Below are 111,429 nucleotides of genomic sequence, written 5' to 3' on the forward strand. Positions count from 1 at the left end.
GCTCCTGTCGTTTCCGTGCCCCTGGATTGGGTCATAGTGTCTGTCGTGGCCGGGGAAGTGGGTCTTCCGTTCTTTTCACTAATCGATTGATTCGCTCCAGGAGGCTCGAGCCCGTGAGGGAGCGAGCGTTTGGGGCGTGGCTGTGGCGTTGTTTGCCGCGAATGTCCGCTTTGGGCGTATCATCGTGGGCATCTCGCAAAACCTCGTTGCAAGGGAGACTCATCCCATGGCTACAGAAAAGTCCTCGTCGCGCCCATGGATGTCCGATGCCGCGATCTATCAGATCTATCCGCGCTCGTTTAAGGATTCGACTGGTTCGGGTCTGGGCGATATCGCGGGCATTACCCAGCAGATGGACTATCTTGAGCAGCTGGGCATCGAGGCCATCTGGCTGAGCCCGTTTTACCCATCGCCTCTTGTCGATGGCGGCTATGATGTGGCGGACTACTGCGATGTCGACCCACGTCTCGGCTCGCTTGACGACTTCGATGACATGATCGCTGCGGCTCATGCGCACGGCATCAAGGTCATCGTCGACATCGTGCCCAACCATTCGTCCAACCAGCACCCCTGGTTCAAAGCCGCTCTTGCCGCCGGCCCCGGATCACCCGAGCGCGCCCGTTATATCTTCCGCGATGGTCGCGGCGAGCACGGCGAGCTGCCTCCCACCAATTGGAATGCCAACTTTGGCGGCCCCGCCTGGACGCGCGTCGCGGACGGTCAGTGGTATCTGCACATGTTTACGCCCGAGCAGCCGGACTTTGACTGGTCGTGTCCCGAGGTTCATGCGTTCTTTTGCGACGTCCTGGCGTTTTGGAGCGATCGAGGCGTCGATGGCTTTCGCATTGATGTGGCGCACGGTCTCGCCAAGGATCTCGACCGCGATGACCTCGACCGGTGGCATCTCGCCGAGGGCGATGACATGGTTGAGGACGGCACCCATCCGCTGTGGGACCGCAACGAGGTCCATGAGATCTATCGCGAGTGGCGCCGCGTGTTCGACCGTTATGATCCGCCGCGCAGCGCCGTTGCCGAGGCGTGGGTTCTGCCCGAGCGCCAGTATCTCTACGCACGCCCCAGCGAGCTTGGCCAGACATTCAACTTTGAGTTCGCCAAGGCCACTTGGACCTATGATGACATGCACGCTGCAATCGAGAAGGGCTTGAAGGCGGCTATCGAATCCAATTCTGCCTCGACCTGGGTACTCTCCAACCACGACGTGCCGCGCGTGGCGACACGCTATGCCCTGCCGCAAATCAAGGCGACGCGCTACCATCAGATTGCGCTCGACTGGCTCTTACGCGACGGGTCGTCTTATGACGAGGGCCGTGAACTCGGTGAGCGCCGCGCGCGGGCGGCCCTTTTGCTTGAGCTGGCGCTTCCGGGCTCGGCATACGTGTATCAGGGTGAGGAGCTCGGCCTTTTTGAGGTGGCCGATATCCCGTGGGCCGCACTCGAAGATCCTACTGCGACCAATACGCACGGACCGAAGCGCGAGAAGGGGCGCGACGGCTGCCGTGTGCCCCTGCCGTGGGTGGCAGCGGACGATCCCGTGCAGGGCGGATCGTTTGGGTTTTCACCGGCGGACGCCGATGCGGCGCCCCATCTGCCGCAGCCTGCATGGTTTTCCGATTACGCTGCCGATAGGGAAGAAGCGGACCCGACATCGATGCTTGCGCTCTATCGTGACGCCCTCTGGCTGCGGCGCAAGCTGCGCGGGCGCGCCAACGATCTTAAGTGGCTCGATCTTGACGGGCGCACCGGCCTTGCGGATGGTGCCGAGGGCGCTGAGGGCGGCGTCATCGCCTATCGCCGTGACAACGGCTGGGCGTGTGTGACGAACTTCGGTGCAGCACCCGTGGAGCTGCCGGCGGGCAGGGTCCTGCTCACCTCATCACCGCTTGCAGACGGCAAGCTCGCGCAGGACAGTTCTGCCTGGATCATGCTCGCTGAGTTGTAGGGGCCTCTTGCGGCGAGTTTGCGTTTGCCTGCGCTTTCCGTGGTGGCTGATGTCTTCGCGAGGTTCGCGAGGGTGTCGCAAAACTTTTCAAAAAAAGTTCTTGCATTTGGGTGGATTATCCCGTATATTAAATCCTCGCAGGCGGACATGGCTCAGTTGGTAGAGCACAACCTTGCCAAGGTTGGGGTCGCGGGTTCGAGCCCCGTTGTCCGCTCCATTTGGGCGTTTAGCTCAGGGGGAGAGCGCTTCCCTGACACGGAAGAGGTCAGAAGTTCAAATCTTCTAACGCCCACCAAATGTTCGCAGCTCAGAGGCTTAGCCTCTGAGCTGTTTTGTTTTGGTCGCCAAATCGCCGGCAAAAGGTACCTCGCTTCATGAAAGAGCGGTTCTGAACGTCAGTTTAGCCTTGTCATCTCAATCGAGTGGGGGTTGACCATTTTGAACATAACCGTGCATCTCGTTGACGTTTCTGCGATCGATCCCGGCGAGACCGTTGATATGGCATCAATCGCGGGACGTTATGCCTCGCGTGCCTCCAATGGAGATCTCCCCATTGCGTCTCGGAGGGAAGCTGCGGGCGTGGGTCTGCTGCTTCGCGACGCCCTGGGTGTCTTCGACGACACCCAGCTTGCGCGCTCTGCTTTCGGCAAGATCGAGCTTGCGGATGGGGAGGCCCCCTCTATTTCCATTTCACATGGCGGAAGCGTGGCCGTCCTCGCTGTTTCCGATGTTGCTCGGTCGGTCGGAGGACCTATTGGCGTGGATATCGAGGCGGTCGATGAGATTGTACCTATTGCGGTTGAGCGTATGGCGAGCTCAAGGGAACGGGCCTGGATTGACGCTGCGGCAGATTCGCAGGAACGCGCCTTTCGGCTGTGTCGGGTTTGGACGCGTATCGAAGCCGTCCTGAAGGCGGAGGGGTCCGGCTTTTCAATCGATCCCCGCAAAGACGGGTTGCCGAGCGGATGGTTTACTTCCTCGGTGGTGTTTGGCCAGTGTGTCATCTCTTGTGCAGCGCGTTCTATGCCCCATATCGCCATTGAGGAGCATGCCTTTCGGGTAGCATAGTAGCCAATCGCCAACAGGGGAGGCCTTCTATGTCACTGAACGCTAAAAACGATATTGCTTCGCGGATCGAAGGCGCCGTCTTTGAACTTATGGCGACAACGCCTGTGCAATCGATTAAGGTCACCGACGTACTCCGTCTTGCCCATACATCAAAATCAACCTTCTATCGTTGCTACCGCTCTGTCGATGATGTGGTCAAGCGCTTTGAAGATGAGCTGCTCCAGAACATGCAAGACATTAACGACGTTGCCCTTGAGGCTCGTTTTGGTGATGCGCAGCTTGATCCCACGCCCACGATGATCAAGCGCATGGAAATCCTCAAGGCCAATCGCTCGAAAGTCCTGGCGCTTAACAGCGATAACGGTGATCCCGTGTTTGCACACAAGGCAACGATCTTCATGCATGACTATTTTCGCGATCGTTTGCGGTCGACGTTTTCGGATGAGACGGACCTCGATCTGTATCTTGCTTTTGCGCTTGCGGGCCACCATAACCTCATCCAGTATTGGCTCGAAGTCCGGCCTGACCTTGAGGCACGAACCGTTGCCGCCGCGCTCAATCGCATGTTCTACGCACCGCTCTTTGTCGACGATACCTCGCGCCATTGGCACCCACGTATCCCCGATTTTGAAAAGCCACTCGGGTGAGCGGCTGTTTTTTAGGGATGAACGGTTGCGCATGCAGCGAACTCAAAGTGCTCCAACCCTATGAATCGGTTTTAAGCACGGTCATTTATCTGCTATTTGGAACGAAATTAAGCTATGCGTACCAAATGATGGGACATATAACGGCTTTTTGTCCCACAACACCAAATAAACCCCTCATAAACTAAAGCTACGTTCAAAAGAACCACTGCAGTAGTTCAACGTGTGACGGCACAGAAAAGCCGCGAGCGCTCTCTCACCTTCGCTCGCGGCCGGACTGCGCCATCACTCCGTACACCCTCACATGATTAGGATGTGATATTCAGTGGTTACGCTCGGAAAGAACATGCGCAGCGTCTCGATTGTAGGCGTAGGCTGCACCCCGTTCAAGGATTTTGAGGAGCATCCCGAGACCCAGGGCATTGGCGAGGGCGAGGCGTTTGGCTATGCTGCCCTCGAGGCAATTGCCGATGCCGGTCTTGAGCCCCGCGATATCGACTTTTTCTACCACGGCAGCGCCAATCCGTATCTTGTTGGCGATTGCATTACCCCCAACATGCAGGTTGCCGATTGGTTTGGCGTTCGCGCCAAGGGTTCCGTCCATCATTCCGAGGCTTGCTGCACGGGCTACGTCGCCCTTGAGCAGGCCGTGATGGCAGTCGCCTCCGGTGCCTACGATGTCGTCCTTACGGGTGCCTGCGATTTGGCTTCGACCCTTCCCGTTGAGCACATGCCCTCGCATATTCGCCAGGACTTTACGCTTGACGTCATGATTCCCTCGCTCGATAAGATCTATGACCGCGCGTATGGTCGCCCGCTCGATGGTGCCTTTGGCGTGTCGTTCGACAACTGGATCAACGAGTATTCGATGCAGTACGACCTTACTGCCGATCAGATCGATGACGCCCTGAACGGCCTTACCAAGAGCCTTCGCCGCGGTGCCGTCCTGAATCCCCTTGCCTGGTACGAGACCACGGTCGAGGAGGATGCGAAGGCGGCTGGGTTCGATACCGCCGACGAGTATCTCAAGAGCATGTACAACCCGCGCGTTACGCAGTACCTGCGCGTTACCGGCTTTGAGAAGAAATGCGACGGTGCCGCCGCTGTTGTCGTGATGCCCACGGAGAAGGCCAAGGCCATGGGTGTCCCGTATGCACCTATCGAGGTTCTGGGCACGGGCGCCTCTGCCGTCGAAGCCGGCCTGCTTCACAACGAGCACTGGGCTACCGAGCTTGCTGCCAAGCAGGTCTACGACCTTACCGGCGTGAGCCCCGATGAGATCGACCTGTTTATGTGCAATGACTTCTTCCTGGCTTCCGAGATCGTCTCGGCCGAGGAGTGCGGCTATATTCCGCGCGGCGAGGCTTGGAAGTATGCGATCGATGGCCGCACCGCTTTTGACGGCGATAAGCCCATCAACCCGCACGGTGGCCGTTGCAACTTCGGCCACGCTCATGGCGCATCCGGTATCGCCGATATCGTCGAGGCCGTCAAGCAGATGCGCGGCGTCGCCGGTGCAACCCAGATGAAGAAGATTCCTGAGACGGCCTTCCTGCGCGGTTTTGGCGGTTCTCAGAATGTGCGCTGCCAGATTCTTCGTACCGTCGCCTAAGCGACCGCGGTTTTCGATTTCCCATAAGGAGTATTCTCATGCAACTCAAAGATATGGAGCCCGTGGTCAAGAAGTTCTACACGGGTCTTGAAGAGGGCATCTATTGGGCACGTCAGTGCCCCGAGTGCGGAGCCGTCGAGTTTCCGCCTCACCTTGCCTGCAATGCCTGCGGCTACCACAAGACCGATTGGGTCCAGGTTTCCGGTCACGGCCATCTGATCGATTTTACCCTGCCTGGTCCGCAGAACGACAAGCCCTACCTCAAGGAGTATGGCAAGTACGCCTACGGCGCCGTCGATATTGACGAGGGTTCTCAGTACACCTACGTCATCTACGGCATTACCAAGAAGAAGGCCCCCGAGATCCGCGCCAAGCTCATGGCGGGCGAGACCGTTGGTGTCCATGCCAAGGTCATCGATCGACCGGGTTACAAAGAGCTCACGTTTGAGCTTGACGACTAGGTTTTCACCCTTTTAACAATTCGATTCCTCTCTTAGGCCACGGCGGGACCCGTGTCTCCAGCCCGCCGTGGCCGCCCCTCTTTTTATCTTAGAAAGGCACCATCATGAACGAAGAACTCACTCAGCAGATCTGCGATTTTGCCAAGTCCGCTTACAACTACGATGGCGATGTGACCCCCGAGACGACGTTTGAGACCCTGGGCAAGGGCTCGATGAAGATGATCGCCCTGACCTCCATGATCGAGAACGAGCTCGATGCCGAGGTCCCCGTTCGCGAGGTCATGGTCATGAAGACCATCGGCGAGCTTATCGAGCGCACTGCCGAAGAGATGGAGTAGCTGCCATGGACCTGATGCAGACCCTGCGCGAGCAGGCTGCCGCCAAGCCTATGCGCGTTGCTTTTCCCGAGGGCGAAAACGAGACCATGATGCAGGCGGTCGCAAAGATCGCCGCCGAGCATCTTGCCGAATGTGTGCTGGTCGGCGACGGCGGTAAGCTCAAGGAGCTTGCCGATGAGCGCGGCATCTCCCTTGACGGCATCGAGATTGTCGATGTGACCGACGAGGAGGCGAACGCTGCCTGCTGCGAGCGCTACCTTTCGCATCCGAATTGCAAGTTTAAGCCCAAGGGCGCCGCGCGCCGTATGGCGCGTCCGCTTGAGCGCGCCCTGATTTTGCAGGTGCTCGGCGATGTCGACGTAATGTTCGCCGGCATTGATAACGCCACGGGCGATATTATCCTGGCGGGTCAGACCATCGTCGGCCTTGCCGACGGGGTGGACACCGTGAGCTCGTGCGGTATCGCCGACATTCCCAACTGGAACGGCGGCGAAGGTGGCCTTTTGGCTTTTGGCGATTCCGCCGTTTGCGTCGACCCTACGAGCGAGGAACTTGCCTCGATCGCGATTTCGTCGAGCGAAACGGTGCGCTCGCTGACCGGATGGGATATCCGTTGCGCGCTGCTTTCGCATTCGACTGACGGCTCGATGGATAACGAACTCGTCGACAAAGTACGCCGCGCTCGCGAGATTGCCAACGATCGCCGTCCCGACCTTGCCATCGACGGCGAGTTCCAGTTTGACTCGGCGATTAACCCCAAGGTTGCGGCCAAGAAGGTACGTCGTGAGTCCGCTGTTGCGGGACAGGCCAACGTGGTCATCTGGCCTGATATCAACGTGGGCAATATCGGCGTCAAGATCATCCAGAACCTGACCGGCGCCAATGCTTACGGCCCCATGCTTCAGGGCTTCAAGAAGATCGTGTGCGATTGCTCGCGCTCTGCGCCCGTCGACGAGATCGTCGGCAACGTGGTGATGAGCTGCGTGCGCGCCCAGGCGCTTAAGGAGGCTTAAGATATGTCCGATAAAAAGACTCCCTGGCGCATCCTGGTAATCAACCCGGGTTCCACTTCCACGAAGGTGGGCGTTTTTGAGGGTGATGAGTGCAAGCTCAGCAAGAACGTTGCGCACGATGCGAAGGACCTCGCCCAGTTCGATGGGGTTTCGGCTCAGATGCCGTATCGCTGCGATCTGATTCTTGGAGCACTGGGGGAGGCGGGCCTGAAGCTCGAGGACTTTGATGCATTTGTCGGTCGCGGCGGCGGCTTGCTTTCGTTGCCCGGCGGCACGTATGCCATCAATGAGGTCATGCTCGAGCATGCCCGCATCGGTGCGAACGGCATTCAGCACCCGGCGCAGCTTGGCCCCCAGATTGCCCATGAGTTCGCTTCAAAGACGGGCAAGCCCTCTTTTGTGGTGAATCCTCCCGATACCGATGAGCTGTGCGACCTCGCACGTATGACGGGCATTAAGGGCGTGTATCGAAACGTGCACCTGCACGCCCTTAATCTTAAAGAGACCGCCATTCGTCACGCGGCAAAGCTCGGTCGCGCATATGACGAGTGTAACTTTATTGTTTGTCATATCGGCGGTGGCATTTCGATTTCCGCTCACCTTAAGGGCAAGATGGTCGACGGCAACGACATCGTCGGCGGCGAGGGCCCCATGGCGCCGACGCGCTGTGGCTCGGTCCCCGCAATCGAGGTCGCGAAGTATACGGCGGAACATGGTCTCGACGTTGCCCGCGCCCATTGCATGAAGACCGGTGGCTTCGTTGACCTTTTGGGTACGTCCGATGCCATCGAGGTGTGTGAACGTGCCGCTGCGGGCGATAAGGCTGCAGCACGCGCTTGGGATGCAATGGTTTACCAAATCTGCAAGTGGATTGGCGAGATGGCCTGCGTGCTGAAGGGCGACGTCGACGGCATCTTGCTCGGAGGCGGCATGGTCCACAGCAAGGAGCTCGTTGCCTCGATTGAGGAATGCTGCTCTTGGATCGCTCCCGTATCGGCTTATCCCGGCGAGTTTGAGCTCGAGGCGATGGCGTCTGGCGCCTGCCGCGTGCTCGATGGTGTCGAGGAAGCGCTCGTGTACAGCGGAGAACCCGTGTTCACCGGATTCAACGACTAATAGTGCTGTGTTTGGGGCGGCCGCTGGTGATGTCTGGCCGCTCCGACCCTTTTCTTTAAGTGTAAGGATGGATCATGGATAAAACCAAGATCAAGTACCTGGTGGGCATTTACGCAGCCGCCATGTGCATCATGGGCATGCTCGTGCCCGTTCCCATCGTGGCCTCTGTTGCGGCCGCGTTTCCCAACGAGAACATCGCTGCCGTTCAGATGATTATCGGCATCATCCCGTTGATGATGGCGTTGTCCGCCATGCTCGTCTCTTCACAGCTTGCCTCTCGCGTGTCCAAGAAGAAGACGACGCTCGTCGGTCACATTATCGTGATGCTGGCAGGCGCCTCGGTGCTGGTGTTCCACGACTCGCTCGGCCAAGTCTTAGCGGCTTCTGCTGTCATGGGCCTTGGTCTCGGTGCCGTGCAGAATTCAACGGACGCTCTTATCGCGGATTACTTTGGCGGAAAGCAGCGCTCGTTTGTCATGGGCATCTACTCCACTTTTGTTGCACTGGGCGGCATTATCTGGACGATGGTTTCCGGCATCTTGGGTTCTGCCGAGTGGTTCCACAGCTATGCGGCGTACTTCATCATGATCATTTTCATCGTAATCGAGGCTGTTTGCCTTCCTGAGGGTCATCTTGAGCCCAAGCGCGAGGTCAACGTGTTTGCCAATATGCCTAAAGAGGTCGCGATTATCACGCTCATGAGCTTTGTGTTCGTACTTACGTTCCAGCTCTTTAGCTCCAATGTCTCGCTGCTTGTCGTGGGCCGTGGCTTTGGCGGTACCGTGGAGGCCGGTCTTGCCTCTACCGTTATGACCGTTGCCGGTATTGCGGCTGGTCTTTTGGTCGGTCCGCTGTTTGCCAAGTTTAAGAACCTGGCTATGCCGATCGCGTGGGGCGTGACGCTCGTCGGCCTGGGCCTGACGCTGGTTGCGCCCGCCTTTATGGTGCTGTGCGTTGCGGGTTTTGTCGTTGCGCTGGGCAAGGAGACCTACGTGCCGCTGGAGGGCAATTTTGCCGCCGGCAACTCTGCCCCCGAGGGACGTGCGTTTAACCTCGCCATTGGCATGGCAGGTATCAACTTTGGCATGGCATTGTCTCCCATTGTGTTTGAGGCCGTGACGTCGCCGTTTGGTGCAACGATTGACCAGAAGTTCATCGCCGGCATGATCGTCTGTGCGGCTTGTGTCGTCTTTGGCGCCATTAAGTATCGCAAGCTCACCCCGGCCCAGCTTGCCGAGGCCGAGAAGATGGCGGCCGGCGGCGAGGCGGAGTAGCCGCTCGAGTAGTTGCTTTGCCGCACATCATGTTTTATCGGGGCCGCCGACATATGCCGGCGGCCCTCTTTCTATCAATGACTTTGAAAGGCTTACGGCTATGAAGTTACCTGTCAGGCGCGTTATCGGTATTCTCAACGGCTTCTTTAACCCGCTATTGCTCTGCGCGTTTCTCCCCATCATTGAAGGGGCGCCTGGCTTGGATCTGACGGGCCCCACGGGCTTTTGGGGACAACTCATCGTGGCCACGGTGATCGCCGAGGTTCTGAGCGCACTCCCGCTGTTTGGCAAAACGGTTGGTATGTGCCTGGACTTTTTTGGTTTTGAGCAGGGGAGTGCATCACACAAGATCGCCGGTACGGTCATCGGTGCCACGCTCCTTTTTATGGTGATCGGTTTTGGCGAGATTGCCTTCCAAGGAGGATTCGGAACGATTGAAGGCCGTACGTTCTTCGCGCGTTGGGCCGGCCTCGTCACAAAGGGATGGGCCTTTGTGGTTATCGCCGGCGTGCTGCTCGATCCCTTTACAGCGGCTCTCGGCCGCATGATGGTTCGCGAAGAGAGGTAATAGATCCTCGCCTATCGAATGCCGGCGGACGGGGCGCCGGGGCTGTAGTCTTCCGAGCGTTTACAGTCCTGTCGCTCCGTCCGCCGGCATTCGACCGCAACATGTTGGTCAAGCATAATCTTTTGGATTCTTTTGGCGTGAGCGGCTTGGTTTTGGTAGGATTTGTCAGCGGCGCGGTTGAGGGGGTTTCAAAACTGCCGTGCAGGTAGTCGAGCTGATAACGTTTTAGCACTCTGCCAAGAGCCCTTCATTTTTAATGCGTTTGCAAAATGACTAATTGCTTTGACCTGCTGAAACACTATATGTTGTGTTTGACCTAAAAAAAGAATACAGGATATAGATGCCTCTTTGTCGTATGATAGATGGCGGACAGAGAACGAAGACCTTAACTGCCTCTTTTGAACGTGTCCTTGAGCCGCTTGATCGGCTTCTGGGAATGTCCGCATGGAGGCTTATGGTTTATCGAGAACACAGATTGCGCGACGGCGCCGCAAGACAGGGACAGGCCCTGCCGGGCATCGTTTGGCTCTGAAGCGCAATGAGGCTACGATGCGAAAGAGGCAAGAGGATGAAGATCATCAAGCGCAGCGGCACCGAGGTTGTCTTTGACATCGATAAGATCGTCAATGCCATCCGCGCCGCCAACTTGGAGGTCGAGGAGAGCTCTCGTCTAACCGACCGCCAGGTGGTTTACGCGGCACAAAACGTCGCCGAGGCATGCGAGAACGCGGGCCACACCGTTTCGGTCGAGGAGATCCAGGATTTGGTCGAGGACGAGATCATGCGTCTCGACTGCTACGAGGTTGCTCGCCACTACATCATCTATCGCTATGTTCAGAGCCTGAAGCGCCAGAAGAACACGACCGACGACAAGATTCTGTCGCTGATCGAGTGCAATAACGAAGAGGTCAAGCAGGAGAACTCTAACAAGAACCCGACCGTCAATTCCGTCCAGCGTGACTATATGGCCGGCGAGATTTCCAAGGACCTGACTCAGCGTGTGCTGCTGCCCCAGGAGATCGTGGATGCCCACAATGAGGGCCTGATCCACTTCCACGATTCTGACTACTTTGCCCAGCACATGCATAACTGCGACCTGGTGAACCTGGAGGACATGCTCCAGAACGGCACCGTTATCTCGGGCACGCTGATCGAGAAGCCGCACAGCTTCTCGACTGCCTGCAACATCGCGACGCAGATTATCGCCCAGGTTGCTTCCTCCCAGTACGGCGGCCAGTCTATTTCGCTGACCCATCTTGCCCCGTTTGTTGAGGTGAGCCGTCAAAAGATTCGCGGCGAGGTTGCCCGCGAGCTCGAGGAGCTCGGTGTTTCGGCATCTGCCGAAAAGGTCCGTGAGGTCGTTGAGGACCGTCTGCGCGATGAGATCCGTCGCGGCGTCCAGACGATTCAGTATCAGGTCGTGACCCTTATGACCACCAATGGCCAGGCGCCGTTCGTGACGGTCTTTATGTATCTCAATGAGGCCCGTACGCCCCAGGAGAAGCACGACCTTGCCATGATCGTGGAGGAGACGCTTCGTCAACGCTATGAGGGCGTTAAGAACGAAGCCGGTGTGTGGATTACCCCGGCATTCCCCAAGCTTATCTATGTACTCGAGGACGATAACGTTCACGAGAATTCTCCGTACTTCTACCTGACCCAGCTGGCTGCCAAGTGCACCGCCAAGCGCATGGTGCCCGATTACATCTCCGAGAAGAAGATGCGCGAGCTCAAGCTGTCGAAGGGCGAGACCGCCGGCAACGGCGATTGCTACACCTGCATGGGTTGTCGCAGTTTCCTGACGCCCGACCGCTCGGGCAACGGCTTTAACAATGTTGCCAACGCGCTGAACTATGACCCGACCAAACCTAAGTACTATGGCCGCTTTAACCAGGGTGTTGTGACCATCAACCTGCCCGATGTCGCGCTGAGCTCGCATCAGGACATGGACAAGTTCTGGAAAATCTTCGACGAGCGCCTCGAGCTGTGCCACCGCGCCCTGCTGTGCCGTCATGAGCGCCTGATGGGCACGCTTTCGGATGCCGCGCCGATTCTTTGGCAGTATGGTGCCCTAGCGCGTCTGAAGAAGGGCGAGACGATCGATAAGTTGCTCGTGGGCGGATACTCTACCATCAGCCTTGGCTATGCCGGCCTGTATGAGTGCGTCAAGTACATGACGGGCCACAGCCACACCGAGAAGGAAGGCACGCCGTTTGCCATGGCCGTCATGCAGCGCATGAACGACAAGTGCGCGGAGTGGAAGGCCGAAAGCGATATCGATTTCTCGCTGTACGGTACGCCGTTGGAGTCGACGACCTACAAGTTCGCCAAGTGCCTGCAGCGTCGTTTTGGCATCATCCCGGGCGTGACGGACAAGGGCTACATCACCAACAGCTACCACGTCCACGTGTCCGAGGAGATCGACGCATTCGACAAGCTCAAGTTCGAGGGTATGTTCCAGCAACTTTCGCCGGGCGGTGCCATCTCCTACGTCGAGGTTCCCAACATGCAGGACAACCTCAAGGCTGTCATCCGCGTGATGCAGTACATCTACGACAACATCATGTACGCCGAGCTCAACACCAAGAGCGATTACTGCCAGGTGTGCGGCTACGACGGTGAGATCAAGATTGTCGAGGATGACGGCAAGCTGGTGTGGGAGTGCCCCAATTGCGGCAACCGCGATCAGGAGAAGATGAACGTCGCTCGTCGTACGTGCGGCTACATCGGTACCCAATTCTGGAACCAGGGCCGAACCGAGGAGATCCGCGACCGCGTGCTGCATCTCTAATAACCATCCCAGGCTGCCCCGTAGCGAGGCCCCGGACCTTTACTCGCTATTTCGGACAGTCCTGGCTCACGACGGAGGCGCCACTGGCGCCTCCTGTTCGTGCGGAACTCATATCGAGCAAAGGTCCGGGGCCTCGCTGCGGGACAGCCAAGGTGATGTAGCTGAGATGCGGCATGCGGTCTGCTCGCTCCTCGAAGTTCTTAGCGGAAATGAGTTGAGCTGCAATGACGATCTGCTTGCAATGGCGGCTGAGCTGCAGCTGAGTATTTATTGGACCTCGAACCCTATACTCGATGTTCGCTTCGTTCATTGAGTTACCCTTTGCATGAGGCCGGGACATATCGTCCCGCCCGCAGTTTCGCAGGCCGAAGGCCGAGAATGTTTGAGGACGGGATGATATGTCCCGGCCTCCCGGGAGAGTTACCTATGAACTACGCGAACATTAAGTATTTCGACATTGCTGATGGGGAAGGCGTTCGTACTTCTCTGTTTGTGAGCGGGTGCCGTCGTGGGTGCAAGAACTGCTTTAACTCTGTCGCGTGGGACTTTGCTGCGGGCGAGCTGTTCGATCGTGCCGTCGAGGACAAGATTATCGAGAGCCTCGACCATCCCTTTATTGACGGCCTGACGATTCTGGGCGGCGAGCCTATGGAACCTGAGAATCAGGCGGGGCTCGTTGAGTTTGTCGAGCGTGTTCGTGCCGCTTATCCTGCGGGGTCAGGAAAGACCATTTGGTGTTTTACTGGCGACGTGCTCGAGGAACTTATGCCGGGCGGTCGTCACCATACCGAAGTCACGGACCGTATCCTTGCCTGCCTCGATATGTTGGTGGACGGCCCGTTTGTTCAGGATCTGTACGATATCTCATTGCGTTTTAGGGGCTCGAGTAACCAGCGCGTGATCGATATGAACGCCACGCGCGACCGTGCTGAGCGCGAGGGCGTTGCGCTTTGTGATGCGGTTGAACTTTGGCGTGATGATCCGGTCTATTCGACCCATACTATGTAGCTTGTGGTCGATGCCGAAGGGCGTGGTACCATAGCGCGAACGTGAAATCGGAAAAGTGAGGCCCAGATGGTCGATCAGGAAAAAGTCGAGGCCGCCATTAAGCTGTTGCTTGAGGGCATAGGCGAGGACCCAACTCGTGAGGGCCTGCTGGAGACCCCGGCGCGCGTTGCCCGTATGTATGGCGAGATCGCCGGCGGTATGGAGCAGAGTGCCGAGGAGCACCTGTCCAAAACCTTTGCCGTCGCTTCGAACGATTTGGTTATCGAGCGCGACATCACGTTTTACTCGCTGTGCGAGCATCATCTGCTGCCGTTTTATGGCAAGGCTGCGATCGGCTATATCCCTAACGGTCGCGTGGCGGGTCTGTCTAAGCTCGCTCGCACGGTTGAGGTCTATGCCCGTCGTCTGCAGCTGCAGGAGCAGCTGTGTGCGCAGGTTGCCGACGCCCTCATGGATTATCTCGCTCCCCAGGGAGCGATTGTGCTCATGGAGGCTGAGCATATGTGCATGACCATGCGCGGCGTGCAAAAGCCCGGCACCAAGACCGTGACGCTCGCTCGCCGCGGCGTCTTTGAGACCGATCCCGCGCTCGAGGAGCGGTTCTTTAGGATGCTGGGCCGTTAACATGAGGGTCGTCAACGACTTTACATCGAAGACCGATGAGGGGACGTCGCGTCGCGGCTTTATGGCTTCGGGCCTGGCCCCTTTTGGTGCTATGCCTCGCATTGATTACATTTGTGCCAACGGGCTGTTCCGGCGGCACCTGGGTAACATTGCGCAGTTGGAATCGGGACGCATTTTCTGCCGCCACGGTATTGACCATCTGCTCGATGTCGCTCGCATTATGTGGATCAAGAATCTCGAGGAACAGCTCGAATTTGACCGCGAGGTCATCTACGCCACGGCACTTCTTCACGATATCGGCAAAGATGAACAGTACGAATCGGGTATATCCCATGATGTTGCAAGCGAACGCGTCGCTGATGCGATTCTCGGCGGCATGCCCGATGATGTGGCGTTTGAGCCGGCCGATGCCGCAGCCATTAAGACGGCCATTTTGGGCCATCGAAAGCTGCGCGTGAACAGCCAACCGCTTGAGCGTCTGCTCTATGCAGCCGACAAAGCGTCGCGCGCCTGCTTTGCATGCCCCGCGCGCAATGCTTGCAACTGGAGCGATGATAAAAAGAACCTGTCGATTCGCGTGTAGTTAGTTTGCGCGGTCGGGGTTCTAAACGAAGGAGACGATCGCGATGAGTAACAAGAAGCTGCCCGAGAGTGCAACCAAGACTGAAGGCGCCGAGCTCGCCCGCCGTGGAAGGGGCGAAATATCCACCGCAACGGCGGTGCCCCACGTGAGCTATGACGACTTGCGCCATGCCGACCGTATTGTCATTGACGGCCTAGAGGTTTTTGCCAACCATGGCGTGTATCCCGAGGAGAACGCGCTGGGTCAGAAGTTCATCGTGTCCTTGGTGCTCTATGCCGACCTGCGCGCAGCGGGGGAGCACGATGACTTGGACGCCTCGATTGACTACGGCTCGGTGTGCCACGATGTCGATGGCTATCTGCGCGAGCATACGTTTAAACTCATCGAGGCGGCAGCCGAGGGGACGGCCCAGATGCTGCTGCGCCGTTATCCCTCGCTGCTTGGTGTGCGCATAAAGCTCGATAAGCCGTGGGCTCCTGTTGGCCTGCCCCTGGCAAGCTGCGGTGTCGAGATCGAGCGCGTGCGCTAACCGGTTCTAATACGTCTCTACGGGAGGCTGCTTGAGCCGCTGCGACAGAGCTCTATTGTTGGGGCAGTACGTGTCGAGCAGGGCGTGAAACCGCTGATTGTGGCTTGGCTCGAGCAAGTGGACGAGCTCGTGGGCGACAACCATGTCGAGGCATTCGACGGGGTAGGCGGCGAGCTCGCGCCCGATGCGAATGGCGCCGGATTTGGGCGTGCATGAGCCCCAACGCGTTTTCATGCTGCGTACGGAAATGCGGGAAACGGTGACGCCCATTGCGATTTCGTACGCGTGCACGATGTCGCGTAGCGCTGCGGTGACCTCGGATGCATAGAGTTGGTCGATGCGGGTCTGGAGTTCTTTGGGCGTTAGGCCGTCAAGGGCTGTGCGCTGCTTTGCCTGCGTGCGCCCACTTGGCTCATCGGTACCCATAAAACTTGCGAAGGTGGCCTGTTTGGGTCGCGATGCGGGTGATGCAAAGTTGTGATCGAGTGCATCCTGTACCGTAATGGGCTTGCCCCAAAGTGCAATGATGGACGAGGGACTGAGCGGCTCTCGCGCCGTCGCCTGACGCTGCTCACGCTGGGCAAGTCGGCTGATAATCCAGGCGCTGTTGCGCTTAACAAACGCTTCGATACGCTCGCGGCTGGCGCCGAGCGGTGCGCTGGCGTGGACCTCGCCGCTCGATGTGACGCGTAGGTTGAAGTTCTTGACGCGCTTTTTGGTAACGACGACAGGGATGGGCGTCCCATCCGGTCGGGATACGGAAATCGTAAACTGCTGCGTCAAAAGCGGTCCTTCAGATTGGGGACGGGCCGGCATGTCGACCGTTCGGCATGCCGGCCCGCTCAAGGGATGTGAAATTAATAGCGCTCGAAGAAGGCAAGCGCGTTGTCGCTGCAGAGCTTTTGCATCACGGTCTTGCCAAAGTGCTTGGAGAGCATGTTCTGGAACTCGGGCATCATGCTGGCATCGGAGAGGAAAGCGGGCACAGTGGCGCCGTCCCAGTCGCCGCCGAGCGCGATGACGTCCTCGCCGCCCAGGTCGAGCCAGTGCTCGATATGTGCCGCTAGCTGGTCGAAGGTGACGTCTGCGGCGGTCTTGTCGGTTGCGTCGTTGGAAAGGAACTCGCTGCAGTAGTTGAGGCCGACGATACCGCCCATGTCGCGAATGGTGCGGAACTGGTCGTCGGTGAGGTTGCGCTTGACGCCGCAAACCGCACGGGAGTTGGAGTGGCTGGCGACGAAGGGACGCGTGGCGTGGGCGACAACCTCGTCAAAGCACTCATCGTTGAGGTGGGAGACGTCAAGCACCATGCCGGCGTGCTCCATCTGCGTAAGTGCCTCGATGCCGGCGGCGGTGAGGTCGGCGTGGGTATCGTGTCCGCTTGCGAGCGGCCCCTGCGCGTTCCAGCTGAGTGACGACATGAGTACGCCCAAGCTCTTGAGCACCTCGATCAGCGCGGGGTCCTCGGCAAAGAACGTGGCGTTTTCGATGGTGTGGATGCAAGCGACCTTGCCGTCCTTGAGCGCGGGGCGGATGTCTGCGGCGCTGCGCACGTTGACCATACTGTCGTGGTTGAGCATTGCCTGGCCGCTCATATGCGCCATGATCTGCGCCTGGAAGCGCGCGGCGTGGGCGGTGGGAATCTCGTCGGGGACAAACGTGGCGAAGCACTGTGCCCATGGCGTGTTGCCGATCTTTGCGAGCGAGATGGCGCAGGCGTTACCCTCGATGAGGTCGAAATCCTGCGGATGCGTTTCGTCGCCGGGGAAATAACCGTCGGTACCGGCGGTAAAGCGCAGGTCGAGATCGAGTGTGGCCCAGCCGATGCGGTCGGCGGTGTCGCAGTGTAGGTCAAATACGGGATATGCCATGGTTCCTCCGGTTGCAGCGTTTCTTTGCAAACTGTCTTTGAATTGTATGACTAGGGTATAGTTAGCGCCATATGTTCATGGCGGTCCGCGTTGTGCGCCGCCCTTATCACGGAGGTTACCATGTCCAACCAGGGCAAGAAGGTCAAGACCCATTATCGCGGCACGCTCGACGACGGCACGCAGTTCGATAGCTCCTACGATCGCGGCGAGCCGCTGGAGTTCACCTGCGGCGCCGGTCAGATGATCAAGGGCTTCGACGCCGCTGTTGTCGACATGCAGGTGGGCGAGAAGAAGACCGTGCACATTCCTGCTGCCGATGCCTACGGCGAGCACAATCCCGAGATGGTTATTACCTTCCCGGCCGAACAGGTTCCCAACATCGAGCAGATCGAGAAGGGCATGAAGCTTTTCCTGTCCACGCCGAGCGGTATGCCCGTCCCCGCCGTGGTCATCGACGTAACGCCCGAGGCCGTGACGCTCGACGCCAACCACGAGCTGGCCGGCAAGGACCTCAACTTTGATATCGAGCTCGTCGAGGTCGAGGGTTAGAGTATGCCTGAACGCTTGGTTTCGACGACATGCTTGGGAAATCTCAACGATCCGTCCTATGAACTCCTGCTTCGCCGGAAGTTGGGCGGCGTCTTTGAAGTTGACGAGCTGCTGCTCGATTGGGACCAGGCTGATGTATGCGCGCTTGTGGGCGTGACGGAGCTGGGGCGCACGGTCGATGTTCGGCTGGATACTGCCGACGGCGGTCGTCTTGCCGACGGTGACGTGCTCGCTATCGACCATACGGGTGCGGTGCCCGTGGTGGTTGTCGTACGTCTGCGCGGCGCCGAGGTTTATTTGGTCGAAGTTGACCGCATGGACCCGATTGCGCTCGCGCATGCGTGCTGGGAGATCGGCAATATGCATACGCCGCTTTTCCGAGGCGATTCGGACGAGCATACCGTGCGCATGTATACGCCGGTGCAGCCTGTTTTGGGCCGCATGCTCCGGGGCGTCGAGGGCGTTCGGCTCTCGGTGGTTACCCGTGAACTCGATTCGGACCGGCGCTTTGCGTCGAATGCGGCGGATGCCGTTGTGAGTATGGCTCCAGACTTTACGATCGTAAAGAAGGCGCGCGGTTAACGTGCGTATAAGTAAGACGGACTTTGAGAGGCAACTATTCAAAGTCCGTCTTTCTGTTGATGAGATGCTGTGGGGGAAAGCATATGGGTCTTGAAGGAATCAAGCTGATTGCATGCGATTTGGACGGCACGTTGCTGCATCCGGGGGAGCGCGAGCCGCGTTCCGAGGCCTTTGAGCTCATCGATGAGCTGCATCGTCGCGGTATCGTGTTTATGCCGGCGAGCGGCCGTCAATATGCGAGCTTGCGCTATCTGTTTGCCCCGGTGGCCGATGAGCTCGCCTATGTATGCGAAAACGGAGCTCTGGTGATGAGCGAGGGACGCGCCGTTGTCAAGCGTTCCATGGAGCGTAGCCTTGCTATGGATATCGCGAATGCCGTGATTGCATATCCCCATGCCGACGTGACCCTTTCGTGTGAGGGGCACCTCTACACCATGAGCGGCAACGATGCGTTCGTCGATCATTTGCGCTATGAGGTCCACTGCGATGTGGCGGTGGTCGACCGTCCCGAGGACATCGAAGAGGACGTCATTAAGATTGCCTTCCAGACGCCCGAGGTGAATCAGCCGGCGGCGCTGGAGTATTTTGAGCGCCACTTTAGCGATCGAGTCGATGTCATGACATCGGGAACCGAATGGACGGACTTTATCGGCTTTGATTCGGGTAAGGGTTCCGCGCTTGCCGATTACGGTCGTGCCCTGGGTATTTCGCCCGATGAGATGATGGCGTTTGGCGATAACGAGAACGACCGCGACATGCTCAACGTAGTGGGCCATCCTTATCTAATGGAGAGCTGCAATCCCTCTATGCGTGGCATCAACGACCGCGTCCGCTATGTGTACACGGTCGAAGAAGAACTGCGTCGCCTGCTTGCCGAGTAGGCATGTCCCAAACATCTACCGGCAGTCGGGGCAGAGACCCTCGAAGATGGTGTAGTGCGACGTGACGTGCCAGCCGATTTGCTCGGATGCCTTGGCGTCGAGCTGGGCATCGAAGGGGAGTGGTATGTCGATGACGCGGCTGCACGAGGTGCAGATGATATGCGCATGCGGCTCGATCGTGCGATCGAAGCGGCTGCCGCCCGGCGTCTTGATGGAGAGAATCTCGCCGGCGTCGGCCAAGAGATTGAGGTTGCGGTAGACCGTGCCGCGGCTGATTTTGTCATCCTGCGCGCGCACGACGTTGTAGATTTCGTCGGCGGTGGGATGGTTATAGCTTTGGCGCACGGCGTCAAGAACCAGCTTTCGCTGCCTGGTATTCCTTCTTTGCACCGCCATGCGCCTCGCCTCTTTTCTATCAACGGTCGTAGGTAAATGATACCGTATTTAGCACACAATACTAATAACGAGGCGTGAAACCGTCTTCATTGGCAAGTGGGGCTCGGGCCTGGGCGTCTACGAGGCGAAAACGCGTTCCCATACGCTCGTAGGAGGCATGAAGCGCCTCGAGATGAGATAGGATATTTGCCGGAGCCCCCTGTATCTCCATCTCGACTGAGCCGTCTTCCATGTTACGCACCCAGCCGGTGAGCGCGCGTGCCTGCGCGAGGTTGGTGTTGGTAAAGCGAAAGCCAACGCCCTGGACTTGCCCCGCCCAGCGCAGGAAATAGCGCAGGGGAGTGTCTTGAGTGGCCTCGTCGCTTGCGAGCACAGTAAGCCTGCGGCGCAGCTCGAGCTCGACGTTTGATGGTTTTTGAGGCTCTCGACTGCCGCCGGTGACGCTGGAGAAGAACGTATCGAAGAGGCCCATAGCTATGCCTGCTTGCCTGCGTCGGCCGGGAAGGTTATGCCGGCCTGCTGGCGCACGGCATCCATGATGCGCAGTGAGACGAGTGTGACATCGCGGTAGTGGCCAAGCTCGTGGCGTCCCGCCGGGGTCTCCCAAATCTCTTCCTTAACGTTATCGATGCCGCCGATGGCGGTGATAAAGTCTGTGAGTTCGTATTCCATAGTGTTGCTCGATTTGGGCAGGTCGAGCACGCGGCCGTTGTCTCCCTGTTCGCGCGGTGCCTCGGTCGCCGAGCCGCGTACGACGTCGCCGCGATAGTCGATGCGGACGTTGCGGGGCGTGGACAGATGGTCGATCTGGATAGTGCCACGCTCGCCTTCGATCTGCGAGGGCAGCAGGTCATTCGTAATTTTGGAGTGCGCGAGCTCGACGGAGATACGGCCGCCGCCGTAGCTGGCGAGGATGGAACCGCAGCCATCGATGGGGCCGTGCGTGAGCCGTCGCGTGGTGGGATCGAGCAGAGTGGTCATGCTCGTAAGGCCGGAGGGCATGCCAAAGATCTCGACCATGGGCTCGACGGTATAGACGCCAATGTCCATGAGGGAACCCGATGCCATATTGCAGTCGAAGATATTGGTGGCGCGTCCCGCGAGAATCTCGTTGTAGCGCGAGGAATATTTGCCAAAGCGCAATGAGGCGCGGCGGATGGGGGCGATCTCGCCCAGGGCGTCCTCGATGGCGTGGAAGGCGGGATCGTGGAGGGGACGCATGGCCTCGAGGGCCACGACACCTGCTGCCTCGGCAGCGCGGAAGACTTCCAGCGCCTGCGCTTCGGTGGCGCAGAAGGGCTTCTCGACGATGACGTGCTTGCCACCGGCGATGCAGGCAAGGGCCTGCTCGTAGTGAAGTGCGTTGGGGCTGCCGATATAGACGGCGTCGACGTCGGCGGCTGCCGCAAGCTCATCGAGTGAGATAAAGTTTCGCTCGCCATCGCGCTCGGCGGTAAAGGCAGCACCGCGATTGGCATCGCGTGAAAGCGTGCCCACAAACGCGGCTTGGTCGTTGGCGTTGACGACTTGGATAAAGTCGTCGGTGATCATGGATGTGCCGATGGTCGCGATGCGCAGCATACGTCCCCCTTGCGTTGTTTGGTCTACAGGATGAGTGTAGCGCGTGGGGATATAAAGCTGTGCGAAAACGCTATTACAGGTCGCTCTCGTTAAAGCCGGTGTCGATATCGAGGTTGCTGCCGTCGGCCGCCGTGGTGGCGAGCTCATCGCAGCGCTCATTGAGCTCGTGGCCGGCGTGACCCTTAACCCAGATGAACTCAACCTTATGCTTGCTTTTGGCGGTGAGTAGGCGCTCCCACAGGTCGCGGTTCTTGACGGGCTGCTTGTTGGCGGTTTTCCACCCGCGCTTTTTCCAGCCGTCGATCCAGTGCTTCTTAAAGGCGTTGACGACGTACTGCGAATCGGAATGGACTTCGACCTCGCAGGGGCGGTTGAGTGCCTCGAGCGCCACGATAACGGCCATGAGCTCCATGCGGTTGTTGGTGGTCTTGGCGTAGCCGCGCGAGAGCTCGGAGGTAAAGGTCTTGCCGGCGGGGTTGGTGTATTTGAGCACGGCGCCGTAGCCGCCGCGTCCCGGATTTGATCGGGCCGAGCCGTCGGTATAGATGATGACCTTCACGGGTTTCCTTTCTTTGAGTGCATTTCATGTGAGTGACCATTGTAGCGCCATGCCCGCCGGGGGCCAGCAATCTACGATTTCTGCCCCGTCTTCCGACTGTTAGCTGGCATGGATGATGCGGTTGAGCTCGTCGAGGTATTGCTGCAAGAGGAGAGAGGGCTTGCGCTCGTCGTGCATGATGTAGCCAACGTGCATCGTTGGGGCGTCTGCTAACGGGATCGATGCCATGCCCCATTGCATTTCATTGGAGAGGACACCGGTCGACAGGGTGTAACCGTTCGACGTGATAAGTAAGTTGGTAAGTGTTCCGCGGTCCGATATTCGTATGTTGCGGTCGCAAGGGATATAGCTAAAAGGTTCCTCGGCGTAATAGAAGGAGTTTGAGGTTCCCTGCTCAAAGCTGTAGCGCGTATAGGGCGCGAGGTCGGCAAGGGACAGCTGAGGGCGGCGTGCGAGCGGGTGGCGTTCGCTGACGAATACGTGGACCGTCGCGTCGAATAGGGGATGGAAGCTTGCGCGGGCATCGGCGAAGGCCTTCTGCAGAACGCGGGCGTTAAAGTCATCCAGATACAGAATGCCGATATCGCTGCGAAACGCACGGACGTCATCGATGATCTGCGATGTGGTGGTCTCGCGCATGATGAACTCGAACTTGCTGTCGCGGCAGCGCTCGACCACGTTGACAAAGGCCTCGACCGAAAAGGCGTAGTGCTGGGCGGAAATGGCGAGGCGGGCTTGCGGGGTGCCGCCGTTCTCGTAGCGTGCCTCGAGCATGTCGGCCTGCTCTACGACCTGGCGCGCATAGCCCAAAAGCTCGGTGCCGTCGTTGGTGAGCGTGACGCCGCGGCTGGAGCGCGTAAAGATCTCCAGATGGAGTTCCTGTTCCAGGCTTTTGACGGCGTTTGAGATGTTGGACTGAGCGGTATAGAGGCGCTGAGCTGCGGCGTTGATTGAGCCGGACTCTGCCACGGCGATCAGAAAACGAAGCTGCTGAAGGGTCATCGACGCCATCCTTTCGATAGTTATCTATAAAACAGATAACAAGTTAGCGCTTTTTAGTGATTGACCGAGGAAGACAATGCCCGTACTATTCAAAACACACAAAGGCGGTAGGTTATTAAGCCGACTACGGAATCGGGACGCGAAAGGAGGCCCGCATATGAATTGCTTACCAAGACGAATGCCGGGCTCCTGTTTGCGCCCGTCGGCGTGATCAGGAGACAGCGACTTACTTCTCTCTTTTTACTTACTTTCGTTCGATCAAGGAGATCATCATGAGCCAGTTCATCAACAACCCCGAGCACACCTTTGGTTTCGATACCCTGCAGCTGCACGTTGGCCAGGAGAGTGCCGATCCCGCATCCGACTCCCGTGCCGTGCCTATCTACCAGACCACGAGCTATGTGTTCCGCAACTCCCAGCACGCCGCCGACCGCTTTGGTCTTGCCGACGCCGGTAACATCTACGGCCGTCTGACCAACTCCACCCAGGGCGTCTTCGAGGACCGTATCGCCGCGCTCGAGGGCGGCGTGGCAGGTCTTGCCGTCGCCTCCGGCGCTGCTGCCATCACCTATACCCTGCAGGCTCTTGCTCAGGCTGGTGACCACGTGGTGGCTCAGAAGACCATCTACGGTGGCTCCTACAACCTGCTGGAGCATACGCTCTCCCAGTTTGGCGTCGAGACCACGTTTGTCGATGCCCATAACCTGGAAGAGGTTGAGGGTGCCATCAAGGACAGCACCACGGTCATCTATCTCGAGACGCTCGGCAACCCCAACTCTGACATCCCCAACATCGACGCCATCTCCGAGATTGCCAAGAAGCACGGTCTGCCGGTTGTCGTCGACAACACCTTCGGCACCCCGTATCTGTTCCGTCCGCTGGAGCACGGCGCCAACATCGTCGTCCACTCCGCAACCAAGTTCATCGGCGGCCACGGTACCTCGCTGGGCGGTGTGATCGTCGACGGCGGTAACTTCGATTGGAAGGCGAGTGGCAAGTACGCCCAGATCGCTGAGCCCAACCCCTCCTACCATGGTGTTTCGTTTGCCGAGGCTGCCGGTCCCACCGCCTTCGCAACCTATGTCCGCGCTATCCTGCTGCGTGACGAGGGCGCCTGCATCAGCCCGTTCAACGCCTGGGTCCTGCTCCAGGGCACCGAGACTCTGTCGCTGCGCGTCGACCGTCATGTCGAGAACACCAAGAAGGTCGTTGAGTTCCTGGCTGGCGACAGCCACGTCGCCAAGGTGAATCACCCGAGCCTGCCTGAGCACCCCGATCACGAGCTCTATCAGAAGTACTTCCCCCGTGGCGGTGCTTCGATCTTTACCTTTGAGATTAAGGGTGGCCAGGAGGCTGCATGGAAGTTCATCGATCATCTGCAGGTGTTCTCGCTGCTCGCCAACGTGGCCGACGTCAAGTCGCTCGTCGTGCACCCGGCTACCACCACGCACTCCCAGCTCTCTGCCGAGGAGCTCGCCGAGCAGAACATCACGCCCTCCACGATCCGTCTTTCCATCGGTACCGAGAACGCCGAGGATATCATTTGGGATCTGAAGCAGGCCTTTGCCGCGCTGGACGAGTAAGGCGACTTGTGCAAGGACCCCTTGCGACTCGATAGGTATAACTGCATAAAATGCCTGCTCAAGGCGCCTGTGCGAACAATGGTTGCACAGGCGTCGTTTTTGCATAGAGAGGGTGCAAAAACAGGGTTTTTGACACGCTTTATGCAATCGAGATGTGGAAAACTCCTGTTGAGAGGATGTGAGTTTTACGCAATTGACGTGCGCCTTTTGAGTAAAACCGCAGGTCGCGATTTGCTCGGGGTACTATGCAGCGCGATTAAATCACACGCAGCTCAAACGCAGCAAAAACGCACTACGGAGGTTTCCAGCTACATGAGGATCGATTCACGAAAACCGAAAGCCGCCGCCCTTTCCGCCGCTCTGACCGTGGCACTTTTGGCGGGCGCCGGCGCAACTGATGCCCACGCGGCAACACTATCCGATACGGTCGGATCTGCGCCGTCCGAGGCGACGCTGGTGCAGCCCGTCGACTACCGCGGCGACGGTTATGGCTCTATGCAGGAGTGGAACGCCTCGATGGGGGCAAAGCGCGATTCCCTGGAGATGCGCGCTCAGATCATTATGAATATGTATGGCGACTATGCTACCGATGACGAGCGCGCTGTGTTGCAGGGTTGCATCGACGGTGCGGGTAGCCTGTTGACGATGGGGGAAGTCGACGCCAAGTCGACCGAGCTCGACGAGCTTCGCTCCACGCTTGAGGATGCCAAGCGCGAGGCGCTCGAGGCTGCCGCAGCCGAAGCCGAGGCCGCTGAGGCCGTTCAGGCTTCGTATTACAACGCCGGCTCCGGCTCGTCTTATACGTCTGCTGCGTATTACGCGAACGGCTCGGGTCTGACGCGCTCGAGCGGCGTCAATAACTATAACGGCCGCCGCGAGACTTATTACAGCAGCAACGTGTTGTATCACCACCGCACGGGCGAGTGGACGCAGGATTCCGAGGGCTTTTGGCGCGATTCCGATGGTTACTACGTCGTTGCCGCGGGCGATAAGGCCCAAGGCTCTACGTTTACCGGTTCCAAGGGCGAGTGCAAGGTCTATGACTCCGGCTGCGCTGCCGGAACCACCGACTACTACACTGGCTGGTAATCTGCCATAAGCCAATAGGACATGACGGGCGGGCGTCTTTACCGAGCCTTTGGGCAACGTAAGGGCGTTCGTTTTTTGTGCGTGCTTGAGTTAACAGAGCGCTTACCGTGGCAGTACGCCGCGCATATGGGCGCGGGGCACACTAGTTCATGAGAAATAAGGTCTTTCTCTTGGAGGAAGTGGTCTTGTGAACGCTCGAGATATCGCCGTTGCCGCCGTCGCATTGGTGCTTGGTTGCCTTGGTCCTACGGCCGCGCTCATTGCGGGCATGCAGGGGTCATGCGGGGCTGCTCCAATCGTGGTTGGCGCGCTGATTGCGGCCGCGCTGCTGGGAAGTGCGGGTGTAGTCCTTTGTCGCGACGATGAGGGCCAGGCCTCGGAGTCGCAGCTCTGACCGTCGGGACATCGACTACTGGTTATAGATGAAGATGAAAGCCGCCGTAAGGGGAGTGCCCTTGCGGCGGCTTTGCTGTTGAGTCTGTTGACGTGGTGAGTCGGGCGCTACCAGCTTGCCTCGATATCGCGAATGCGCTGATAGAGCCATTCGTTCTGCGGTGCCTGGATATCGTGCTTGGCCGCCAGACGGCAGATGGTGCCGGCGAACTCCTCGACCTCGGTTTTGCGCCGCGCGACGCGGTCTTGCGCCATCGAGGGCATGCCGGCGGGATCGATTCCTTCGATGAGGTGCACCATCTGCGTCAGGTCTGCCTCGGTCAGCTCAACGCCCTCGGCGTTGGCGACCGCAAGCGTTTCGCGCATGGCGGAAACAAGGCAGCGACGCTGCTCGGAGCCCGGCTCCGTGGCGCTTCCGTACGTGCCGCCGTAGGCCATGCAGGTCTGGTTGATGCCGTCGTTGAGCATGAGTTTGGCCCACATGCGGTGCGCAATGTCGCTCTCGACGGTGTGTGCGATGCCGCAGCGCGTGTAGAGCTCGTCGATTGCGGTGATGGCTGCGGGATCCGTACCGGCCGCCGCGCCAAAGCGGATTTCGCCCGTGTTGGTAAAGGTGAGCTCTCCGTTGAGAAACACAGCGTCCATGCCCTGGCAAATACCAAGAACGGTATGCTCCCAGCCAAAGCGCTCGGCAATCTTTTGCTCGCTCGTGATGCCGTTGCACAGCGAGGCGATGAGCGTATTGGGTCCCACGACGCGCTCCATAGTCTTGAGTGCTTGGTCGAGACCGGTGGTCTTGACCGTCAGGATGACCAGATCGGCGGGCGTTGCCTTGCTGGCGCGGACGGACTTGAGCGCACAGGGCTTGCCGTTGACGGTGAGCGCATCGTTTGCGTGACGCTCAAAACGGGCGTCATCCATAACGTATTCGACGGCGTCATTGCCGAGGGCCTTGGCAATCATGCTGCCGTAGAGCAGGCCGACGCCGCCCTTGCCGATAAAGGCGATCTTGTTGATCTGCATGCGAATCATCTCCCCATATAAAAGGCGCCCGCGTAAGGGGCGCCTGATGGATTGTATGCTGCCGGACCATGCTGCGTGCACCGGATGGCCGTATTTGTTTGTTGCTCCTTTCATCGGGCTTTTTGCTGATGTTAAAGCGGTGCCGTGACAGCTCGATTTCTGCTGCGTTACGATACGTTCTCGATTGCGATTCCACGATGTTTCGGCCGCGTGACCATTGTGTTTCGTCTTGCCGGGGCGCTGATGGCGAAAGGAGGGGCCGTGCAATACCGCGTTGACCCCAAAAGTGGTAACCGAATATCTGCTCTGGGTCTGGGCTGCATGAGATTTCCCGGTGCGCCGGGACACCCCGATGCGAAGACGGCCGATGCCATCATTTCCCGTGCGGTGGAACAGGGGATTAATTATCTGGATACTGCGTATCTTTATCCCGGTAACGAGGTGTGCGTGGGCGCCTCACTTGAGCGCTTGGGGCTGCGTGACCGGGTGTTGCTGGCGACTAAGTTGCCGCACGCTTCGTGCAAATGTGCGGAGGATTTCGACCGCTTTTTTGACGAGCAGCTGCACCGTTTGCGGACCGACCATATCGACTACTACCTTATGCACAACATCACCTCGCCCGCCCAGTGGGAGCGCGTGGTGGCGTTGGGCATCGAGGACTGGATTGCGCACCAAAAGGCTGCGGGGCGTATTCGCCAGATAGGTTTTTCGTATCACGGCAGTGCGGCGGACTTCCTCACGATGCTTGACGCGTGTGACTGGGATTTTTGCCAGATCCAGTACAACTACGCTGGAGAGCGCTACCAAGCGGGGACGGCGGGACTCATGGCGGCTGCGGAGCGCGGGCTCGCGGTGTTTGTGATGGAGCCGCTGCTGGGCGGGCGTTTAGCGGGCAAGCTGCCGCCGCGGGCCCGCGCTGTGCTCGATGGCGCCCCTGACCCGCATTTGCGCACTCCTGCCGCCTGGGGCCTTTCGTGGGTGTGGAACCATCCTCAAGTCACGATGCTGCTTTCGGGCATGACCGATACCGCGCAGGTGGACGAGAACGCGGCATTGGCGGATCGCGCACTGCCGAATTCGATGACGACAGAGCAGCTCGATACCATCGCGCGTGTGCTGGGAGAGTTTGAGAAATCGAATCGCGTGCCCTGTACGGGCTGCGGCTACTGCATGCCGTGTCCCAAAGGCATCAATATCCCTGGGTGTTTCGCCGCCTACAACGCAAGCTATGCGCACAGCTGGTTTACGGGCCTGTCGCAGTATTTTACGGCGAGCGCGGTGCGGACGAGTGAGCCCAAGTTGGTGAGCAATTGCGTCAAATGCGGCAAATGCGCACGTCACTGCCCGCAGCACATCGATATTCCTGAGCGTCTCGACGATGTGCGCCGACGTTTCCAGCCTGGCCCCGTAACGGCCGCGCTTAAAGCCTTTTGCAAAACGCGTTCCTGATGCCCCTTTTATAAGTTGCGGTGGAATAGTTCCTGTTTGCGGCAGAATAGGGCATCGACAGGAACTATTTCACCGCAACTGATGAGGGGGAGCTGGAGATGCTGACGATTGGGTGTCATCTTTCGACGACGAAGGGCTATCGGGCGATGGGGGAGACGGCGCTATCCATTGGCGCCAACACCTTTGCATTCTTCACGCGCAACCCGCGCGGCGGCAAGGCGAAAGATCTTGACATGGATGACGTGGCGGCCCTGCGCGAGCTTATGGAGAAAAACGACTTTGGCCCGCTTGTGGCTCATGCCCCCTATTCCTACAACCCCTGTTCTGCCAAAGAGCGGGCACGCGAGTTTGCCTTGGAGGCAATGGCCGAGGACTTGCAGCGTCTGGAAGCGCTGCCCGGCAACTACTACAACTTCCACCCCGGCGCGCATGTGGGGCAGGGGACTGATGCCGGCATTCAGATGATCGTCGACACCTTGTGTCAGGTGATGTTTGAGGGGCAGCAGACGACGGTGCTGCTCGAGACCATGGCGGGAAAGGGTACCGAGGTGGGCCGTAGCTTTGAAGAGCTGGCGCGCATTATCGAGGGTGCTGCCGCCAGGCGTCCAGAGCTATCGGACAAGCTGGGCGTGTGTCTGGACACCTGCCATGTGAGCGATGCCGGCTACGACATCATCCATGATCTGGACGGCGTACTCGACGAGTTCGACCGCGTGGTGGGTATCGACCGCTTGCGTGCCGTACACATCAACGATTCGAAGAACCCCAGTGGTGCCCATAAAGATCGTCATGAGTGCATCGGCAAGGGCTACCTTGGCAGCGAGGAGTTTGGCGGCGGTATGCAGGTTATGCAGAATATTGTATCGAATGGCCGCTTGCGCGCATTGCCATTCATTTTGGAGACACCGAACGAACTTGCAGGTTATGCGGCTGAAATCAAACTGTTAAGGTCATTGCAGCAGTAATGACTGTCATAAAGTGGAGTGTTCCATTCACGTTATGGGTTTGTTTCAATCAGTTTTCTAATTGCGGATTCTTCCAAACGGGCGCATAATATCCAACAGTTTTTGCAGACCTCTGAATCAAACGGGGTCACCGGAAGGAGACTGATTATGAAGCTGAAGAAGCTTGGCGCATTTGCCGCCACGGGCGCCATGGCACTCGCCCTCGCACTGACGGGCTGCGGCTCGTCCAACGCCACCTCTGGTTCTGATGCCGGTTCCAGCAGCTCTGACGACGCTAAGGTCGAGAAGGTCGACGGCTCCAAGGAGTACGCGCTCGTCAAGGACGGTACGCTGACCGTCGGCACCTCTGCCGAGTACGCTCCGTTTGAGTACAAGGATGACAACGGCGATTATCAGGGCTTTGACCTTGAGCTTATCAAGGCTATCGGCGACAAGCTGGGCCTGGATGTCGAGTACGTCAACAATGACTTTGACACGCTGGTTCCGGGTGTCGCTTCGGGCGCCAAGTATGACGTTTCCATCGCGGCTATCACCGACACGCCCGAGCGTGAGAAGGAAGTCACTTTCTCCGATTCCTACTACATGGACGATCAGGCTATCGTGACCAAGGTCGATAACACCGACATCACGGCCGACAACTACAGCGAGAAGCTCAACAACGCCGACGCTACCATCATCGTCCAGTCTGGATCGACCGCCGAGGCCTTTGCTCAGGAAAACTTCCCCAAGGCTAAGATCGTTCCCTACAAGGACGCCACCGAGTGCTTCAGCGCCCTGCAGTCCGATAAGGGCGATGCCGTAGTCACCAACCGCTCCGTTGCCAGCCAGCTGACCGCCGAGCAGTTCAACACCTGCCAGACCATCAAGCAGGTCAGCACCGGCGAGGAGTACGCCATCGCCATCAACCAGGGCAACACCAAGCTCAAGGACGACATCAACCAGGCCATCAAGGACCTGACCGACGACGGTACCGTTGACGCCCTCATGGCTAAGTACAACATCAAGTAAATTAATGCTTGATTGCGCGCGGGCCCTTTCCGTTTTGCGGAGAGGGCCTTTGCGCCTCTCTTGACGGAGAGCGTTTCCGTCTCGTTTTGTCGGCAACTTCTACGATAGGAGCCACCTTGTCTCGACTGAACAAAGGGGCCACGGAGCAGCGTTTTTCACTGCCCGCCTTGCTCCAAAAGCTAGCCTGCGTCATGGCCGTGGCGCTCGCGCTGGTGTGCGCGGGGGCATATGCGCCCACGACCGCCCAGGCGCTTGAGACCGCAAAGATTACTGCCCGACCCAACACCGGTTCGGGCAGCGCTGTGGTCGGCGGCACCGAGACGCGCATTACCTGGGAAGTTCAGGCCGATGCCGACGAGGAGCTGAGCGGTCTATCGCTGACGTTTGTCGACGGCACGACGTTTGGTACCGATGACACGCGATTGACGATGCTCTCGGGCGAGGACCTCATGGACCGTACGCCCATGAAGCCTACGTGCAAGGTCGACGGCCAGACGCTCAAGATCGATTTTGGCGAGACGGCTCCGGCCGGCGGCTATTTCCGTGTCGAGGTCTACGGCGTGACCTTCCCCGTCGAGGGCGGCGACGAGGCTTTTAGCGGCACCTACACGTTGGCTGACGGTTCAACCAAGAAGATCTCCAAGATTCCTTCCGTCGAGATTAAGGGCGTGACGGCATTCGATAACTTCCTGGCCGACCTTAAGGAGCAGCCGTGGGTCGAGGCATGGAATTCCAACATGTTCCTTCGCCTGTTCCTGAACCCGGTCATTTTGGTTCAGAGCCTGCCGATCGTATTCAAAGGCTTCCTCATGTCGCTCTCGATCGTGCTCGTGGCATTTCCGTTGGCCATTCCCTTTGGCTTTGCCTTGTCACTCATGCGCATCTCCAAGTCGCGCATCCTGCGTTGCCTTGCCGGCATCTATGTGAATATCATCCGCGGTACGCCGGCGTTCCTGCAGATCTACATCGCGTTCTTTGGCCTGCCGCTGGCCGGCGTCAAGGTTGACGATTATGTGCTGGGCGTCATCGTCATGGCCATGAACTCGTCCGCCTACCTGTGCGAGATCTTCCGTGCCGGTATTCAGTCGATCCCCAAGGGCCAAAACGAGGCCGCGCGCTCGCTGGGCATGAATGCCTTCCAGACACTGCTCTACGTGATGATTCCGCAGACGTTCCGCAATGTCCTGCCTACGCTGACCAGTGAGTTCATCCTGCTTTACAAGGATACGTCGCTGCTCGCGGCCGTGGGCGTGGTCGAGATCGTCATGAACGCCCGTACCATCGTGGCCACGACGGGTTCCATTACGCCGTATGTGGTTGCCGCCCTGTTCTACCTGGTCATCACCCTGCCGCTTGCTCGCTTGGTGAGCGGTCTTGAGGCGAGGCTTCTGGGGACGGCCGAAACCAAGAAGAAGCGTCCCGCCAAGAGCGCTGGACAGGTCGTCGCGACGCCCGCCGACCACATCGCCGGTCTGTAAGGAGGTCCTATCATGAGCGAAACCAATAACTCGAACGAGGTCGTCGTCAGCATCAAGAACCTCCAGAAGGCCTTCGGCGATAACGTGGTCCTGCGCGATATCGATCTGGATGTGCACAAGGGCGAGGTCGTCGTAGTCCTGGGTCCTTCGGGCTCGGGCAAGTCGACGATGCTTCGCTGCATCAATCGTCTGGAGCATCCCACGAGCGGCTCGATCGTCGTTGAGGGCGTGGACGTTTGCGCCAAGGGCGTCGACCTTAACAAGGTACGTACGCATCTGGGTATGGTGTTCCAGCAGTTCAATTTGTTCCCGCACCTGTCAGTCAAAAAGAACGTCATGCTCGCACAGCAAAAGGTACTCAAGCGCAGCAAGGAAGAGGCCGAGAAAATCGCTATCGAGGAGCTGACCAAGGTCGGTCTTGCCGAGCGCATCGACTTTATGCCGAGCCAGCTCTCGGGTGGCCAGCAGCAGCGCGTTGCCATCGCCCGCGCCCTGTCGATGAACCCTCACGTCATGCTCTTTGACGAGGCCACGTCGGCACTCGACCCCGAGCTGGTTCGCGACGTTCTTGGCGTTATGCGCGATCTTGCACGTGACGGTATGACCATGATCGTCGTGACGCATGAGATGGGCTTTGCCCGCGACGTCGCCGACCGCGTCGTCTTTATGGACGGCGGCGTTATCGTGGAAGAGGGTACGCCGAGCGAGGTCTTCGACCACCCCAAGAGCGAGCGCACCAAGGCGTTCTTGGGAAATATCTCGTAGCCGCTTTATATGACTGACATAACAGAAAACGGGAGCCGGATGTGATCCGGCTCCCGTTTTTGTTGGGATGCGAATGTGTTTTGGTGCAGAGCGCGTTATGGGCGGAGCTCATTGCCGCTAGGCGAGCTCGGCTCCAAGGGCGCGGCAGGCCGCCTCGCCCTCATCGTCGGGAGCGTCGTAGCAGATGACGGAATCGACGACGTTGACACCTGCCTCGTCGGCGTCGGCCTTCCAGTTGTCCATCCACTCGCCCTCGGCCCACGAATAGGAGCCAAAGAGGACGACCTTCTTGTCACCGAGGGTTTCCTTGACTTCGTCCCACATCGGCTGGAACTCATCGTACTCGAGTTCCTCGGAGCCCATGGCGGGGCAGCCGAAGGCAAAGGCGTCGTAGTCGGCGGCCTTATCTGCGGAGAAGTCGGCGCAGGAGATGACCTCTGCCTCGGTGCCGGCATCGGTTGCACCTTCGGCAACGAAGTTTGCCATGGCCTCGGTGTTGCCTGTACCACTCCAGTAGACGACTGCGATCTTGCTCATATGTTTTCCTTTCGGTTGTGCGGTGTGCGGCCGCGTTTTGTATGCTCTATCGGGTTGCCTGGACAAGTTGTCCCAGGGTGCAGCCCTGTTGATAGATGTACGTAAGGTATTGCGTGCATGCGCGATAGGAATCGAAGGTCGTGAGCGCCTGCTCAACGTTTGTGTATACCTTCCATGCGCCAAAGACCTTATAGTTTTCGCCGTGCTGGACGATAAACTGATGGACATCTTCGTAGGGATAGCCCAAAAAATAGCCAATTTCGTGGGGGAACTCGCACATGCACCCCGTATCGCAGTGCCTATTTCGCGCGAGTGCGCAGACGCTGCTGTCATAGGCGCTTTCTGCGGCATTGCTGCTTGCCAGCGTGATGCGCGCGGCGAGATGCACCAGGGATGCGGGCAGGTTGTGGACATCGTAACCTTCGGCGGTAAGCGCCGTCGTGGCGCGGGGGTCGGAGAGGTATCGCATGAGGTCCGCAGGGCGGTACACATAGATGAGCGCTCCGCAGGGGCGCCAGACCAAAACGCTCATATGGATCCCGAGTGGCTGGAGCTCGCGGTTGCATTGGGCAATGACCGCGAGCAGGCGAGAGCGTCGCTCTTCGATATGGGCGGCGCCGGGTTTTCCGCCTTGGTTGGCGTAAACGCCGGGATAGGTAAAGAGCGAGGCCGGCTTGATACCTGCGAGCGTAGGGGAGCAGTTGCGCACGACAGCCGTTTGGTATGTTGGGATGTCAATGGTTCGAGTCACGATGCTCCTTTCGGGTCCTCAGTTGTTAGCCTAGGAAAACTTATACACGAAAGTAAGCCAAGGTCAACAAAAAAGTTTGAAGCGGGAAACTAATTGACCGAACCGACACGAGTTTGGAGTAAGATGGGAACACCCCATGGGGGTATAGGTATAAGAGTTTGGAGAAAGGGGATCGCATGGAAGACTTGCTAAACCCTGCAAATATCATCGTGCTTGCCGCGATTGTCGTCGGCATGTTCTTTGGCCTGCGGCGTATTGTCGCTTCGACACACGGAAAGAGCTGCTGCAGCGATGGCACGAGCGGTAAGAAGGCCAAGAAGGTAGTGGTTGCGGATACCGATCCGTCCCACTACCCCTATAGCGATGAGCTGCTCATCGGCGGCATGAGCTGCGATGGCTGCGCTCAGAATGTGGCCAATGCCCTCAATGCGCTGAATGGTGTGTGGGCAACGGTAACGTACGCGGACCACACGGCGCGCGTGCGTTCGAAGCGTCCGATTGACCGCGAGGCACTCGAGACGGCGGTGAGAGGTGCGGGCTATTTCGTTATGAAAATGTAGATGCCGCCCTCTCCAATGGGTACCGGCCTCCTCCCCATTGGGGCTATCGACGTCCTAAAATTTGCGCAAAAAACAACTCGCGGATGTGGAGAAAGTGGAGTTTGGTGACGGTTCGCGCGGAATTCGTGACCAATCGAGCATTCGCTATCCCATAAGAAAAATTACAGGTGTAAATTTATATGCTGATTATTGCTGTGCCCAGATTGCAATTAAACGTGGACAGAGATGATGAATGCTAAAACTGGGCTTAAGGACAGGGGAGGCTATAGCCTTATGAGACGAGTGGGAACACTTGGCTTGGTGGCAGCGCTTGCCGCTATCTTGGTATCGCCGCTGCCGGCGCACGCCGAAGACGCTTCGGGTGCCGTTACCTACAATGCGGGAAATGGGTATTCCTTTGAGAAGCTCTCGCATCCTACGGTAGGAACGTCGCAGCCGGATGGCATCGTCGACTACCAGGGTGACGGTGCCGTTGCCGTTCCGGGCGCCGATGGTAACACGGCCAACAATGAAGGCGATCGCGGCCAGAGCTACACTTGGGCGGCTGCGAGCTATGGTGACTGGCTTTATGTGGGCACCTGCTATGCGGCGATGGGCAACACGCTGACGCTCATGAACGGCGTGCTGGGCGATTCCTTTGATGCCGAGACCATGCGCCTGACGCTGGAGGCCATGTTTAACGGCACCTTCTTCTATGGACAGCAGAAGGAGGACGGCACGGCCGACAAGGACAGCGGCGGCATCCTGGTCAAGATTAATACCAAGACCGGTGAGACCAAGCTGCTGCTCTCTGAATCGCTCAACGGCGTCGGTCCTTTGTTCCGCAATGCCGTGAGCTATAAGGGTAAGCTCTATTTCTGCGGCAGCGTCAGGACCAATGGCGGCAAAAGCGGCCTGCCTGCTGTATATGAGATCGATCCTAAGACGGATGAGTACAAAGTTGTCTATCAGGGCCTTTCGAGCATGCAGGATTACGGTGCTGCCTACAAGCAGGGCATTTCTACCGGTATCCGCGGCATGTGTGTCCATGATGGCCAGCTCGTCATCAGTAATGTGGGTAAAGACGCGGCCGGTAACTTTGTGTCGACAATCCTGACGTCGTCTGACCCGTCGAAGGGCCAGGACAGCTTCACCGAGATTGCCAACTCGGGCACGCTGTTTGGCTATCCGGCGATTCGCTATCAGGACAGCATCTACGGCGGCGCCATTTGGGATATGGTCTCGTACAATGGCCATCTCTATGCGACCATCTGCACCGGTACGCCCGAGAACGCTCCCGATGATAATTCCATGCAGTCGTTCGCCATGGTCCGTGGCGACAAGAACGCCGACGGCAGCTATTCGTGGACTCCCATTGTTGGCGATCAGGAGACGGACGGTGCAAAGTACTGCTTTGGCATCGATCCTGCCCGTACCCGTTCTGGCGCTGCTAACCTCATCGTCTACAACGACTACCTCTATATCGGTGAATACAACGACGAGGAGATTGCTCTCGAGCGCATCCTGTTCAACAAATCCAACACCGAAGAGGGCGGCAAGAACAGCATGGGTGGCGTTGACTGCTCGTTTGTGAATGCCAATCTTGAGCAGTCGGTCAACATCTATCGCATGGACAAGGACGAGAACATGGAGCTCGTCGTTGGCGATCGCACCGACATGTTCCCCGAGGGCGGTATTTCCGGCCTGACTTCGGGCTTTGGCCGAAACGAGAACCAGTACATTTGGCGCATGCAGAAGTTCGACGGCAAGCTGTATATCGGTACCTTTGATACCGCGAGCCTGCTTGAGCCGATCGGCCAGTTCTCCAATGGCGACATTATCGATATGACGCCCGAGGAGTGGGACTCTCAGGTTCAGCGCCTTAGGGACCTGCTCAATCACCTGCTCGACAAGAAATCGCCTGACGACCCCATCGTTCCCGTGAACACGCTTGCGGACGATGATTCAAACGAGGCCGTCGAGGTCGATGATTCGAACGAAGCTGCCGATGTCGATGACGAGAAGACTGAGGTTGCTAAGGGCTTTGGCGACCTGAGCGATGCGCTGGAGGATGCCACGGGCGATCTTTGCGATCAGGCCGCGACGATGTCCCAGGACTTTGAGGACGACGCCGCTTATGTCCAGAAGATCGATGGCGAGATCGCGTACTTCAAGTCCTTTGCCGACCAGTATCAGGACATGCTCGATAGCTATGAGAACCTGAAGCAGCAGTACGAGGATGCCTATGGCACCGAGCTGCCGAGCGATATTCAGGATGCGCTCGATAAGCTGCTGAGCGAGGATAACCTCAAGAAGCTGCAGAGCGTGCTTACGTGCATGTGTTACCTTCGCGATGCCGAGCGTGGCTTTGATATGTATGTGACCGAGGACGGCGTGAACTTTACGACGCTGACGACCAATGGCTTTAACGATCCGTATAACCATGGTCTGCGCACCTTTGCGGTGACCAACCAGGGTCTGTGCCTCGGTACCGCCAACCCGTTCAATGGCTGCCAGGTTTGGATCCAGCGCAAGGAGAATTCTGAGAATCCGATTGATCCCGGTACTCCGGATCCGACGGAGCCCACGGATCCCTCGCAGCCGGGTGGCGGCGATCAACCTGGTGGCAGCCAGACGGGCGGCAACGACCAGTCGAGCAGCACCACGACCACCGTCACGACGACCGCTAAGAAGACTCCGAAGGACGGCTCGCTGCCTCACGCTGGCGACTCGACCCTCACGCTGGTCTTGGGATTGCTGGTTGCAGCTGCCGCAGTACTTGGCATTGCTCTCGTCTTGCGTAAGCGTTCTCGTCGCTAGGCTCGACCACGCAGCTTGATGCCTTGGATATCGTCGAAGTTGATGGCGATATCCCTGAGTTTGAGCAGCTTGAATGCGGGTAATACTTCGTCGAGAATGCCCGTGCGGCTGCGATAGCCGTATGTATCGTAATAGGTGACACGAACCAAGTCGCCACGTTTGAGACCCTCGAGCTTTTTAGAAAGTACGAGGGCTTTTTCTTCCGTGAGCTCACGTTTTGACTCGACGGTGATTTCCTGCTTGCGCACGAGTTCGTAGTATCCCGTGAGGGCGGCAAAGGGCATAAACTGTGCGGCGCGGTTGGCGCGCACGGCACCGTTGGCAGTGAGGTTGGGGTCGGCGGCGCGGCGTCTGCCCTCGGGGTCCGCCAGGCGCTCGAAGGCGGTCGGCGGGCGCACGGGCTGCTGCTTGGGTTTAGGCACGATGTCCTCCAACTTGGCCGTTGCGTTCGCGCGCGGTGGCGCCGGCGGTAAAGCTTAATCCCTTGACGAGCGCGTTCTTGCCGTACTTGCCTTTCACGGCCAGGACGGCGCGCGCCAGGTCGCGCTCGCGCTCATCGGCCTCGATATCGCTGAACAGATCGATGGTGGCAAATTCCTCGGGCACAAGATTGCCAAATCCCAGGTTGATGCGCTTGACCGGTCGTTTGGGATCGACCGTTTGTGCCCAAAGGTCATCGAAATACCCCATGATTTTCTTAAACGAATTAGTGCGCTCGGGCAGCTTTCGCGAGGCGTTGGAGTGCGCAAAGAGTGCGGCATAGCCACCACGCGGTTTGCCGCCATGCTCTCCCACAAAGATGCCATCGATTGCCTGCGCTTCGCGCACCAGGCGACGCCTTTCGTCATCGCGCTGGACGGGCTTGGGAGCACGGGGCGCGAGCTCGGGGCCGTCGGTCGCTGCGGGCTCGATGCCCGAGGTGCTCGAGCGCAAGTGTCCGCAGCCGTCTATATACTGCGCCGTGCCGCTGGCGTTGAGCCGGCGTATGTCGGCGCGCTCGCTCGCGTAGCCCACAAAGAGCGAGATACTGTCGCAGACCACGTGCTTATCGACTAGATCCAACACGGCGTTGTCGACCATTTCGCGCAAGACGGTGTAGGCCTGCTCGTAGGCATAGCCCTTCGAGAGCACCTGTCCTGTGGTGGTCGAAGTTGCTTGCGGGCGATAGGCTTGGATATCGGCGATGGTTGTCGGCTCGCGCCCGAAGGCATGGTCGATGAGATATTCGGCATTGACGCCGAGCTCGTCGTAAAGCAGGTTTTCGTCGAGCGCCGCGACGCCCATCAGATCGTAGACGCCGTATTTCTCGAGGCGGGCTGCCACGCCGGGACCGATGCCCCAGATATCGGTGATGGGACGATGGGGCCAGATCTCCTTGCGAAAGGTCTCGTCGTCGAGTATGCCGATGCGGCTGGGTACGTGCTTGGCGGTAATGTCGAGCGCTACCTTGGCCTGGAATAGGTTGGGGCCGATGCCGACCGTCGCCGTGATGCCGGTGCGCGCGAGGACCTCGTCGCGCAGCGTGCAGGCGAACCCTTCCGCATCTGTGTGATAGAGGTCCAGATAGGGCGTCACGTCGATAAAGCACTCATCGATGGAGTAGACGTGCACGTCCTGGGGGCTGACGTATTCCAGATAGATACCGTAGATTTTCGCCGACACCTCCATGTAATGCTGCATGCGCGGTACGGCCGTGATGTAGTCGATGCCATCGGGAATTTCGAACCGACGGCAGCGATTGTGTATCCCGAGGTCCTTCATGGCCTGTGTGATGGCGAGGCAGATGGTCGTGCGCCCGCGCGATTCGTCGGCAACGACCAGGTTGGTGGTGAGCGGATCGAGCCCACGGTCGACGCACTCGACGCTGGCATAAAACGTCTTGAGGTCGATGCAGATATAGGTGTGCTGCTCGTGCGCCATCCGTGTCCTTTCATCAAACACATGTTCTTATCGAATACCTGTTCGATAATACCCGCTCGTCCGGACATCGTCAAAACCTGTCAAAAAGGGACTGGTTTGTTTTGGTCGGTCATGAATCGGGTTTTAACGCAGCTCTAAAGAGTGCGAAACAGCTCGGAAAACCTCGCTTCGTAGCATGAGGCTAACGATTGATACCACCATAAAGCACGGAAGGGTTGTGGGGATAATGGTCAACTATGGGTTTGGTATGCCGACGCGCTTGGTTGCGGATGGGGATGTGGCTCGCTGGTGCGGGCGATTGGTTGCCCACTATGGCGGCACCAAGGCACTGGTCGTGCTGGGAGGCGACAAGCACACGCGTGATGAGCTCGTTTCGGCGGCGCTGGGCTCGGTTGATCGCGCCCTGCTCGAGCGCGTGCTTTTCCGCTGCGGCTCGGTTGAAGGCGACGGAGGAGACGAGCTGATCGACGAAGCCGTGGCCCTGGCGACCGACGAAGGCGTGGACTTTGTCTTGGCGATTGGCGATGCCGATACTGCCGGCTTTGCGCGCGAGCTCGCCCGTCGCATGGCGGCGCTCGATGTCGGCGAAGACGGTTTTGTCCCTTATGGATGTATCGTCTCGGAGGGCAAGGTGCCTGCCGTCGTGGGGGCCGGCGAGGTTCCCGTTTTTGCCATCATCGCGCCCGAACTGCTGGAGGGCATCGGGTCTCCTCTGCGTGAGTTGCTCGGTAGCGTCTGCGCTGCGGCCTAATATTTGGCATAAAGGGATAGGTTATTTTTGATTGGTAAAGCGTTTGACCTGCCAAATTAAACCTGTCCCTTTTTGGTCGGTTGCCGTTTGGGGGCCGATTGGCAACGCTCGCTGATTATAGTCTTGACCTGCGCTAGAATAGTGGCATCTGAATGTCCGGGCGCATGGAGGCGTGCGCCCGTATGCTGAGGAGGACTCTATGGCAACTGTTGCCGCACCTATCGATGCTACGTCGACTGCCGCTTGGAAGGCGCTCGAGGCCCATCAGGAGAAGCTCGAGGCCGAGGGTATCGACCTCAAGGCCTGGTTCGCCGCCGATGCCGAGCGCGTGAACAAGCTGAGCTTTGACGCCGGTGACCTGCACTTCGACCTGTCCAAGAACCTGGTGACTGATGAGACCGTCAAGCTGCTGTGCGATCTTGCCCGCGAGGTGAAGCTCGAGGAGCGCCGCGACGCCATGTTCTCCGGCGAGCACATCAACACCACCGAGGACCGCGCCGTCCTGCACACCGCGCTGCGCCGCCCGGCAAGCGAGAAGGGCCAGCTCATCGTCGACGGCCAGGACGTCGTCGCCGACGTGCACGAGGTTCTCGACCGCATGTATGCCTTCGCCGAGCGCGTGCGCTCCGGTGAGTGGAAGGGTGTTACCGGCAAAAAGATCGAGCACCTGGTGTCCATCGGCATCGGCGGCTCCGATCTGGGCCCGGTCATGGCCTACGAGGCCCTGCGTCCCTACGCCGACGCCGGTATTGACTGCCGCTACATCTCCAACATCGACCCCAACGATCAGGCAGAGAAGCTCAAGGGCCTCGATCCCGAGACCACGCTCGTGATTATCGTCTCCAAGACTTTCACCACGCTCGAGACCCTCACCAACGCTCGTGAGGTCAAGACCTGGATGCTCGAGCAGCTCAAGGCTCAGGGTGCCATCGACGGCTCCGATGAGCAGAACGCCGAGGCCGTGGCCAAGCACTTTGTCGCCGTTTCCACCGCACTCGAGAAGGTCGAGGCCTTCGGCATCGACCCCGCCAACGCTTTTGGTTTCTGGAACTGGGTCGGCGGCCGCTACTCTGTCGACTCCGCCGTGGGCCTGTCGCTGATCGTCGTGCTCGGCCCCGAGCGCTTCCAGCAGTTCCTTGAGGGCTTCCACGCCATCGACGAGTACTTCTGCAACACCCCGCTCGAGAACAACGCCGTCGCGCTGATGGGCCTGCTCAACGTCTGGTACGTCAACTTCTTCGGTTCCAAGAGCCACGCCGTGCTGCCGTACTGCCAGTATCTGCACCGCTTCCCGGCCTACCTGCAACAGCTCACCATGGAGTCCAACGGCAAGCACGTCCGCTGGGACGGCAGCGCTGTGACCTCCGATACCGGTGAGATCTTCTGGGGCGAGCCCGGTACCAACGGTCAGCACGCCTTCTACCAGCTGCTGCACCAGGGCACCGTGGTGGTCCCGGCCGACTTTATCGCTTTCGCCAACACTGCCAACCCCGCAACCGACAGCGGCCAGGACGTCCACGAGCTGTTCCTGGGCAACTTCCTGGCCCAGACCAAGGCGCTCGCCTTTGGTAAGACGGCCGACGAGGTTCGTGCCGAGGGCACGCCCGAGCGGATCGTCCCGGCCCGCTGCTTTGAGGGCAACCGTCCGACGACCTCGATCTTCGGCGACACGCTGACCCCGTTCGCACTCGGCGAGCTCATCGCCCTGTACGAGCACATCACGTTTGTCGAGGGCACGGTCTGGGGCATCGACTCCTACGACCAGTGGGGCGTCGAGCTGGGCAAGCAGCTTGCCAAGCAGATCACCCCGGCCTTCCACGACGACGCCGCCAAGGCCGAGCAGGACGCTTCGACCCAGGCGCTCATCGAGTTCTATCGCGCTCATCGCAAGTAGTCTTTACGGCTGAGTTGGCTTATGGCTGAAAGGGGCCCGTATCCGTTGGGATACGGGCCCCTTGCTATTTGGATAGGATGGAATGTATCGGGAGGCGCCTCGACGGGCATCGCAATCGTCGAAGGCGCGCCGTTCATGTTTGGGACAATATGACATTTTTCCCGTTGCAAACAGCGCCGCCGTGGGTGTTCTGTATGATGGCTCAGACAAGGTTGTTCAATGACAGGGAGGCATATATGGCAATCAAAGCCATCGCAATGGATATCGACGGTACGCTCACCAACGATCAAAAGGTCATCAGCCCGCGTACGCGCGAGAAGCTGCTCGCGACGCAGGAGTCGGGCATTAAGCTTATCTTGGCTTCGGGTCGTCCCGCATGGGGGCTGCATGCCTTGGCGCAGGAGCTCGACCTTCAGAACCATGATGGTCTGCTAGTTGCCTTTAATGGCGCGCACGTCGTCGATGCTCAGACCGACGAGGTGCTGTTCGATCAGGCTATGCCTGCCGACGAATTGCATCGCCTGATTGATCATCTGCGCAATTTTGACGTGATCCCTATGATTTCGCTCGGTCGCGATCTGCATGTCGAGGATTCGTACCGCTGCATGATTACGCTGCCGGATGGCTCGCAGAAAAACATCGTCAAATACGAGCGCGATGCGTGTGACCTTAAGATCCGCGAGGTCGAGAGCTTGCATGAGGTTGTGGACGCTTATCCCGTGGACAAGCTGCTGACGGCAGGCGACCCGGCCTACCTACAGGCGCATTACGAGGAGATGTATGCGCCCTTTACCCAGACGCTTTCGGGCATGTTTACGGCCGACTGGTACTTTGAGTACACGGCGCCCGGTATCGACAAGGCCCGCGCGCTCGAGGGTGCCCTGCCCAAGCTCGGTATCGATGCCAGCGAGGTCGTCTCGTTTGGCGACGGCCAGAACGACAAGTCCATGATTGAGTGGGCGGGTACCGGTGTTGCCATGGGCAACGCCGTCGATGAGGTTAAGGCGGTAGCCCAGATGGTGACCGCCAATAACAACGAAGACGGTATTGCAGTGGCGCTGGATAAGCTGCTGGGCTAGAATCGCCGATAATGCATGGTTCGGGCGCCTGCTTACAGGCGCCCTTTTGTTAGGGAGGGTGCCGTGTCCGCATTTCCGTTCGACGCCGTTATCTTTGACATGGACGGTGTCATTGTCGATACCGAGTATTACTATCTGGGCGAGACTGCCGCGTTTGCCAAGGAGCTTGGGTTGAACCTGACCCAAGAGGAGTTGAACGGGCAGGTCGGTACCTCGCATCAGTTCTTTCTCCACATGCTGGTCGATTGGTTTGAGCGTGCCGGTAAGGGACATTTTACTGGCGAGGAGGCGTTGGCCCGTTGGGATGAGTGGGCGCATAAACGTCCGCGCGACTATCAGACTTTGATTAACCCAGGCGCCGTGGATACGATTCGAGAGCTGCCGCGCCGCGGCGTTCGCGTGGCGCTTGCTAGCTCGTCGCCCATGGATAGCATCGAGGAAGTACTCAATGCGTGCGGGCTGTCGGATGCCTTTGAGTATGTGGTGAGTGGCGAGCAGTTTAAGGAGAGCAAGCCCGAGCCCGACATCTACCTGCATGCGCTTGACCTACTGGGGCTGCCCGCGAATCGCTGCTGCTGCGTTGAGGATTCGGTGCCTGGCATCACTGCCGGCAAGCGCGCCGGTCTGACAGTTATTGCCAAGCGCGAGGAGCGCTTTGGCTTTAGCCAAGATGCCGCGGACAAGATTATCGACCAGCTGCCGGAGCTGCTCACGCTTTCTTAGGAGCGCGGTAGTTGCGCGTTTTTCGGGTCTGATGAGTAAATAGCCAACATTTTGGTGCGACACCTAGCATACTTTAAGCTAATGCGGGCTTAAGGGCTTGTTGAATGCCTTTAAGCCCGTTTTAGAATTAATTGTGCTGGGAGAGGGTATATGCCACCGACTGAAGGGCCGACTGACGGTAAAGCAGCGATACCGCTGTACCAACAGGTCATTGATATCATTAAAAACGAAATCAACTCCGGCGCCTACAAGGCAGGCGCGCGGATACCCAACGAATTCGAATTGGCTGAGAGCTATAAAGTTGGCCGCGTTACCGTGCGACGCGCTATTGAGGAGCTCGTCCAGCAGGGCTATCTAACGAAGCGACAGGGGAAAGGCACGTTTGTCAATGCCCCCAAGCTCAAGCGCAAGATTCGCCAGAAGGATGACGTTCAGAGTTTTTCGGACGCATGCCGCGTTAACGGAATGGAACCGGGGGCGTGTGTCATTTCGAGAAAGATACTGCCGGCGGATTCCACCGAAGCACAGTTCTTTGGTGTTCCCGTTGGAACTGACTTGATTTGCGTTGAGCGCGTGCGCACTGCCGATGGCGTCCCTGTCATGCTTGAGAACAACATATATGTTTACGAGGACAACGCCTATCTATCAACGGCACCTCTATCTAACCAATCCATTTTTGAGTTCGTGCGCAACCGGACGGGCCGCACGCCCGCGTTTACCGACCCGTGCACGCTCGAGATCGCCTGCGCGTCGCCCGAGGTCGCTCGACTGTTGGCAGTTCCCGTTGGCGAACCCTTGTTTTATATGGAAGCCTTCTTTTTCGATGAGCAGCGGCGGCCGTTTATCATCGGTCGTCAGCGAATCGTTGGGTCTCGCTACGTTTTTGACATCTAGGACATTGCGAATGGAAGCGCCCGGTGGATCATCTCACCGGGCGTTTCCATACCGTTCACGGCGCAAACGCAACCGTTCAACCGCGTTGCGGCAATCAGTTTGAAATTATCTTGATGAAGGAAAAAGCTGCTGGTAATCTATAGAACGTCATAGAACGTTTGCATTGTGCAAACGTTGAAGCGAGATGCGATGCAGTCTCGAGTTCTTTGGAGGTATCTATGTCAGATACGAAGGCGAAGAAGACAAACAGACGTTTTAAGTTCAAATTACCGCATGTCTATACGATAATGTTCTTGCTGATCGTTGTCTTTGCGGTCCTGACTTGGATCGTTCCCTCTGGTCAGTATCAGCGCAAGACGATTTCGACAGCGGCGGGCGAGCGTGAAGTCGCCGTTGCTGGAACCTATGAACAGGTCGATAAGAACTACACCGATTCCGAGACCGGTGAGACCATCAATTTGGGCCAGGATATCTTCGCGGTCCTGCAAGCGCCCACCAAAGGTATCCAAGAGGCTGCCGACGTCGTTGCGTTCGTCTTATTGATTGGCGGATCGTTCGCAATCATCACCAAGACCAACGCTTTGAATGCCGGCATGAGCCGTGTGATTAAAAAGCTTAAGAACAAGGACATCCTCATCATTCCCATCACGATGACGTTGCTGTCCATTTGCGGCACTACGTTTGGTATGTCTGAGGAAGCCCTGCCGTTCTATGCCATCTTCATTCCCATCATGATGGGTATCGGTTATGACTCGATGACGGCATTCATCATCTGCTTCCTTGGCCCTAACCTGGGATATTGTGCCTCGACCATCGACCCGTTTAATGTTTTGATCGCCCAAGGCATCATTGGCATCGAGGGCAATCCGCAACTGTGGCTGCGCGCCGTTTCTTGGGTCATCTTCACTGCCGTCGGTATCGCATGGGCCATGCGCTACGCCATGCGCGTCAAGAAAAACCCCGAGTCGTCCATTACGTATGAGGACGATAAGCTCAAGCGTATCGAGTTTTCCGTGACCGATGCCTCCATTGAGGAAGAGTTCACTATCCGTCAGAAGCTCGTGCTTATCGATTTTGCTTGCGGTATGGGCATTATCGTCTGGGGTCTTGTTACCCAGGGCTGGTACATGAATGAGATTTCCGCCGTGTTCCTTGGCATGGGCTTGCTTGCCGGTATCCTGGGCGGTCTTGACCAGCAGACGATCGCTGAGGAGTTCGTTAAGGGTCTCGCCGACTTTGCGTACGCTGCCATCGTTATTGGTATCGCTCGCGGTATTCTGGTCATCGCCGAGGGCGGCATGATCATCGACACCATCCTCCAGGCGCTCGCTACTGCGCTCGCCGGTGCACCCGCCGCCGTCTACACCACGTTTATGTATATCGTCCTTGGCCTGCTCTCTTTGCTGGTTCCCTCGAGTTCTGGCCTGGCGGCGCTCACCATGCCTGTTATGGGCCCCCTGACCGAGCTTATGGGCCTCAATCCCGAGGCAGCCGTTACCGCGCTCCAGTTTGCTAATCAGACCATCAACACCATCAGTCCCGTGGCGGGCATGACGGTCGCCGGCCTTGCCGTGGCTAAGATTTCGTTTGGCCAATGGTGGAAGACCATTTGGAAGTTCTTCATTTTCATGGTCGTCTTTGGCCTGATCGTAACGGCAATCTCTGGCATGCTTCCGATGTAGGTGGTTGTGATGTCTGATCGTTTGACGGTCCTGACGTCTAAGAGCGTCTTTACCGGTACGGGGGACCTGCCGTTTGAAGGTTTCGTAGCGGTCCGTGGCAATCGAATTGAGGCTGTTGGCACCAAGTGTGAGGTAGCTTCGTATTTGACCCAAGCGGACGAGGTAGTTGACCTGGGCGACCGCACCGTCATGCCTGGCCTGATCGATGTGCATACCTTCTATACGGGCTGGGCGCTGCGGACGTTGGGGTCTGATCTATCCGGCGTCGCCGATGCCAAAGAGGCCGTGTCGCTCTTGCGTGCATGGAAAGATGATCATCCGGATTGTGCGGCGGCTTTTGGCCACAACATGCCCGAAACGTTGGCATCGGATGCCGAGAACGCAAATACGGCAGCTGTGTTTGACGATTGTTTTGGCGATATCCCTGTCGTCTGCTTTACACCGGGTGCGGAGACCTGCGTTCTCAATGCTGCCGCCAGTGCGCGATACGGCTTTACACCCCAGGCGTGCTATGCCGAGAAGATCTGGCGCATGATGAGCGATTTCCTCGCGCTACCCGAGGTGCGCGCCGGGTATTCGGACTACATGAGCATGCTTAACGAGCGCGGCGTTACCGCCATCAAGGAGATGGCGTTTGATGACTACTACGGCTTTGCCGACGAAATGGCTCGCCGTGAGGAATCTGGTGAGCTGACGGTTCGCGTCTCTATGATGTCGCAGCCGGTGGGTGCCGGTGCAAATTTGGCATATGCCCGCGAGGCGCGAGAGCGCTTCCGGGGACCGTTCGTTCGTTTTTCTGGCTTCAACCGTATGACCGATCGCGGCGTATGGGCGGGGCTTGCCGAGATGATTGACCCCTATGAGGACACGGCCGATGCGGGAGCTGCCGGCAAGACGGTTGTCGAAGAGCCCGAGTGGGATCTGATTGAGAACGAGCTGCGTGCAATTGATGCTGACGGCTTCCGATATTCCTTGCATTGCCAGGGCGATGGCGCCGTTCGCCGCACCGTGGCGCTCTATGCCTCGCTGCCTCGAGACGAGCATGGACGGATGCTTCGCCGCCATGCGATTACCGATCTCGAGAACTCTGACCCGACCGATCTTGTCGAGTTTGGCAAGTTAGGCGGAATTTGCGAGGTCTATCCGCAGATTCTGACGCTGGACCGGCGCGAGGATTGCCTGTCGATGATGCGTCGACAAATTGGCGAGACGCGACTTTTGCACAGCTGGAATCGCCGCGGCATGGAAGATTCCGGATGCACAGTGTGCTGTGGAACGGATTTGCCACTGCTGATTCCGAGCCTGGGCGAGTCAATCTACAGCGCGTGCGGCGGATTCTTCGCCGACGGACTGCCCGTGAATGAGGTCAACACGCTGACGCTTGTCGAGCTCTTGCGCGCTTGGACTGCCGGGGGCGCGTACGATCTGATGCGCGAAGACGAGCTGGGTACGCTTGAGGTTGGCAAGCTTGCCGATATCTGCGTGCTCAATCGGGATGTGTTCGACCTCGATTATCGCGACGCACGCGATCTTGCGGTTGATATGACGATGTCGGACGGACAAATCGTGTTCGATCGAAATAAGGAGGCATAAGATGTCTGAATCCAAACCGACGCTGCGCCGCGAACAGATTGCGGGCATGAATATCCACTACATCATGTGGTCGCTCGATTACTTCCTTGATGTGCAGCAGCGTTTGGGCTTTGAGTCCATTGAGCTGTGGTGTGCGGAGCCGCATGTGACGCTCGACCACACGGGCTACTTTGAGGCTGAGGTCCTGGCGAAAAAGGCTGCAGACCGTGGGCTTAGGTATCGTACTCTGTGCCCCGAGAATGTTGTCTATCCTTGGCAGTACTGCGCACGCAAACCGCTGCATGAACAGCGCAGCCTGGCGTACTTTAAGCACGGCATTGAGCTTGCCGAGGTACTTGGGTGCGACCGTATGTCCGTCAACTCGGGCTGGGGCGACTGGGACGAGGACCGCGAGGAAGCCTGGAAGCGCAGCCGCGAGCACTTGTCCATTCTGGCGGAGTATGCCGGTGAGCACGGTCTGGTGCTTACGATGGAAAGCCTGCGTCCCGAGGAGAGCAACCTTGTAACGACGGTTTCCGATGCGAAGCGCATGATTGACGAGGTCGCGAGCCCGTACTTACAGCCCATGGTTGATACAACCGCGATGGGCGTTGCGGGCGAGACGCTCGAGGACTGGTTTGCCGCCTTTGGTGATGGGGCAATTCACGAGATGCACTTTATCGACGGTGACCCGTATGGCCATCTGGTGTGGGGCGATGGCAAGCACGATATGGACGCCTTCGTCGCCACGCTTAATGCCCATGGTTTCGATGGCATGCTGGGCCAGGAAATCACGGACGGGCGTTACTACGATGACCCGGCGGCGGCAGATGCCAAGAACATGGCCGCATTCGAGAAATATCTGATTGACTAAAACAACTATCGGCCACGCAGCCAACGTCATTGATTGCGGACCAAACAAGAAAGGAACTGGATATGAACGCACACGATCTGATCAAAGAGGCAATTGCCGAGAAGGGCAAGTTCGACAGCGTCTACTGGATTGCTTGCGGTGGCTCCATGATCGATTTGATCCCGGCTCATGAGCTTCTGCAGCGCGAGGCAACCACCTTCACTTCGTATATCTATACGGCTCGCGAGTTTGATATCATGCGCCCGCGCCGCTTGGGTGAGAAATCCCTAGTCATTGCTTGCAGCCACAGTGGCAACACCCCCGAGGTCGTCGAGGGCTGCGAGATTGCCCTTGCTGCCGGCGCTACGGTGATCGCCCAGACCGACAACGCTGGATCCAAGATTGACTCCGGCAAGTGGACCACGTGGGTCTACCCCTGGGGCGAGGGCGTGCCGCAGGCCGAGGTCCCCGCTGGCATTTCGCTGTCGCTTGCGGCCGAGCTGCTCGATCAGCAGGAGGGTTACGCCGATCTTGCCGATATGTATGCCGGTATCGCCGAGATGGATAAGATTCTTCCCCCGGCACGTGAGAAGGTAAATGCCGAGCTAGGTGATCGTTTTGCCAAGCTTTGCCAGGAGCACGAGTTCTTCTACATTCTGGGCAGCGGTCCCAACTTTAGCCAGACCTACGGTTTCGCTATCTGCTCTCTTATGGAGATGCAGTGGCAGCACTGCAGCTACATCCACTCTGCCGAGTACTTCCACGGCCCCTTCGAGGCTACTCAGGATGGCGTTTTTTACTTCCTGCAGATGGGCTCCAGCGAGTGCCGTGCTATGGACGAGCGCGCCCTTGCGTTCCTTAAGACGCATACCGATACGCTGATGGTGCTCGATGCCAAGGAGTACGGTATGGAAGCCGTGCCGGCGAGTGTCCGTGCCTATCTGGACCCGGTGCTGTTCTACGCCATGAACTGCGAGCTGCGTGCTGCACGCGGCAAGGTGTTTGATCACGATCCCGATTTCCGTCGCTATATGGGTGTTGTCGAGTACTAGAAGGGGCAAAGGCCATGGCATTTAACGTTAACGCGCTCGGATTTGGCGACAACGTCGTCGATCGCTACGAGCATATCCACACCATGTATCCCGGCGGCAATGCGGTGAACTTCGCCGTTTATGCCAAGAAATGCGGTGCCGCACGCTCTGCATACATGGGCATTTTTGGCAATGACGCCGCTGCCGAGCATGTCATTGCAAGCCTCGAGGATGAGGGTATCGAGCTTGACAAGTGCGAGCAGATGATTGGCGAGAACGGAGCGGCTCGCGTGACCGTCGTTGACGGTGACCGTGTCTTCCTCGGCTCCAACGAGGGCGGTATCCGTGGCGATGCGCGCTATGTTCTCGATCGCTTTGACCTTTCGTACATGAAGCAGTTCGATGTGGTTCATTCGGGCAACTATTGCTTCACCGAGCGCGAGCTGCCCAAGTTGAAGGCTGCGGGCGTCACGGTCTCTTTTGACTTTTCGGACGACTCCACCGACGAGTACTACGAGCAGATTGCGCCCTATGTCGATTTTGCTTTCTTTAGTGCGGCGGATGCCGCGAGTGAGGACGAGATTCGCGAGCGTCTGGCATGGGTGAAGGGTCTGGGTCCGCGTTTTGTGTCGGCTACGGCGGGCGCCGAGGGCTGCATCGCTTACGACGGCGAGCGTTATTACCGCCAGCTGGCTAAACCGGTAACGGACATGAAGGACACCATGGGGGCGGGCGACTCGTTCCTCACCTCGTTTTTGATGTGCTATCTCGATTCCGCCAAGCGTGGTGAGGGCGGCGCCGAGGCCATCGAGCGCGCGCTCGACTTTGCTGCCGGGTTTGCCTCGACCGTGTGCGGCATGGAAGGTTCTTGGGGCCACGGAGCACCAATCGTCGAATAGCTTAAGAAAGCGTACGGCGGTCTGGCTATGAGGCCTTGGACAGCCGATGCAAAACAATAAGCGAAACGCGAAAAGGGGGCTCGCCATGTGGTGGGTCCCCTTTTGAACATTGGAGAAGACCATGGGTATTAAAGCGTGTGCGGCTGGTTTTTGCTGTGCGGACGTCTATCAAAACATCGGCGTGTTCTATCCGACTGGTAATGGCATTGACTGGGGTATCCATCTTGCACGATTGGGCGTTTCGGTATCCGCCGTGTCGGTTGTCGGCAAGGACGAGTACGGAGACAAGATGAGAGAGGCGCTGGCCGCCGAGGGGTTTGATATCTCTCATCTGCGGGTGGAGGATGGCGACACCTCGGTGATGCTCATGGCATTGAAAGACGGCGTCGATCGCGTGCATCTCGAGGCAATCGATGGCGTAATGGAGACATATCGTCCGAATGAAGATGACCGGGCGTTTATCCTAGAGCATGACATCATTCATACCGACCTGTTTGGCAATTGTTTGGACCTCCTGCCCGAGTGGCATAATGCGGGCAAGACGGTGGTTATGGACTTCTCGGTGTTCAGCCAAGATCCCGAATATGCCTGCGAGAATCATTTTCCCTACGTTGACTACGCATTTATGTCGTTTGAAGATGACACTCCGGAGCTGCGGGACTGGGTACGTCACGCGCAGGAATTGGGGCCGCGCGTTGCGGTTGCCACGCTTGGCGAGAAGGGAAGCATTGCCTATGACGGTGAGCGCTTCTATGAGTGCGGGATCGTGCCGGCGGAGAAGGTCGTTAATACCGTGGGTGCCGGCGACTCGTATATCGCCGGGTTTACCAAGGGCGTGATCGATGGCCTTGATATTCCGGCGTGTATGAAGGCGGGCGCTGAGCTGTCGTCCCGAGTGATTGGTTCGTTTGAGCCGTACTAGGGTCAAATGCCTGGAAAGGAGTACGAAATGGTTATCGACATGTTGGTCCATCCTATGCTCTACGGCGAGATCTGTACGCCGGGTGATGAGCCTGATGGATTCGGTTTTTGGTCACGAGAATTTGGTATGGGGCATATGGGCCCCATGGATTGGGATGAGCTTCAAGTCGAGATGGACGTCTGCGATGTGCAGAAGAGCGTGCTCATGCCGCTCGATGTAACCACGGCATGCGGAGGGCACTTTGGCACCAATGACCAGATTGCCATGCTGGTTGCCGCACATCCCGATCGTCTGTGGGGATTTGCGAGCGTAGACCCGCAGGTGAGCGGTGCCGCAGACGAATTGGAGCGCGCCTTTACCGAGTTGGGGGCAAAGGGGCTTTGCCTGCATCCTGCAAAGCAGGGTTTTGCCCCCGATGATGCTGTGGCCGAGCCGCTTTACGAACTGTGCGAGCGCTATAACAAGCCGGTGGTTTTCCATGCCGGTATGTCTTGGGAGCCGGGCGCAGAGCTCTCGCGCAGTAACCCGCTTGCATTTGAGCACACAATCGCAACGCATCCAAATGTGCGTTTTAGTTTGACCCATTTTGGCTGGCCCTGGGTGCGCGAGACCGTGGCGATGCTGCTCAAGTATCCCAACTGCTACGTGGACACCTCTATCACTTACATCGATTCGCCCGAGGAGATGATGCAGCGTCTTTTCACGGTCGATATGGGGCCGCTGTGGTATGAGCGCGCGCTATCGCACCAAGTGATGTTCGCCAGCAATACGCCGCGCTTCCGTGCATTCAAACTCAAGCGGGCGCTCGATACCGTGCCCATGCGCGATGATGCGCGAGAAAGGCTCTACTGGGGTAATGCCCTGCGTTTTCTTGAAGGGGATGAGTGAACATGGTGACGCTCGAGACATTGAGCTATCTATCGACTGCTCCGGACCAGTTCATCGATATTACCGAGGACGTGCACGCTGCCATCGAACGCAGCTCGGTGACCAATGGCTTGGCGGCGATTATTTTGTCGCATACGACCTGCGGAATCGTGGTAAACGAGGGGCTGCCCTGCGTGGAGACGGATCTTATGGAGACGCTTGATCGCATCGCCCCACTCGATGCCCCCTATGCGCATGCACACTTCCTGCCGAGCTACGGAGCCACCGGTAACAACTCCTGTGGGCATATCAAGAGCATGATTTGTGGAAACAGTTGCTTCTTTCCCGTCCAAGATGGCCACATCGTGTGCGGAAGTGCCCAGAACATCTATCTTGCGGAGTTTGACGGTCCGCAGAAGCGAAAAGTGTACGTCGAGGTGCTGGGGGAGTAACGTCCCTGCAATAACCCTATGAAGGAGCACGTTATGTCGTTTCTAACTTCGATGTTCAAGAACGAAAAGCCGGTTATCGGAATGCTGCACCTGCGTCCTCTGCCGGGCGATCCGCTGTATTACCCGGGCGGAAGCGTATCGCAGGTCGTGGAAGCCGCCAAGCGCGATCTCGAGGCGTTGCAGCAGGGCGGTGTCGATGGCATTTTGATTACCAATGAGCTCTCGATGCCCTATGAGCAGCATGTTTCTCCCTCAACCCTTGCATCGATGGGCTATGTAATCGGGGCTCTGTCCCATGATCTGTCGACTCCTTGGGGAGCTGAGGCAATTTACGATGGTGATGCCACAATCGAGCTGTGCGCTGCCGTCGACGCGCAGTTCACGCGCTGCAATTTTTGCGGTGCCTGGGCCGGTGATCTCGGGCTGATTAACCGAGATTTCGCTCACACCATGCGTCGCAAGGCGGCGCTGCGCTTGGACGACCTCAAGCTTTTTCACTTCATCACGAGCGAGGGCGAGGTTTATCTCAACGACCGCACGACCGCGGACATTGCCGATTCACTTCTCTTTAATTGCCTACCGGATGCGATGGTCATCGGCGGTTCGGCTGCCGGTCGTGGCGCTTCGGGCGAGCTTGCCGACGAGGTCCGCGAGCGTGTTGGCGAAGTGCCCGTGGTATGTGGCACCGGTTGTCGCGAAAATACCGTGGCTGACGTATTTGCTCACTACGATGGCGCGTTTGTCGGCACGTGCTTAAAGCGCGACGGAAAGCTGGATGCCCCGATTGATGTTGAGCGGGTGGTTCGTTTTATGGCTGCCGCTCGTACGGCGCGAGGGGAGTAGGCACCTATGGCGCTCTATCTGGGTATTGATATTGGGACAAGCGCCTCTAAAGGCGTTTTAATCGATGATCGATGCAACATCGTTTGCCAAGCCTCTTGTGGACATGAGACGGACAACCCGTGTGATGGATGGTACCAGCATGATGCTGAGGCAGTTTGGTGGGGCGATTTTTGCCGCTTGTCGCGCGAGCTGGTGATGCTATCGGGGGTTAACGCGGCGCAGATCGGATGCGTGGGCCTTTCCGCATTGGGTTGCGACTGTGTGCCGGTCGATACCGAGTGCAACGCGCTGGCGCCCGCGATTTTGTATGGAGTCGATGCACGTTCGAAGCCGCAGATTGACGAGCTCCTTTCCGAATATGGGTCAGGTCGCGCACGCGAACTTTTCGGGCACGATCCCTGCTCATCAGATATTGCTCCTAAGATCTTATGGTTTAAGGAGAATATGCCCGAGGTGCACGAACGTGCCGCGAAGTTCCTGACGGCATCATCGTTTCTATGCGCAAAGTTGACGGGGCGTTTTACGGTGGACCGTTACTTGGCGGAGGATTTTCTTCCCCTATACGACCGCTACACTTGGAGGGTTGATGCTCGGGAATGTGCTCGTTTCTGCCGGCCTGACCAGATGGCGGAGGTAATGTCGGCTACCGATATTGCCGGGGCGATTACGCAGCGCGCGGCTGAGGCGACAGGGCTCGCGGCAGGGACACCTGTCTTAGTGGGAACGGGCGACTCTGGTGCCGAGGCCATTTCGACGGGTGTATTTCGTCCCGGCGATATGATGGTTCAGTTGGGGAGCACGGCGTATTTCATCTACCTAGCTGATCATATGGTCGATGATGCCCGCCTGTGGCCAGGGACGTTTATCATTCCCGGAACTTACGGGATCTGCGCGGGGACCAATACGGCGGGTGCACTCACATCGTGGCTGCGCCAAGAGCTGTATCGCGACGCCGTGGAGGCCGAGGGCCACGGTGGCCCCGATGCATATTCGGTCATGGCGCATGATGCCGCCGATGTGGCGCCGGGTGCCGATGGGCTCCTGTGCCTGCCGTACTTTGCGGGGGAGCGTACTCCGCTCAACGATCCCGAGGCACGTGGCGTCTTCTTTGGCCTGACCGGAAGGCATACGCGAGCCCATATGGTTCGCGCCGCCTTGGAAGGCGTCGCGTATACCGTTGCATCCCATGTCGACATTATCGAGCGAGAGCATGGACTGCCAATTGGGCGCATTATGCTTGTCGGAGGTGGAACCAAGAATCCAGTTTGGATGCAGGCTATCGCCGACGTATGCGGGCGCGAGGTCTCGGTTGCCAAGGTTACGGTGGGCGCATGCTTCGGTGATGCCATCATGGCAGCTCTCGCAGGTGGCGCCTATGCATCATGGGATGAACTCGCCCAAGTCCTTGGCGTTGCACAAACAATCGTGCCCGATATGGATGCCCACGAGCTATATGCGTCGCGTCGTCATATCTTTGACGAATTGTATGCACGTAACCGTGATCTCATGCACGAATTGGTGTAATGCTGCCGAATTGTACTGCCTGCCAATAGGGACTGCGTTGTGCGATTCGCATGTCCCTTGGCATTTTTGCCCACAGGGGTTAGCGAAGGTCAAAAACAGAGTGCGCATTTGCTAAAACTACCGACTCGATGCGCTTTGCGTCACAGTTTTTGAGTGAGGCAATGTGCATCGAGGTCCTTGCGAGCGATCTGATGAGCGATTGCACACTTGTTTCTGTGTTTGGTTCGGCCGGCGCATCGGTCTCGAGCAGTAGACGGTCGAGTGGAATCTGTCGGGCATATTCGCGACCGCGCTTGGTGGCGAGCATACGCTCGTTCACGGAAAAATAGCAGCCTGCGTTTCGCGCACGGACGAACTCGTTCGAGGTACCGCTAAACCAGTGAAAGATGACGGCGGGGGAGTTGGGGCTTGGGGTGAGCAATCCATATGACTCAAGGGCGTCCAGTACGGTTCCTGCCGAACGAACAGCGTGAATTGATATCACGCGCCCGGCAAGAGGGTGCTGCACGAGTGCATCGCAGAGCCGGTCAAATGCCTGTACTTGTAGCGACTCGCTTCCGGCAAAACGAGCGGAAAAGTCGAGCCCGACCTCGCCGATCAAGCGTTCTTGTGCAGCGACTTCGCAAAGCAGATTGATTTCAGCGTTGCCACATCGTCCGTCGGCGAGCCACCAGGGATGGAGGCCGATGCCGGCAAAGATATTTGAACGGCCGCAGGCGCGCTTCTTGGCGCGTGCAAAGTCGTGCGGATCGACGCCGCAGTCAAATAGAATCAGGCCCAGCGCCGTTGCCTCATCGGCAACGGCGTCCGGGTGAGCCATTAGATCAAGATGGCAGTGTGCATCAAATAACCGGGGCTCCATCTCGGCGCGCTCCGCTAGTCTAGGCGCTGGCCATCGGCGCGCACGCGCTCGGTGCCGCGGCCACTGATCTGACGGATAACCTCGCCGGCGATCATCTGGCCCATGATGGGCGGCATAAAGCTGGCGGTTCCCAGCTCGGTGCGCTCGTGGATGTTGGAAGGATCGCGGGGCTGTGTCTTAACCGATTCCTCGCAGCTAAACAGTACGTGTAGGCTCTTGATTCCGCGCTTCTTACATTCTTTGCGCATAATGCGGCTCATGGGGTCACGTACCGTATCGAAGATGTCGGCAAAGCGGAGGCACTCGGGATGGAGTTTGTTGGCCCCGCCCATGGAGCTAACCAAACGGATGTCATGGTCCTGAGCATATTTGGCAATGGTGAGCTTGGCCGAGATGGTGTCGATGGCGTCGACGACGTAGTCGAGCTTGCCACCCGTCTGCTCCAAAACGCCCGCGAAGAACTCGTCGATGTTGTCGCTCAGCAGGTATTCGGTGCGCTTGATAACGCTGGCGGCGGGATTGATGTCGTGGATCATGGCTTCCATCACGTCAACCTTGCGCTTGCCGACGGTGCTGTGAAAGGCGATGGCCTGTCGATTGATGTTGCTGGGCGCGACGATATCCTTGTCCAGAATCACAAAATGACCGATGCCGCCGCGGACAAGTGCCTCGCAGCAGTTGGAGCCCACGCCTCCGCAGCCGAGCACCAGCACCGTGGCGTTGGCGAGTCTATCGAGTGCCTCACGGCCCATGATGATCTCGAGTTTGGTGTCGCGTGTCTCGACGAGAGCGGCGGTTTCGGTCATAGACATCCTCCGATGGGGAAGCGAATCGTGTTTTAGCTATCACCATTATAGGTATTATCGCGATTCCATTTGAGCCCTAGGGGCTTGTTGAAATGAGGCGGTGATTCGCATAAGATGAAGCAGATGGCACCCGTTGCCGCGGGTTAGCCAACTCCGAAACACGTTTATGGCGTGAGAAGTGGCCGTCTTCGCATTACGCGGAGGCGGCTATTTTTTTGAGTACAAGATTAGATAGTTAGACAAACATCTAAATATCGAGTATAGTGTGCGCGTCATGAGGGGTGCTGAGAGGAGGTCCTATGCCGGGAGAGGGTTTTAAGGCGCTTGCCGATCCAACGCGACGGCGCATTTTGGAGTTGCTGCGCGAGGGCAATTGTACGGCCGGGGAGCTTGCCGAGCATTTTGACATCAGCAAGCCGTCATTGAGCCATCATTTGGCGACGCTCAAAAACGCCGGGCTGGTGACCGACGAGCGCCATGGCCAAAACATCGTTTACAGCTTAAACACCACCGTCATGCAGGACTTGATTGGCTGGTTTATGGGCTTTACAAACACGGAAGGTGATAAGGATGAATAACGAAAACAAGGGCATTCACCCCACGGGGGTATCGTCGCGCGTGTGGATTGCGCTGGTCGTTCTGTGCGTCGCCAATGTCGTAGCGCACCTCATGGTGATGCCGAGCTTGCCTGCACAGATTCCCACGCACTGGGGCGCGAACGGCGCCGTCGATGGTTGGGGTCCTAGCTGGATGGCCTCCGCGCTCGGCGTGCTGCCTCTGGCGCTTCTCGCAATGTTCTGCGTGGTGCCGCGCATCGATCCCAAAGGTGAGGCATATCGAACCTCGGGCAAGTTCTATCAGGGCTTCGTAATCGCCTTCACCTTGTTCATGTGCGCCATAAGCTGGCTGGGAGAGCTTACGGTCTGGGGCGTGGTGCCGGCGGTCGGTTCGGTCAACGTGCTGATTTCCGGTGCTATCGGTTTGCTGTTCATCGGCGTAGGCAACTACTTGCCGCGTGTGAAGCAGAACTATACGCTCGGTATCAAGACGCCTTGGGCGCTTGCTGATCCCGAGAACTGGCGCCGTACGCAGCGTTTTGGCGGCGCCTGCTTTATGGTGCTGGGTATTGGCCTGATTGTGATGGGCGTGGCAGGTGCGGTGCTTTCGAGTGAAGTCGTTGCCGCGGTGATTGCGGTTCTGGCGTTTGGTTCAGCCGGAGCTGCCTACGTCTATTCGTATCTGCTGTGGCGTAAATCGCAGCGAGCCGTTCGCTAAGGTTGCGGAAAACTAGCGTACGCAGTTCATAGTATGTTCTGGGGGACTTTTCCCAGGTAGTATTAGGGGGTGTGGGCAACCATGCCCCTTTTTCGTTAAGTTTCAGAGCTGGTTTCCTCATTTCGTTTCCACTAAAGCGAATCAAGAATAGGGAAACAGCAGGTAGAAAGGATAAAACAGGCATATGGCGGAGTTTATCTACCAGATGTATCAGGCTCGCAAGGCCCATGGCGACAAGGTAATCCTTGACGACGTGACCCTGAGCTTCTACCCCGGTGCCAAGATCGGCGTCGTGGGTCCCAACGGCATGGGCAAGTCGACCCTGCTCAAGATCATGGCCGGCATCGAGGAGGTTTCCAACGGCGATGCCAGGCTCACCCCCGGCTACACCGTGGGTATCCTGCAACAGGAGCCGCCGCTCGACGACGACAAGACCGTCATCGAGAACGTGCGCATGGCGTTTGGCGACATGATTGCCAAGGTCGATCGCTTCAACAAGATCGGCGAGGAGATGTGCGACCCGGACTGCGACATGGACGCCCTCATGGCCGAGATGGGCAAGCTCCAGGACGAGATCGACGCCGCTGATGGCTGGGATATCGATTCCAAGCTCGGCCAGGCCATGGACGCCCTGCAGCTGCCCGATTCCGACATGCCGGTCAACGTGCTCTCCGGCGGCGAGCGCCGCCGCGTGGCCCTGTGCAAGCTGCTGCTCGAGGCTCCCGACCTGCTGCTGCTCGACGAGCCCACGAACCACCTGGACGCCGAGTCGATCCTGTGGCTCGAGCACTTCCTGCACAACTACCAGGGCGCGGTGCTTGCCGTCACACACGATCGCTACTTCCTGGATAACGTTGCCGAGTGGATTTGCGAGGTCGACCGCGGCCACCTTTATCCCTACAAGGGCAACTACTCCACGTATCTGGAGACCAAGGCCGCCCGTATCGAGGCGCAGGGCAACCGTGACGCCAAGCTCGCCAAGCGCATGGAGGCCGAGCTCGAGTGGGTACGCAGCTCGCCCAAGGCTCGCCAGGCAAAGAACAAGGCCCGTCTGGCTCGCTACGAGGAGATGGAGGCCGAGGCCCGCGCAAGCCAGAAGCTCGACTGGACCGACATCCGCATCCCTGTGGGCCCGCGTTTGGGCAACAAGGTGCTCGAGGCCCATCACCTGCACAAAGAGTTCGATGGCCGCGTGCTCATCGACGACCTTTCGTTCACCTTGCCGCGCAACGGCATCGTGGGCGTCATCGGTCCCAACGGCGTGGGCAAGACTACGCTCTTCAAGACGATTGTGGGTCTGGAGCCGCTGACTTCGGGCGAGCTCGAGGTGGGCGAGACCGTCAAGATCTCCTATGTCGATCAGAACCGTTCCGGCATCGATCCCGACAAGAACCTGTGGGAGGTCGTCTCGGATGGCCTGGACCACATGATGGTCGGCGAGACCGAGGTTCCGAGCCGTGCTTATGTGGCGAGCTTTGGCTTTAAGGGCCAGGACCAGCAGAAGCGCGCTGGCGTACTTTCCGGTGGCGAGCGCAACCGTCTGAACCTGGCGCTCACGCTCAAGCAGGGCGGCAACCTGCTGCTCCTCGACGAGCCCACGAACGACCTCGACGTCGAGACGCTGTCCTCGCTCGAAGCGGCGCTGCTCGAGTTCCCGGGCTGCTCGGTGGTCATTAGCCACGACCGCATGTTCCTGGACCGCGTCGCCACGCACATTCTGGCGTGGGAGGGCACCGACGAGAATCCGGGCAACTGGTATTGGTTCGAGGGCAACTTCGAGGCCTACCAGGCCAACCGCATCGAGCGCCTGGGCGAGGACGCAGCCCAGCCGCATCGTATTCACCGCAAGCTCACGCGCGACTAGTCGAGCTCAGGTGGCCTAACGAGAATGGGACGATAACCTTGAGGGTTATCGTCCCTTTTTGTTACTTGGTAGAAGGCTCGACTTTATCGATGGTCCAGGCGGCTCCGAGACCGCCGGTGGTGTTGCGGCGGATACGCACGGTGACTTCGCGGCGCTCGCCGGCCTGCGTGTAGCGCAGGGGGAAGCTTGCGCGGTTTCGCGCGGCCTCAATGGTGCCGCGTTCGCGGGCGATCCAGTAGTACTCGCCGACGATGCCGAGCGTGTCGGCGCCGTAGGGGAGATAGGTCGACAGCTGGTGCAGAAGCGGGCCGGGGCAGAAGACTTCGGTTGCGAAATCGACGGGGAAGTCCTCGGGGATGGCGGGCGCTGCAGGTGCGGGGGCCGGTACTGCAGCGGGGACCGGAGCCGGTGCCGGTGCGGGAATTTGGTCGCAAGCAGCGGCGGGCACGGATTCGATGACGGGTGCGGGCTCCGGCGTTACTTCCGGCTTGACCTCGGAATCTGCGGGCTTCACGGTGACGGGCGCGTCTGCAACTGCGGCTTCAACCTCAACCTGCGTCGCGTTCTCATTCTCGACGCTCGACTTTGCTTCGATGGGCGTGGATGCCATGGTGGTGATGCCGGCGTTGGCGTTCTCGGGGTCATAGACGACCGTAAGCGAGATGGCAGGCTGCGGCGTCTCGGGTCCCGGCGTCGACTCGGTAGCGTCTTGATCGGCGGACTCGTCGGGTTGATCGTCCTCGGCTTCGTCGCCAAAGACATCGCTGTTTTGGAACGCAGGCGTCTCGGGTTGGTTGGCGGCTTCTTCGGTTGTCGACTTGGGAGCCTCGTTGAGCTCCGCAGTGGCTTCCTGCTCTGATATGACTTTGGGATCGGTCGTGGCGGCGATTTCGGTTTCGGCTTCTGCTGTTACCTCAATGGCGACTTCGGTCTCTGTCTCGGGCTCGGGTTCCGGTACGGCTTCAACCATGGCTTCGGGCTCGCGACGCTTAACGTGCTTAGGGCGCACGGCCTTGAGGTCCTTCTCGCCGCGTTTTTTCTTTTTGTAGGACTGCTTGGCACCCTTGGCAGCCTTGGGCTTGTCCTCGCCCTTGGCAAGGGCGGCATCCCAGGTATCGTTGGCGATGACGGTGGCATACAGGCGACCGCCCTTAAAGACGGTCAGTCTAATGCAGTCGTCGAGCTCCTCGAGCAGCTCGCGCGTGGACTCGAAGCCCAGGTCATAAGCGGTCATGTCGCCGGCGGCGAGCGCCTCCTCGACCTGTGTCATAAACGTTTGCTTGCCGCACCCAATCGCGTCGCGCAGCAGACGATACAGATAGATGTGGTTGCCCAGCGATAGCGTGGGCGTAACTATTGTCTTGCTCATGGCAAATCTCCTCTTTACACACCAAAGCATCTTACCATCGCACGGTCCTTGCCATCTCGTCGCCCAAGGTAAACGGGCGCGACCGTTGCCGGTTCGCGCCCGTTATGCAGGTCGGTTATCTATGAGAGACAAACGTGCTTAGTTGCCCGATGCCGTGTCTTGGCTCGAGCTGTCTGATGCCGTGCCGGAAGCGGTTCCGCTCGAGCTGTTGGTGTTGCTATTGTCGGTAGATCCCGTGCCCGATACATTGCCGCTCGTCTGGTCGCCTGTGCTCGGTTGAGAGCCGTCAGTCGTTTGGCTTGAGTCAGTCGTGCTGGATTGCGTGCCACTGTTGGCCGTAGAGGAATCGGTGCCCTGCGATTGGTTTTGGGTGTTCGAGGACGAATTGGCAGAGGCAGAGCTGTCTTGCGTGTCGTCCGTCTGTGCCTGCTGATCCTGCGACTGGGTGTTGCCATTTGCATCGCTCTCGGTCGTGCGCGACGACAGGATTGGCTCGGGACGCTCGCCCAGACCCTCACCGGCAGTGGTGATAAGGATGGCGCCGGCGCAGGCGATGACCGCGACGATGGCGATGGCGATCGAGAAGATGATGACCTTCTTTTGCGTCTGGCTGCGCTCTGCCGCCGCCTTGGCGCGCAGGCTGTCGGGGGCGACACGCGCCGTGGTCGCGCGCCCTGCAATCTGGCGCATCTCCTGGGTAGTTGCGGCGCCGCCTAAGTGCTCCTCGGCATTAAACTCAACGGGTTCATAGGCGCCGGCGGGGTAGTCGACGTCGGCGTGCGTACCTTTGAGGGCTTTGGCGCTGGCAGAGATAAAGTGGCGGTAGACCTGCGAGGACACAACGGTGATGACCGAGCTCACGGCGGCGCCAATTACTGAACCGGCAATACCAATCTTGGAAGCAAGCGCGACGCTCGTGGCGGCGGCTGCGGCGCCGGCGATGATCTGGGGAATGGAAATGTCATCGAACAGGCCCTTTTTGGGCGCGATGGCCATGGTCTGTCCGATGGAATGGTTTTCGTGAACGCCGTTGTTGAGCGCGGCTGGTGTCATGACGCGCGTGCGCGGCGCGTCGGTGTACTTGGTTGTCATACGGGGCCCTCCCGGTGTAAATCTGCTTCGTTTCATGTAGCCATCAGGGTACCCACCAGATGTGAATCGTACGTGACATTTAACAGATATCATCAACTCATCAATTGCTCACCAAGTTGGTGGGATGCGGTTACACCCGGCGGTTGAACTACAATAGGGCTTGCTAATTGTTGTGAATGGCGTCTACGCACGGGAGCATTCTTATGAATCTTCACCTTTCTCAGTCTGATGGCTTTTTGCGTGTGGCGGCGGCGTCGCCGCGGATTCGCGTGGCCGATGTCGAGGGCAATACCGAGGTTGCGCTGGCGGCTGTTCGCGAGGCTACCGAGCGCGGCGTCCGCGCGCTGGTGCTGCCCGAGCTTAACCTGACCGGCTATACCGCGGCTGATCTGTTCCATAACCGTACATTGCTGCATGCCTGCGAGACCGCACTGGCACATATTCTCGATGAAACCCGCGAGCTGCCGATTGTCTTTACCATCGGTCTTCCCGTTGCAGTCGCCGAGAATATCTACAACTGCGCCGCCGTGTGCTGCGCGGGCGAGCTTTTGGGTCTTACGGCCAAGAAGTATCTGCCCAACTATGGCGAGTTCTACGAGCGCCGCTGGTTTGCTCCGGCGCCCGCAGATCCTGTGTGGGTCGAGTTTGCCGGTCAGGGTCCGGTTCCGCTGGGTTCGGGGCTTGTCTACCGCTGCTGTGATGAAGGTGCCGAGGACATGGTGCTGGGCGTTGAGGTCTGCGAGGACCTGTGGGTGCCGGCGCCCCCTTCGACCGAGATGGCGCTTGCCGGTGCGACGGTGATCCTCAACCCGTCGGCCTCGGACGAGATTATCGGTAAGGCAGACTATCGCCGCAGCCTCATCTCCAATCAGAGTGCGCGCCTGTACTGTGCCTATGCCTATGCAGATGCGAGCGAGGGCGAGTCCACGACCGACATGGTCTTTGCGGGCGAGAACCTTGTCTACGAAAACGGATCTAAGCTCGCCGCCACGAAGCTCCTCACCTGCGATATGGCCGTCGCCGACGTTGACCTTGACCGCCTGGTTGCCGAGCGCCGTCGCTCGACGACGTGGACGCGCGCGGACGATGCGCCGGAGGCCACGACCGTTGAATTTTCGTTTGAGGGCGTGCTGGCAGACGAACCTGTCCTGCACGATGCACTCGGCATCGACCGTGTCTTCCCCCGTGCGCCCTTTGTGCCGGCCGACCATGGCGACCTGGCCGAGCGTTGCGAGACCATCCTCGACCTGCAGACCGCCGGCCTCAAGACCCGCCTTGCCCATACGGGTACCAAGGCTGCAGTCATCGGTCTTTCGGGCGGCCTGGACTCCACGCTGGCACTGCTCGTGACAGTTCGCGCCTTCGATGCACTGGGGCTGCCGCGCACCGGTATCACGGCCGTGTCCATGCCCGGCTTTGGCACGACGCATCGTACCAAGTCGAACGCCGAGTCGCTCGCTCGCGACCTGGGTGTGAGCTTCCGCGAGGTTTCGATCCACGCGGCTGTGGAACAGCACTTCAAGGACATAGAGCACGATCCGACCGTGCAGGACGTGACCTACGAGAACAGCCAGGCCCGCGAGCGTACGCAGATTCTGATGGATCTGGCCAACCAGGCTGGCGGTTTTGTCATCGGCACGGGCGACTTGTCGGAGCTGGCACTCGGTTGGGCTACCTATAACGGCGACCACATGAGCATGTATGCCGTCAACGCGAGCGTGCCCAAGACGCTTGTGCGCCATCTGGTGCGCTATGCCGCCGATGTCTTTGGCGGGCGCATTGCCGAGACACTGCTCGACATCCTCGATACGCCGGTGTCCCCCGAGCTTCTGCCGCCCACGGGCGACGGCGAGATTGCGCAGAAGACCGAGGATTTGGTGGGCCCGTACGAGCTGCACGACTACTTCCTCTACTACCTGCTGCGTTTTGGCTTTGAGCCGGGCAAGATCTACCGCATGGCACTCAAGAGCTTTGAGGGCGTCTACGATGCCAAGACCGTCCACACGTGGCTGCGTACGTTCTACCGTCGATTCTTTGCCCAGCAGTTTAAGCGCAGCTGCCTGCCCGATGGTCCCAAGGTGGGCTCGGTGACGCTCAGCCCGCGCGGCGATTGGCGTATGCCGAGTGACGCTAGCTCGCGTCTGTGGCTTGCGCAGATCGACGCGCTCAATCCAGTTGACTAAGGTTGGCTAAATTGAACCAATACGGGGTTTGCAAGCGTTACACTTTTGCAATCTGATGGCCCGTATCGCGCGGCGCTCTTGTCGGAGCGCCGCGTTTTTTATATCGAAAGGTGGCACCATGCAGGCATCGCAGCGTCTCGATCGCTTTGGCGCGGAGGTCTTCGCCTCGCTCAACAACAAACTTCTCGCGCTGAAGGCTCAGGGCAAGACCATTTACAACATGAGCGTGGGCACGCCCGACTTTAAGCCGTACGACCACGTGGTCGAGGCGCTCACGCAGGCGGCCCAAGATCCCGAGATGTGGAAGTACGCCCTGCGCGACCTGCCTGAGCTTAAGCAAGCCGTGTGCGATTACTACGAGCGTCGCTTTGGCGTTTCGGGCATTACGCCGTCCATGGTGCAGTCGTGCAACGGCACGCAGGAGGGCGTGGGTCATTTGGGCTTGGCTCTGCTCGATCCGGGTGACACCATTCTAGTTCCCGATCCGTGCTACCCGGTCTTTGAGGCGGGTGCGAAGATTGCCGATGCCAAGCTCGAGTACTATCCGCTGGTTGCCGAGCACAATTACCTGCCCTATGTGGCGGGCATCGATCCCGAGGTGGCCGATCGCGCCAAGTACATGATCGTTTCGTTGCCCGCGAACCCGGTCGGTTCGGTGGGCACGCCCGAGGTCTACGAGGAGATCATCGCTTTCGCTCGCGAGCACGACCTGCTGATCGTCCATGACAACGCGTACTCCGACATCGTGTTTGACGGCGAGCCCGGCGGCAGCTTCCTGCAGTATCCCGGTGCGCTCGAGGTGGGCGTGGAGTTCTTCTCGCTTTCCAAGTCGTTTAACGTCACCGGTGCCCGCATCGGCTTTTTGGTCGGTCGCGAGGATGTGGTCTCGGCCTTTGCCAAGCTGCGCGGGCAGATCGACTTCGGCATGTTCTTCCCGATCCAAAAGGCCGCCATCGCGTGCCTTAATGGCCCGCGCGATGAGGTCGAGGCGCAGCGTCTGAAGTACCAGGAGCGCCGCGATGCCCTGTGCGACGGTCTTGAGGGCCTGGGCTGGGAGCGTCCCAACGCGCATGGCTCTATGTTTGTGTGGGCCAAGCTTCCCGGTGGTCGCACCGATTCCATGGCGTTTTGCGAGGAGCTTATGGAGAAGGCCGGCGTTGTGGTGACGCCAGGCGCGAGCTTTGGCCCTTCGGGTGAGGGGCACGTGCGCATGGCGCTGGTCCTGCCGCCCGATCAGATCACTTTGGCTGTCGAGGCCATTCGCGAGGCGGGCCTGTATTAGAAACTTATTTCGGCTCGTCAATAGCTCGAAACCGATTTCGTACAGTTATTTTACGAATCCTGCAAATAATTTCGGTAAACGGTCGATATTTGACTGCGAATAGGAGCATAATCAAAGTCCCGATTGGATGTATTGGGATTACGGCAAGCCGCTCGGGTCGTTCCCGGGCGGCTTGTTTGTGGAGAGAGATGGGAGTTTCTAATGGTTAACGAGAAGAAGGTCGCTATTGTCGGCTGCGGTTTCGTCGGTTCGTCTTCGGCGTTCGCGCTGATGCAGAGTGGTCTGTTCTCCGAGATGGTCCTCATCGACGTGGACAAGAACCGCGCTGAGGGTGAGGCTCTGGATATCGCGCACGGCATGACGTTTGCCGAGCCGATGAAGATCTACGCCGGCGATTATTCCGATGTCGCCGACGCCGCCATGATCGTCGTCACCGCTGGCGCTGCCCAGAAGCCCGGTGAGACCCGCCTGGACCTGGTCAACAAGAACGTCAGCATCTTTAAGTCCATTATCCCCGAGATTAAGAAGTCCGGCTTCGACGGCATTCTGCTCATCGTCTCCAACCCGGTCGATGTTCTGACCTACGCCGCCATCAAGATGTCCGGCCTGCCCGAGGGCCACGTCATCGGTTCCGGTACCGTGCTCGACACTGGCCGCCTGCAGCAGATGCTTGGTGCCCACGTCGAGGTCGACCCGCGCGATGTTCAGGCCTATGTCATGGGTGAGCACGGCGACTCCGAGTTTGTCGCTTGGTCCAGCGCTCAGGTTGCCGGCGTTCCGCTGAACACCTTCTGTGAGCTTCACGGCCACCTGGAGCATGAGGCTGCTGAGAAGCGTATCGCCGAGGACGTCAAGAACTCCGCCTACACCATCATCGAGAAGAAGCACGCCACCTACTATGGCGTCGCCATGGCCGTCAAGCGCATCTGCACCGCTGTCATGCGTGATGAGCAGACCGTTCTGCCCGTCTCCTCGCTCATGGTGGGCGAGTATGGTCTGTCCGATCTTGCCATCTCCATGCCGACGGTCGTTGGCCGCGACGGCGTCGTTTGCCGCGTTCCCGTGCCGCTGAACGATGACGAGCAGCATGAGCTCACCGTCTCTGCAAAGGCCCTTAAGGACATCATCGACAGCGTCGACTTCTCCTGCTAAATCAAGCTCGCTAGAGCGAAAAGCTACAATGAAGGCGTCCGGGTCCACACGGCCCGGGCGCCTTTTTGGTGCAAAGTAACCTGACCCCAATGCACCATCCCTATACACCATGGTTGATGGGAGGGCCATGTCGGATTCGCCTAATTTTTTGACCTATGCCCAGACGGCGTTTGATCCGTTTGAGGAGCGGCCGTTCTGCGCGGTGGATAGCCTGGTCTTTGCCTGGTTGTCGTATTTGCGTTTGCCGGGTGATATGGCAGAGCTGACGAACTGGCAGGGCCTAGACGTACGCGAGCTGCTGCGTGCCGAGTGCTACCGGGACATGATTGACGACTTGTGGGATCCAGAGGGGAGCAGGGCCTTGTTGGAGGCCGTGGCAGCAAGCCCTCGCTACCGTGGCGTGCACGTTTGCGGCTATCGTGCCGTGAGCGATGTGGTGGCGACAGAGCAGTTTGCAGCCATGGCGTTCCGGTTTCCGGCGGGGTTTAGCTATCTTTCCTTCCGAGGGACCGACAGCACGATTGTGGGCTGGAAAGAGGACTTTAACATGGCGTTCCGGTATCCTGTGCCGGCCCAGGAATCCGCGGCGCGTTATGTGGACGAGGCGGCGGATGCGATCGACGGGCCGCTTTTGTGCGGAGGTCATTCCAAGGGTGGAAACCTTGCGGTGTACGGTGCGGCGATGTGCTCCGATGTCGCCCGTGCGCGAATCGAACGGGCGTATTCCCATGATGGTCCGGGCTTCGTCGAGGAGTTTCTGAACGGTAACGCCTTTGCCGATCTTTCCGGTCGAATCGACAAGACTCTGCCACGGTCGTCGATCTTTGGCATGATGTTCGAGACACAGGAGGACTATGCCATCGTTGAGAGCACCGAGTTCAGCCTGCTGCAGCACAATCCCTTTAGCTGGGTGGTTGATGGCCGCGACTTCGTGTACTGTGAACGCCTGTCCGCCGGTGCTCGATACGTTGATGGCTCCATTCGCGAGATGCTGCTTGCAGTGGGGCCTAGCGAGCGCGAGCGTTTTGTAGATGCGTTGTTCTCCGTGTTTGAGGCTACGGGTGCTGAGCGGTTTGCGGATATCGCTGGGAATCTGCGCGAGAGCCTGCCTGTGATGCTCCAGGCTGCGCAGGGCTTTGACGGAGATACGCGCCGCTTTGTCTCGCAGACCATAGTGGCAATCCTTAAATGCGCACTGCTGCCCAAACGACCCCAGATCGACATGTCCGCTGCCGGTAAGAGTCTGGCAGAACAGCTCGAGGCTTGGCAGTCCGAGCTCCTGCGCTAGCCATTGGTGCAAAGCAACCTGTCCCCGATGCACCAATCTTCGATGCGCTCGGGGAGGGCTCGACCGCTATACTGGTTCGTGCCGAAATCGATCTAGAACGGAATGCCGTATATGAAAATCAATCACGCGATTCTGCATATCCTGGACTTTGACTCTGCCGTCAACGTTATGAGCCAGCGCGAGCTCGATATCGAGAGCCGTACCGTGCGCAACTTCGTGACCACGCATCTGCGCCGCGCACGTACCTCGGCCGACAATAAACGCGCCACGTTTGCCGAGAACTCTGCGTTTGGCGGCGAGCTCAAGGGTTATTTCTTTGGCGAGCGCGAGTTCGTGGACCTGTCGCAGCAGATTGCGGAGTTTATCTCCTCCGAGCTCACCAAAGCCGAGAAAGCCGAGTCCACCGACGTGCTTGTGGCGGACTTTGATGACGATGAGGATGCCCGCTGGTTTGCCGTGATGCTGCTGGGCTCCAAGCAGGCTTTTATGCACGAAGTGGGCCGCGAGGAGGGGGAGGTGCGCAACGACATCGCGCGCCACTACGCTATTCTGCCAAACCCCTCGCAAAAGGTGCCGAGCTATGCCATCGTGCGCGCGAGTACCATGGAGATCGGCTACGTGGACAAGAAGCGCAAGATTGCCGGCGAGGACCGTATGCTTATCCCCGATGGCCTGCTGCAGTGCGACACGGGTGTATCGGGCAAGGAGGTCATCGACACCGTGACGCGTGTGGTCGAGGAAGTCGCCGAGGAGCATGGTGCCAATACGGCCGTGGCACTCGCCAAGGTTAAGGCTGCCGTTGCCGAGAAGGTTGAGGATGACGAGGAGCTGCCGCCTTGGGATATCGTCGATGAGGTCTTTGAGGACGAACCGGTCATCAAGGAAAGCGTGCGCGCGGCACTGACCGAGGAGAAGGTTCCCGAGCGCGTTCCCGTGGAGCGCAAGCAGGTCGAGCGCGCTGCCGTGCGCAATCACAAGATCCGTACCGACACGGGTATCGAAATCAGCTTCCCGGCCGAGATGGGTTCGAATTCCGAGTACATCGAGTTCGTCAACGAGCCCAACGGCCTTATCTCCATCGAGCTCAAGAATATCGGCAGCATCGAGAATCGATAAGTTGCGTTACGCCTACAGCGAGAAAGCAAAGGCCGAAGCTCCTAGGGGCTTCGGCCTTCTTGTTTGGGGATGAATTGCCCCGCAGGTTGAGCATAAGTCAGCGAAAACGCGGTTTGTCAAAACCGCGTAACTATTAAAGCTGGCGCAGACCCTCTTCCAGGCCGGTCTTGCTGTCGGTCTTCTCGTCGCGCATCTTGATGACGCGGGCGGGGACACCGGCCACGACGGCACCGGCGGGGACGTCCTCGACGCACACGGCGCCGGCGGCAACGACAGCGCCTTTGCCTACGTGCACGCCCTCCAGGACCACGGCATTGGCGCCGATCATAACGTCGTCCTCGATGATGACGGGCGTGGCACTGGCGGGCTCCACGACGCCTGCCAGCACGGTGCCGGCGCCGATGTGGCAGTTCTTGCCCACGGTGGCGCGGCCGCCCAGCACGGCGCCCATGTCGATCATGGAGCCTTCGCCAATGACGGAGCCGATGTTGATGATGGCGCCCATCATGATGACGGCATGGTCGCCAATCTCGACACGGTCGCGGATGATCGCGCCCGGCTCGATGCGGGCGTTGATACCCTTGAGGTCGAGCATGGGCACGGCGGAGTTGCGGCAGTCGTTCTCTACGTCGTAGTAGTCGATGGAGTCGGCGTTGGCGTCGAGGAGTGCCTTGAGCTCATCCCAGTCACCAAAGACGGTCTTGCCACGACGACCGCCGTAGACGTGCGCATTGCCCCACTGGACCTTCATGCCCGGCTTTTCGCGCACGTACAGTTTGACGGGCGTTTTCTTGGGCGCGGTTGCGATGTAGTTGATAATCTCCTGTGCATCCATCTCGGCTGCATTACTCATTTGCTGTCTCTCCTTTGAGTGGATCCGGTTGATACCTGGTTAGGCAAACATGACCTGGTCGAACGTATAGAAGCCAGGCTCGCGGGTGACGAGCTTCTGCGCGGCTGCCAGGGCGCCGTTGACGAAGATCTGACGGCTCGTGGCGCGGTGCGTGAGCGTGACCTCCTCGTCCTGGCCGAAAAAGCTTACCTCGTGCACGCCGGCGACGGTGCCGCCGCGCAGCGAGTGCATGCCGATCTCCTTGGGGTCGCGCGCGCCGCACATGCCCTCGCGGCCATAGACGGGGTGGTAGCCAGCCTCAGGCTCGGCCTCGACCACGGCGTCGAGTAGCAGCTTGGCGGTGCCGCTGGGAGCGTCGACCTTTTGGCTGTGGTGCGTCTCGACAATCTCGCAGTCAAAGCCGGGCAGCTCGCGCGTGGCCTGGGCAACCAGATGGCGCAGGGCGGCGATACCGATAGAGTAGTTGCCCGAGTGCATAACGCGGGCGTTCTGACCCAGCTCGCGCAGGCGATCCACCTGCTCGGGCGTATAGCCCGTGGTGCCGGAAACGAGTGCGGCACCCGTGCGCTCGACATAGGCGACAACGGCATCGAAGGTCACGACGTTCGAGAAGTCGATGATTACATCGGCGGCCGGTGCGCTCTCGAGCTCGGACAAGTCGAAGCCGATCTGGGCGACGATGTCAAAAACGGGCTCTCCAGCGGCGTTGACAATGCCCTCGGCGGTAGTGCGGATGAGCGAGCCCATGCGGCCCGTTCCCATAATGACGGTCTTAATCAAGCAGACCAGCTCCTTTCAGAGCATCGGTAAGTGCGGAGCGCGTGTCGTCTGCCATGGGGCACAGCGGCATGCGGTAGTTTGCCTCGATCATACCCATCTGGGCGAGTGCTTCCTTGACGGGGATGGGGTTGACCTCGCTAAAGAGGGCATTGATGAGCGGCTGGCCGGCAATTTGGATATCGCGGGCACGCGCCACGTCACCGTCCAGATAGGCGCGGCACATGTCATGCACGAGCTGCGGCTGAACGTCGGCCCACACACTGATGGTGCCCGAAGCGCCCAGGCTCATGAGCGGCACGGTAAGCGCGTCCTCGCCTGAGTACATGCGGAAGTCGTCGGACAGCAGGTGGGCGATCTTGGCCGCGTAGGCGACGTTGCCCGAGGCTTCCTTAATACCCATGATGTTGGGGTGCGCGGCCAAGCGCTCTACATTGCGCTCGCTGATGCCGCAGCCGCAGCGGCCGGGGATGTTGTACAGGATGCAGGGGATATTCACGGCATCGGCGACGGTCTTAAAGTGCTGATAGATGCCCTCTTCATTGGCCTTGTTGTAGTAGGGGGCGATGAGCAGCAGGCCGTCGGCTCCCAAGCCCTGGTAGGTGAGCGACTTGGTGAGCATCGTCTGCGTGGAGTTGGAGCCCGAGCCGGCGATGACGGGGACGCGTCCTGCAACATGCTTGACCACGGCGGCGACGACGGAGTTGTCCTCGTCATCGGTCATCGTGGCGCTCTCGCCGGTGGTGCCCAGGGTGAGGATGGCATCGGTGCCGTTTTGCAGGTGGAAATCGATAAGGCGTTCGAGCGCGTCAAAGTCGACGCTGCCGTCCTTTTTAAACGGCGTAACAAGAGCGACGATCGAGCCCTCAAGATTGCGGATGTCCATGTTCTTCTCCTTCGCGTCCGCGATCTGGATGCGTTTGTTCCATTGGGCGGCGACTGCCAGGCGCTCGTCTTGGGCGCGACGGCGAGCACTTTCGGCGCGCGACTTGGCCAGCAGCTCTCGGCCGCTCGGCAGCACGTCGAGTGTGGCAAAGTAATCGCCCGGGCGCTCGGCGCGGCGGATGAGGTCGGCCGAGCCATCGGGGCGCAGCAGCACCTCGGCGGAGCGCAGACGGCCGTTGTAGTTGTAGCCCATGGAGTAGCCATGCGCGCCGGTATCGTGAATCACGAGCACATCACCCATGTCGATATGCGGCAGCTCGCGATCGATGGCGAACTTGTCGTTGTTCTCGCATAGGTTGCCCGTGATGTCATAGGTGTTCGTGACGGGCGCTGTGGCCTTGTCGGCGCCGCCCGGCTGACCCATCACCGTGATGTGGTGGTAAGCGCCATACATGGCGGGACGAATGAGGTCGACGGCACTGGCGTCCACGCCGATATAGTCCTTGTAGATTTGCTTCTCGTGGATAGCCTTGGTGACCAGGCAGCCGTAGGGGCCCATCATAAAGCGGCCCATCTCGGTGCAGATGGCCACATCGTCCATGCCGGCGGGAACCAGGATCTCGTCGTATGCCGCGTGTACTCCCTCGCCGATGGCGCGAATGTCGTTGGCCTGCTGCTCGGGCAGGTAGGGGATGCCGACGCCGCCGGACAGATTGATGAAGGCGACGTGTGCGCCGGTCTCGCGCTCCAGGCGTACGGCAAGCTCAAAGAGGATGCGCGCGAGCTTGGGGTAGTAGTCGTTGGTGACAGTGTTGCTGGCAAGGAATGCGTGGATGCCAAAGTCCTCGGCACCCTTGGCCTTGAGCATGCGGAAGGCCTCGAAGAGCTGCTCGGTGGTCATGCCATATTTGGAGTCGCCCGGGTTGTCCATGATGCCGTTGGAGAGCTGGAACAGGCCGCCTGGATTAAAGCGGCAGCTGACCGTCTTGGGGATGGGTCCCGCAACACGCTCAAAGAACTCGATGTGGCTGATGTCGTCAAAGTTGACGATGGCGCCCAGCTTGTCGGCGAGCTCAAAGTCCGCCGCCGGCGTGTCGTTGGACGAGAACATGATGTCATGCCCCGTGATGCCCAGCGAGCGGGCGATCATGAGCTCGGTATAGCTCGAGCAATCGCAACCGCAGCCGTATTCGTTGAGAATGGAGATGAGCGCCGGGTTGGGGTTGGCCTTGACGGCAAAGTATTCCTTAAAGCCCGGGTTCCATGCGAAGGCGTCGCGCACTTCTTGCATGTTGCGGCGGATGCCCGCCTCGTCGTATAGATGAAATGGCGTGGGGAACTGCTCGACGATATGCTCGAGCGTCTCCTTGTCCACAAACGGCTGCTTGGCCGCATATGCCTCGTTGGGAGTCAATGACATGTCCCGTAAACCTCGCTATCCAGACGGCGCTACCTGCGCATCGAATCCGCATAGCGTGGACCCAATGTCCGGATAGCGCTCCCGCATTGCTGCAGACAGTCCTGCGGGTGTTTCCCGCAGGCCCACCAGGCTGTTCGTGCCCGAAAAACCCAGTTCGGCGGGTTTCGCCTCCCCACGGGGTCAAAGCCTGCCGGCTCGCCCGCGGCTCTTCGTGCCCGCGCCTCTATCAAGTGGTAAAGACCCTATCACGTTGCACTTTACCAAACAAGAGTATTCGTATATAACGTTTAAAAAATGCAGGGATATGCTGGAAATAAGGGCGCGGCAATCTTGCGGCACAATAAGATGACAACTGGCGCGCACCTATGAAAGGAACCTTTATGACCGAGCTCCAAGAACTCCGTCGTTATCGTCGCGACCTGCACCGCATTCCGGAGCTCGACTTCGATCTTCCGCAGACTATCACCTATATCGAGGGCGTGTTGGCGCCGCTCGCCTGCGAGGTGACCCATCCGTGTCGCAGCTGCGTCTGCGCTTTCTTCGATGCCGGCACGGGCGCCGCGCATGCCACGGCGATTCGCGCCGAAATGGACGCCCTGCCCATCGCGGAGGCAACGGGCGCGGCCTTTGCCTCGACGCATCCCGGTAGGATGCATGCGTGCGGTCACGACGGTCACATGGCCATGGCGCTCGCGGCGGCGACTTTTGTCGACCGAACGATTCGTGAGCAGCCGGGCGCCATCAAGCGCAACGTGCTCTTTGTGTTTCAGCCGGCCGAGGAAACGACCGGTGGCGCCAAGACGGTGTGTGAGAGCGGCGTATTCGAGCGCTACGGGGCGGATCGCATCTTTGGCTTCCACGTATGGCCCGATTTGCCCGCCGGCACGTTGGCGAGCTGTTCCGGTCCGCTGCTGGCGCGCTCAAGTGAGACGCACATTCATATCCATGGCACGAGCATCCATATCGCCAAGACCTACGGCGTTCCAGTCGAGGAATCGCATGATGCCGCGCTGGCAGCGGCCAAGTTCTTGGTTTCCGAGCGCGAGCTCATGGACGAGTTGGGTGCCGACGAGCCCTGCATTGGTAAGTTCGGCCTGCTGCAGGCCGGCACCGTCTGCAATGCGGTGGCGGGGGAGGCCCATGTGGCTGGCAGCCTGCGCGTGTTTACGGACGGTATGTTCGACCGTGCGCGCGAGGGCGTGCGCCGCGTGTTGGACGAGGCCTGCGCCGCAACAGGCTGCACGTACGACCTCGACTTTGCCGAGGGCTATCCGCCGGTCGATAACGACCCCGAGCTGTTCGCCCACATTGCGCCTGCCTTGTCCGAGCTGCAACTTGTGGACGAGCCACTGCTAATCGCCGAGGATTTCGCGTTCTATCAGCGTCATCTGCCGGGCGTGTTCTTCTTGCTGGGCACGGGCGTGCCGGAGGGTCAAGAAAACCCGAGCGATTCGGATGGCTGCCCCGCCTATGCAACAAGCGCCCTGCATACCGATACCATGCTCTTTGACGAGGAAATCCTACTCAAGGACCTCGATGTCTACAAACGATTGCTTGTGATGGAGTGACGATGAGGCGACGTCGGCAATCTGCCGTATATAGTCCGGGTGGATGCGGGTGTGGTTTGCTGCTACTTCCGGTCATTGCTGTGAGCATTGGCGTGATGTTTGTGCTTGCTGGGCTGGCTGCGGCGGCACTCGTACTGTTTATCACTGCCATCGGCGTGACGATTTGGCTCTGCCGCAATCGCGGGCAACGCCGTGCCGACGGTAAAACCAATGTCGGCTGGGTCGTATTCCTGATCATTGCGTACCCGCTGAGTGTCAGCTACCTGGTGTTCTTTGCCCTGTTGATGATCAGTGCCTTTACCGGGAAATCCGTCACGGTGGGTTGATGCGCTGCCAGCAGACGGTCACGCAAAGTGCGTTTGCTCGGCGTCTGGATAGCTGCATTGGCCGTTTACCGCAACCTTAGCTCTCAGCTAATGAATTCAAATTCAATCCTTCCTACGATGTGCTGTGTGCCGGCACGGTAGCCGGATCGTAGGAAGGATGAATAATGGCAAAAGAGGGAAAGAAGCCGATCGGCAAGATTGTCCTAGGCGTCATCGTGGTGCTGGTTATCGTCGGTGCCGTGGGCTCTATGGGTGGCAATTCAACCGATTCGTCTGCGAGCGATTCGGCAAAATCTGCCGAGACGACACAGCAGGCTGAGGAGCAAAAAGAACCGCAAGAACCGTATACCATTGCTGACGAGGCTGAAGACACCTCCAATCAGTTTGCCTATAAGATCACGGGCACGCTGACCAATAACACGGACAAGGAAAAGAGCTACATTCAGATTGAGTATGTTCTGTATGATGCCGATGGCAACCAGGTTGGAACGGCTCTTGCAAACACCAATCATCTGAAGGCGGGCGGCTCCTGGAAGTTCGAGGCGCTGGGTACGGTGTCTCCCGACCAGGTTGCTAGCTGGGAGCGTTCGGACGTAAGCGGTTTCTAGCATGTTGCATGCACTGGGGGAGGTGAAGTCGTATGCCCGATAAAAAGCTGACCGAGGAGTTGCTCAATGAGCTTCTCGATGCGCCGAACATCGATGGCTATATCAGGGAGCACGACTTTGCCGCCCCGTCGCTTTCGGACTACCTGAAGCAGCTGCTGCAGGAAAAGGGCTTGGAGCGTTCGCGCGTGGTGCGTATGGCCGACCTCAACGAGACCTTTGGCTATCAGATCTTTACTGGTTCGCGCAATCCGAGTCGCAATAAGGTGCTGCAGATTGCCTTTGCGATGGCGCTGACGCTCAAAGAGGCCAACCGTGCACTGACGGCTGCCGGGGTAAGCGTCCTTAACTGCAAGGATCGCCGTGATGCGATTATCATCTTTTGCATCGATCGCGGGTGCAGCCTCCAAAAGGTCAACGAGGAGCTGTATCGCTTTGGCGAGGAGACGGTGAGTTAGCGGCTGATATCTGAGCCGGCGGAGCTGCCGAACAACGATGCAAACGAACGGGGCGCGGATGCCATGGGGTGTCTGCGCCCTGCGCTATGATGGAGGCTATGGATACTCAGACCACAACATATTCCGATGACGAGCTGACCGCAGCGCTTGCCGAACATCTGGCGTCGCTCGATCGCGACGACAGCTATCGCGTGGAGCGTGTACTTAAGCGCTCGTCCGTTGAAACAACCGAGCTCGTGTACTTTGAAGGAACCGGTGGTGGTTCGATCGGCCCCTTTGTCCGTAAACGCATCGATGCTTCGGCTCAAATCGGCGGGGCATACGAGCGTCTGTTTGCCGCCCAGCGGGCGGGCGGGCGTTTTGAGCACCTGCCCAGAATCGTCGATTGCCGTCGTGTGGGCGACGAGCTTAACGTGGTTATGGAATATATCGAAGGAGAGACGCTCGGGGTGCTGGTGGACCGTCTGGGAGCCACCCCCGATTATGCACGTGAATTGTATCCTGCCCTTTGCGACGCCGTGGGCGAGCTCCACGCCGGTTTTGCAATGGCGGGGGAGACGTCGGCGCCGGTGATCCATCGCGACCTCAAGCCATCGAATATCATCGTGACAGGTGCGAGCCGTACGCTCGATGAGGGCCTGACGTTTTCATCGCTGGTGATTATCGACTTGGGGATCGCGCGCGTATGGCGCGATGGCGCCGATGCCGACACCGTCAAGTTTGGCACGCGACCCTATGCGCCGCCCGAGCAGTATGGGTTTGGGCAGACGAGTGTGCGCAGCGACGTCTACGCACTTGGCGCCCTGTTGTTCTTCTGCTTGACGGGAATCGACCCTAAACCAGGGCTCGACATGCGCGAGCAATGCGAGGCGCGTGGCATTCCCACTCCACTTGCCGATGCCGTCTGCATGTCGATGGCGCTCGACCCGGCCAAGCGTTTTGCGAGTGCGGAAGCGTTGGGACGGGCGACGCGCTCGGCATACGATCTGAGCCGCCCCGTGCGGCCTTCTACACCTGCGCCTGTCCGTACTCCGGCCTCGGAGACGGTGTTGACGCTCCAAGGGCTCCAGAACCCCGCAGGGCTTCCTAGGCCTGCCGCCTCCGCTGCATGCGGTCCGCTCTCTCGCGTTCCGGAGTCTCTGGGGCGCATTTGGAATACGCTTGTCTGCTTCTCCCTACTTGTGTTCTTTGCCGGAAGTCACTTTGCCGTCTTTCACCCCACGGGAGCAAACCAAAGCTACCCGACGTGGTTTCTCATAATCGAGTATTTTTTCCTTGTCGATGGCCTTATGGTGCTTATGCATTTTGCGCTGCTCGATAAGCGCCGTCTTCGTCGGCGATTCGCACTGCTCGACAGCTATCGCGGCAAGAAACTCGCGAAACTCTGGCTCAAGGCATTGGGTGTGCTGCTCCTATGCATGATCGTCATAGTCGCGATTGCCAATGCGACCGGCGTCGTCGATACCTCCGCTACCTAAAAGAAAAGGGCCCCATTGGGGCCCTTTGCAGTTGCGCTTAGATGCGGTTCATCTGAGCGGCGACTTTGTTGTACCAATCCTGCCACGTGGGCGGGCAGTACTTTTTGGCCGCTGCCGGGGTAAGGGTGGAGCCGTAGTTGGCGCCCAGATAGGCAACGTGAGCGGAGATGCCCTCGCTCCAGCTGCCAAAGCTGCGCCAACCGCCGCCACGGGCACTCCAGCCCCAGGCGTTGTAAGAATTGGCGCAATAAGCACCCTTGGTGCTCTCGATGCAGGCGATGGCGGGGGACCAACGGGGGTCGACACCGGTATTCCAAGCGGCGACGGCAAAGTTATAGCCCTGGCCTGCCATGGGGGAGCCGGCGAGATAATTGTCGATGCGGCTCGTCCACTCATTAATGAACGAATCGTAATCGGAGCTACCGGTATTGGCGTTGTTCACCGTGGTGTCGATGGTGGTGTTGGTGTTGGTGGCCTGGCTGCTGGAATTGCTGCCGCTTACGCCCTCGCCCGAGAGCTTCTCGGCGGCAGCGGCCTTATCGGCCTCAAGCTTGGCAAGCTCGGCGGCATTTTCCTGCTCGGCTTTTGCCTGTGCCTCGCTGCGGAGCTGCTGGGCCTGAGCCAACGCATCCTCGGCGTTTTTCTGCTCTGCCTCAAGCTGAGACTTGGCCTGCTGGAGCTCAGCCTTGTTCTGCTCGAGTTCGGTTTGCATGTTATTGAGCTGTTCGATCTCGTCGACGCTCGAGCTCGTGATCTGGTTGGTGTATTTGCAGGTCGTGATGAACTCACCCAGGCTCTGCGCGTTGACCAGGAAGCTCACGATGGGGTTGGTGCCCTTCTGATACTTGTACAGATCGCGCATGGCGGAGCTTGCCTTGGCCTGCTGCTCGGGAAGCTTAGCCTCGATTTCCTCGATGCTTGCCTCATTGGAGTCAATCTGCTTTTGCAGGTCATCGAGTTTGGTGCGGGCGTCGTTGTAGGCGCTCGTGGCGGCTTCGATCTTCTGCTGGGCTGCGGAAAGCTGGTCCTGCGTTGCCTGCGAGGCGGCATACGCCGCAACGGGGGAGAGCATCGGCGTGGCCGTCAGCGCAACGGCGAGCGCGGCGCTCGTGATGATACGAGCCGGCTTCGACGCAATGAGCGCTGCGGCGCGATGATTCGAATGCTGCATCCAGTCCCTCTGCAATCAATCGTAGGTTATGGTTCGAACGGTATTCTACTACTGCTTTCGACCTCAACTTGAACCTTAAAGGTTCCAAAGGGTCAAGTTGAACTTGAGGCTTTGGCTTTGACCTGCAGTTATGATGAATTGTTGAGAAACCATAGAGTTCAACTTTAACGTTACGGGGGCCTGTTTGCGGACGGGCTTTCGGTCGTGAAAGCTATCTCAACAGGGGGTTTGCGGCTACAAGGCCCCATCGCGGTGAGTGCGGCTTTATGCTGGACGATCACGTCGATTGCCATAGATACGGTGGAGCTTTGGGCGCCGGCGGCTTGGCACGCTAGAATAAATCAGTTGCGCAAAGACCGCCCGTTGTGTGGGCAGTTCATGATAGGAAGTTTCCATGGCATTGCAGTTTACAGAGCGCGAGTTCATTCCCGTGCTGCTCGGAGGCGACATCAACGCCTATTCGGTGGCGCGCGCCTTCTACGAAGAGTACCAGGTCAAGAGTCTGGTCTTTGGCAAGTACCAGACGGGTCCCGCTTACCGCAGCCAGATTATCGACTACACGCCCAACGTGGATATCGACACCATGCCCGTGATGCTCAAAACCGTCAACGGCATTGCCCAAGCGCATGCCGACAAGACGATTGTCCTTGTGGGCTGTGGCGATAACTATGTTGCCCTCGTGGCTCAGGCCAAGGATGCCCATGAGCTGGCGGATAACATCGTCGCGCCTTACGCTCCCTACAGCATGCTTGAGCAGTGTCAGAAGAAGGAGATCTTCTACGAGCTGTGCGAGAAGCACGGCGTGCCCTATCCGCATACCTTTACCTTCACCATGGCGATGCTGAATGCCCAAGGCGAGGCACCTGCCGAAGTGCTCGACCAGATCGATTTTCCTTACCCGATGATCCTGAAGCCTTCCGACGGCATCATGTGGTGGCAGCACGAGTTCGAGGGCCAGAAAAAGGCCTATGAGATTGCCGACCGTGCCGAGCTGGAACAGGTCATTCGCGACTCGTATGCCAGCGGCTACACCGACGACCTGATCTTGCAGGATCGCGTGCCCGGCAACGACGAGTATATGCGCGTGCTCACCAGCTATTCCGACCGCAACGGCAAGGTCCGCATGATGTGCCTGGGCCACGTGCTGCTCGAGGAGCATCAGCCTCACGGTGTCGGCAACCACGCCTGTATCATCACCGAGCCCAATGACGAGCTCATGGGCGGCGTGCGCAAGTTGCTCGAGGACCTTCACTTTGTGGGTTATTCCAACTTTGACGTTAAGTACGACGAACGCGACGGCTCGTTTAAGTTCTTCGATTTCAACACGCGCCAAGGTCGCAGCAACTACTACGTCACTAACAGCGGCTTTAACGTTGCCAAGTATGTGGTGGACGAGTATGTGTTCAACCGCCCGTTTGAGCCGGAGTTTGTGACGGCGCAGGACGAGGCGCTGTGGATGGTCGTTCCCATGGGCGTCGTCGACAAGTACGTCAAGGATCCCGAGCTGCGCGCTAAGGTGCATCGCCTGGACAAGGAAGGCAAGGGCGCCGACCCTTCGTTTATGAAGGGCGACTTTGTCTTTAACCGCTGGCTGCGCATGTGGCACACCAAGCTGCGCCACTTTAAGCTGTTCAAGACGTATTACAAGTAGATGAGTGCGGCGCCCGTCCGGTTTACATCGGGCGGGCGCGGGTATGATACGCGCAATTGCGCAAGCGTCACCAAGGAGGCGGCGATGGAAAAGCTGGGAGTTATCGGCGGCATGGGCGCCGAAGCCACGTCGTATTACTACGACCAGGTGGTGCGCCATACGGCTGCTGCCTGCGATCAGGAACATATCGACATGGTGGTGCTCTCCAAGTCGACCATGCCCGACCGCACGCTTGCCATTAAGACCGGCGAGCATGCCAAGCTGCTGGCGACCATGAAAGAGTGTGCCCAGGCACTCGAGTCGCTGGGCTGTGCGCACATTGCCATTCCCTGCAACACGTCTCACTACTTCTACGACCAGATCCAGTCGTTTACGAAGGTGCCGATTATCCACATGCCGCGTGAGTCGGTTCGCTATGCCCTTGCGGGTGCGGTGATGGGGGAGTGTGAGTTCGACCCCAACCTGAGTATGCCGGCCGAGCCGGTGCACAAGATTGGCATCATGGGAACCGACGGCACCGTGGGCGCGGGCGTCTACGGCCGCGAATGCGAGGCTGCGGGTGTCGAGGTTGTCTATCCCAGCGAGAAGCGTCAGAACGATGTGATGTCGCTTATCTACGATGATGTGAAGGCCGGACGTGAGCCCGATATGGATAAGTTCGACCGCGTGATGTGGGAGTTCGCCCGTAGCGGCTGCGACCGCGTCATTCTGGCCTGCACCGAGCTATCGGTGCTGCAGAAGTACCGAGAGATGCCCGAGATTACCCTTGACGCCATGGACGTCCTGGTGCGCGAATCCATCATCCGCAGCGGCGCCCCCTACCGCCTCTAGCTTCCGACCTGCCAAAAAGGGACAGGTTTATTTTGGTAGGTTTTATCTGGTGAAACAGTAAAGGCCTCGGCTCGTTTGGTGCGAGCCGAGGCCTTTTGCGTTGGGCGGTTGCTGTCGGTGGTGAACTAGAAAAGGAAGCCGATGGAGATAAGGGCGATACTGACGATAAGTACGGCGATATCCAGGCCTTTGATGGGGTAGCGCTTATACGAACTCGCACGCGTGCGCAGGTAGAAGCCGCGCTGCTCGGCGGCAAGCGCGGTGGCATCGGTCTTGCCCACGCTCGAAATAAGCAGTGTCACGCACAGCGGCAGCATGAGCTTGAGTTTCTTGACGGGATTCTTAGTGTCGTATTCTACGCCGCGTGCAGTCTGCGCCTCCATGATGGCGTTCATTTCCTGGCCAAATACCGGCACAAAGCGCAGCGCCGTGGTAAAGGTGAAGGCATAGCGATATGGCACGTGCAGCACCTCGACGCAGGCGTTGGCGAGGTCGTTGAGCTTGGTCACCATAAGCATGAGGATGAGCGGCAGCGCCACGCCCAACAGACGCAGGCAGGCCTTTGTTCCGGTGATGAGGCCCTCGTCGGTGACAAAGCCCCACACCACGTTGCCATCGCGCATAAAGGCCAGCTGGAGCACCAGCATGATAAGCGCGAGCGGAATCAGCAACTTGAGTAGCGAGAACAGACGGTTGACGACGCCGGCATAGGCACCCAGTACAAGGGTGAGTGCCAAAAAGCCCAGCAGCGCCACGTAGGTGTCGGACAAGAAGATGCCGATGATGATGGCGGCGGCGAGGCCCAGTTTGATGACGGGGTTCAGGCGATGCAGCAGCGTATCGCCCGGCATGTAGTCGATGACGTTAACCACGGCGGTCCATCTCCTCGGTAATACGAACGATATCGGTGACCTCACTCACCTGCGCAAAGGCAGGCGAGACGGAGGATGCCAGGCGGCGTGAGAGTTCAATGACCTGGGGCGGCTCGACGTAGGCACGCTGCATGAGTTCGATGTTCAAAAACAGCTCGTGCGTGCGGCCGCGGTCGAGGATGCGGCCGTTTGCCATTACCACAATGCGCTCGGCAAAATCCGAAACGACTTCCATATCGTGGCAGACCATGATAACGGCGCAACCGCGCTCGGCCATGGTGCGCACCGTTTCCATGACGGTCATGCACTCGCGGTAATCAAGGCCGCTCGTGGGCTCGTCGAGCACGACGATCTTGGGCTCTACGACCACGACAGAGGCGAGTGCCACCATCTGGCGCTGACCGCGCGAAAGCGAGAAAGGTGCCTCATCGGCAGGCAGGCCAAAGCGGTCGATGACGAGCTGGGCGCGACGCAGAGCCTCGGCGCGGTCCATGCCGCCAAGCTCCAAGCCAAAGGCGACCTCGTCGAGCACGGTGTCCTTGCAGATCTGACGGTCAGGGTTTTGGAAGAGGGTTGCGACTTCGCGGGCGATACGGCTCGTGGGAACGGCTGCGGTATCCAGTCCCGTGACGCGCACGCTGCCCGAGGCGGGCTTAAGCAGGCCTGTGAGCAGCTTGGTGAGCGTGGTCTTGCCGGCACCGTTCTGGCCGACGATGCCCACGAGCTCGCCGGGATAGAGGGTTAGGTTGAGGTCGTGGACGGCGGCGCCGCCATTGGGATAGGCAAACTCAACATGGTCGAAGGTGAGCACGGGCTCGGCGTCCTTGGCGTGCGGGCGCAACGACGGTGCGTGCGGTGAGCCGGCGGGTGCCTGAATGTCGCTGCTTGCGTGTGCGGGGTCGACGATGCCCGAAATCAGGCGCTCGGCCTCATCGACATCCAAGCAAGGGGTACCGCTTACCAGGCCATCGGCCTGGAGGCTATTGAAGATACGCGTGACGCGAGGGCAGTCGACGCCGATGGCACGGAGCTCGTCGGTATGCGCGAAGACCTCGTGTGGCTCGCCCTGCAGCGCGATTTCGCCCTGGTTGAGCACGAGCACGCGGTTGCAGTACTCCGAGAGCAGGGCGACCTTTTGCTCAACGACGACGATGGTGATTCCAAGTGCGCGGTTTGCCTCACGTAGCGTCTCGAAGACCAACGTGGAGCTGGCGGGGTCGAGTGCCGCGGTGGGCTCGTCGAGAACCAAGACGCGCGGACGCATAGCGAGGATGGCAGCGATGGCTACCTTTTGCTTCTGTCCGCCCGAGAGGGTGGCGATCTCGCGGTCGCGCAGGTCGCTGATGCCGACGGTCTCGAGGGTTTCGGTGACGCGCTGCTCAATCTGGTCGTGCGGCACGCCAAAGTTCTCGAGGCCAAAGAGCATCTCATCCTCAACCACGGAGGCGACCATCTGCGTGTCGATGTCTTGCAGCACGCTGCCGACGATTTGCGACACGTCGGTCAACGAGACCTCGCAGGTGTCGTGGCCGTCAACCATGACGGACCCAAAGAACGTGCCGGTGTAGTGGTGGGGCACGGCGCCCGACAGGCAGGCGGAAAGCGTGGACTTGCCGGCGCCCGAGGGCCCGATGATGCCGATGAAATCTCCCTTGTTCACGCTGAGCGAGATGTGGCTAAGCGCCTGCTCGGTCTGCGTGCCATAGGAGAACGAGACATCGTCGACGTTGATGATCGTTTCCATGGATACCTTTCATAGTCATTGGGGACGTTCTTTAATGACTAGTCGTTTAAGAACGTCCCCAAGAGCTAGTTGTTTGGGACAGTCTTTGGTGGCGAAGCACGGAGACGGCTTTACGAGGGGCTCCAGGTTGGCGCGAAAGAGGAGCGAAGCGTACTTGGGTACGCGAGCGACGAATGAACGCCAAGATGGGGTGGCTCATAAAGCCGAACGGGTTAGTTGAGCTTCAGGGTCTTCTGGATGGGCAAGTAGAGGGCGCCGACCAGAATGGCGTTAAAGACGGCGGTCATGGCGACGACGGGCAGCATGGCGGCGGCGAGCTCGCCCACCACGCCGAGCATGGCCATCTTGATGACCATGAAGATGACGCCCGAGACAAAGGTGGTCACGAACGTCGCGACAATGGCGATGGCGGGCTTGACCTGACCGTTCTTGCCGGCGGCATTGACGATGACGGCCATGAGCATGGCGGCGATGCCCTCGGCGGCAAAATCGACGAACGGCGAGGTGGTGGTGATCTGGATCACGGCAGCCGAGATGAGGCCAATGACGAGCGCCTGACCGATGTTGGGGCGAACGACCAGGATGGTGAGGCAGAAGGCCGAGATGATGAACTCGGGGCTGATCATGCCGCCCGAGATGCCCGAGATTGCCTTGCCGACGGTAAAGTTGAGGATGAAGCCGGCGGCGAGCAGGATGGCGAGCAGGACGAGGGCGCGGACATCGAGTTTGCCGCGGTCGGCGGTCTGGACGGTGCGGGGCTGGGCGGCGGTGTTCTGAGACATGGTGAAAATCCTTTCGGAATGGGAGTGCAAGAGAAAAGCGGAGGCGCGTGATGCGAATGCGATCGGGCTCGAGATAGAAAAAAGCCCCCGGTCGAAACCGGAGGCCTTCCAATCACCTAGAGCGCAAAAACAGGCGTGAGGGACTCACTGTCGACCGATCGTATTCGCATCACGCCACCACCAGTTGTTGAGAGACGTCATCGTGTTCTTCATGTTGGTGGCTCCTTTCGTGATGCCGTGGCGCGGTCGCACCTAGTTGCTGTTGCGCTGCACTATAGCACAGCGAAGTGTATGCGAGGAAATCTTTTTTGAAAAGATTTCAGGCGGGTTTCCCGTCGGTCAAAAGAGCGGGCTGAGCGGGCGAGGCTGCCATTGCTGCCTCGCCCGCTCAGCTAAGACATGAGGGCCTTAGGCCTTCTTGCGACGATAGATCACGTAGGCGCAGACACCGATGATGACGACGGCGCCAACGGCCATGGCGGCCATGTTGTTGCCCTCGGACTTCTCCTCGGTGACCTCTTCCTCTTCGGCCTCGGGCTCGGCCACGTCCTCATCGGAAAGGGCCTCGTCGGCGTAGGTGATGGACTCGACCAGGCAGTCGTTGTCAGCATCGTAGTCACTCGGGACGAACTCCTCGGAGAAATCGCCCTCCTGGAGGTAGTCGCGCATCTCCTCGAGCATGGCCTTGCACTTAACATAGGTGTTCTTGGTTGCAGCCTTGCCGGCCTTGTTGGCCAGGGCGGTGCGGGCTTCGGTGCCTTCTTCGGCCTGCATGGCCTCGTCGACGGTCAGGTTCTGCTCGATGAGCTCCTTCTGCAGGGCGTCGAGATAGGCGCGGACGCCGGTGGCGCAGTGGTCGCGGTTCTCATAGGCGAGCGTGTTGATGTCCATGAGGACGTAGTTGATGGAGTTCTCGGGCTCCTCGTTGTTCACGACGTCTTCCTCTTCGCAGTGATCGAAGGAGACATCCTGATCGCTGAAGTAGGGGCTGACCTCGGTGAGCAGTGCGGAATAGAGGGGGATAGCGACGGAGAACTCGGCGTTGGAGAGCATTTCCCACTGGATGGTCGCGATCTCGGGGTCCATGCCGTGACGGATCTGGAAGGTGTGGATTTCGGTGTTGCGGTTGGAGCCGATGGCATACGCGCCGTCGGTGTTGGCGTTGAGGCCGGCGACATTCTCGCCGCGAGCGGCGAAGGAACGAATCATCTCAAAGGTGTTCCAGTCGGACTTGCCGGGCGTAAAGAACAGCGGCTGCATTTCGTGGACCAGGGCGCCGGTCGTCGCGCGAGCGTCTTCGCGCTCGTCCTTGACGATCTTGTAGTCGGTGCCCTCAGCAAGCGGAGCCATGAAGTAATCGCGGCCCTGGATATAGCGCGACCACTGGTGCATGCCGGCCTCGCCAATCTCCTCGCCGTAGGTCTTGGCGACGTCGAACTTGCCGTCGGTGTACTCGGCAAAGCCCTTCTCCTTAGGCATAGACTCGATGCCCTCGGAGTGGAGGCAGTTCTCGGTGTCGTCGAGGTCGACGTCATAGGTGAGGTTGCCGATGTTGGGGTTGAGCGAGGCGATATCGTCAGTGAGCCTCATGGCGATCCACTGATGGCCGGAAAGCGCTGCAAACAACCAGGTCTCGTTGTTGTCGGCAATGATGATCTGGTCGTTGGAGCAGACGCCCTGCTCGTCAATCAGGCTGCCGAGGAGCTCGACACCCTCGCGGGCCGTGGCACTCTCGCCCAGAATGACGCTGGCGTAGTTGTATTCGCCAATGCCAGTCTCCTCGGTGATGGGGTCGGCCTCTTCGGCCTTCTCGTTATAGGAGGTGCTCAACGTGGCAGAGCAGGAGACACCCTTCTCGTTGATGCCTGCCTCGGAATATGCGTCGTAGCGATCTTCCCACTGCGAGGGGTTGTCGCGAACGAAGGTGTAGCGGTAGGTTGCGCCCTTGGACTTGTACTCAAAACCGGACTCGACCGAGGTGTACTCGTTGCCGTCCTTGTGTGCGGGCTCAATGCCAAAGTGCTTGATGTAGCGCGGACCGAAGTCCTCGGAACGGCCGTAGTACGTGTTGCCGTCTGCCGTGAGCTTGCTGCCCATGTAGATCTGGGTGCAGGCGAGTGCCGAAGTCGGCATGGCCATGATAGCCGCTGCTCCAAACGCAAGGCCGCAGCCGAGCTTCTTGAGCGTGTTGACAGGATGAGTAAACCTCATAATCCCTCCCAACTGTTGAAACCCCGCGAAACCGTACGGAGTTTCAGCTAATAAATACATCTACTAGCCTAAAGGAAGTGTAAAGAGTATTCACTCGACAACAGCCTTTGCTCGATGAGCGTGAAGAAATATACGATGAACGGATAATAATACTCATTTTATGGCTTTAGTTAAATAAAGGCACCCTGCATTTACTGTAGCTGAATAAAGCATTAGACGGCGGTCAAAAAGAAAACTCTCCCGCTGTTTAGGATTTGCATAAACAGCGGGAGAGTCGATAACTGGATGAATATCATACCAATGTGGATTTACTTCTTTCGGCGGTGAATCACGTTGATGGCGTAACCGACGAGCATGGCCAAGACGATGACAATAAAGCCGATCAGGGGATTGTCGTTCATAGGGTCCTCCTATTTTCCGAGCGGGGAGAATTCGTCGACGATGAGGTCGAGGCATTGCGGAAGCGCGCGGGCTCCAAAGACGCCCGAATTGCTGGAGATAATCTCGCCATCGAACTGCATGCCCAGTGACGGGGTGCAGGTGATCTTGGCTTCCTTGGTCTGGATGATCTTGAACTGTGGGCGCCCGAGTACCTTGCCGGCGGGGTCAAGCGCAGCGGTGATCACGGTAGGCAGCAGCTGCACGGTGCGCACGGGTTCGATGACCGCAATGTCGACCATGCCGTCGTTCATGCGGCAGTTGGGGAACAGGTTGATGTCGTTTTGGATGACCGAGGTGTTGCCGGCCATGCAGCAGATGCCATCGAGCTCCTCGACAATGCCGTCATGCTCGATGGTAAAGTGCGCCACCGTGGGGTTGGGCGTGGCGAGCGCGGAGAGGAAGTAGGCGATCTCGCCGATGTCGTTTTTGGTAGGGGCGGCCTTCATCATGATCTCGGCGTCGAAGCCCGAGCCGGCGATGATGATAAAGCCGTGGCGCTTTTCGTTGCCGTTCTCGTCGAGCCAAAAGAGCTCGCCCATGTCCACTTTGACCGTGCGACCGGCACGGCAGGCCTTGGCAAGTGCCGCTGCCTCGGGGGCATTACCGATGTTGTTAAAGAACAGGCAGGCTGTGCCGGAGGGGAAGACGAGCGTGGGGACGCCGCATCCGCGCATTTGGTCGAGTACGTTGGAGACGGTGCCGTCGCCGCCCGAAATCACCACGCGATCAAACTCGCGCACGTCTGCCACGGCGTCTTCGGGTTCCATGCCATCGCCGATAAAACGCATCACGACCTCGTCGCCGCCCTGCGCGAGGGCGTGCGTGAATGCGTAGATTTCATCTGAGCTGGGGCCCGATGCCGGGTTGTGGATGATAAGGCAGCGCATACTTACGTTCCCGTTCTGTGACTAACCGAGTATAGTTGTAAGGCAATGCCGATATCCTACCCGTGTTTTTCGGGCCTAACCTTATTCGATGGGTTGATATGTACATTTCCACACATCAGGCTCTACTCGACTTTTGTCAGCGCGCCCGTGAGTTTGACGCGATTGCCGTCGATACCGAGTTTTTGCGCGAGCGCACGTTCCATCCGCGCCTGTGCCTGGTCCAGATTGCCACTCCTGCCGAGAGCGTCGCGGTTGATCCGCTGGTGATCGACGACCTGTCTCCCTTGGCCGAACTCATGGCCGACGAGAGCGTGACCAAGGTGTTCCATGCTTGCTCGCAGGACATGGAAGTTATGCTTCATACCGTAGGCGTGTTGCCGCGTCCGATTTTTGACACGCAGGTGGCCGCCGCCTTTTTAGGCGAGCGCCAGCAGATTTCCTACGGCGCGCTCGTGCAGACGTTTTGCGGCGTCTCGCTGCCCAAGACTGAGTCGCTGACCGACTGGTCGCGTCGCCCGCTGACCGATAAGCAGATTGAGTACGCGATCGATGACGTCAAGTACCTGATCGTCGCCTATACCGAGATGATGAGCCGTCTGCGCGAGCTGGGCCGCGTGGACTGGGTACTCGACGAGTTGCGCCCGCTGGCTGACGAGTCGCACTATCGCGCCGATCGCCACGAGGCGTTCCGCAAGGTCAAGCGCATCAATTCGTGCAGCCGTCACCAGCTGGGTATCGCGCGCGAGCTCGCCGCCTGGCGCGAGGACCGCGCCGAGCGCCGTAACATCCCGCGCAAGTGGGTCATGTCCGACGACACGCTGCTTGCGCTCGTTAAGCGCAATCCCGTCCGCGTTGAGGAGTTCCGTAGCATTCGCGGTACCGACCAGCTGGGGGAGCGCGACGTGGACGGTGCGCTCATGGCCATCAAGCGCGGCGCGAGCTGCCCGCACGATCGCCTGCCGCTCATGGTGCGCGGACACCGTCAGATCTCGCCGGAGCTGGAGAGCGTGACGGACCTGATGTATGCGCTCATCCGCCTGGTTGCCGAGCGCTCGGGGGTGGCGACCTCGGTCATTGCCTCGCGCGATGACCTGGCCGATTACATCGAGCATCCTGAGCAAAGCCCCCTGCGCGAAGGCTGGCGTTTTGAGCTTGTGGGTTCGCGCCTGGACGATCTGCTTTCCGGCAATATGGGGCTCACCGTGAAGGACGGAAAGATTGAGTTGTTATAGGGAAGCCTAGTCTGCTGAGTGGGTAGAATGCCTCCAACGTGTAACTCGATTTGGAGGAATTCGCATGCCCTATTACTATGGATATGGCTTTGGCATCGACCCGCTGTACCTGCTGGTTGTTCTTGTCTGCACGGTGCTTGGCCTTGCTGCGCAGAGCTATATCAATTCGACGTACAAGACGTGGTCCAAGGTTCGCTCGGACGGCGACACGGGTGCCACGGTCGCTCGCCGCATGCTCGACGCCAACGGTTGCAACGCCGTGGGTATCAAGGGCGTCGCCGGTGAGCTCACCGACCATTACAACCCGCAGGACAATAACCTGTATCTGTCGGATTCCAACCGTTCGGGCGGCTCGGTCGCAAGCGTTGCTGTCGCTTGTCACGAGGCAGGCCATGCCGCGCAGCGTCAAAGCGGCTATGCCATGATGAAGGTACGCACCGCCCTCGTGCCGGTCGTCAACTTTACCCAGAACACTTGGACCATCGTGCTGCTCATGGGCCTGTTTATGAACATCGCGGGACTCACGACCCTCGCACTGATCTTCTTCTCGTTTAGCGTGCTGTTCCAACTGGTTACGCTACCGGTCGAGATTGATGCTAGTCGGCGCGCCGTGGCGTATATTGAGCAGTCGGGTATGAGCTCCCAGCAGGTCAACGGTGCCAAGAAGGTGCTGACGGCCGCCGCGCTTACCTATGTGGCTGCGGCGCTCACCTCGATTATTCAGCTGCTCTATCTTATGGCTCGATACAACAGAAACTCCAACCGATAACAAATTGGGTCGCTGGGCGCCGCGGGGATTCGTGTCCTCGCGGCGCTGTACTATGTGTTGGACTTGAATTTGCGCAGGGCCGAAGCCCTTGTGCACGATGACGAAAGGAGGCTGCGTGGCAGGCTGGAATCTAGCCGGCAATGCCGTTTCCGCCGAGTTCGACGGTTCGGACGAGCAGGAGCGTAAGGAGCTCAGCGTGAGCCAGGCGGTAGAGATCGCCGCCGGTGCGCTCGATGCCATTCCGCAGCTGAGTGTCCTGGGCGAGGTCACGGGTTTCCGTGGTCCCAATGCCCGAAGCGGCCACTGCTACTTCCAGATTAAAGACGACTCGGCCGCCGTCGACTGCATCATCTGGAAGGGCGCCTATCTCAAGCGTACCTTCGATCTGCGTGACGGCATGCAGGTGAGCTTTAAGGGCAGCTTCAATCTCTATAAGGCCACGGGCCGCATGAGCTTTGTCGCTCGCTCGTTTTCGCTGGCGGGGGAGGGTCTGCTGCGTCAACAGGTGGCGCAGTTGGCCGAAAAGCTACGCCGCGAGGGACTGATGGACGAGTCCCGCAAACGCCGCATCCCGGTGTTTTGCTCACGCGTGGCGGTCGTCACCTCGCTTTCCGGTGCGGTAATCGACGACGTCAAGCGTACGCTGCGCCGTCGCAACCCGCTCGTCGAGCTTGTCTGCGTGGGCGCCAAGGTTCAAGGCGAGGGTGCGCCGGCCGAGCTCATTGATGGCTTGCGCCGCGCCGCTTCCATTACGCCGGCGCCCGACTGTATTTTGCTGGTGCGCGGCGGCGGCTCCTTTGAGGACCTCATGACCTTTAATGACGAGGAGCTTGCCCGCGCGGTGGCGGCTTGTCCTGTGCCCGTGGTGACCGGCATTGGCCATGAGCCCGATACCTCGATTTGCGACATGGTGAGCGACCGACGCGCCTCCACGCCCACGGCGGCGGCAGAATCGGTGGCGCCGGCTATGACGGAGTTGGCCGATGTGCTCGAGGCGCGCCATCAGCGTCTGGGTGCCGCGATGGCATCGATGATTGGGTCGGCCCAGGTCGACCTGGAGATGCTCGATCAGCGCGGTCGCCGTGCCTGGGATACCTATACGGCTCGCTTGGGTGATGCGCTCGATGCCGCTGCGTGTCGCCCGTGCCTCAACGACCCCACATTTATGGTCGAGCGTCGCGAATCGGAGCTTGCGCTGACTGCCGATCGCCTGTCGGGCGCCATAGTACGCTCGGTCGGGACATTCCGCTCCAACTTTGAGCGCTTGCCCGAGCGTCTGATTACAAGCACCTCGGGGCTCGATGGTAAGCGCCATGCGCTCACGCTTGCGAGTTCCCGCCTAGAGCATCAAGGGCGCACGATGCTCAGCAAGCCAGCGTCCGACCTGAGCCGTGCGGCAGCGTCGCTCGATGCCCTGTCGCCGCTCAAAGTGCTTGCTCGCGGCTATTCCATCGCGTACAGCGATGATGGTGTGGCTACGAGTGCCAAGACCTTTAAGCCTGGCGACGCCATTCGCGTGCGCATGGCAGACGGCAACGTGGCAGCAACGGTCGATACGGTCGAGTAGACCGCGTTTCGCAGTGATAGACCCTTAGGAAAGGAAACAGATATGGCAGAGAAGACCCCGGTCGAGCAGCTTACGTACAAGCAGGCCTCGCAGGAGCTGGAGCTCATCATCCGCAGCCTGGAGTCGGGCGATATGGAGCTTGAGGAGTCGCTCGAGAGCTACACCCGCGGCGTCGAGCTCCTCAAAAGCCTGCGCACCCGCCTGTCCGATGCCGAGCAGAAGGTCTCGGTGCTCCTTAAGGACGTCGACGGCAACGATGTGCTCGCCGACGGCGAGGCCGCCAACACCGATGATAACCTTTCGTTCTAAGCATCTCGACCAAATATAATTACCTTGGTCTGTAAGAAAGGAACCAGCTATGTGCGATTGCATCTTCTGTAAAATTGCCAACCACGAGATCCCCTCGACCGTTGTCTATGAGGACGACCAGGTCATCGCCTTCGACGACCTCAACCCGCAGGCGCCGGTCCACACGCTCGTGATCCCTAAGAAGCACTACAGCGACATCGCCGACAACGTACCCGCCGAGACCATGGGCGCCATAGCTCACGCCATCCAGGAGGTCGCCAAGGCCAAGGGTCTGGAGGACGGTTTCCGCGTCATCTCCAACAAGGGCGTCAACGCCGGCCAGACCGTCATGCACTTCCACATGCACGTCCTCGGCGGCAAAAACCTGGGCGAGAACCTCATCTGAGGGCGCTTCTTCCTTGCAATGAAACGGAAGCTCAAGCACCGATAACTTATATATCAACGCAATAAACCCGAGCGCGAGGGCGTTTGGGTTTATTATTGAAGCGTATGTAACCTGGCGGCGCCACACCGCCTGTTAGTAGGGAGACACATGAACGTTCTGGTCGTCAACGCAGGATCTTCGACCCTTAAGTATCAGGTCATCGATACCAAGTCCCACAAGGTGTCCGCAAAGGGCTCCTGCGAGCGCGTCTGCTTTACCGGCGGTACCTTCACCCACGCTGCCAACGGTTCCAAGAAGGTGACCGAGAACATCGAGTTCCCCGACCACAAGGTCGCCATCGAGGTCGTTCTGAAGGACCTCGAGGCCAACGGCGTCAAGATCGAGGGTATCGGCCACCGTATCGTTCAGGGCGGTTGGTACTTCGGTGATTCCTCCCTCGTCGACGAGGACGTCCTCGCCAAGATCCGCGAGGTTGCTCCGCTCGCCCCGCTGCACAATAACCCCGAGGCCAACGTTATCGAGTACTGCCTGGAGCAGTATCCCGACCTGCCCAACGTCACGGTCTATGACACCGCTTTCCACTTCAACATGCCCGAGGTCGCCAAGACTTACGCTCTGCCCAAGGATGTTTGCGACAAGCTGCACATTCGTAAGTACGGCGCCCACGGCACCAGCTACCGCTACATCTCCAAGAAGGTCGCCGAGATGACCAACGGCGGGGCCCGCAAGGTCGTCGTGTGCCACATCGGTTCCGGTGCCTCCCTGTGCGCCATCGAGGACGGCAAGTGCATGGACACCACCATGGGTCTCACCCCGCTTGACGGCGTCATGATGGGCACCCGCTGTGGCTCCATCGACCCGGCTACCGTGTGCTACCTGCAGCGCGAGGGCGGCTACACCTTCGACGAGGTTGACGAGATGATGAACAAGAAGTCCGGCCTTTTGGCTGTGACCGGTGGCAAGACCAACGACTGCCGCAATGTCGAGGAGCTCGCTGCCGCTGGCGACCCCGAGGCTCAGCTCGCCTTCGATATGTTCGTCTACAAGATTGCCGCCAAGGCTGCCGAGATGGCCACTTCTATGTGCGGTATGGACACCCTGGTCTTTACCGCCGGCATCGGCGAGCACGCTCCGGCCGTCCGCGCCGGCGTTGCCGACCGCCTGGCCTTTATGGGCGTCAAGATGGATCATGCCCGCAACGCCCTGCGTGGTGACGGCGCTTGGTGCCTGTCTGCCAAGGATTCCAAGGTCAAGATTTTCGTCATCCCCACGGACGAGGAGTTCATGATCGCTTCCGACGTCGAGCGCATCGTCAACGGCAAGTAATTGCAAGAGGGGAGGGGCTGGACGACCGAGCGCCGTTCAGCCCCTCTTTCGTCTCGTTGAGCGATATGCCTGATAGCTATTTATCAAGTTGTGATAACTTCTTATTAACATGCGGCCGCCTTAAGGGGTCTGCGCCGACCGTATCGCACTGCAAAGGAGTCTCATGAACGTACTTGTTGTCAACGCCGGCAGCTCGAGCCTTAAATATCAGCTTTTGGATACCGATACCCGCGAGGTTTTCGCCAAGGGCAACTGCGAGCGTATCGGCTCGGACATGGGCATCTTTGGCCACTCCGAGAACGGTGGTGCCAAGCAGACCGAGGAGATTCCTTTTCCCGATCATCGCTGCGCCATTGCGCGCGTGCTCGAGGAGCTCGAGAAGACCGACTTTACGATCGATGGCATCGGCCACCGTATCGTTCAGGGTGGCTGGCACTTCGATGATTCCGCGGTCGTCGACGATGAGGTCATGGCTAAGATCCTCGAGGTTGCCCCGCTCGCCCCGCTGCACAACTACGGCGAGGCCGCGGCGATTGAGTATTGCCGCGAGAAGTATCCGGAGCTGCCCAACGTGGCCGTCTTCGATACCTCGTTCCACATGACCATGCCCGAGGTCGCCTACACCTACGCGCTGCCCAAGGACGTGTGCGACAAGTACCACGTGCGCAAGTACGGTGCCCACGGCACGAGCCACCGCTATGAGTGGATGATGGCCAAGGAGATCCTGGGCTCGCGCTGCCACCGCCTGCTCTCGTGCCATTTGGGCAACGGCGCCTCGCTTGCCGCCATCGAGGACGGTGTATGCCGCGATACCACGATGGGCCTCACGCCGCTCGACGGCCTGATGATGGGCACCCGTTGTGGTTCCATTGACCCGGCTACCGTGTGCTACCTGCAGCGCGAGGGCGGCTACAGCTACCAGGAAGTCGATGACATGATGAACAAGCAGTCTGGTCTGCGTGCCATCTCGGGCATCTCCAACGACGCCCGTGACATCCGTACGCGCGCCTCCGAGGGCGACGAGCGCTGCCTGCTCGCCTTCGATATGTTCGCCTACAAGGCCATGCAGCAGGCCGGCTCCATGATCGCTTCCATGGCGGGCGTGGACACCATTACCTTTACCGCCGGCATTGGCGAGAACGACTGGTCGATCCGCAAGGCCTTCTGCGACTGCTTTGAGTGGCTGGGCGTGCGCATCGACAACAACAAGAACCGCGAGGCCGTGGGTAACGGCCCGCAGGTCATCAGCGCCGCCGGTTCCGCCGTCACGGTCATGGTCATCCCCACCGACGAGGAATACATGATCGCCCACGACGTCGAGCGTCTGACCAAGAACAACTAACGCGCGCATTTGCAAGTAAGCGAAAGGCCTCCAGAGCAACGACTCAGGAGGCCTTTTTGCTAGCAGGCGGAAATTCCAGTCCCAAAGTGATCATCACCAGCAACGCCCCCGTTCGTAGCTCCGAAGGAGCAGAACGGGGGCGTTTCATTGGTCGAGGACGTTTTCAGGGGTTAGCCCGTACGGCCTTCGGGCGAGTGCGTCCGCTACTCAGCCATCTGAGCCTGGACGGCGGTGATGGCTACGACACCCACGATGTCGTCGGCAGAGCAGCCGCGCGAAAGGTCGTTAACCGGCTTGGCGATGCCCTGCAGGATGGGGCCGTAAGCGTCGGCGCCGGCGAAGCGCTGGACCAGCTTGTAGCCGATGTTGCCGGCCTCGAGATCGGGGAACACAAGCACGTTGGCCTTGCCGGCAACGGAGGAGCCGGGGGCCTTGAGCTGGGCGACGGTGGGAACGATGGCGGCGTCGAGCTGCAGGTCGCCATCGATGGCGAGCTCGGGAGCCTTCTCCTTGCAGAACTTAACGGCCTCCTGGACCTTCTTGGCGACCTCGCCGCCGGCGGAGCCCATGGTGGAGTAGGAGAGCATGGCCACGTGCGGCTCGACGCTGCCCATAAAGGTGGACCAGGAGTGAGCGGAGGCGATGGCGATCTCGGATAGCTCGTCGGAGGACGGGTTGATGTTGAGGCCGCAGTCGGCGAAGATCAGCGTACCGTCGGTGCCGAACTGCGGGGTGTCGGTGCACATCACGAAGAAGGCCGAGACCAGCTTGGTGCCCGGGGCGGTCTTAAGGATCTGCAGCGCGGGGCGCAGGGTGTCGGCGGTGGAGTGGCAGGCGCCGGAGACCAGGCCGTCGGCGTCACCCATCTTGACCATCATGGTGCCAAAGTAGGTGGCGTCCATCACCTGGGCGCGAGCCTGCTCGATGGTGACGCCCTTCTTGGCGCGGAGCTCGGCAAACTTCTGTGCGTACTCCTCGTGCTTCTCGGCGTTGCGCGGATCGATGACGGTGGCGCCGGGGACGTTGATCTCGTTGGGATCGCCCAGGATGACGATGTTGGCCAGGCCTTCCTCGATGATCTTGTTGGCCGCGACGATGGTGCGCGGATCCTCGCCCTCGGGCAGGACGATGGTCTTAAGGTCGGCCTTGGCGGCAGACTTCATACGGTTTAGGAAATCGCTCATGTTACTCCTTGCAAGCGTTTCGCTAAGCTCCAGGCGCCCGGCTGTTCACGAATAAACCCGCTGCTAGCGGGTTTACCTTTCAATAATGTACGCCGCGGTGCTTGAGCTTTCCTTGTGTGGCAAGCTCATTATAGGACGCATTAGCGCTATAATCGCTCTGATAAATATGTCTCGAAGAATGTTCGAGAAAAGCCCAGCTAACGAGCCCGTGGCTTTTGACAAGGAGTATCGATGCAGATTACCTCAGGCCTGCCTGAAGGCTTTAACGCCGGCGCGTACGACATGATTGTCGTCGGTGCTGGATATGCCGGTGCCGTTTGCGCCCGCCGTCTTGCCGAGACCATCGGCTATCGTGTTGCCGTTTTGGAGCGCCGTAGCCACATTGCGGGCAATGCCTATGACTGCACTGACGAGGCCGGAATCCTGATCCACGAGTACGGTCCGCATATCTATCACACCTTTAACGAGCGCGTGCATAATTTCCTGTCGCGCTTTACCAAGTGGACGGATTATCAGCACAAGGTGCTCGCCAACATCAACGGTACCCTTATGCCCGTGCCCTTCAACCATGCGAGTCTCAAGCTCGCCTTTGGTGATGAGCGCGGCGAGGAGCTGTATCAGAAGCTCGTGGAGACCTTTGGCAAGGATGTCAAAGTGCCCATCATGGAGCTGCGTAAGAAGAACGACCCCGACTTGGCCGAGGTCGCCGATTACGTCTACGAGAACGTCTTTTTGCATTACACCATGAAGCAGTGGGGCCAGACGCCCGACCAGATCGATCCCTCGATCACCGGCCGCGTTCCCGTCTTTGTGGGCGACGATGACCGCTACTTCCCGCAGGCCCCCTTCCAGGGTATGCCGCAGGATGGCTACACGGCGCTGTTTGAGCACATGCTCGACCACGACCTGATTGATGTGTTCTGCGACGTGGATGCTCGCGATCTCTTCGAGATCGACGAGACAACCGTCAAGGTCGACGGCAAGGTCTACGGCGGCGAGATCGTCTATACCGGTCCGCTCGATGAGCTGTTCAACCTCGACCTGGGCGCTCTTCCGTACCGCACGCTCGACATGAAGTTCGAGACGCTCGATATGGATCAGTTCCAGCCCGTGGGCACCGTCAACTACACCACGAGCGAGGACTACACCCGCATTACCGAGTTCAAGAACATGACTGGTCAGGTCCTGCCCGGCAAGACCACCATCATGAAGGAGTACTCCAAGGCCTATACGCCCGGCTCGGGCGAGACGCCGTATTACGCCATTCTTGAGCCCGAGAACCGTGAGCTCTATGAGCGCTATCTTGAGCGCGTCCAGAACCTGACAAACTTCCACCCGGTGGGTCGTCTGGCCGAGTATCGTTACTACGATATGGATGCCGTGACCAATTCTGCCCTCGATCTTTCGGATGAGATTATCGCCTGCCATGCATAAAGTCATAACATTCGGTATTCCCTCGTATAACGCCGCCAAGGACATGGACCATTGCATCACCTCCATCTTGGAGGGGAGCAATTACGCCACCGATATCGAGATTATCGTGGTGGACGACGGCTCCAAGGACGAGACGGCCGCCAAGGCCGACGAGTGGGAGGCCCGTTATCCTGGAATCATCCGCGCGGTGCACCAGGAGAATGGCGGCCACGGTATTGCCGTCCTTTCGGGTCTGCGCGAGGCGCAGGGCACCTACTACAAGGTCGTCGACTCGGACGACTGGCTTGACGGCGCTGCCCTTTCGACCATGCTGTCGATTCTGCGCGGCTTTGAAGAGCGCGACCAGCGCGTTGACCTGTTTATCTCGAACTACGTGTACGAGAAGGTTTACGAGGGTACGCATACGGCCATTGGTTACAAGTTTGCCCTGCCTCGAAAAAAGATCTTTACCTGGGACCAGATCGGCCATTTCCGTTTGGACCAGAATCTGCTCATGCACAGCCTGTGCTATCGCACGGATGTGCTGCGCGAGTCCAACCTGCCCATGCCGCCGCACACGTTCTATGTGGACAACATCTACGCCTACGTGCCGCTGCCGCGTTGCAAGACCATGTACTACGCCGACATCGACCTCTATCGCTACTTTATCGGTCGCGAGGGCCAGAGTGTCAACGAGGCCACGATGGTCAAGCGTCTGGACCAGCAGTTCCGTGTTACGCGTATCATGATGGAGTCGTACCACCTGTACAGCGATGTCGAGTCGTCGCGTCTGCGTTCGTACATGATGGGCTACTTCACCATGATGATGGCGATCTGCTCGGTGCTCACCAAGCTTTCCGACGAGGATTGTGCCGATGAGCGTCTGAAGACGCTGTGGAATGATTTGAAGGCCTATGACGAGCGTATGTATCGTCGTGCACGTTACGGTGTGGTCGGCTTCTTCACTAACCTCCGCGGTCGTGCCGGAGACAAAACCACACTCGGCCTATACCGTCTTGCCTCAAAGATCTTCAAATTCAACTAACTGCTGAGTTATCGATACTGTTGGGTTGACTGGGCCCCTTGGCCTTTAGTTTGCTACTGCGAACAGTCCTGCTCGCACGGAAAGCACATTAAGTGCTTTCCGGCTCGTGCGGAACTTGTATCAAACTAAAGGCCAAGGGGCCTCTGCTATAAGTATCGATTTTCAGATGATTTGAATTTGAAGATCTTCGACGCGCGGTACACAGGGGCCTGGGCTGAAAAGAAAAAGGTTGGAAGTCGGCCGGAGGCGGGCGGGCATTACGTTTGTCGCGAGCTCCGCATGCAAAGAAGGCCACTTAATGTGGCCTTCGTCTTGCATAGGACTGTAGGGCAGCAAACGTAATGCCCGCCCGCCTCCGGCCGACGGTCGAGTGAGATTACTTCGCAGCACCTGGGATGCCGTGGGAGGTTTTGGCGGTTTTGGCTCCGTTTACGATGGCGGTTTGCAAAGCCCTTACGGCGAGCATGCCCAGCAGGTCTAGGGGAACGGCGGCGCTTGCCTGGGCACCCAGTTTGCCGCTGGCGAGGGTGTAGATGGTGTCGCCATCGTTGGTGGTGTGCGTGGGACGGATGGCGTGTGCGTAGGCGTCTGCGGCCATCTGAGAGACCTTGGTGGCTTGTGCCTTAGTGAGTTCCACGTTGGTGACGATGCAGCTGATGGTGGTGTTGGTGCGGTCGAGCGGCATCTGCATGGATCCGGCGGCGGCAAAGGCTGCGAGTTCCATGTCGACGATCTGGTCGCTATCGGCTGCGGCGCGCATACCGGCGACCCACTCGCCGGTGAAGGGGTCGACAACGTTGCCACAGGCGTTGACCGAGACCACGGCGCCCACCTTGATGGGGCCGAGCGCCACGGCGGCAGCGCCAAGGCCGGCCTTCATGCAGGTGGCAGGGCCCATGAGCTTACCCACGGTAGCGCCCGTGCCGGCGCCTACGTTGCCCTGTTCGAGCTTGGTGGGGGTGTGGTCGAGCGCCTCGCGCACGGCGGCGATGCCGGCCTCAATGTCGGGGCGAACGGTGGGGTCGCCAAAGGCAAGGTCGAAGATACAGCTGGAGCACACGATGGGCACCTGCGTGGGGCCGACGGGCAGACCAATGCCGCGGCTCTCGAGTTCGCGGGCCACGCCGCTTGCAGCCTCGAGGCCAAAGGCCGATCCGCCCGAAAGGCAGACGGCGTGGACCTTGTCGACGGTGTTCTCGGGTCGCAGCAAGTCGGTTTCGCGCGATGCGGGAGCACCGCCGCGAACGTCAACGCCACCGGTGGCACCCTCGGGCGCCACGATTACGGTGCAGCCGGTGCCAGCTTCCTCGTCCGTATAGTTGCCAAAGCAAAAGCCATCGACATTGCAAACATCGATGGCTTCGAGCAGTGTGTCCATGTTTTCTCCTATCGGTTTTCCGCCGGGCCTTATGCCCGGTCGGGATCCGTACGGTACGGCAAAATTGTAGGCGCTGGGGGATACCCAGCGCCAGATGCAATTACGAGAGTTTTTGAATCGCGCGTGCGACGCGAGCGATGGGCAAGCCCACCACGTTGTAGAAGTCACCCGAAATATCGTGCACAAGCATGCGGCCGCCTGTGCCTTGGATGCCGTAGGCCCCGGCCTTGTCCATGGGTTCGCCGGAGGCAACATAGCGCTCGATCTGCTCTTCGGTAAGCTCATAGAACGTCACGTCGGTCACATCGACAAACGACAGGCTCTCGGCGGCATGCGGAGCTGTAGCGTCGCCGGCTTTAACGATGCAGACGCCGGTTGCGACCTGGTGCGTGCGGCCCGAAAGCTCGCGGAGCATGGTGCGTGCCTCGTCCCCGTCTGCCGGCTTGCCCAAAATATGGCCGTCAAAGGTGACAATAGTATCGGCCGCGACGGTCAGTTCGTTGGGCTCGGCATGCTCGGCGGCAACGGCGGCGGCTTTGGCGCGTGCTAAGCGTTCAACGAGCGTAAGCGGGACCTCGCCATCAAAAGGCGTTTCGTCGATATCTGCGGGAATCACGCGAATGTTATAGCCTGCCTCGCGCATCAACTCGATGCGGCGCGGTGATTGCGAAGCCAAAATCATAGCTGAATGCCCTCGGCGACCTTCTCGACGGCCTTGTCGCCGGCGAGCGTGCGCAGCAGCTCAAGCGCAAAGGGGAGCGACTGGGCCATGCCGCTGGCGGTGATGATGTTGCCGTCGTGCGTGACCTTGTCGCCGGTATAGGCGCCCTCGGGGAAGCTCTTCTCAAAGCCGGGGAAGCACGTGGCGTGGCGTCCCTCGAGCAGGTCGAGCTCGCCCAGGATAAACGGGGCGGCGCAGATGGCGGCAACGTGCTTGGTCGCGGCGAAATCGCAGACTACGTCGCAGACGCGCTGGTCGGCGCGCAGGTTGGTGGCACCGGGCAGGCCGCCGGGCAGCACGACGCAGTCGTACTCGTCAAAATTGATCTCATCAAAGAGCGCATCGCAGGTCACGGGGATCTGCAGCGAGCTTACGACCTCGCGCGTGGGCATGATCGAGACAAGCGTGGCGCGCACGCCGCCGCGACGCATGACATCGACCATGGTCAGGCATTCAATCGTTTCAAAGCCATCGGCGGCAAGAACGGCAACGCTGGGCATAAGGGTTCCTTTCAAAAAACGGCATACAATTAGCCGTCTTATACCCCGAAGACCTCCGCTTGCCACGCTCGATTTTCCATTGTTTAAAAAGGGACGGGGCTATTTTAGCTACCCCACTTGCAGGGTAGCTAAAATAGCCCCGTCCGAATTAGCTACCCTCACCCATCCTCAACAATCTCAATCTGTAACATCTAGACCCACTTTTGACCCCTAACTGTTACAGATCAAGACAAACGGAAACCGCCCCGACAAAACGTCTAAATCTGTAACATCTACGGACCAAAACCGGGTCTTACTGTTACAGATCGAGACAGCCCCCAACAGCACCGCCCCGTTCGGGGAAACGACCGCTACAGGTACGGCGGGCAGAGGCTCACTTTTTTCTTCGGTTTTTCTTGACGGAATCTCACCTGTTGTAGTACTTTGTCCCAGTCTAAAAACGCGTGGACTTTTCTGGGCGCTAGCCACCTTTTTGCCACGCAACCGAGCAGTCGGTTGCGTGGCTTTTTTCGTCTTGGCAGCAGGTACCACATGCACCGCCAGAAGACCGCACGAGCCCACCTTCCGACTGCAGGGAACAGACGCACGAGACGTGCATCTGCAAGACAGCAGACGGAAGGGAGCCTAATGGCAGAAACAAACACAATCAAGCAACAGACCGCCGAGGCGGGAGCCGCGGGCGCGGGGCAGGTCAAGGCGGCGCTCCAGGTCTTTGCGGGCGGCGCCTGCTACGGCGCGATGGCCACGACCTACAAGCTCGCCTACGCCGCGGGCTTCACCTCAGCGCAGGTGGTGGCGAGCCAGGCGTGGTTCGGCTGCCTCTTCTTCGCCCTCGCCACGCTCGCAGGGCACGCACTCGGGCACCGCTGGCAGCGCGTGGGCTGGAAGCTCGCCCTCAAGCTCATGGGCCTGGGAGCCCTCACCTGCCTCACCTCAATCCTCTACTGCTACGCCATGAGCGTGCTGCCCGCCCCGGTGGCACTCACGCTCCTCTTCCAGTTCACGTGGCTGGGGCTCGTGTGGCAGACCGTCATGACGCGCCGGCCGCCGAGGCTCCTCCAAGTGGTCTCCGCCCTGGTCATCGTCTTCGGAACGGTGTTCGCCAGCGGCGTCTACAAGACCGGCATCACCGGGTACGACCCCGTGGCCCTGCTCTGCGCGCTGGGGGCGGCCGTGTCCTGCTCCCTCTTTGTCACCCTCTCCGGCAAGGTCGAGGCCCCCTGCTCGTCCGAGCAGCGTGGCGTCATCGTATGCGCGGGCTCCGTGGTCATGTCGCTCACGGTGTGTCCGGACTACGTCGTCTCGGGCGTCCTCGCCCAGGGCATCCTGCCCTTTGCCGTCATCGCCGGCTTCTTTGGCATGCTCTGCCCGGTCCTGCTCTTCGGCATGGGCTCTCCGCACCTGCCCGCGGGCCTGTCCACCGTCATGGCCGCCGCGGAACTCCCCGCCGGCCTGCTCATCGCCATGATCGTCCTCGGCGAGCCGCTCGGCGTCGTCGAGTGGCTGGGCGTCGCCATCATCCTCGCCGGCGTGTGCCTGGCACAGGTCCCCTCCCTGCTTGGAGGCCGGGAGGCACGTCGCGCCGCCGCAGGACAAGCCGTCAGCTAGTCACCCCTTCACAGGCGGCCCGCGCGCATCAGGGAAAGGGCCACGGGCCAGGCGCGCGAGGCCGCAAGGACGTTATAAAGCGTCCCCCGCAGAGATGGGGGCGCCAGAGAGAAGGAGGCACCATGCCATTTCCAAAAGGGTTCCTTTGGGGAGGAGCCACCGCCGCCAACCAATGCGAGGGAGGTTATGACGAGGGCGGCCGCGGCCTTGCCAACGTCGACGTCATCCCACACGGGCCGGAGCGCAACGACGTAAGCCGCGGCCTGAGGCGCATGCTCGACTTCGAGCCCGGGTACTACTACCCGGCCCAGACGGGCATCGACTTCTACCACCACTACCGCGAGGACATAGCCCTCTTCGCGGAGATGGGCTTTAAGGTCTTTCGCCTCTCCATCGCCTGGAGCCGCATCTTCCCCAATGGCGACGAGGAGGAGCCCAACGAGGCCGGGCTCGCTTTCTACGAGGACGTGTTCCGCTGCTGCCGCGAGCACGGGATCGAGCCCCTCGTGACCATCACGCACTTCGACTGCCCCATCCACCTCGTCAAGAAGTACGGCGCCTGGCGAAACCGCACCCTTATCGAGCTCTACAAGCGGCTTGTGACGGTGCTCTTCAACCGCTACCGCGGCCTCGTGCGCTGGTGGATCACGTTCAACGAGATGAACATGATCTTGCACCGTCCCTTCATGGGTGCCGGCATCGTCCTCGAGCCCGGGGAGAATGCCCGCGAGGCCGAGTACCGCGCCGCGCACAACGAGCTCGTGGCGAGCGCCTGGGCCACCAAGATCGCCCACGAGGTCGACCCGGAGAACAAGGTGGGCTGCATGCTCGCCGCGGGAAGCTACTACCCCTACTCCTGTCGTCCCGAGGACGTTCGCGCGGCGCAGGTCAAGAACCAGGAGGACCTCTTCTTCGTGGACGTGCAGGCGCGCGGTCGCTACCCCGGCTACGCGCTCAAGATGCTCGAGCGCGAGGGCATCGACGTGGGCATGACCGCCGAGGACGAGCGCATCCTTGCGGAGAACACCGTCGACTTCATCTCGTTTAGCTACTACTCCTCGCGCTGCACCGCGGGCGACCCCGACTCCGTGGGCGGCGTCGCCGAGGGCAACGCCTTCGCCGGCGTGGAGAACCCCTACGTGCGCACGAGCGACTGGGGCTGGGTCATCGACCCGCTGGGATTCCGCATCACGATCAACGACCTCTGGGACCGCTACCAGAAGCCGCTCTTTGTGGTGGAGAACGGCCTCGGCGCCTATGACGAGGTGCTTCCCGACGGCACGATCGAGGACGACTACCGCATCGCCTACCTGCGCGAGCACATCGAGGCCATGCGTGACGCCATCGAGCAGGACGGCGTCGAGATGCTCGGCTACACCACCTGGGGGCCGATCGACCTCGTGAGCGCGGGCTCCGGCGAGATGGAGAAGCGCTACGGCTTCATCTACGTGGACCGCGACAACCTGGGCAACGGCACGCTCGAGCGCAGGCGCAAGAAGAGCTTCTACTGGTATCAACAGGCCATCGCCACCAACGGAGGCGACCTGGGCTAGCCGCCCGGGCAATATCACTAAGGAGAAAATAATGGCTGAAAAATACGACGATCTGGCCAGATCCATACTCGAGAACGTAGGCGGCACAGAGAACGTCGCCAGCGTCGCGCACTGCATCACGCGCGTGCGCTTCAAACTCAAGGACGAGTCCCGCGCCAACACTGCCAAGATCGAGGCCCTCAAGGGCGTCATCCAGGTCATCCAGGCCAACGGCCAGTACCAGGTGGTCGTGGGTAACATCGTCGAGGACGTCTACGACGCGGTCCTGGAGGCCGGCAACTTCTCGGGCGGCGCAAGCGCCGACGACGAGCCCCAGGGCGATAAGACCGTTGCCTCCGTCGTCATCGACCTCATCTCTGGCATCTTCCAGCCCATCCTGGGACCGCTTGCCGCCGCAGGCATCATGAAGGGACTGCTTGCCCTCATCACCTACTTCGTCCCGGCCTTTGCAAACGACGGCCTCTACACGCTGCTCTACACCGTGGCTGACGGCTTCTTCTACTTCCTTCCCGTCGCCCTGGCGTTCAGTGCCGCGCGCAAGTTCCGCATGAACGAGTTCACCGGCGTGGCAATCGGCGTGGCGCTTCTCTACCCGACGATGGTCGCCCTGACCTCGGGCGAGGCGCTCGGCAGCATCGACCTCGGCGTGGCCGGCACGTTCTCGTGGTACGCCACCGCCCTCGGGCTCCCCATCATCATGCCCGTGTCCGGCTACGTGAGCTCGGTGATCCCCGTCCTTCTCATGGTGTGGTTCGGCTCTATCCTTGAGCGCTGGCTCAAGAGCTGGATGCCGGCTGCGCTCAAGATGTTCCTTGTCCCGCTCGCCACGATGACGGTCTCCATCGTCTTGGGCTACCTCATCATCGGCCCGGTGGCCACCCTCATCACCAACCTGCTGAGCGCGGCATTCTCGTTCATCTTCCAGCTCCCCGTGGTTGGTTCCGTCCTGGGCAGCGCCCTGGTTGGCGGACTGTGGATGTGCCTCGTCATCTTCGGCTTCCACTGGAGCCTCATCCCCATCTCCATCATGAATCTGAACACCCTCGGCCACGACAGCGTGCTCGCCGCCACCATCGGCCACGGGTTCGCGCTCGGAGCGGTCATCTTTGCCATGTACCTCAGAAACAAGGACGAGCGCTTCCGCGGCATCGCCCTTCCCGCGATGATCTCCGCCTTCTTCTTCGGCGTCACCGAGCCGGGCATCTACGGCATCGCCCTCCCCAACAAGCGCGCGTTCGTCGTGGCATGCCTGAGCTCCGCCGTGGGCGGCGCCATCGTGGGAATGACTGGCGCTCTCATGTACATCTCGGGCGGCCTCGGCGTCTTCAACCTGCTCAACTTTATCGACGGGACCCCTGGTGGCGCCGGGATCTCCCACATGATCTTCGCGATCATCGCCTCGCTCGTCTCTGCCGTCCTGGCCTTTGTTATCGAGTTCATCACCTACCGGCCCAACGACGATGAGGAAGGCACCCGCTAGCCTGCGCCCTCCTCAATCAGCTCTATGTAATTGAGGGGCAGTTGAGGTGGGTGAGGGCCGAGGGCGATCAAGGTGGCCGCCCTCGGCCCGGGACAACCTGCCAGAAGGCGTTTAGCTTTCTCGGGCGGCGCTGAAATGAACTGCGCCCCGATACTTGGACGGGTCAATTAGCGGCCTATGCCGCACATGGGGACTGATTTCGGAACTCCTCCGGGGTCAGTCCCTTTTGCTTAACCCGCCTCCTCTTGTTCCAGTGAACGGTATAGGCTTCGAGGTCCCGCTTGAACTCCTCGAAGCTCCGCCACGTCCGGCTCCTGTAGAATTCGTCCTTCAGGCGCCCGGGCAGCAGCTCCGTCGCATGAGCTTGCCCTCGCACGCCGCCGGCCCCGGCCGGGTCCGGGCACCCTTCGGCCTCCCGCTGGCCTTCGGCGCGCCCGCACCCCCTGTCGCAAAGCTCTGCTGCAAGAGTCCTCAGCGTGGCGTCGTGCCTGACTCTCCCGTCCATAAAGAAGCCCCCATTTCTAATGTTCAAGAAATGAGGGGCGGTTCAATTTCGGGACGGGGATTAAATAATCATTCGGAGCAAATCTATTTTTATCCCCGTGCCAGAAAAATCATCGGGCGTGGTCTGGGGCAAACAGTCTAGTTGCGCTTGAGGTGGACGACGGTTTCGCAGTGGAAGGTTTGCGGGAACAGATCGACCGGCGTGATCTTGACGGGGGAGAAGGTACCTTCCTCGACAAAGCGCTTAAGGTCGCGTGCCAGGGTGGCGGGGTCGCAGCTCACGTAGACGACATCGCGAGCGCTCGTGCTGGCGATAAGGTCGATCGCCTCGGGGGCGAGGCCTGCGCGCGGCGGGTCGACCACCAAGACGTCGGCATCCTGGTCGGGGAACTCGCGCACCGCGTCTCCGCCAATGACGTCGACGTTATCAAGCTTGTTGATTTCCAGGTTACGGCGCAGGTCGCGCACGGCCGGGCCGTAGGCCTCGACGGCGGCGACGAAGTCGCAGCGGCGGGCGAGCGGCAGGGTAAAGGTTCCGGCGCCGCAGTACAGGTCCACGGCAAGCTCGTCTTCTTGCGGGTCGAGCGCTTCCATGACAAGCTCGATCAAAATCTCAGCACCCTTGGTGTTGACTTGGAAAAAAGACGGGGCAGACAAGCGCATCTGACCCTCGGCGATATTCTCGGTCCATGAGCCCTCTCCGGCGAGCATTTCGACCTTGGAGACACGGCGGGCCTTCTTTTCGCCCTTGCTCATCACACGCACGATGCTCGTGGGATGAGCGGCGACCGCCAGCACGCGGGAGACTTGCGAGCGCGGAAAAGAGCCCGTGGGCGTCCAGAGTGCAACCTCGAGCGCCTTGGTGCGGCGCGATGCGCGAATGCCCACGCGTTCGAGCCCTAAGTCATGGCTGCCGCTTAGATAGTTGAGTGCGCCGACGACCGATTTGAGCGCCTTGGGAAAACGTTTATCGAACAGCGGACACGCATCGACGGTCACGATTTTGCTGGGGTCGACACCGTGCATGCCAAGGCGCACGCGACCGTTGACGACGGTCGGTTCGAGCTCGATTTTATTGCGGTAGCCCCAGTCGTCCTTGGTGTGGCAGATGGGCTGCACCAACTCATCGACCTGCTCAGGAGCGAACTTGCCGATGCGCTCGAGCGTGGAGCGCAGGTTTTGCTCCTTGGCGGCGAGTTGTGCCGTGCGTGAGAGATTGCCCCACGAGCAGCCGCCGCAGATGCCCACGTAGGGGCAGGGGGGCTGAATGCGATCGGGGCTCGGCTCCAGAATCTCGGTGGTGCGGGCGCGCATGAACGACTTGCCGTCCTGTACGACCTCGGCCTCGACGGTGTCGCCTGCCACGGCACCCTGCACAAAGACGGCTTTGCCGTTGTCGGCGTGCGCCAGCCCGTCGGCGCCGTAGGTCATCGATTCTATAGTGAGCTTCATATCCCTGCCTGTCATTCGTGTTGTTGCTCGCACCATGGTAGCAGGGAAAAGCGCCCCGCATCCGAGGCTTTCCTCAAATGCGGGGCGCTTCTACAAACTGCTTCTACAAACGACTATTTCGTCTTGCCGGTAATGAGCGTCTTAAGACCCAGGCCGATCAGGCCCAGGCCCATGCGCACACGACCGGGGCGATGGCGCTCGATGGCCTTGGTCTTGCCGGCGGGCTTATCGCGACGGGCGCTCGTCTCGGGTGCGGGCTTAGCTGCCTGCGGCTCGGGCTGAGGTGCAGGTGCGGGCTCGGGCTCAATGACGGTCGCCTGGACCTTCTGAACCTCGGGTGTGGCCGGCTGCGGCTTAGGAGCAGGGGCGGGCTTTGCCTCAATGACGGGTTCGGGCGCGGCCTCGGCGTTGCGGTAGGCACGCTCCAGCAGGGCTTCCTGCGAGTTGAAGGGTTTCTCACCCTCTGCGCGCTCCACGGGGACCCAGGTGCCGTCGCTCGTGAGGCTGCGGGCCTTCACGTTGTCGCGCAGCTGCATGCTCATGTACTCGTGCACCAGGGCGCGGCAGGTGGGGTCGAGCACGGGGAAGGCGATCTCCACGCGGTGCTCGGTGTTGCGTGTCATCATGTCGGCCGAGCTCAGATAGATCATGTCCGAGTCCACGCCAAAGGCGTAAACGCGCGCATGCTCCAAAAAGCGTCCGACGATAGAACGGACATGCACGTTCTCGGTCTTGCCAGGAACGCCCGGCTTGAGGCACGAGATGCCGCGGATGATCATGTCCACGCGGACTCCTGCGCACGATGCCTCGGCGATCTTGTCGATGACCTCGCGGTCGGTGAGCGAGTTGAGTTTAAAGAACACGCGGGCGGGCTCGCCGGCGAGGGCGCGCTGGATCTCGCGGTCAAGCCCGCGCATGATGAGCGGTTTCAGTCCGACGGGCGCCACACCCAGGAAGCGGTAATCGCCGCGCAGGTTGCCCAGCGACAGGTTGCGGAAGAACAGGTTGGCGTCCTCGCCGATGCCGGGGTGAGCGGTCATGAGCATAAAGTCGCTGTAGAGTTTGGCCGTCTTCTCGTTAAAGTTGCCGGTGCCCAGCAGCGTCAGGCGCGTTAGCGCCATGCCCTCGCGATAGGTGAGCTGGCAGATCTTGGAGTGGCACTTAAAGCCCTCGGAGCCGTAGATGACGGTGCAGCCGGCCTCTTCCAGGCGCTCGGCCCACTCGATGTTGTTCTGCTCGTCAAAGCGCGCGCGGAGCTCCATGAGCACCGTGACCTCTTTGCCGTTCTCGGCGGCATCGATCAGTGACTCGCACAGGCGGCTCTGCTTGGCCACGCGGTAGAGCGTGATGCGCAGTGAGATGCACTCGGGGTCGTAGGCGGCCTCGTGCACCAGATCCAGGAAGGGGTTCATGGCCTCATAGGGATAAAAGAGCAGCTTGTCGTGCTGAAGTACCTGCTCGCGGATGGAGCGGGTCATATCGATGGTGGGGTTGGGCTGCGGCTTAAACGGTGTAAAGAGCAGCTCGTTGCGCAGGTGCTCGGGAATCTTGCCCTCAATGCCAAAGACGTAGCCTAGGTCGAGCGGGATATCGCAGGTAAAGACAGAGCGGCGCGAAAGCTCGAGCGCCTTGCGGATGGTCTTGAGCGTCGCCTTCTCGAGCGACCCCGAGACCGCGAGCACCACCGGCTGCAGGCGCAAGCGTTTCTTGAGGATGCGCTTCATGTGCTGACGGTAATCCTCTTCCTCCTCGACGCCCTCGCCGTCCGGGTCGATGTCGGCGTTGCGGGTGACGCGGATGAGCGCGCGGTCGAGCGGCTTATAGGAGCCAAAGCAGCTGTCCAGGCAGGCGAGGATGACGTCCTCGAGCAAGATGTAGGAGTAGATGCCGGTGGGCGAGGGGATCTCGACCACGCGGTTCATCGAGGTGGGAATCTCGATAAGGCCCAGCAGACTCTCCTCGTCGGTGACGCCGTCCAGGCCGCAGGCCAGGTAGAGTGCGCCGTTGCGCAGGTTGGGGAAGGGGTGGCGCGGGTCAATCACCAGCGGTGAGATGACCGGCGACACGTAGGCCTGGAAGTAACGGGTTACAAAGGTGCGCTCCTCGGGCGTAAGCGAATCGATGCGGGCGCGGTGAACGCCCAGGGTGTCGAGCTTGCCCTCGATGCTCTTAAAGATGGACTCCCATCGGGTAAGGAGCCCGGGCATTTCGGCCATGACAGCATCGACTTGTTCGGAGGCGGTCATATTGCTCTTGTTGTCGACAGGCTGTTTTTTGAGCTCTGCCAGATCGGACAGGCCGCCCACGCGCACCATGAGAAACTCATCGAGGTTAGACTCGAAAATCGACACGAACTTTAGCCGCTCGAACAGCGGAACGGTCTCGTCGAAGGCTTCGTCAAGCACACGGTTGTCAAAGCGCAGCCAGCTGAGCTCTCGGTTCTGCGTGTACGAGAAGTCGCGCGGCGGCTTACGCAGCTTTGCAGCGGCTTGCTTTTTTTCGATTTTGCTCGGCATATGCATCTGTCCGTTCAGTCCCCGTGGGGGACGGTTGCCTAACACTATTCACTATTGTCTCAATTTAGTCGGCCTATGGCACGGACGTATCGCGTGAACGGTATCTTTACCTACTTCTTACGCTGACAAGCCATAGAGCTGACGCCCTTCGCGTTGTGAAAAACGGTCTATATCCTCACTCAACTGGTGAGTATGTGTGAATAAGAATGATAGGTAGCTGAATATCATCGAATACAGACAGAAACACGAACAAGCGTCATTTATATACATAAAACCGTTTTAGATATGCAATTCTTAATCGAAAGATTGGAGTTGTAATTGCGAATGATTTTTAAGAAAAAAGAGCATTTACCTTAGAAAAGCTACTTTAGAACGCCGAAGTGCATTATGGGAGAATCATATTCGATATACCGTTCATCGAACTTTGTTGACCGTTCGGGGGCGAGGTGGAATTGCGGTTGGAATTTGGATATAACTAGAGCTGTCAGCAAGCAGCACCCGTTACGGAAGGGTGCTGAGAGATTCGGCCGAAAGGCCCGAAAGAAAGGTAGGAGGCCATGACGAAAGGTCTGCACGTGCC

103 protein-coding genes, 2 tRNA genes and 1 riboswitch are annotated in these 111,429 nt (G+C 59.3%); of the genes, 72 read left to right on the forward strand and 33 right to left on the reverse strand.

Features of this window, described 5'->3' with window-relative positions; genetic code table 11:
• Nucleotides 1–226: 226 nt before the first annotated feature.
• From DXC99_RS06935 to nrdD, 13 genes are all read left to right on the forward strand, one after another.
• Nucleotides 227–1,960 (forward strand): glycoside hydrolase family 13 protein, encoded by a 1,734-nt coding sequence (locus DXC99_RS06935; RefSeq protein WP_233503832.1) that lies wholly within the window; start codon nucleotides 227–229, stop codon nucleotides 1,958–1,960.
• A 141-nt stretch (nucleotides 1,961–2,101) separates the two neighbouring features.
• Nucleotides 2,102–2,177 (forward strand) — tRNA-Gly (locus DXC99_RS06940).
• 3 nt (nucleotides 2,178–2,180) lie between these two features.
• Nucleotides 2,181–2,255: transfer RNA gene (locus tag DXC99_RS06945), tRNA-Val, on the forward strand.
• 284 nt (nucleotides 2,256–2,539) lie between these two features.
• Nucleotides 2,540–3,028, forward strand: coding sequence for a 4'-phosphopantetheinyl transferase superfamily protein (locus DXC99_RS06950; RefSeq protein WP_158551577.1), 489 nt, complete (start codon nucleotides 2,540–2,542; stop codon nucleotides 3,026–3,028).
• A 29-nt stretch (nucleotides 3,029–3,057) separates the two neighbouring features.
• Nucleotides 3,058–3,675, forward strand: coding sequence for a TetR/AcrR family transcriptional regulator C-terminal domain-containing protein (locus tag DXC99_RS06955; RefSeq protein WP_117583870.1), 618 nt, complete (start codon nucleotides 3,058–3,060; stop codon nucleotides 3,673–3,675).
• Between the two features lie 322 nt (nucleotides 3,676–3,997).
• Entirely contained in the window at nucleotides 3,998–5,284 is a 1,287-nt protein-coding gene (locus tag DXC99_RS06960) for a thiolase family protein (protein WP_233503833.1), read from the forward strand.
• 38 nt (nucleotides 5,285–5,322) lie between these two features.
• Nucleotides 5,323–5,745: a Zn-ribbon domain-containing OB-fold protein gene (locus DXC99_RS06965; RefSeq protein WP_117583871.1), complete on the forward strand. Its 423-nt coding sequence runs from the start codon at nucleotides 5,323–5,325 to the stop codon at nucleotides 5,743–5,745.
• Between the two features lie 104 nt (nucleotides 5,746–5,849).
• On the forward strand, nucleotides 5,850–6,083 hold the full coding sequence (locus DXC99_RS06970; protein WP_055251381.1) for an acyl carrier protein: 234 nt from the start codon (nucleotides 5,850–5,852) through the stop codon (nucleotides 6,081–6,083).
• Between the two features lie 5 nt (nucleotides 6,084–6,088).
• Complete coding sequence (locus DXC99_RS06975) at nucleotides 6,089–7,096, forward strand: phosphate acyltransferase (RefSeq protein WP_117629735.1); 1,008 nt, start codon at nucleotides 6,089–6,091, stop codon at nucleotides 7,094–7,096.
• Nucleotides 7,097–7,099: 3 nt separating this feature from the next.
• Nucleotides 7,100–8,212 (forward strand): butyrate kinase, encoded by a 1,113-nt coding sequence (buk, locus tag DXC99_RS06980; protein ID WP_117629736.1) that lies wholly within the window; start codon nucleotides 7,100–7,102, stop codon nucleotides 8,210–8,212.
• 74 nt (nucleotides 8,213–8,286) lie between these two features.
• Nucleotides 8,287–9,486: an MFS transporter gene (locus DXC99_RS06985; RefSeq protein ID WP_117583874.1), complete on the forward strand. Its 1,200-nt coding sequence runs from the start codon at nucleotides 8,287–8,289 to the stop codon at nucleotides 9,484–9,486.
• A 100-nt stretch (nucleotides 9,487–9,586) separates the two neighbouring features.
• The gene (locus tag DXC99_RS06990; protein WP_117583875.1) at nucleotides 9,587–10,054 is read left to right on the forward strand and encodes a hypothetical protein; all 468 of its coding nucleotides are present in this window, start codon (nucleotides 9,587–9,589) and stop codon (nucleotides 10,052–10,054) included.
• Nucleotides 10,055–10,622: 568 nt separating this feature from the next.
• Entirely contained in the window at nucleotides 10,623–12,845 is a 2,223-nt protein-coding gene (nrdD, locus tag DXC99_RS06995) for an anaerobic ribonucleoside-triphosphate reductase (protein ID WP_117583876.1), read from the forward strand.
• A gap of 46 nt (nucleotides 12,846–12,891) precedes the next feature.
• Here the strand turns inward: nrdD and DXC99_RS07000 are convergent, their stop codons facing one another.
• On the reverse strand, nucleotides 12,892–13,155 hold the full coding sequence (locus tag DXC99_RS07000; RefSeq protein ID WP_117583877.1) for a hypothetical protein: 264 nt from the start codon (nucleotides 13,153–13,155) through the stop codon (nucleotides 12,892–12,894).
• Between the two features lie 116 nt (nucleotides 13,156–13,271).
• Here DXC99_RS07000 and nrdG point away from each other — a divergent pair, with 116 nt between their 5' ends.
• The 4 genes from nrdG to folB all read left to right on the forward strand — a co-directional run bounded on the left by nrdG (nucleotide 13,272) and on the right by folB (nucleotide 15,589).
• On the forward strand, nucleotides 13,272–13,853 hold the full coding sequence (nrdG, locus tag DXC99_RS07005) for an anaerobic ribonucleoside-triphosphate reductase activating protein (RefSeq protein ID WP_117583878.1): 582 nt from the start codon (nucleotides 13,272–13,274) through the stop codon (nucleotides 13,851–13,853).
• A gap of 66 nt (nucleotides 13,854–13,919) precedes the next feature.
• Entirely contained in the window at nucleotides 13,920–14,477 is a 558-nt protein-coding gene (gene folE / locus DXC99_RS07010; protein WP_117583879.1) for a GTP cyclohydrolase I FolE, read from the forward strand.
• 1 nt (nucleotide 14,478) lies between these two features.
• Nucleotides 14,479–15,060 (forward strand): HD domain-containing protein, encoded by a 582-nt coding sequence (locus DXC99_RS07015; protein WP_171021502.1) that lies wholly within the window; start codon nucleotides 14,479–14,481, stop codon nucleotides 15,058–15,060.
• Between the two features lie 43 nt (nucleotides 15,061–15,103).
• Entirely contained in the window at nucleotides 15,104–15,589 is a 486-nt protein-coding gene (gene folB, locus DXC99_RS07020) for a dihydroneopterin aldolase (RefSeq protein WP_117583880.1), read from the forward strand.
• A 6-nt stretch (nucleotides 15,590–15,595) separates the two neighbouring features.
• Here the strand turns inward: folB and DXC99_RS07025 are convergent, their stop codons facing one another.
• Nucleotides 15,596–16,372 (reverse strand): M48 family metallopeptidase, encoded by a 777-nt coding sequence (locus tag DXC99_RS07025; RefSeq protein WP_158551674.1) that lies wholly within the window; start codon nucleotides 16,370–16,372, stop codon nucleotides 15,596–15,598.
• A gap of 74 nt (nucleotides 16,373–16,446) precedes the next feature.
• Nucleotides 16,447–17,460: a dipeptidase gene (locus DXC99_RS07030; protein WP_117583882.1), complete on the reverse strand. Its 1,014-nt coding sequence runs from the start codon at nucleotides 17,458–17,460 to the stop codon at nucleotides 16,447–16,449.
• Nucleotides 17,461–17,580: 120 nt separating this feature from the next.
• Here DXC99_RS07030 and DXC99_RS07035 point away from each other — a divergent pair, with 120 nt between their 5' ends.
• From DXC99_RS07035 to DXC99_RS07045, 3 genes are all read left to right on the forward strand, one after another.
• On the forward strand, nucleotides 17,581–18,009 hold the full coding sequence (locus DXC99_RS07035; RefSeq protein WP_055286916.1) for a peptidylprolyl isomerase: 429 nt from the start codon (nucleotides 17,581–17,583) through the stop codon (nucleotides 18,007–18,009).
• A gap of 3 nt (nucleotides 18,010–18,012) precedes the next feature.
• Nucleotides 18,013–18,591 (forward strand): urease accessory protein UreE, encoded by a 579-nt coding sequence (locus DXC99_RS07040; protein ID WP_117629737.1) that lies wholly within the window; start codon nucleotides 18,013–18,015, stop codon nucleotides 18,589–18,591.
• Nucleotides 18,592–18,674: 83 nt separating this feature from the next.
• Nucleotides 18,675–19,472 carry an HAD-IIB family hydrolase gene (locus DXC99_RS07045; protein WP_158551675.1) on the forward strand — a complete coding sequence of 266 codons (798 nt, stop codon included), beginning with the start codon at nucleotides 18,675–18,677 and terminating at the stop codon, nucleotides 19,470–19,472.
• 15 nt (nucleotides 19,473–19,487) lie between these two features.
• Here DXC99_RS07045 and DXC99_RS07050 read toward each other — a convergent pair whose 3' ends face one another.
• The 5 genes from DXC99_RS07050 to DXC99_RS07070 all read right to left on the reverse strand — a co-directional run bounded on the left by DXC99_RS07050 (nucleotide 19,488) and on the right by DXC99_RS07070 (nucleotide 23,010).
• On the reverse strand, nucleotides 19,488–19,868 hold the full coding sequence (locus DXC99_RS07050; RefSeq protein ID WP_199408885.1) for a Fur family transcriptional regulator: 381 nt from the start codon (nucleotides 19,866–19,868) through the stop codon (nucleotides 19,488–19,490).
• A gap of 61 nt (nucleotides 19,869–19,929) precedes the next feature.
• On the reverse strand, nucleotides 19,930–20,340 hold the full coding sequence (locus DXC99_RS07055; protein ID WP_117583885.1) for an acylphosphatase: 411 nt from the start codon (nucleotides 20,338–20,340) through the stop codon (nucleotides 19,930–19,932).
• Between the two features lie 2 nt (nucleotides 20,341–20,342).
• Entirely contained in the window at nucleotides 20,343–21,449 is a 1,107-nt protein-coding gene (locus tag DXC99_RS07060) for a Gfo/Idh/MocA family protein (RefSeq protein ID WP_117583886.1), read from the reverse strand.
• 73 nt (nucleotides 21,450–21,522) lie between these two features.
• On the reverse strand, nucleotides 21,523–22,008 hold the full coding sequence (gene rnhA, locus DXC99_RS07065) for a ribonuclease HI (protein WP_117583887.1): 486 nt from the start codon (nucleotides 22,006–22,008) through the stop codon (nucleotides 21,523–21,525).
• Between the two features lie 99 nt (nucleotides 22,009–22,107).
• A complete protein-coding gene (locus DXC99_RS07070; protein ID WP_117583888.1) occupies nucleotides 22,108–23,010 on the reverse strand; it encodes a LysR family transcriptional regulator in 903 nt (300 codons plus the stop codon).
• A 272-nt stretch (nucleotides 23,011–23,282) separates the two neighbouring features.
• Here DXC99_RS07070 and DXC99_RS07075 point away from each other — a divergent pair, with 272 nt between their 5' ends.
• The 3 genes from DXC99_RS07075 to DXC99_RS07085 all read left to right on the forward strand — a co-directional run bounded on the left by DXC99_RS07075 (nucleotide 23,283) and on the right by DXC99_RS07085 (nucleotide 26,076).
• Nucleotides 23,283–24,593, forward strand: a complete 1,311-nt coding sequence (locus DXC99_RS07075; RefSeq protein ID WP_117583889.1) for an O-acetylhomoserine aminocarboxypropyltransferase/cysteine synthase family protein — start codon at nucleotides 23,283–23,285, stop codon at nucleotides 24,591–24,593.
• 312 nt (nucleotides 24,594–24,905) lie between these two features.
• Nucleotides 24,906–25,682 (forward strand): hypothetical protein, encoded by a 777-nt coding sequence (locus DXC99_RS07080; protein ID WP_117583890.1) that lies wholly within the window; start codon nucleotides 24,906–24,908, stop codon nucleotides 25,680–25,682.
• A 187-nt stretch (nucleotides 25,683–25,869) separates the two neighbouring features.
• Complete coding sequence (locus tag DXC99_RS07085; RefSeq protein ID WP_117583891.1) at nucleotides 25,870–26,076, forward strand: hypothetical protein; 207 nt, start codon at nucleotides 25,870–25,872, stop codon at nucleotides 26,074–26,076.
• Between the two features lie 107 nt (nucleotides 26,077–26,183).
• Here DXC99_RS07085 and DXC99_RS07090 read toward each other — a convergent pair whose 3' ends face one another.
• The gene (locus DXC99_RS07090) at nucleotides 26,184–27,098 is read right to left on the reverse strand and encodes a ketopantoate reductase family protein (RefSeq protein WP_233503834.1); all 915 of its coding nucleotides are present in this window, start codon (nucleotides 27,096–27,098) and stop codon (nucleotides 26,184–26,186) included.
• 261 nt (nucleotides 27,099–27,359) lie between these two features.
• Here DXC99_RS07090 and DXC99_RS07095 point away from each other — a divergent pair, with 261 nt between their 5' ends.
• The 5 genes from DXC99_RS07095 to DXC99_RS07115 all read left to right on the forward strand — a co-directional run bounded on the left by DXC99_RS07095 (nucleotide 27,360) and on the right by DXC99_RS07115 (nucleotide 32,763).
• Nucleotides 27,360–28,547 (forward strand): aldo/keto reductase, encoded by a 1,188-nt coding sequence (locus DXC99_RS07095; RefSeq protein WP_117629738.1) that lies wholly within the window; start codon nucleotides 27,360–27,362, stop codon nucleotides 28,545–28,547.
• A 98-nt stretch (nucleotides 28,548–28,645) separates the two neighbouring features.
• Nucleotides 28,646–29,512 (forward strand): deoxyribonuclease IV, encoded by an 867-nt coding sequence (locus DXC99_RS07100; protein ID WP_117583894.1) that lies wholly within the window; start codon nucleotides 28,646–28,648, stop codon nucleotides 29,510–29,512.
• A gap of 147 nt (nucleotides 29,513–29,659) precedes the next feature.
• Complete coding sequence (locus DXC99_RS07105) at nucleotides 29,660–30,520, forward strand: ABC transporter substrate-binding protein (RefSeq protein ID WP_117629739.1); 861 nt, start codon at nucleotides 29,660–29,662, stop codon at nucleotides 30,518–30,520.
• 116 nt (nucleotides 30,521–30,636) lie between these two features.
• On the forward strand, nucleotides 30,637–31,998 hold the full coding sequence (locus DXC99_RS07110; protein WP_233505693.1) for an ABC transporter permease subunit: 1,362 nt from the start codon (nucleotides 30,637–30,639) through the stop codon (nucleotides 31,996–31,998).
• Between the two features lie 12 nt (nucleotides 31,999–32,010).
• Nucleotides 32,011–32,763, forward strand: a complete 753-nt coding sequence (locus DXC99_RS07115; RefSeq protein WP_117629740.1) for an amino acid ABC transporter ATP-binding protein — start codon at nucleotides 32,011–32,013, stop codon at nucleotides 32,761–32,763.
• A gap of 117 nt (nucleotides 32,764–32,880) precedes the next feature.
• On the opposite strand, the gene DXC99_RS07120 is transcribed toward DXC99_RS07115, so the two are convergent.
• Both DXC99_RS07120 and DXC99_RS07125 read right to left on the reverse strand, forming a co-directional pair.
• Nucleotides 32,881–33,300 (reverse strand): flavodoxin, encoded by a 420-nt coding sequence (locus DXC99_RS07120; protein ID WP_117629741.1) that lies wholly within the window; start codon nucleotides 33,298–33,300, stop codon nucleotides 32,881–32,883.
• Nucleotides 33,301–33,346: 46 nt separating this feature from the next.
• Entirely contained in the window at nucleotides 33,347–34,051 is a 705-nt protein-coding gene (locus DXC99_RS07125; RefSeq protein WP_158551283.1) for a DUF3793 family protein, read from the reverse strand.
• A 176-nt stretch (nucleotides 34,052–34,227) separates the two neighbouring features.
• Between DXC99_RS07125 and DXC99_RS07130 the strand changes: the two genes are divergently transcribed.
• Nucleotides 34,228–34,611: a heavy-metal-associated domain-containing protein gene (locus tag DXC99_RS07130; protein WP_117629743.1), complete on the forward strand. Its 384-nt coding sequence runs from the start codon at nucleotides 34,228–34,230 to the stop codon at nucleotides 34,609–34,611.
• A 273-nt stretch (nucleotides 34,612–34,884) separates the two neighbouring features.
• The gene (locus tag DXC99_RS07135) at nucleotides 34,885–37,410 is read left to right on the forward strand and encodes a hypothetical protein (RefSeq protein ID WP_147329354.1); all 2,526 of its coding nucleotides are present in this window, start codon (nucleotides 34,885–34,887) and stop codon (nucleotides 37,408–37,410) included.
• Here the strand turns inward: DXC99_RS07135 and DXC99_RS07140 are convergent.
• Both DXC99_RS07140 and DXC99_RS07145 read right to left on the reverse strand, forming a co-directional pair.
• Nucleotides 37,407–37,832: a hypothetical protein gene (locus DXC99_RS07140; protein WP_233505694.1), complete on the reverse strand. Its 426-nt coding sequence runs from the start codon at nucleotides 37,830–37,832 to the stop codon at nucleotides 37,407–37,409. The genes DXC99_RS07135 and DXC99_RS07140 overlap by 4 nt on opposite strands.
• Nucleotides 37,825–39,330 (reverse strand): DNA repair protein, encoded by a 1,506-nt coding sequence (locus tag DXC99_RS07145; RefSeq protein ID WP_117629745.1) that lies wholly within the window; start codon nucleotides 39,328–39,330, stop codon nucleotides 37,825–37,827. The genes DXC99_RS07140 and DXC99_RS07145 overlap by 8 nt, the downstream gene beginning before the upstream one ends.
• A gap of 226 nt (nucleotides 39,331–39,556) precedes the next feature.
• Here DXC99_RS07145 and DXC99_RS07150 point away from each other — a divergent pair, with 226 nt between their 5' ends.
• The 15 genes from DXC99_RS07150 to DXC99_RS07220 all read left to right on the forward strand — a co-directional run bounded on the left by DXC99_RS07150 (nucleotide 39,557) and on the right by DXC99_RS07220 (nucleotide 55,316).
• A complete protein-coding gene (locus DXC99_RS07150) occupies nucleotides 39,557–40,081 on the forward strand; it encodes an iron-containing alcohol dehydrogenase (RefSeq protein ID WP_158551676.1) in 525 nt (174 codons plus the stop codon).
• 199 nt (nucleotides 40,082–40,280) lie between these two features.
• Complete coding sequence (gene pgi, locus DXC99_RS07155) at nucleotides 40,281–41,975, forward strand: glucose-6-phosphate isomerase (protein ID WP_117583900.1); 1,695 nt, start codon at nucleotides 40,281–40,283, stop codon at nucleotides 41,973–41,975.
• A 236-nt stretch (nucleotides 41,976–42,211) separates the two neighbouring features.
• On the forward strand, nucleotides 42,212–43,054 hold the full coding sequence (locus DXC99_RS07160; RefSeq protein ID WP_199408887.1) for a Cof-type HAD-IIB family hydrolase: 843 nt from the start codon (nucleotides 42,212–42,214) through the stop codon (nucleotides 43,052–43,054).
• Between the two features lie 63 nt (nucleotides 43,055–43,117).
• On the forward strand, nucleotides 43,118–43,777 hold the full coding sequence (locus DXC99_RS07165; RefSeq protein WP_334204046.1) for an HAD family phosphatase: 660 nt from the start codon (nucleotides 43,118–43,120) through the stop codon (nucleotides 43,775–43,777).
• 150 nt (nucleotides 43,778–43,927) lie between these two features.
• Nucleotides 43,928–44,671 carry a GntR family transcriptional regulator gene (locus tag DXC99_RS07170; RefSeq protein ID WP_117629749.1) on the forward strand — a complete coding sequence of 248 codons (744 nt, stop codon included), beginning with the start codon at nucleotides 43,928–43,930 and terminating at the stop codon, nucleotides 44,669–44,671.
• Between the two features lie 218 nt (nucleotides 44,672–44,889).
• Entirely contained in the window at nucleotides 44,890–46,353 is a 1,464-nt protein-coding gene (locus DXC99_RS07175; protein ID WP_117629750.1) for a YfcC family protein, read from the forward strand.
• Between the two features lie 9 nt (nucleotides 46,354–46,362).
• Complete coding sequence (locus tag DXC99_RS07180; protein ID WP_117629751.1) at nucleotides 46,363–47,946, forward strand: amidohydrolase; 1,584 nt, start codon at nucleotides 46,363–46,365, stop codon at nucleotides 47,944–47,946.
• Between the two features lies 1 nt (nucleotide 47,947).
• Nucleotides 47,948–48,799, forward strand: coding sequence for a sugar phosphate isomerase/epimerase (locus DXC99_RS07185; protein ID WP_117629752.1), 852 nt, complete (start codon nucleotides 47,948–47,950; stop codon nucleotides 48,797–48,799).
• A gap of 62 nt (nucleotides 48,800–48,861) precedes the next feature.
• Entirely contained in the window at nucleotides 48,862–49,830 is a 969-nt protein-coding gene (locus tag DXC99_RS07190) for an SIS domain-containing protein (protein WP_022094440.1), read from the forward strand.
• Between the two features lie 14 nt (nucleotides 49,831–49,844).
• Nucleotides 49,845–50,708 (forward strand): PfkB family carbohydrate kinase, encoded by an 864-nt coding sequence (locus DXC99_RS07195; protein WP_117629753.1) that lies wholly within the window; start codon nucleotides 49,845–49,847, stop codon nucleotides 50,706–50,708.
• Between the two features lie 121 nt (nucleotides 50,709–50,829).
• On the forward strand, nucleotides 50,830–51,630 hold the full coding sequence (gene frlD, locus DXC99_RS07200) for a fructoselysine 6-kinase (RefSeq protein WP_117629754.1): 801 nt from the start codon (nucleotides 50,830–50,832) through the stop codon (nucleotides 51,628–51,630).
• Between the two features lie 27 nt (nucleotides 51,631–51,657).
• Entirely contained in the window at nucleotides 51,658–52,518 is an 861-nt protein-coding gene (locus tag DXC99_RS07205) for an amidohydrolase family protein (RefSeq protein WP_233503155.1), read from the forward strand.
• Nucleotides 52,519–52,520: 2 nt separating this feature from the next.
• On the forward strand, nucleotides 52,521–52,949 hold the full coding sequence (locus DXC99_RS07210) for a secondary thiamine-phosphate synthase enzyme YjbQ (RefSeq protein WP_006234356.1): 429 nt from the start codon (nucleotides 52,521–52,523) through the stop codon (nucleotides 52,947–52,949).
• Between the two features lie 33 nt (nucleotides 52,950–52,982).
• Nucleotides 52,983–53,792: a BtpA/SgcQ family protein gene (locus DXC99_RS07215; protein WP_233503156.1), complete on the forward strand. Its 810-nt coding sequence runs from the start codon at nucleotides 52,983–52,985 to the stop codon at nucleotides 53,790–53,792.
• Nucleotides 53,793–53,798: 6 nt separating this feature from the next.
• Nucleotides 53,799–55,316 carry an FGGY-family carbohydrate kinase gene (locus tag DXC99_RS07220; protein ID WP_117629757.1) on the forward strand — a complete coding sequence of 506 codons (1,518 nt, stop codon included), beginning with the start codon at nucleotides 53,799–53,801 and terminating at the stop codon, nucleotides 55,314–55,316.
• Nucleotides 55,317–55,395: 79 nt separating this feature from the next.
• Here the strand turns inward: DXC99_RS07220 and DXC99_RS07225 are convergent, their stop codons facing one another.
• On the reverse strand, nucleotides 55,396–56,178 hold the full coding sequence (locus DXC99_RS07225; protein WP_117629758.1) for a TatD family hydrolase: 783 nt from the start codon (nucleotides 56,176–56,178) through the stop codon (nucleotides 55,396–55,398).
• A 14-nt stretch (nucleotides 56,179–56,192) separates the two neighbouring features.
• Nucleotides 56,193–56,984: a ThiF family adenylyltransferase gene (locus DXC99_RS07230; protein ID WP_369831455.1), complete on the reverse strand. Its 792-nt coding sequence runs from the start codon at nucleotides 56,982–56,984 to the stop codon at nucleotides 56,193–56,195.
• A gap of 299 nt (nucleotides 56,985–57,283) precedes the next feature.
• Between DXC99_RS07230 and DXC99_RS07235 the strand changes: the two genes are divergently transcribed.
• From DXC99_RS07235 to ettA, 3 genes are all read left to right on the forward strand, one after another.
• Nucleotides 57,284–57,562, forward strand: coding sequence for an autorepressor SdpR family transcription factor (locus tag DXC99_RS07235; protein ID WP_022094448.1), 279 nt, complete (start codon nucleotides 57,284–57,286; stop codon nucleotides 57,560–57,562).
• The gene (locus tag DXC99_RS07240) at nucleotides 57,555–58,259 is read left to right on the forward strand and encodes an SdpI family protein (protein ID WP_117629760.1); all 705 of its coding nucleotides are present in this window, start codon (nucleotides 57,555–57,557) and stop codon (nucleotides 58,257–58,259) included. Before DXC99_RS07235 ends, DXC99_RS07240 begins: the two co-directional genes overlap by 8 nt.
• 184 nt (nucleotides 58,260–58,443) lie before the next feature.
• Nucleotides 58,444–60,123, forward strand: coding sequence for an energy-dependent translational throttle protein EttA (gene ettA / locus DXC99_RS07245; RefSeq protein WP_055251458.1), 1,680 nt, complete (start codon nucleotides 58,444–58,446; stop codon nucleotides 60,121–60,123).
• Between the two features lie 61 nt (nucleotides 60,124–60,184).
• Here the strand turns inward: ettA and DXC99_RS07250 are convergent, their stop codons facing one another.
• On the reverse strand, nucleotides 60,185–61,492 hold the full coding sequence (locus DXC99_RS07250; protein WP_117629761.1) for a hypothetical protein: 1,308 nt from the start codon (nucleotides 61,490–61,492) through the stop codon (nucleotides 60,185–60,187).
• Nucleotides 61,493–61,630: 138 nt separating this feature from the next.
• Nucleotides 61,631–62,584 carry a hypothetical protein gene (locus DXC99_RS07255; protein ID WP_117629762.1) on the reverse strand — a complete coding sequence of 318 codons (954 nt, stop codon included), beginning with the start codon at nucleotides 62,582–62,584 and terminating at the stop codon, nucleotides 61,631–61,633.
• Nucleotides 62,585–62,787: 203 nt separating this feature from the next.
• Between DXC99_RS07255 and DXC99_RS07260 the strand changes: the two genes are divergently transcribed.
• The 5 genes from DXC99_RS07260 (at nucleotide 62,788) to DXC99_RS07280 (ending at nucleotide 69,605) form a co-directional block, all read left to right on the forward strand.
• A complete protein-coding gene (locus tag DXC99_RS07260; protein ID WP_233505695.1) occupies nucleotides 62,788–64,767 on the forward strand; it encodes an NAD(+) synthase in 1,980 nt (659 codons plus the stop codon).
• 118 nt (nucleotides 64,768–64,885) lie between these two features.
• Complete coding sequence (locus DXC99_RS07265; RefSeq protein ID WP_117629764.1) at nucleotides 64,886–66,049, forward strand: pyridoxal phosphate-dependent aminotransferase; 1,164 nt, start codon at nucleotides 64,886–64,888, stop codon at nucleotides 66,047–66,049.
• A 201-nt stretch (nucleotides 66,050–66,250) separates the two neighbouring features.
• Nucleotides 66,251–67,201, forward strand: a complete 951-nt coding sequence (locus tag DXC99_RS07270) for an L-lactate dehydrogenase (protein WP_022094138.1) — start codon at nucleotides 66,251–66,253, stop codon at nucleotides 67,199–67,201.
• A 127-nt stretch (nucleotides 67,202–67,328) separates the two neighbouring features.
• Complete coding sequence (locus tag DXC99_RS07275; protein WP_117629765.1) at nucleotides 67,329–68,489, forward strand: Mbeg1-like protein; 1,161 nt, start codon at nucleotides 67,329–67,331, stop codon at nucleotides 68,487–68,489.
• Nucleotides 68,490–68,600: 111 nt separating this feature from the next.
• On the forward strand, nucleotides 68,601–69,605 hold the full coding sequence (locus tag DXC99_RS07280; protein ID WP_022094136.1) for a nucleoid-associated protein: 1,005 nt from the start codon (nucleotides 68,601–68,603) through the stop codon (nucleotides 69,603–69,605).
• Between the two features lie 133 nt (nucleotides 69,606–69,738).
• Here the strand turns inward: DXC99_RS07280 and dapD are convergent, their stop codons facing one another.
• Genes dapD through dapA form a run of 3 tightly spaced genes read right to left on the reverse strand, consistent with a single transcriptional unit; the run spans nucleotide 69,739 to nucleotide 73,540 of the window.
• Nucleotides 69,739–70,458 carry a 2,3,4,5-tetrahydropyridine-2,6-dicarboxylate N-acetyltransferase gene (dapD, locus tag DXC99_RS07285; RefSeq protein ID WP_117629766.1) on the reverse strand — a complete coding sequence of 240 codons (720 nt, stop codon included), beginning with the start codon at nucleotides 70,456–70,458 and terminating at the stop codon, nucleotides 69,739–69,741.
• A gap of 39 nt (nucleotides 70,459–70,497) precedes the next feature.
• A complete protein-coding gene (gene dapB, locus DXC99_RS07290) occupies nucleotides 70,498–71,238 on the reverse strand; it encodes a 4-hydroxy-tetrahydrodipicolinate reductase (protein WP_199408888.1) in 741 nt (246 codons plus the stop codon).
• On the reverse strand, nucleotides 71,231–73,540 hold the full coding sequence (dapA, locus tag DXC99_RS10515) for a 4-hydroxy-tetrahydrodipicolinate synthase (protein WP_117629767.1): 2,310 nt from the start codon (nucleotides 73,538–73,540) through the stop codon (nucleotides 71,231–71,233). Before dapA ends, dapB begins: the two co-directional genes overlap by 8 nt.
• Before the next feature lie 65 nt (nucleotides 73,541–73,605).
• A riboswitch (Lysine riboswitch) is annotated at nucleotides 73,606–73,774 on the reverse strand.
• Between the two features lie 146 nt (nucleotides 73,775–73,920).
• Between dapA and DXC99_RS07300 the strand changes: the two genes are divergently transcribed.
• The 5 genes from DXC99_RS07300 (at nucleotide 73,921) to DXC99_RS07320 (ending at nucleotide 77,975) form a co-directional block, all read left to right on the forward strand.
• A complete protein-coding gene (locus tag DXC99_RS07300) occupies nucleotides 73,921–75,108 on the forward strand; it encodes an amidohydrolase (RefSeq protein ID WP_117629768.1) in 1,188 nt (395 codons plus the stop codon).
• A gap of 56 nt (nucleotides 75,109–75,164) precedes the next feature.
• On the forward strand, nucleotides 75,165–75,434 hold the full coding sequence (locus DXC99_RS07305) for a hypothetical protein (RefSeq protein WP_117583917.1): 270 nt from the start codon (nucleotides 75,165–75,167) through the stop codon (nucleotides 75,432–75,434).
• A 164-nt stretch (nucleotides 75,435–75,598) separates the two neighbouring features.
• Nucleotides 75,599–76,042, forward strand: a complete 444-nt coding sequence (locus tag DXC99_RS07310; RefSeq protein ID WP_089573052.1) for an FxLYD domain-containing protein — start codon at nucleotides 75,599–75,601, stop codon at nucleotides 76,040–76,042.
• A gap of 32 nt (nucleotides 76,043–76,074) precedes the next feature.
• Nucleotides 76,075–76,497 carry an XRE family transcriptional regulator gene (locus tag DXC99_RS07315; RefSeq protein WP_117583918.1) on the forward strand — a complete coding sequence of 141 codons (423 nt, stop codon included), beginning with the start codon at nucleotides 76,075–76,077 and terminating at the stop codon, nucleotides 76,495–76,497.
• Nucleotides 76,498–76,595: 98 nt separating this feature from the next.
• Nucleotides 76,596–77,975, forward strand: a complete 1,380-nt coding sequence (locus DXC99_RS07320) for a protein kinase (protein ID WP_158551677.1) — start codon at nucleotides 76,596–76,598, stop codon at nucleotides 77,973–77,975.
• 37 nt (nucleotides 77,976–78,012) lie between these two features.
• Here DXC99_RS07320 and DXC99_RS07325 read toward each other — a convergent pair whose 3' ends face one another.
• Nucleotides 78,013–79,146, reverse strand: coding sequence for a glucosaminidase domain-containing protein (locus DXC99_RS07325; RefSeq protein WP_099431497.1), 1,134 nt, complete (start codon nucleotides 79,144–79,146; stop codon nucleotides 78,013–78,015).
• A 394-nt stretch (nucleotides 79,147–79,540) separates the two neighbouring features.
• Between DXC99_RS07325 and DXC99_RS07330 the strand changes: the two genes are divergently transcribed.
• Together DXC99_RS07330 and DXC99_RS07335 are read left to right on the forward strand one after the other, a co-directional pair.
• On the forward strand, nucleotides 79,541–80,797 hold the full coding sequence (locus DXC99_RS07330; protein WP_117629769.1) for an ATP-grasp domain-containing protein: 1,257 nt from the start codon (nucleotides 79,541–79,543) through the stop codon (nucleotides 80,795–80,797).
• A gap of 84 nt (nucleotides 80,798–80,881) precedes the next feature.
• A complete protein-coding gene (locus tag DXC99_RS07335; protein ID WP_055287235.1) occupies nucleotides 80,882–81,628 on the forward strand; it encodes an aspartate/glutamate racemase family protein in 747 nt (248 codons plus the stop codon).
• Nucleotides 81,629–81,753: 125 nt separating this feature from the next.
• On the opposite strand, the gene DXC99_RS07340 is transcribed toward DXC99_RS07335, so the two are convergent.
• From DXC99_RS07340 to DXC99_RS07360, 5 genes are all read right to left on the reverse strand, one after another.
• The gene (locus DXC99_RS07340; protein ID WP_117629770.1) at nucleotides 81,754–82,500 is read right to left on the reverse strand and encodes an energy-coupling factor transporter transmembrane protein EcfT; all 747 of its coding nucleotides are present in this window, start codon (nucleotides 82,498–82,500) and stop codon (nucleotides 81,754–81,756) included.
• Nucleotides 82,493–84,244 (reverse strand): ABC transporter ATP-binding protein, encoded by a 1,752-nt coding sequence (locus DXC99_RS07345; RefSeq protein WP_117629771.1) that lies wholly within the window; start codon nucleotides 84,242–84,244, stop codon nucleotides 82,493–82,495. Before DXC99_RS07345 ends, DXC99_RS07340 begins: the two co-directional genes overlap by 8 nt.
• Before the next feature lie 212 nt (nucleotides 84,245–84,456).
• Nucleotides 84,457–85,026 (reverse strand): hypothetical protein, encoded by a 570-nt coding sequence (locus tag DXC99_RS07350; RefSeq protein WP_117583924.1) that lies wholly within the window; start codon nucleotides 85,024–85,026, stop codon nucleotides 84,457–84,459.
• A gap of 408 nt (nucleotides 85,027–85,434) precedes the next feature.
• A complete protein-coding gene (locus tag DXC99_RS07355) occupies nucleotides 85,435–87,237 on the reverse strand; it encodes a C69 family dipeptidase (protein WP_158551678.1) in 1,803 nt (600 codons plus the stop codon).
• Between the two features lie 410 nt (nucleotides 87,238–87,647).
• Nucleotides 87,648–88,565: a diacylglycerol kinase family protein gene (locus DXC99_RS07360; RefSeq protein WP_117629772.1), complete on the reverse strand. Its 918-nt coding sequence runs from the start codon at nucleotides 88,563–88,565 to the stop codon at nucleotides 87,648–87,650.
• A gap of 98 nt (nucleotides 88,566–88,663) precedes the next feature.
• Between DXC99_RS07360 and rnd the strand changes: the two genes are divergently transcribed.
• The 7 genes from rnd (at nucleotide 88,664) to DXC99_RS07395 (ending at nucleotide 95,495) form a co-directional block, all read left to right on the forward strand.
• Entirely contained in the window at nucleotides 88,664–89,797 is a 1,134-nt protein-coding gene (rnd, locus tag DXC99_RS07365; protein ID WP_006234315.1) for a ribonuclease D, read from the forward strand.
• Between the two features lie 64 nt (nucleotides 89,798–89,861).
• Nucleotides 89,862–90,566 (forward strand): zinc metallopeptidase, encoded by a 705-nt coding sequence (locus DXC99_RS07370; protein ID WP_117564390.1) that lies wholly within the window; start codon nucleotides 89,862–89,864, stop codon nucleotides 90,564–90,566.
• Between the two features lie 115 nt (nucleotides 90,567–90,681).
• Entirely contained in the window at nucleotides 90,682–92,133 is a 1,452-nt protein-coding gene (xseA, locus tag DXC99_RS07375) for an exodeoxyribonuclease VII large subunit (RefSeq protein WP_369831456.1), read from the forward strand.
• A 42-nt stretch (nucleotides 92,134–92,175) separates the two neighbouring features.
• Nucleotides 92,176–92,442 carry an exodeoxyribonuclease VII small subunit gene (xseB, locus tag DXC99_RS07380; RefSeq protein WP_006234311.1) on the forward strand — a complete coding sequence of 89 codons (267 nt, stop codon included), beginning with the start codon at nucleotides 92,176–92,178 and terminating at the stop codon, nucleotides 92,440–92,442.
• A 49-nt stretch (nucleotides 92,443–92,491) separates the two neighbouring features.
• A complete protein-coding gene (locus tag DXC99_RS07385; protein ID WP_117564389.1) occupies nucleotides 92,492–92,827 on the forward strand; it encodes a histidine triad nucleotide-binding protein in 336 nt (111 codons plus the stop codon).
• A gap of 147 nt (nucleotides 92,828–92,974) precedes the next feature.
• Nucleotides 92,975–94,153: an acetate/propionate family kinase gene (locus tag DXC99_RS07390; protein WP_117583927.1), complete on the forward strand. Its 1,179-nt coding sequence runs from the start codon at nucleotides 92,975–92,977 to the stop codon at nucleotides 94,151–94,153.
• 163 nt (nucleotides 94,154–94,316) lie between these two features.
• Entirely contained in the window at nucleotides 94,317–95,495 is a 1,179-nt protein-coding gene (locus DXC99_RS07395) for an acetate/propionate family kinase (RefSeq protein ID WP_117583928.1), read from the forward strand.
• Nucleotides 95,496–95,698: 203 nt separating this feature from the next.
• On the opposite strand, the gene pta is transcribed toward DXC99_RS07395, so the two are convergent.
• Nucleotides 95,699–96,679, reverse strand: coding sequence for a phosphate acetyltransferase (gene pta / locus DXC99_RS07400; protein WP_117583929.1), 981 nt, complete (start codon nucleotides 96,677–96,679; stop codon nucleotides 95,699–95,701).
• 231 nt (nucleotides 96,680–96,910) lie between these two features.
• On the opposite strand from pta, the gene glf reads away from it, so the two are divergent.
• Entirely contained in the window at nucleotides 96,911–98,113 is a 1,203-nt protein-coding gene (gene glf, locus DXC99_RS07405) for a UDP-galactopyranose mutase (RefSeq protein WP_117583930.1), read from the forward strand.
• Complete coding sequence (locus tag DXC99_RS07410; protein WP_117583931.1) at nucleotides 98,106–99,137, forward strand: glycosyltransferase family 2 protein; 1,032 nt, start codon at nucleotides 98,106–98,108, stop codon at nucleotides 99,135–99,137. The genes glf and DXC99_RS07410 overlap by 8 nt, the downstream gene beginning before the upstream one ends.
• A 376-nt stretch (nucleotides 99,138–99,513) precedes the next feature.
• Here DXC99_RS07410 and DXC99_RS07415 read toward each other — a convergent pair whose 3' ends face one another.
• The 3 genes from DXC99_RS07415 to DXC99_RS07425 all read right to left on the reverse strand — a co-directional run bounded on the left by DXC99_RS07415 (nucleotide 99,514) and on the right by DXC99_RS07425 (nucleotide 101,736).
• Nucleotides 99,514–100,515, reverse strand: coding sequence for a P1 family peptidase (locus DXC99_RS07415; protein WP_117583932.1), 1,002 nt, complete (start codon nucleotides 100,513–100,515; stop codon nucleotides 99,514–99,516).
• A 100-nt stretch (nucleotides 100,516–100,615) separates the two neighbouring features.
• Nucleotides 100,616–101,197 carry a nucleoside triphosphate pyrophosphatase gene (locus tag DXC99_RS07420; RefSeq protein WP_117583933.1) on the reverse strand — a complete coding sequence of 194 codons (582 nt, stop codon included), beginning with the start codon at nucleotides 101,195–101,197 and terminating at the stop codon, nucleotides 100,616–100,618.
• Nucleotides 101,194–101,736: a DJ-1 family glyoxalase III gene (locus tag DXC99_RS07425; protein WP_117583934.1), complete on the reverse strand. Its 543-nt coding sequence runs from the start codon at nucleotides 101,734–101,736 to the stop codon at nucleotides 101,194–101,196. Before DXC99_RS07425 ends, DXC99_RS07420 begins: the two co-directional genes overlap by 4 nt.
• 627 nt (nucleotides 101,737–102,363) lie before the next feature.
• Here DXC99_RS07425 and DXC99_RS07430 point away from each other — a divergent pair.
• From DXC99_RS07430 to DXC99_RS07440, 3 genes are all read left to right on the forward strand, one after another.
• Nucleotides 102,364–103,344 carry an EamA family transporter gene (locus DXC99_RS07430; RefSeq protein WP_117583935.1) on the forward strand — a complete coding sequence of 327 codons (981 nt, stop codon included), beginning with the start codon at nucleotides 102,364–102,366 and terminating at the stop codon, nucleotides 103,342–103,344.
• Between the two features lie 122 nt (nucleotides 103,345–103,466).
• Complete coding sequence (locus DXC99_RS07435; protein ID WP_117583936.1) at nucleotides 103,467–104,897, forward strand: 6-phospho-beta-glucosidase; 1,431 nt, start codon at nucleotides 103,467–103,469, stop codon at nucleotides 104,895–104,897.
• A gap of 31 nt (nucleotides 104,898–104,928) precedes the next feature.
• The gene (locus tag DXC99_RS07440; RefSeq protein WP_117583937.1) at nucleotides 104,929–106,377 is read left to right on the forward strand and encodes a PTS transporter subunit EIIC; all 1,449 of its coding nucleotides are present in this window, start codon (nucleotides 104,929–104,931) and stop codon (nucleotides 106,375–106,377) included.
• Between the two features lie 175 nt (nucleotides 106,378–106,552).
• Here DXC99_RS07440 and DXC99_RS10435 read toward each other — a convergent pair whose 3' ends face one another.
• From DXC99_RS10435 to ppk1, 3 genes are all read right to left on the reverse strand, one after another.
• Nucleotides 106,553–106,882, reverse strand: coding sequence for an IS3 family transposase (locus DXC99_RS10435; protein WP_197032199.1), 330 nt, complete (start codon nucleotides 106,880–106,882; stop codon nucleotides 106,553–106,555).
• A gap of 137 nt (nucleotides 106,883–107,019) precedes the next feature.
• Nucleotides 107,020–108,348 (reverse strand): 23S rRNA (uracil(1939)-C(5))-methyltransferase RlmD, encoded by a 1,329-nt coding sequence (rlmD, locus tag DXC99_RS07450; RefSeq protein ID WP_117583938.1) that lies wholly within the window; start codon nucleotides 108,346–108,348, stop codon nucleotides 107,020–107,022.
• A 98-nt stretch (nucleotides 108,349–108,446) separates the two neighbouring features.
• Entirely contained in the window at nucleotides 108,447–110,855 is a 2,409-nt protein-coding gene (gene ppk1 / locus DXC99_RS07455; protein WP_117583939.1) for a polyphosphate kinase 1, read from the reverse strand.
• Nucleotides 110,856–111,429: the final 574 nt, after the last annotated feature.

Source organism: Collinsella sp. TF10-11AT, assembly GCF_003437565.1.
Classification (GTDB): Bacteria; Actinomycetota; Coriobacteriia; order Coriobacteriales; family Coriobacteriaceae; genus Collinsella.

Excerpts from the sequence above, each read along its gene's own strand:
- DXC99_RS07330 (WP_117629769.1), top strand. The coding sequence starts at position 79,541 with ATGGCATTGCAGTTTACAGAGCGCGAGTTCATTCCCGTGCTGCTCGGA.
- DXC99_RS07360 (WP_117629772.1), bottom strand. The coding sequence starts at position 88,565 with ATGCGCTGCCTTATCATCCACAACCCGGCATCGGGCCCCAGCTCAGAT.
- DXC99_RS07220 (WP_117629757.1), top strand. The coding sequence starts at position 53,799 with ATGGCGCTCTATCTGGGTATTGATATTGGGACAAGCGCCTCTAAAGGC.
- DXC99_RS07435 (WP_117583936.1), top strand. The coding sequence starts at position 103,467 with ATGCCATTTCCAAAAGGGTTCCTTTGGGGAGGAGCCACCGCCGCCAAC.
- nrdG (WP_117583878.1), top strand. The coding sequence starts at position 13,272 with ATGAACTACGCGAACATTAAGTATTTCGACATTGCTGATGGGGAAGGC.
- DXC99_RS06955 (WP_117583870.1), top strand. The coding sequence starts at position 3,058 with ATGTCACTGAACGCTAAAAACGATATTGCTTCGCGGATCGAAGGCGCC.
- buk (WP_117629736.1), top strand. The coding sequence starts at position 7,100 with ATGTCCGATAAAAAGACTCCCTGGCGCATCCTGGTAATCAACCCGGGT.
- DXC99_RS07325 (WP_099431497.1), bottom strand. The coding sequence starts at position 79,146 with ATGCAGCATTCGAATCATCGCGCCGCAGCGCTCATTGCGTCGAAGCCG.
- ppk1 (WP_117583939.1), bottom strand. The coding sequence starts at position 110,855 with ATGCATATGCCGAGCAAAATCGAAAAAAAGCAAGCCGCTGCAAAGCTG.
- DXC99_RS07195 (WP_117629753.1), top strand. The coding sequence starts at position 49,845 with ATGGCATTTAACGTTAACGCGCTCGGATTTGGCGACAACGTCGTCGAT.
- DXC99_RS07105 (WP_117629739.1), top strand. The coding sequence starts at position 29,660 with ATGAAGCTGAAGAAGCTTGGCGCATTTGCCGCCACGGGCGCCATGGCA.
- DXC99_RS07130 (WP_117629743.1), top strand. The coding sequence starts at position 34,228 with ATGGAAGACTTGCTAAACCCTGCAAATATCATCGTGCTTGCCGCGATT.
- DXC99_RS07420 (WP_117583933.1), bottom strand. The coding sequence starts at position 101,197 with ATGATTTTGGCTTCGCAATCACCGCGCCGCATCGAGTTGATGCGCGAG.
- DXC99_RS07300 (WP_117629768.1), top strand. The coding sequence starts at position 73,921 with ATGACCGAGCTCCAAGAACTCCGTCGTTATCGTCGCGACCTGCACCGC.
- DXC99_RS06975 (WP_117629735.1), top strand. The coding sequence starts at position 6,089 with ATGGACCTGATGCAGACCCTGCGCGAGCAGGCTGCCGCCAAGCCTATG.
- DXC99_RS07150 (WP_158551676.1), top strand. The coding sequence starts at position 39,557 with ATGGTCAACTATGGGTTTGGTATGCCGACGCGCTTGGTTGCGGATGGG.
- pgi (WP_117583900.1), top strand. The coding sequence starts at position 40,281 with ATGGCAACTGTTGCCGCACCTATCGATGCTACGTCGACTGCCGCTTGG.
- DXC99_RS06970 (WP_055251381.1), top strand. The coding sequence starts at position 5,850 with ATGAACGAAGAACTCACTCAGCAGATCTGCGATTTTGCCAAGTCCGCT.
- DXC99_RS07370 (WP_117564390.1), top strand. The coding sequence starts at position 89,862 with ATGCCCTATTACTATGGATATGGCTTTGGCATCGACCCGCTGTACCTG.
- DXC99_RS07090 (WP_233503834.1), bottom strand. The coding sequence starts at position 27,098 with ATGCAGATCAACAAGATCGCCTTTATCGGCAAGGGCGGCGTCGGCCTG.
- DXC99_RS07040 (WP_117629737.1), top strand. The coding sequence starts at position 18,013 with ATGCCTGAACGCTTGGTTTCGACGACATGCTTGGGAAATCTCAACGAT.
- DXC99_RS07070 (WP_117583888.1), bottom strand. The coding sequence starts at position 23,010 with ATGACCCTTCAGCAGCTTCGTTTTCTGATCGCCGTGGCAGAGTCCGGC.
- DXC99_RS07135 (WP_147329354.1), top strand. The coding sequence starts at position 34,885 with ATGAGACGAGTGGGAACACTTGGCTTGGTGGCAGCGCTTGCCGCTATC.
- DXC99_RS07270 (WP_022094138.1), top strand. The coding sequence starts at position 66,251 with ATGGTTAACGAGAAGAAGGTCGCTATTGTCGGCTGCGGTTTCGTCGGT.
- DXC99_RS07160 (WP_199408887.1), top strand. The coding sequence starts at position 42,212 with ATGGCAATCAAAGCCATCGCAATGGATATCGACGGTACGCTCACCAAC.
- DXC99_RS07230 (WP_369831455.1), bottom strand. The coding sequence starts at position 56,984 with ATGACCGAAACCGCCGCTCTCGTCGAGACACGCGACACCAAACTCGAG.
- rlmD (WP_117583938.1), bottom strand. The coding sequence starts at position 108,348 with ATGACAGGCAGGGATATGAAGCTCACTATAGAATCGATGACCTACGGC.
- DXC99_RS07390 (WP_117583927.1), top strand. The coding sequence starts at position 92,975 with ATGAACGTTCTGGTCGTCAACGCAGGATCTTCGACCCTTAAGTATCAG.
- DXC99_RS07175 (WP_117629750.1), top strand. The coding sequence starts at position 44,890 with ATGTCAGATACGAAGGCGAAGAAGACAAACAGACGTTTTAAGTTCAAA.
- DXC99_RS07115 (WP_117629740.1), top strand. The coding sequence starts at position 32,011 with ATGAGCGAAACCAATAACTCGAACGAGGTCGTCGTCAGCATCAAGAAC.
- DXC99_RS07185 (WP_117629752.1), top strand. The coding sequence starts at position 47,948 with ATGTCTGAATCCAAACCGACGCTGCGCCGCGAACAGATTGCGGGCATG.
- DXC99_RS07170 (WP_117629749.1), top strand. The coding sequence starts at position 43,928 with ATGCCACCGACTGAAGGGCCGACTGACGGTAAAGCAGCGATACCGCTG.
- rnd (WP_006234315.1), top strand. The coding sequence starts at position 88,664 with ATGTACATTTCCACACATCAGGCTCTACTCGACTTTTGTCAGCGCGCC.
- frlD (WP_117629754.1), top strand. The coding sequence starts at position 50,830 with ATGGGTATTAAAGCGTGTGCGGCTGGTTTTTGCTGTGCGGACGTCTAT.
- DXC99_RS07310 (WP_089573052.1), top strand. The coding sequence starts at position 75,599 with ATGGCAAAAGAGGGAAAGAAGCCGATCGGCAAGATTGTCCTAGGCGTC.
- DXC99_RS07205 (WP_233503155.1), top strand. The coding sequence starts at position 51,658 with ATGGTTATCGACATGTTGGTCCATCCTATGCTCTACGGCGAGATCTGT.
- DXC99_RS07015 (WP_171021502.1), top strand. The coding sequence starts at position 14,479 with ATGAGGGTCGTCAACGACTTTACATCGAAGACCGATGAGGGGACGTCG.
- DXC99_RS07440 (WP_117583937.1), top strand. The coding sequence starts at position 104,929 with ATGGCTGAAAAATACGACGATCTGGCCAGATCCATACTCGAGAACGTA.
- pta (WP_117583929.1), bottom strand. The coding sequence starts at position 96,679 with ATGAGCGATTTCCTAAACCGTATGAAGTCTGCCGCCAAGGCCGACCTT.
- DXC99_RS07355 (WP_158551678.1), bottom strand. The coding sequence starts at position 87,237 with ATGAGGTTTACTCATCCTGTCAACACGCTCAAGAAGCTCGGCTGCGGC.
- nrdD (WP_117583876.1), top strand. The coding sequence starts at position 10,623 with ATGAAGATCATCAAGCGCAGCGGCACCGAGGTTGTCTTTGACATCGAT.
- DXC99_RS07060 (WP_117583886.1), bottom strand. The coding sequence starts at position 21,449 with ATGCTGCGCATCGCGACCATCGGCACATCCATGATCACCGACGACTTT.
- DXC99_RS07410 (WP_117583931.1), top strand. The coding sequence starts at position 98,106 with ATGCATAAAGTCATAACATTCGGTATTCCCTCGTATAACGCCGCCAAG.
- DXC99_RS07430 (WP_117583935.1), top strand. The coding sequence starts at position 102,364 with ATGGCAGAAACAAACACAATCAAGCAACAGACCGCCGAGGCGGGAGCC.
- DXC99_RS07315 (WP_117583918.1), top strand. The coding sequence starts at position 76,075 with ATGCCCGATAAAAAGCTGACCGAGGAGTTGCTCAATGAGCTTCTCGAT.
- dapD (WP_117629766.1), bottom strand. The coding sequence starts at position 70,458 with ATGAGTAATGCAGCCGAGATGGATGCACAGGAGATTATCAACTACATC.
- DXC99_RS07035 (WP_055286916.1), top strand. The coding sequence starts at position 17,581 with ATGTCCAACCAGGGCAAGAAGGTCAAGACCCATTATCGCGGCACGCTC.
- DXC99_RS06935 (WP_233503832.1), top strand. The coding sequence starts at position 227 with ATGGCTACAGAAAAGTCCTCGTCGCGCCCATGGATGTCCGATGCCGCG.
- DXC99_RS07145 (WP_117629745.1), bottom strand. The coding sequence starts at position 39,330 with ATGGCGCACGAGCAGCACACCTATATCTGCATCGACCTCAAGACGTTT.
- DXC99_RS07000 (WP_117583877.1), bottom strand. The coding sequence starts at position 13,155 with ATGAACGAAGCGAACATCGAGTATAGGGTTCGAGGTCCAATAAATACT.
- DXC99_RS07215 (WP_233503156.1), top strand. The coding sequence starts at position 52,983 with ATGTCGTTTCTAACTTCGATGTTCAAGAACGAAAAGCCGGTTATCGGA.
- DXC99_RS07335 (WP_055287235.1), top strand. The coding sequence starts at position 80,882 with ATGGAAAAGCTGGGAGTTATCGGCGGCATGGGCGCCGAAGCCACGTCG.
- DXC99_RS07255 (WP_117629762.1), bottom strand. The coding sequence starts at position 62,584 with ATGACAACCAAGTACACCGACGCGCCGCGCACGCGCGTCATGACACCA.
- DXC99_RS07280 (WP_022094136.1), top strand. The coding sequence starts at position 68,601 with ATGAAAATCAATCACGCGATTCTGCATATCCTGGACTTTGACTCTGCC.
- DXC99_RS06985 (WP_117583874.1), top strand. The coding sequence starts at position 8,287 with ATGGATAAAACCAAGATCAAGTACCTGGTGGGCATTTACGCAGCCGCC.
- DXC99_RS07275 (WP_117629765.1), top strand. The coding sequence starts at position 67,329 with ATGTCGGATTCGCCTAATTTTTTGACCTATGCCCAGACGGCGTTTGAT.
- glf (WP_117583930.1), top strand. The coding sequence starts at position 96,911 with ATGCAGATTACCTCAGGCCTGCCTGAAGGCTTTAACGCCGGCGCGTAC.
- DXC99_RS07075 (WP_117583889.1), top strand. The coding sequence starts at position 23,283 with ATGAGCCAGTTCATCAACAACCCCGAGCACACCTTTGGTTTCGATACC.
- DXC99_RS07345 (WP_117629771.1), bottom strand. The coding sequence starts at position 84,244 with ATGGAAACGATCATCAACGTCGACGATGTCTCGTTCTCCTATGGCACG.
- DXC99_RS07385 (WP_117564389.1), top strand. The coding sequence starts at position 92,492 with ATGTGCGATTGCATCTTCTGTAAAATTGCCAACCACGAGATCCCCTCG.
- DXC99_RS07260 (WP_233505695.1), top strand. The coding sequence starts at position 62,788 with ATGAATCTTCACCTTTCTCAGTCTGATGGCTTTTTGCGTGTGGCGGCG.
- DXC99_RS06990 (WP_117583875.1), top strand. The coding sequence starts at position 9,587 with ATGAAGTTACCTGTCAGGCGCGTTATCGGTATTCTCAACGGCTTCTTT.
- DXC99_RS07120 (WP_117629741.1), bottom strand. The coding sequence starts at position 33,300 with ATGAGCAAGATCGCAGTCGTCTACTGGAGTGGTACAGGCAACACCGAG.
- DXC99_RS07030 (WP_117583882.1), bottom strand. The coding sequence starts at position 17,460 with ATGGCATATCCCGTATTTGACCTACACTGCGACACCGCCGACCGCATC.
- DXC99_RS07100 (WP_117583894.1), top strand. The coding sequence starts at position 28,646 with ATGCTGACGATTGGGTGTCATCTTTCGACGACGAAGGGCTATCGGGCG.
- DXC99_RS07210 (WP_006234356.1), top strand. The coding sequence starts at position 52,521 with ATGGTGACGCTCGAGACATTGAGCTATCTATCGACTGCTCCGGACCAG.
- DXC99_RS07320 (WP_158551677.1), top strand. The coding sequence starts at position 76,596 with ATGGATACTCAGACCACAACATATTCCGATGACGAGCTGACCGCAGCG.
- DXC99_RS07415 (WP_117583932.1), bottom strand. The coding sequence starts at position 100,515 with ATGGACACACTGCTCGAAGCCATCGATGTTTGCAATGTCGATGGCTTT.
- DXC99_RS07050 (WP_199408885.1), bottom strand. The coding sequence starts at position 19,868 with ATGGCGGTGCAAAGAAGGAATACCAGGCAGCGAAAGCTGGTTCTTGAC.
- DXC99_RS07240 (WP_117629760.1), top strand. The coding sequence starts at position 57,555 with ATGAATAACGAAAACAAGGGCATTCACCCCACGGGGGTATCGTCGCGC.
- DXC99_RS07225 (WP_117629758.1), bottom strand. The coding sequence starts at position 56,178 with ATGGAGCCCCGGTTATTTGATGCACACTGCCATCTTGATCTAATGGCT.
- DXC99_RS07265 (WP_117629764.1), top strand. The coding sequence starts at position 64,886 with ATGCAGGCATCGCAGCGTCTCGATCGCTTTGGCGCGGAGGTCTTCGCC.
- folB (WP_117583880.1), top strand. The coding sequence starts at position 15,104 with ATGAGTAACAAGAAGCTGCCCGAGAGTGCAACCAAGACTGAAGGCGCC.
- DXC99_RS07250 (WP_117629761.1), bottom strand. The coding sequence starts at position 61,492 with ATGAGCAAGACAATAGTTACGCCCACGCTATCGCTGGGCAACCACATC.
- xseB (WP_006234311.1), top strand. The coding sequence starts at position 92,176 with ATGGCAGAGAAGACCCCGGTCGAGCAGCTTACGTACAAGCAGGCCTCG.
- DXC99_RS07395 (WP_117583928.1), top strand. The coding sequence starts at position 94,317 with ATGAACGTACTTGTTGTCAACGCCGGCAGCTCGAGCCTTAAATATCAG.
- DXC99_RS06965 (WP_117583871.1), top strand. The coding sequence starts at position 5,323 with ATGCAACTCAAAGATATGGAGCCCGTGGTCAAGAAGTTCTACACGGGT.
- DXC99_RS07235 (WP_022094448.1), top strand. The coding sequence starts at position 57,284 with ATGCCGGGAGAGGGTTTTAAGGCGCTTGCCGATCCAACGCGACGGCGC.
- dapA (WP_117629767.1), bottom strand. The coding sequence starts at position 73,540 with ATGTCATTGACTCCCAACGAGGCATATGCGGCCAAGCAGCCGTTTGTG.
- DXC99_RS10435 (WP_197032199.1), bottom strand. The coding sequence starts at position 106,882 with ATGGACGGGAGAGTCAGGCACGACGCCACGCTGAGGACTCTTGCAGCA.
- DXC99_RS07045 (WP_158551675.1), top strand. The coding sequence starts at position 18,675 with ATGGGTCTTGAAGGAATCAAGCTGATTGCATGCGATTTGGACGGCACG.
- ettA (WP_055251458.1), top strand. The coding sequence starts at position 58,444 with ATGGCGGAGTTTATCTACCAGATGTATCAGGCTCGCAAGGCCCATGGC.
- DXC99_RS07180 (WP_117629751.1), top strand. The coding sequence starts at position 46,363 with ATGTCTGATCGTTTGACGGTCCTGACGTCTAAGAGCGTCTTTACCGGT.
- DXC99_RS07190 (WP_022094440.1), top strand. The coding sequence starts at position 48,862 with ATGAACGCACACGATCTGATCAAAGAGGCAATTGCCGAGAAGGGCAAG.
- folE (WP_117583879.1), top strand. The coding sequence starts at position 13,920 with ATGGTCGATCAGGAAAAAGTCGAGGCCGCCATTAAGCTGTTGCTTGAG.
- DXC99_RS07055 (WP_117583885.1), bottom strand. The coding sequence starts at position 20,340 with ATGGGCCTCTTCGATACGTTCTTCTCCAGCGTCACCGGCGGCAGTCGA.
- DXC99_RS07425 (WP_117583934.1), bottom strand. The coding sequence starts at position 101,736 with ATGCCCAGCGTTGCCGTTCTTGCCGCCGATGGCTTTGAAACGATTGAA.
- DXC99_RS07080 (WP_117583890.1), top strand. The coding sequence starts at position 24,906 with ATGAGGATCGATTCACGAAAACCGAAAGCCGCCGCCCTTTCCGCCGCT.
- DXC99_RS07350 (WP_117583924.1), bottom strand. The coding sequence starts at position 85,026 with ATGTCTCAGAACACCGCCGCCCAGCCCCGCACCGTCCAGACCGCCGAC.